At 51.5% G+C, this 115343-nt stretch carries 113 protein-coding genes, 1 tRNA gene and 1 pseudogene (2 of these 115 running past the window's edge); 72 read left to right on the top strand and 43 right to left on the bottom strand.

Features of this window, described 5'->3' with window-relative positions:
- A protein-coding gene (locus tag OGX96_RS21865) for a catecholate siderophore receptor Fiu (RefSeq protein WP_286584204.1) crosses the window boundary here: on the bottom strand, positions 1-1936 show its 5' portion. 350 nt of this gene lie to the left of the window's left edge; only the first 1936 of its 2286 coding nucleotides appear in the window; it begins with the start codon at positions 1934-1936; its stop codon lies beyond the left edge, outside the window.
- A 290-nt stretch (positions 1937-2226) separates the two neighbouring features.
- A complete protein-coding gene (mcbA, locus tag OGX96_RS21860) occupies positions 2227-2487 on the bottom strand; it encodes a DUF1471 family periplasmic protein McbA (protein ID WP_048235782.1) in 261 nt (86 codons plus the stop codon).
- Between the two features lie 210 nt (positions 2488-2697).
- Between mcbA and rlmF the strand changes: the two genes are divergently transcribed.
- Positions 2698-3624, top strand: coding sequence for a 23S rRNA (adenine(1618)-N(6))-methyltransferase RlmF (gene rlmF / locus OGX96_RS21855; RefSeq protein WP_198801924.1), 927 nt, complete (start codon positions 2698-2700; stop codon positions 3622-3624).
- Here rlmF and ybiO read toward each other — a convergent pair.
- From ybiO to rhtA, 6 genes are all read right to left on the bottom strand, one after another.
- Complete coding sequence (ybiO, locus tag OGX96_RS21850) at positions 3621-5858, bottom strand: mechanosensitive channel protein (RefSeq protein ID WP_071445081.1); 2238 nt, start codon at positions 5856-5858, stop codon at positions 3621-3623. The two genes, rlmF and ybiO, sit on opposite strands and share 4 nt — an antisense overlap.
- A gap of 118 nt (positions 5859-5976) precedes the next feature.
- Positions 5977-6699 carry a glutamine ABC transporter ATP-binding protein GlnQ gene (gene glnQ, locus OGX96_RS21845; protein WP_003035246.1) on the bottom strand — a complete coding sequence of 241 codons (723 nt, stop codon included), beginning with the start codon at positions 6697-6699 and terminating at the stop codon, positions 5977-5979.
- Positions 6696-7355, bottom strand: coding sequence for a glutamine ABC transporter permease GlnP (gene glnP / locus OGX96_RS21840; protein WP_003035248.1), 660 nt, complete (start codon positions 7353-7355; stop codon positions 6696-6698). The genes glnQ and glnP overlap by 4 nt, the downstream gene beginning before the upstream one ends.
- Before the next feature lie 137 nt (positions 7356-7492).
- Complete coding sequence (gene glnH, locus OGX96_RS21835; protein ID WP_286584203.1) at positions 7493-8239, bottom strand: glutamine ABC transporter substrate-binding protein GlnH; 747 nt, start codon at positions 8237-8239, stop codon at positions 7493-7495.
- Between the two features lie 365 nt (positions 8240-8604).
- Positions 8605-9108 carry a DNA starvation/stationary phase protection protein Dps gene (gene dps, locus OGX96_RS21830; protein WP_003035253.1) on the bottom strand — a complete coding sequence of 168 codons (504 nt, stop codon included), beginning with the start codon at positions 9106-9108 and terminating at the stop codon, positions 8605-8607.
- Between the two features lie 303 nt (positions 9109-9411).
- Complete coding sequence (gene rhtA / locus OGX96_RS21825) at positions 9412-10299, bottom strand: threonine/homoserine exporter RhtA (RefSeq protein ID WP_286584202.1); 888 nt, start codon at positions 10297-10299, stop codon at positions 9412-9414.
- A 411-nt stretch (positions 10300-10710) separates the two neighbouring features.
- Between rhtA and ompX the strand changes: the two genes are divergently transcribed.
- Entirely contained in the window at positions 10711-11226 is a 516-nt protein-coding gene (gene ompX / locus OGX96_RS21820) for an outer membrane protein OmpX (RefSeq protein WP_048214619.1), read from the top strand.
- 139 nt (positions 11227-11365) lie between these two features.
- On the opposite strand, the gene OGX96_RS21815 is transcribed toward ompX, so the two are convergent.
- Together OGX96_RS21815 and mntS are read right to left on the bottom strand one after the other, a co-directional pair.
- A complete protein-coding gene (locus OGX96_RS21815) occupies positions 11366-12946 on the bottom strand; it encodes a phosphoethanolamine transferase (protein ID WP_198801925.1) in 1581 nt (526 codons plus the stop codon).
- Between the two features lie 276 nt (positions 12947-13222).
- Positions 13223-13351: a manganase accumulation protein MntS gene (mntS, locus tag OGX96_RS21810; protein ID WP_003831584.1), complete on the bottom strand. Its 129-nt coding sequence runs from the start codon at positions 13349-13351 to the stop codon at positions 13223-13225.
- A gap of 186 nt (positions 13352-13537) precedes the next feature.
- Between mntS and mntR the strand changes: the two genes are divergently transcribed.
- Together mntR and OGX96_RS21800 are read left to right on the top strand one after the other, a co-directional pair.
- Entirely contained in the window at positions 13538-14011 is a 474-nt protein-coding gene (mntR, locus tag OGX96_RS21805; protein ID WP_003831586.1) for a manganese-binding transcriptional regulator MntR, read from the top strand.
- Positions 14008-15117, top strand: coding sequence for an anion transporter (locus OGX96_RS21800; RefSeq protein WP_153753462.1), 1110 nt, complete (start codon positions 14008-14010; stop codon positions 15115-15117). The genes mntR and OGX96_RS21800 overlap by 4 nt, the downstream gene beginning before the upstream one ends.
- 94 nt (positions 15118-15211) lie before the next feature.
- On the opposite strand, the gene ldtB is transcribed toward OGX96_RS21800, so the two are convergent.
- Positions 15212-16132: a L,D-transpeptidase gene (ldtB, locus tag OGX96_RS21795; protein WP_008784213.1), complete on the bottom strand. Its 921-nt coding sequence runs from the start codon at positions 16130-16132 to the stop codon at positions 15212-15214.
- A 232-nt stretch (positions 16133-16364) separates the two neighbouring features.
- On the opposite strand from ldtB, the gene OGX96_RS21790 reads away from it, so the two are divergent.
- Entirely contained in the window at positions 16365-17957 is a 1593-nt protein-coding gene (locus OGX96_RS21790) for an ABC-F family ATPase (RefSeq protein WP_008784214.1), read from the top strand.
- A gap of 78 nt (positions 17958-18035) precedes the next feature.
- Here the strand turns inward: OGX96_RS21790 and OGX96_RS21785 are convergent, their stop codons facing one another.
- The 4 genes from OGX96_RS21785 to OGX96_RS21770 form a co-directional block, all read right to left on the bottom strand.
- On the bottom strand, positions 18036-19298 hold the full coding sequence (locus OGX96_RS21785; protein ID WP_286584201.1) for a DUF1479 domain-containing protein: 1263 nt from the start codon (positions 19296-19298) through the stop codon (positions 18036-18038).
- Positions 19299-19450: 152 nt separating this feature from the next.
- Positions 19451-20266, bottom strand: a complete 816-nt coding sequence (locus OGX96_RS21780) for a Cof-type HAD-IIB family hydrolase (protein ID WP_213752075.1) — start codon at positions 20264-20266, stop codon at positions 19451-19453.
- A gap of 224 nt (positions 20267-20490) precedes the next feature.
- Entirely contained in the window at positions 20491-22923 is a 2433-nt protein-coding gene (locus OGX96_RS21775; RefSeq protein ID WP_286584200.1) for a glycyl radical protein, read from the bottom strand.
- Positions 22924-22928: 5 nt separating this feature from the next.
- The gene (locus OGX96_RS21770; protein ID WP_286584199.1) at positions 22929-23828 is read right to left on the bottom strand and encodes a glycyl-radical enzyme activating protein; all 900 of its coding nucleotides are present in this window, start codon (positions 23826-23828) and stop codon (positions 22929-22931) included.
- Between the two features lie 132 nt (positions 23829-23960).
- Here OGX96_RS21770 and fsa point away from each other — a divergent pair, with 132 nt between their 5' ends.
- A complete protein-coding gene (fsa, locus tag OGX96_RS21765; protein ID WP_286584198.1) occupies positions 23961-24623 on the top strand; it encodes a fructose-6-phosphate aldolase in 663 nt (220 codons plus the stop codon).
- 86 nt (positions 24624-24709) lie between these two features.
- Here fsa and moeB read toward each other — a convergent pair whose 3' ends face one another.
- Both moeB and moeA read right to left on the bottom strand, forming a co-directional pair.
- Positions 24710-25459 carry a molybdopterin-synthase adenylyltransferase MoeB gene (gene moeB / locus OGX96_RS21760; protein ID WP_153753452.1) on the bottom strand — a complete coding sequence of 250 codons (750 nt, stop codon included), beginning with the start codon at positions 25457-25459 and terminating at the stop codon, positions 24710-24712.
- Entirely contained in the window at positions 25459-26694 is a 1236-nt protein-coding gene (moeA, locus tag OGX96_RS21755; RefSeq protein ID WP_008784221.1) for a molybdopterin molybdotransferase MoeA, read from the bottom strand. The genes moeB and moeA overlap by 1 nt, the downstream gene beginning before the upstream one ends.
- A 174-nt stretch (positions 26695-26868) precedes the next feature.
- Between moeA and OGX96_RS21750 the strand changes: the two genes are divergently transcribed.
- From OGX96_RS21750 to gsiD, 6 genes are all read left to right on the top strand, one after another.
- Positions 26869-27657, top strand: a complete 789-nt coding sequence (locus OGX96_RS21750; protein ID WP_213752072.1) for an aminoglycoside adenylyltransferase family protein — start codon at positions 26869-26871, stop codon at positions 27655-27657.
- A gap of 191 nt (positions 27658-27848) precedes the next feature.
- On the top strand, positions 27849-28814 hold the full coding sequence (iaaA, locus tag OGX96_RS21745) for a beta-aspartyl-peptidase (protein WP_174770504.1): 966 nt from the start codon (positions 27849-27851) through the stop codon (positions 28812-28814).
- On the top strand, positions 28801-30672 hold the full coding sequence (gene gsiA / locus OGX96_RS21740) for a glutathione ABC transporter ATP-binding protein GsiA (protein ID WP_057067350.1): 1872 nt from the start codon (positions 28801-28803) through the stop codon (positions 30670-30672). Before iaaA ends, gsiA begins: the two co-directional genes overlap by 14 nt.
- A gap of 28 nt (positions 30673-30700) precedes the next feature.
- Positions 30701-32239 (top strand): glutathione ABC transporter substrate-binding protein GsiB, encoded by a 1539-nt coding sequence (gene gsiB, locus OGX96_RS21735; RefSeq protein WP_060682494.1) that lies wholly within the window; start codon positions 30701-30703, stop codon positions 32237-32239.
- Between the two features lie 46 nt (positions 32240-32285).
- Positions 32286-33206, top strand: coding sequence for a glutathione ABC transporter permease GsiC (gsiC, locus tag OGX96_RS21730; RefSeq protein ID WP_032942797.1), 921 nt, complete (start codon positions 32286-32288; stop codon positions 33204-33206).
- A 2-nt stretch (positions 33207-33208) separates the two neighbouring features.
- Positions 33209-34120: a glutathione ABC transporter permease GsiD gene (gene gsiD / locus OGX96_RS21725; protein ID WP_032942798.1), complete on the top strand. Its 912-nt coding sequence runs from the start codon at positions 33209-33211 to the stop codon at positions 34118-34120.
- A 92-nt stretch (positions 34121-34212) separates the two neighbouring features.
- Here gsiD and rimO read toward each other — a convergent pair whose 3' ends face one another.
- A complete protein-coding gene (gene rimO, locus OGX96_RS21720) occupies positions 34213-35520 on the bottom strand; it encodes a 30S ribosomal protein S12 methylthiotransferase RimO (protein WP_003831616.1) in 1308 nt (435 codons plus the stop codon).
- 231 nt (positions 35521-35751) lie between these two features.
- Here rimO and OGX96_RS21715 point away from each other — a divergent pair, with 231 nt between their 5' ends.
- A complete protein-coding gene (locus OGX96_RS21715) occupies positions 35752-35937 on the top strand; it encodes a glycine cleavage system protein T (RefSeq protein WP_223240755.1) in 186 nt (61 codons plus the stop codon).
- Positions 35938-35988: 51 nt separating this feature from the next.
- On the top strand, positions 35989-38439 hold the full coding sequence (gene glgP, locus OGX96_RS21710; protein WP_286584197.1) for a glycogen phosphorylase: 2451 nt from the start codon (positions 35989-35991) through the stop codon (positions 38437-38439).
- Between the two features lie 32 nt (positions 38440-38471).
- Here glgP and OGX96_RS21705 read toward each other — a convergent pair whose 3' ends face one another.
- Entirely contained in the window at positions 38472-39398 is a 927-nt protein-coding gene (locus tag OGX96_RS21705; RefSeq protein ID WP_286584196.1) for a LysR family transcriptional regulator, read from the bottom strand.
- Positions 39399-39618: 220 nt separating this feature from the next.
- On the opposite strand from OGX96_RS21705, the gene bssR reads away from it, so the two are divergent.
- Both bssR and OGX96_RS21695 read left to right on the top strand, forming a co-directional pair.
- Complete coding sequence (bssR, locus tag OGX96_RS21700) at positions 39619-40002, top strand: biofilm formation regulator BssR (protein ID WP_286584195.1); 384 nt, start codon at positions 39619-39621, stop codon at positions 40000-40002.
- A gap of 102 nt (positions 40003-40104) precedes the next feature.
- Positions 40105-41202 carry a PQQ-dependent sugar dehydrogenase gene (locus tag OGX96_RS21695; protein ID WP_032942802.1) on the top strand — a complete coding sequence of 366 codons (1098 nt, stop codon included), beginning with the start codon at positions 40105-40107 and terminating at the stop codon, positions 41200-41202.
- A 5-nt stretch (positions 41203-41207) separates the two neighbouring features.
- Here the strand turns inward: OGX96_RS21695 and OGX96_RS21690 are convergent, their stop codons facing one another.
- The gene (locus tag OGX96_RS21690; RefSeq protein WP_003831628.1) at positions 41208-41834 is read right to left on the bottom strand and encodes a glutathione S-transferase family protein; all 627 of its coding nucleotides are present in this window, start codon (positions 41832-41834) and stop codon (positions 41208-41210) included.
- A 328-nt stretch (positions 41835-42162) separates the two neighbouring features.
- Between OGX96_RS21690 and dacC the strand changes: the two genes are divergently transcribed.
- Positions 42163-43365, top strand: a complete 1203-nt coding sequence (gene dacC / locus OGX96_RS21685) for a serine-type D-Ala-D-Ala carboxypeptidase (RefSeq protein ID WP_020996521.1) — start codon at positions 42163-42165, stop codon at positions 43363-43365.
- Between the two features lie 45 nt (positions 43366-43410).
- On the opposite strand, the gene deoR is transcribed toward dacC, so the two are convergent.
- Complete coding sequence (deoR, locus tag OGX96_RS21680) at positions 43411-44169, bottom strand: DNA-binding transcriptional repressor DeoR (RefSeq protein ID WP_032942805.1); 759 nt, start codon at positions 44167-44169, stop codon at positions 43411-43413.
- A 64-nt stretch (positions 44170-44233) separates the two neighbouring features.
- Positions 44234-44842 (bottom strand): undecaprenyl-diphosphate phosphatase, encoded by a 609-nt coding sequence (gene ybjG / locus OGX96_RS21675; protein WP_286584194.1) that lies wholly within the window; start codon positions 44840-44842, stop codon positions 44234-44236.
- A gap of 297 nt (positions 44843-45139) precedes the next feature.
- Here ybjG and OGX96_RS21670 point away from each other — a divergent pair, with 297 nt between their 5' ends.
- Entirely contained in the window at positions 45140-46372 is a 1233-nt protein-coding gene (locus OGX96_RS21670) for an MFS transporter (RefSeq protein ID WP_186413561.1), read from the top strand.
- A gap of 216 nt (positions 46373-46588) precedes the next feature.
- Here OGX96_RS21670 and OGX96_RS21665 read toward each other — a convergent pair whose 3' ends face one another.
- The 3 genes from OGX96_RS21665 to OGX96_RS21655 form a co-directional block, all read right to left on the bottom strand.
- The gene (locus OGX96_RS21665) at positions 46589-46870 is read right to left on the bottom strand and encodes a hypothetical protein (protein ID WP_003831642.1); all 282 of its coding nucleotides are present in this window, start codon (positions 46868-46870) and stop codon (positions 46589-46591) included.
- Between the two features lie 107 nt (positions 46871-46977).
- Positions 46978-47793: a Cof-type HAD-IIB family hydrolase gene (locus OGX96_RS21660; protein ID WP_286584193.1), complete on the bottom strand. Its 816-nt coding sequence runs from the start codon at positions 47791-47793 to the stop codon at positions 46978-46980.
- Entirely contained in the window at positions 47793-49001 is a 1209-nt protein-coding gene (locus OGX96_RS21655) for an MFS transporter (RefSeq protein ID WP_286584192.1), read from the bottom strand. The genes OGX96_RS21660 and OGX96_RS21655 overlap by 1 nt, the downstream gene beginning before the upstream one ends.
- 85 nt (positions 49002-49086) lie before the next feature.
- Between OGX96_RS21655 and OGX96_RS21650 the strand changes: the two genes are divergently transcribed.
- Positions 49087-49647 carry a TetR/AcrR family transcriptional regulator gene (locus OGX96_RS21650; protein ID WP_003831648.1) on the top strand — a complete coding sequence of 187 codons (561 nt, stop codon included), beginning with the start codon at positions 49087-49089 and terminating at the stop codon, positions 49645-49647.
- Here OGX96_RS21650 and OGX96_RS21645 read toward each other — a convergent pair.
- Positions 49634-50431, bottom strand: coding sequence for an SDR family NAD(P)-dependent oxidoreductase (locus OGX96_RS21645; RefSeq protein ID WP_286584191.1), 798 nt, complete (start codon positions 50429-50431; stop codon positions 49634-49636). The two genes, OGX96_RS21650 and OGX96_RS21645, sit on opposite strands and share 14 nt — an antisense overlap.
- A gap of 270 nt (positions 50432-50701) precedes the next feature.
- A complete protein-coding gene (locus tag OGX96_RS21640) occupies positions 50702-52387 on the bottom strand; it encodes an aspartate:alanine antiporter (RefSeq protein ID WP_003831652.1) in 1686 nt (561 codons plus the stop codon).
- Between the two features lie 269 nt (positions 52388-52656).
- Here OGX96_RS21640 and OGX96_RS21635 point away from each other — a divergent pair, with 269 nt between their 5' ends.
- Entirely contained in the window at positions 52657-53037 is a 381-nt protein-coding gene (locus OGX96_RS21635) for an inner membrane protein YbjM (RefSeq protein WP_003035356.1), read from the top strand.
- A gap of 34 nt (positions 53038-53071) precedes the next feature.
- Here OGX96_RS21635 and OGX96_RS21630 read toward each other — a convergent pair whose 3' ends face one another.
- Positions 53072-53335, bottom strand: coding sequence for a GrxA family glutaredoxin (locus OGX96_RS21630; RefSeq protein ID WP_008784241.1), 264 nt, complete (start codon positions 53333-53335; stop codon positions 53072-53074).
- A 172-nt stretch (positions 53336-53507) separates the two neighbouring features.
- Here OGX96_RS21630 and OGX96_RS21625 point away from each other — a divergent pair, with 172 nt between their 5' ends.
- The 10 genes from OGX96_RS21625 to rlmC all read left to right on the top strand — a co-directional run bounded on the left by OGX96_RS21625 (position 53508) and on the right by rlmC (position 62373).
- Entirely contained in the window at positions 53508-53798 is a 291-nt protein-coding gene (locus OGX96_RS21625; RefSeq protein WP_003831656.1) for a DUF1418 family protein, read from the top strand.
- Complete coding sequence (gene nfsA / locus OGX96_RS21620; protein ID WP_079934663.1) at positions 53782-54504, top strand: nitroreductase NfsA; 723 nt, start codon at positions 53782-53784, stop codon at positions 54502-54504. The genes OGX96_RS21625 and nfsA overlap by 17 nt, the downstream gene beginning before the upstream one ends.
- A gap of 59 nt (positions 54505-54563) precedes the next feature.
- Entirely contained in the window at positions 54564-55466 is a 903-nt protein-coding gene (rimK, locus tag OGX96_RS21615; protein WP_003831660.1) for a 30S ribosomal protein S6--L-glutamate ligase, read from the top strand.
- Between the two features lie 90 nt (positions 55467-55556).
- A complete protein-coding gene (locus tag OGX96_RS21610) occupies positions 55557-56033 on the top strand; it encodes a type III secretion system chaperone family protein (protein WP_100272709.1) in 477 nt (158 codons plus the stop codon).
- 433 nt (positions 56034-56466) lie between these two features.
- A complete protein-coding gene (gene potF, locus OGX96_RS21605; protein WP_136391668.1) occupies positions 56467-57579 on the top strand; it encodes a spermidine/putrescine ABC transporter substrate-binding protein PotF in 1113 nt (370 codons plus the stop codon).
- A 138-nt stretch (positions 57580-57717) separates the two neighbouring features.
- Positions 57718-58851, top strand: a complete 1134-nt coding sequence (gene potG, locus OGX96_RS21600; protein WP_008784245.1) for a putrescine ABC transporter ATP-binding subunit PotG — start codon at positions 57718-57720, stop codon at positions 58849-58851.
- Between the two features lie 9 nt (positions 58852-58860).
- A complete protein-coding gene (potH, locus tag OGX96_RS21595; RefSeq protein WP_071445005.1) occupies positions 58861-59814 on the top strand; it encodes a putrescine ABC transporter permease PotH in 954 nt (317 codons plus the stop codon).
- Complete coding sequence (gene potI / locus OGX96_RS21590) at positions 59811-60656, top strand: putrescine ABC transporter permease PotI (protein WP_008784246.1); 846 nt, start codon at positions 59811-59813, stop codon at positions 60654-60656. Before potH ends, potI begins: the two co-directional genes overlap by 4 nt.
- 59 nt (positions 60657-60715) lie before the next feature.
- Positions 60716-61204, top strand: coding sequence for a YbjO family protein (locus OGX96_RS21585; protein ID WP_003035378.1), 489 nt, complete (start codon positions 60716-60718; stop codon positions 61202-61204).
- A gap of 41 nt (positions 61205-61245) precedes the next feature.
- A complete protein-coding gene (gene rlmC, locus OGX96_RS21580; RefSeq protein WP_048214585.1) occupies positions 61246-62373 on the top strand; it encodes a 23S rRNA (uracil(747)-C(5))-methyltransferase RlmC in 1128 nt (375 codons plus the stop codon).
- Positions 62374-62523: 150 nt separating this feature from the next.
- On the opposite strand, the gene OGX96_RS21575 is transcribed toward rlmC, so the two are convergent.
- From OGX96_RS21575 to OGX96_RS21565, 3 genes are all read right to left on the bottom strand, one after another.
- Positions 62524-62611 (bottom strand) — tRNA-Ser (locus OGX96_RS21575).
- Positions 62612-62760: 149 nt separating this feature from the next.
- On the bottom strand, positions 62761-63438 hold the full coding sequence (locus tag OGX96_RS21570) for an isochorismatase family protein (RefSeq protein WP_003831673.1): 678 nt from the start codon (positions 63436-63438) through the stop codon (positions 62761-62763).
- Between the two features lie 16 nt (positions 63439-63454).
- A complete protein-coding gene (locus OGX96_RS21565; protein WP_008784250.1) occupies positions 63455-64315 on the bottom strand; it encodes a pirin family protein in 861 nt (286 codons plus the stop codon).
- Positions 64316-64423: 108 nt separating this feature from the next.
- On the opposite strand from OGX96_RS21565, the gene OGX96_RS21560 reads away from it, so the two are divergent.
- On the top strand, positions 64424-65335 hold the full coding sequence (locus OGX96_RS21560; protein ID WP_003831675.1) for a LysR family transcriptional regulator: 912 nt from the start codon (positions 64424-64426) through the stop codon (positions 65333-65335).
- Positions 65336-65414: 79 nt separating this feature from the next.
- Here OGX96_RS21560 and infA read toward each other — a convergent pair whose 3' ends face one another.
- From infA to trxB, 5 genes are all read right to left on the bottom strand, one after another.
- On the bottom strand, positions 65415-65633 hold the full coding sequence (gene infA / locus OGX96_RS21555; RefSeq protein WP_002211347.1) for a translation initiation factor IF-1: 219 nt from the start codon (positions 65631-65633) through the stop codon (positions 65415-65417).
- Between the two features lie 285 nt (positions 65634-65918).
- Positions 65919-66623 carry a leucyl/phenylalanyl-tRNA--protein transferase gene (gene aat, locus OGX96_RS21545; protein ID WP_191226224.1) on the bottom strand — a complete coding sequence of 235 codons (705 nt, stop codon included), beginning with the start codon at positions 66621-66623 and terminating at the stop codon, positions 65919-65921.
- A 44-nt stretch (positions 66624-66667) separates the two neighbouring features.
- Entirely contained in the window at positions 66668-68389 is a 1722-nt protein-coding gene (gene cydC / locus OGX96_RS21540) for a heme ABC transporter ATP-binding protein/permease CydC (RefSeq protein WP_128611538.1), read from the bottom strand.
- The gene (gene cydD, locus OGX96_RS21535) at positions 68390-70156 is read right to left on the bottom strand and encodes a heme ABC transporter permease/ATP-binding protein CydD (RefSeq protein WP_003831887.1); all 1767 of its coding nucleotides are present in this window, start codon (positions 70154-70156) and stop codon (positions 68390-68392) included. It lies immediately after the preceding gene.
- Between the two features lie 114 nt (positions 70157-70270).
- Entirely contained in the window at positions 70271-71239 is a 969-nt protein-coding gene (trxB, locus tag OGX96_RS21530; protein WP_003831889.1) for a thioredoxin-disulfide reductase, read from the bottom strand.
- Positions 71240-71786: 547 nt separating this feature from the next.
- On the opposite strand from trxB, the gene lrp reads away from it, so the two are divergent.
- The 8 genes from lrp (at position 71787) to OGX96_RS21490 (ending at position 83999) form a co-directional block, all read left to right on the top strand.
- A complete protein-coding gene (gene lrp, locus OGX96_RS21525; protein ID WP_002439523.1) occupies positions 71787-72281 on the top strand; it encodes a leucine-responsive transcriptional regulator Lrp in 495 nt (164 codons plus the stop codon).
- 134 nt (positions 72282-72415) lie between these two features.
- The gene (locus tag OGX96_RS21520; protein ID WP_198801941.1) at positions 72416-76363 is read left to right on the top strand and encodes a DNA translocase FtsK; all 3948 of its coding nucleotides are present in this window, start codon (positions 72416-72418) and stop codon (positions 76361-76363) included.
- 111 nt (positions 76364-76474) lie between these two features.
- Positions 76475-77086: an outer membrane lipoprotein periplasmic chaperone LolA gene (gene lolA, locus OGX96_RS21515; protein ID WP_003831898.1), complete on the top strand. Its 612-nt coding sequence runs from the start codon at positions 76475-76477 to the stop codon at positions 77084-77086.
- A gap of 10 nt (positions 77087-77096) precedes the next feature.
- On the top strand, positions 77097-78440 hold the full coding sequence (gene rarA / locus OGX96_RS21510; RefSeq protein WP_286584190.1) for a replication-associated recombination protein RarA: 1344 nt from the start codon (positions 77097-77099) through the stop codon (positions 78438-78440).
- Between the two features lie 92 nt (positions 78441-78532).
- Positions 78533-79825 carry a serine--tRNA ligase gene (gene serS, locus OGX96_RS21505; RefSeq protein ID WP_048214580.1) on the top strand — a complete coding sequence of 431 codons (1293 nt, stop codon included), beginning with the start codon at positions 78533-78535 and terminating at the stop codon, positions 79823-79825.
- Positions 79826-80061: 236 nt separating this feature from the next.
- Positions 80062-82506: a dimethylsulfoxide reductase subunit A gene (gene dmsA, locus OGX96_RS21500; protein ID WP_008784257.1), complete on the top strand. Its 2445-nt coding sequence runs from the start codon at positions 80062-80064 to the stop codon at positions 82504-82506.
- Positions 82507-82516: 10 nt separating this feature from the next.
- Positions 82517-83134: a dimethylsulfoxide reductase iron-sulfur subunit DmsB gene (dmsB, locus tag OGX96_RS21495; protein ID WP_003831905.1), complete on the top strand. Its 618-nt coding sequence runs from the start codon at positions 82517-82519 to the stop codon at positions 83132-83134.
- 1 nt (position 83135) lies between these two features.
- Positions 83136-83999 (top strand): dimethyl sulfoxide reductase anchor subunit family protein, encoded by an 864-nt coding sequence (locus tag OGX96_RS21490; RefSeq protein ID WP_003831906.1) that lies wholly within the window; start codon positions 83136-83138, stop codon positions 83997-83999.
- A 110-nt stretch (positions 84000-84109) separates the two neighbouring features.
- Here OGX96_RS21490 and ycaC read toward each other — a convergent pair whose 3' ends face one another.
- Positions 84110-84736, bottom strand: coding sequence for an isochorismate family cysteine hydrolase YcaC (ycaC, locus tag OGX96_RS21485; RefSeq protein WP_020996517.1), 627 nt, complete (start codon positions 84734-84736; stop codon positions 84110-84112).
- Between the two features lie 385 nt (positions 84737-85121).
- On the opposite strand from ycaC, the gene OGX96_RS21480 reads away from it, so the two are divergent.
- Both OGX96_RS21480 and OGX96_RS21475 read left to right on the top strand, forming a co-directional pair.
- Entirely contained in the window at positions 85122-86270 is a 1149-nt protein-coding gene (locus OGX96_RS21480) for an MFS transporter (protein ID WP_003831907.1), read from the top strand.
- Between the two features lie 213 nt (positions 86271-86483).
- Positions 86484-87905 (top strand): amino acid permease, encoded by a 1422-nt coding sequence (locus OGX96_RS21475; protein ID WP_003035749.1) that lies wholly within the window; start codon positions 86484-86486, stop codon positions 87903-87905.
- A gap of 54 nt (positions 87906-87959) precedes the next feature.
- On the opposite strand, the gene OGX96_RS21470 is transcribed toward OGX96_RS21475, so the two are convergent.
- The 4 genes from OGX96_RS21470 to OGX96_RS21455 all read right to left on the bottom strand — a co-directional run bounded on the left by OGX96_RS21470 (position 87960) and on the right by OGX96_RS21455 (position 91107).
- Positions 87960-88754, bottom strand: coding sequence for a PA3715 family protein (locus tag OGX96_RS21470; protein WP_286584189.1), 795 nt, complete (start codon positions 88752-88754; stop codon positions 87960-87962).
- 86 nt (positions 88755-88840) lie between these two features.
- The gene (gene pflA / locus OGX96_RS21465; protein WP_044701640.1) at positions 88841-89638 is read right to left on the bottom strand and encodes a pyruvate formate lyase 1-activating protein; all 798 of its coding nucleotides are present in this window, start codon (positions 89636-89638) and stop codon (positions 88841-88843) included.
- 31 nt (positions 89639-89669) lie between these two features.
- Positions 89670-90665 (bottom strand): phage integrase, encoded by a 996-nt coding sequence (locus OGX96_RS21460; protein WP_032942833.1) that lies wholly within the window; start codon positions 90663-90665, stop codon positions 89670-89672.
- Between the two features lie 142 nt (positions 90666-90807).
- Positions 90808-91107, bottom strand: coding sequence for a helix-turn-helix domain-containing protein (locus OGX96_RS21455; protein ID WP_040090132.1), 300 nt, complete (start codon positions 91105-91107; stop codon positions 90808-90810).
- A gap of 145 nt (positions 91108-91252) precedes the next feature.
- On the opposite strand from OGX96_RS21455, the gene OGX96_RS21450 reads away from it, so the two are divergent.
- The 12 genes and pseudogenes from OGX96_RS21450 (at position 91253) to OGX96_RS21395 (ending at position 98782) form a co-directional block, all read left to right on the top strand.
- Positions 91253-91567 (top strand): Cox family DNA-binding protein, encoded by a 315-nt coding sequence (locus OGX96_RS21450; RefSeq protein WP_369700914.1) that lies wholly within the window; start codon positions 91253-91255, stop codon positions 91565-91567.
- Between the two features lie 10 nt (positions 91568-91577).
- The gene (locus OGX96_RS21445) at positions 91578-91754 is read left to right on the top strand and encodes a hypothetical protein (RefSeq protein WP_164845066.1); all 177 of its coding nucleotides are present in this window, start codon (positions 91578-91580) and stop codon (positions 91752-91754) included.
- Positions 91745-92245: a phage replication protein B gene (gene repB / locus OGX96_RS21440; protein ID WP_044701632.1), complete on the top strand. Its 501-nt coding sequence runs from the start codon at positions 91745-91747 to the stop codon at positions 92243-92245. The genes OGX96_RS21445 and repB overlap by 10 nt, the downstream gene beginning before the upstream one ends.
- Positions 92246-92308: 63 nt before the next feature.
- Positions 92309-92533, top strand: coding sequence for a DUF2732 family protein (locus OGX96_RS21435; RefSeq protein WP_044701629.1), 225 nt, complete (start codon positions 92309-92311; stop codon positions 92531-92533).
- Positions 92533-92832, top strand: a complete 300-nt coding sequence (locus OGX96_RS21430) for a DUF5405 family protein (protein ID WP_044701628.1) — start codon at positions 92533-92535, stop codon at positions 92830-92832. The genes OGX96_RS21435 and OGX96_RS21430 overlap by 1 nt, the downstream gene beginning before the upstream one ends.
- The gene (locus OGX96_RS21425; RefSeq protein WP_044701626.1) at positions 92832-93107 is read left to right on the top strand and encodes a DUF5405 family protein; all 276 of its coding nucleotides are present in this window, start codon (positions 92832-92834) and stop codon (positions 93105-93107) included. The genes OGX96_RS21430 and OGX96_RS21425 overlap by 1 nt, the downstream gene beginning before the upstream one ends.
- Entirely contained in the window at positions 93097-95388 is a 2292-nt protein-coding gene (locus tag OGX96_RS21420; protein WP_286584227.1) for a replication endonuclease, read from the top strand. The genes OGX96_RS21425 and OGX96_RS21420 overlap by 11 nt, the downstream gene beginning before the upstream one ends.
- Positions 95388-95858: a DUF3850 domain-containing protein gene (locus OGX96_RS21415; protein ID WP_127791860.1), complete on the top strand. Its 471-nt coding sequence runs from the start codon at positions 95388-95390 to the stop codon at positions 95856-95858. The genes OGX96_RS21420 and OGX96_RS21415 overlap by 1 nt, the downstream gene beginning before the upstream one ends.
- A 1-nt stretch (position 95859) precedes the next feature.
- A pseudogene (locus tag OGX96_RS21410) lies at positions 95860-96086 on the top strand (hypothetical protein).
- Positions 96087-96283: 197 nt separating this feature from the next.
- Positions 96284-96670: a DUF6864 domain-containing function gene (locus tag OGX96_RS21405; protein WP_286584188.1), complete on the top strand. Its 387-nt coding sequence runs from the start codon at positions 96284-96286 to the stop codon at positions 96668-96670.
- The gene (locus OGX96_RS21400) at positions 96667-97023 is read left to right on the top strand and encodes a hypothetical protein (RefSeq protein ID WP_127791916.1); all 357 of its coding nucleotides are present in this window, start codon (positions 96667-96669) and stop codon (positions 97021-97023) included. The genes OGX96_RS21405 and OGX96_RS21400 overlap by 4 nt, the downstream gene beginning before the upstream one ends.
- A 388-nt stretch (positions 97024-97411) precedes the next feature.
- Positions 97412-98782: a hypothetical protein gene (locus tag OGX96_RS21395; protein ID WP_286584187.1), complete on the top strand. Its 1371-nt coding sequence runs from the start codon at positions 97412-97414 to the stop codon at positions 98780-98782.
- A gap of 55 nt (positions 98783-98837) precedes the next feature.
- Here the strand turns inward: OGX96_RS21395 and OGX96_RS21390 are convergent, their stop codons facing one another.
- Together OGX96_RS21390 and OGX96_RS21385 are read right to left on the bottom strand one after the other, a co-directional pair.
- Positions 98838-99854: a phage portal protein gene (locus OGX96_RS21390; protein WP_286584186.1), complete on the bottom strand. Its 1017-nt coding sequence runs from the start codon at positions 99852-99854 to the stop codon at positions 98838-98840.
- A gap of 1 nt (position 99855) precedes the next feature.
- Positions 99856-101625, bottom strand: coding sequence for a terminase ATPase subunit family protein (locus OGX96_RS21385; RefSeq protein ID WP_286584185.1), 1770 nt, complete (start codon positions 101623-101625; stop codon positions 99856-99858).
- Positions 101626-101791: 166 nt separating this feature from the next.
- Here OGX96_RS21385 and OGX96_RS21380 point away from each other — a divergent pair, with 166 nt between their 5' ends.
- The 19 genes from OGX96_RS21380 to OGX96_RS21290 all read left to right on the top strand — a co-directional run.
- A complete protein-coding gene (locus tag OGX96_RS21380; protein ID WP_286584184.1) occupies positions 101792-102646 on the top strand; it encodes a GPO family capsid scaffolding protein in 855 nt (284 codons plus the stop codon).
- A gap of 61 nt (positions 102647-102707) precedes the next feature.
- Positions 102708-103775 carry a phage major capsid protein, P2 family gene (locus OGX96_RS21375; protein WP_048218187.1) on the top strand — a complete coding sequence of 356 codons (1068 nt, stop codon included), beginning with the start codon at positions 102708-102710 and terminating at the stop codon, positions 103773-103775.
- Between the two features lie 3 nt (positions 103776-103778).
- Positions 103779-104534 carry a phage terminase small subunit gene (locus OGX96_RS21370; RefSeq protein WP_286584183.1) on the top strand — a complete coding sequence of 252 codons (756 nt, stop codon included), beginning with the start codon at positions 103779-103781 and terminating at the stop codon, positions 104532-104534.
- Between the two features lie 99 nt (positions 104535-104633).
- Positions 104634-105140 carry a head completion/stabilization protein gene (locus tag OGX96_RS21365; protein WP_286584182.1) on the top strand — a complete coding sequence of 169 codons (507 nt, stop codon included), beginning with the start codon at positions 104634-104636 and terminating at the stop codon, positions 105138-105140.
- The gene (locus OGX96_RS21360; protein WP_286584181.1) at positions 105140-105343 is read left to right on the top strand and encodes a tail protein X; all 204 of its coding nucleotides are present in this window, start codon (positions 105140-105142) and stop codon (positions 105341-105343) included. The genes OGX96_RS21365 and OGX96_RS21360 overlap by 1 nt, the downstream gene beginning before the upstream one ends.
- On the top strand, positions 105334-105555 hold the full coding sequence (locus tag OGX96_RS21355; protein ID WP_048234979.1) for a phage holin family protein: 222 nt from the start codon (positions 105334-105336) through the stop codon (positions 105553-105555). The genes OGX96_RS21360 and OGX96_RS21355 overlap by 10 nt, the downstream gene beginning before the upstream one ends.
- Complete coding sequence (locus OGX96_RS21350) at positions 105539-106051, top strand: lysozyme (protein ID WP_171862558.1); 513 nt, start codon at positions 105539-105541, stop codon at positions 106049-106051. The genes OGX96_RS21355 and OGX96_RS21350 overlap by 17 nt, the downstream gene beginning before the upstream one ends.
- Positions 106048-106479 (top strand): DNZ54_00345 family protein, encoded by a 432-nt coding sequence (locus tag OGX96_RS21345; protein WP_286584180.1) that lies wholly within the window; start codon positions 106048-106050, stop codon positions 106477-106479. The genes OGX96_RS21350 and OGX96_RS21345 overlap by 4 nt, the downstream gene beginning before the upstream one ends.
- A complete protein-coding gene (lysB, locus tag OGX96_RS21340; protein WP_286584179.1) occupies positions 106461-106889 on the top strand; it encodes an Rz-like lysis system protein LysB in 429 nt (142 codons plus the stop codon). The genes OGX96_RS21345 and lysB overlap by 19 nt, the downstream gene beginning before the upstream one ends.
- Positions 106777-107022 carry an Rz1-like lysis system protein LysC gene (gene lysC, locus OGX96_RS21335; RefSeq protein WP_232034640.1) on the top strand — a complete coding sequence of 82 codons (246 nt, stop codon included), beginning with the start codon at positions 106777-106779 and terminating at the stop codon, positions 107020-107022. Before lysB ends, lysC begins: the two co-directional genes overlap by 113 nt.
- Entirely contained in the window at positions 106985-107452 is a 468-nt protein-coding gene (locus OGX96_RS21330) for a phage tail protein (protein ID WP_088168999.1), read from the top strand. Before lysC ends, OGX96_RS21330 begins: the two co-directional genes overlap by 38 nt.
- Entirely contained in the window at positions 107445-107900 is a 456-nt protein-coding gene (locus tag OGX96_RS21325; RefSeq protein ID WP_286584178.1) for a phage virion morphogenesis protein, read from the top strand. Before OGX96_RS21330 ends, OGX96_RS21325 begins: the two co-directional genes overlap by 8 nt.
- Before the next feature lie 236 nt (positions 107901-108136).
- A complete protein-coding gene (locus OGX96_RS21320) occupies positions 108137-110518 on the top strand; it encodes a DUF4238 domain-containing protein (RefSeq protein ID WP_286584177.1) in 2382 nt (793 codons plus the stop codon).
- A 132-nt stretch (positions 110519-110650) separates the two neighbouring features.
- Positions 110651-111292 (top strand): phage baseplate assembly protein V, encoded by a 642-nt coding sequence (locus OGX96_RS21315; RefSeq protein ID WP_286584176.1) that lies wholly within the window; start codon positions 110651-110653, stop codon positions 111290-111292.
- Positions 111289-111639, top strand: coding sequence for a GPW/gp25 family protein (locus tag OGX96_RS21310; RefSeq protein WP_103928624.1), 351 nt, complete (start codon positions 111289-111291; stop codon positions 111637-111639). Before OGX96_RS21315 ends, OGX96_RS21310 begins: the two co-directional genes overlap by 4 nt.
- A 5-nt stretch (positions 111640-111644) precedes the next feature.
- Complete coding sequence (locus tag OGX96_RS21305; protein WP_286584175.1) at positions 111645-112553, top strand: baseplate assembly protein; 909 nt, start codon at positions 111645-111647, stop codon at positions 112551-112553.
- A complete protein-coding gene (locus tag OGX96_RS21300) occupies positions 112546-113076 on the top strand; it encodes a phage tail protein I (RefSeq protein WP_047090164.1) in 531 nt (176 codons plus the stop codon). Before OGX96_RS21305 ends, OGX96_RS21300 begins: the two co-directional genes overlap by 8 nt.
- Positions 113077-113086: 10 nt before the next feature.
- The gene (locus tag OGX96_RS21295; RefSeq protein ID WP_286584174.1) at positions 113087-114964 is read left to right on the top strand and encodes a phage tail-collar fiber domain-containing protein; all 1878 of its coding nucleotides are present in this window, start codon (positions 113087-113089) and stop codon (positions 114962-114964) included.
- A gap of 12 nt (positions 114965-114976) precedes the next feature.
- A protein-coding gene (locus OGX96_RS21290) for a tail fiber assembly protein (RefSeq protein ID WP_286584173.1) crosses the window boundary here: on the top strand, positions 114977-115343 show its 5' portion. It continues 161 nt past the right edge of the window; the window shows 367 of its 528 coding nt (coding positions 1-367); the start codon lies at positions 114977-114979; its stop codon lies beyond the right edge, outside the window.

Below are 115343 nucleotides of genomic sequence, written 5' to 3'. Positions count from 1 at the left end.
TACCGCTGTGGATGGTCGCGCGTTGCTGGGTGTAACCCCCAATAATCTGCCATGCGGGAGTGATGTTACCTGCTACCGAGAGCTCGTAGCCTTCAACGCGTTTCTCTCCGTACTGGGAATAGGTACCGTCGTCGTTCTGCTCAACTTCATTCTCAATATCTGTGCGGAAAATCGCGGCGGTTAACAGCAGGCGCTTATCCAGCACCTCCCATTTGGTGCCGATCTCGCTGGTTTTCGCTTTCTGCGGTTTGAAATCGGTACGGTTCGCACTGTTACCGCTGCCGCCCTGAGCAAGAGCAAAGTTGCTGCCGCCCGGCGGTTGCTGAGAAACGGCATAGTTGATGTACACGTTACCGTTATCGGTCAGGTGATACAGCGCGCCAGCTTTCCAGTTCACCAGATTGCCTGATTTGGCTGTATCCACAGTGGTGACCGGGGAACCTTTGGCCACGCCTGTCGGGCACGCGACTGCGCCGCGACCGGAAGCGCCACAAGCGGTGGCGCTGTCATATTCCGTGCGGTAATTGTCGAGGCGAATACCACCGTTCAGCTCGAATTCACGGGTAATTTGTAGCGTATCAAAAGCGTATACACCGAAGGTGTCTGTTTGCCCGTTAGCGTTGGCGCCGTTACGAGACAATCCGCCGATATTCACATTGCTGTCGGGGTGATAGATATTCACCGGTGGTGGGGTGATCGGCGCCACGCCATAGTTGGTTTGTGTTTCGCGCGTCAGCTCCACGCCGGTGCTGATGTCGTGACCGATGGATCCCGTGTAGAACGTTGAGGTCAGGTTGGTCTGGTTGGTCAAGATCTTATTGCTGACATCCTTGGTATTTGCCAGGCGTGACCAGGTCCAGCTGTCGATGCTGCTGGTGGGTTGGGTGATGTTAGACGCGCCGCCCATCACCGCCGTCATCAGATAATCCTGTTTAATGCGCGACCAGCGGGTGGTGTTGCGAATAGTGGTGCTGTCGTTCAGGTCATGTTCAAAACGTATCGTCGCGGTATCGGTTGTCGAATCGTCGTAATCCGAGTTTGTACCGTAGAAATTATGCGTGTCCACTTTGCCTGAATGATTCAGTGCAGAAGTCCCCGCAGAAGGTGCGGAGTATCCCGGCAAGCCGATGGTAGGGATGCCGCCATCCGGCGTGTTGTGCTGGGTGACATGTAGATAGTTCAGGTACAGTCGATTCTCTGTGCCTAAGCCAAAAGCGAGAGAGGGGGCCACACCGTAACGTTCATTCTTAACATTATCGCGACCAGCATCATGCGTTTTTTCGCCCATCAGGTTTAAACGTGCGGCGGTGGTCTCGCCGATGACCTGATTAATGTCCAGCGTACCACGGCGGAACCAGGCGCTACCGACGCTGGCCGATGCATCGATTCCTGAGTCGGTGCGTGGCTGCTTGCTGATCATATTGATAGAGCCAGTCGGTGCGCTACGTCCATAGTCGGTACCGGAAGGACCTTTGATTACTTCCACCTGTTCGGTATTGAAGGTGTCGCGCGTGACGCTGCCAATATCACGGATACCGTCGATATAAATACTGTTCGAGGTATCCGCACCACGCATGTAAACCGCGTCACCGGTGCTGGAGTTACCGTTCTCACCGGCGAAAAATGCGCCAACGCCCGGGACGTTTTTCAGCGCGTCGGTCAGATTTGTTGCGCCTTGATCCTTAATCACCTGCTCAGAAATCACCGTCATGGTGCGGGTTGTATCCGCCACCGGACGGGAGAATTTAGGGTCGGCAGACTGTGTTGGGGCGTACAGCGAAGGTTTGGCCGCTTCAACGATCAGAGTGTCTTCTTGTTTTTTATCCTGGTCGTCCGCAGCGACAGCCTGAGCTATAGGGGACAGGCCAATGCACAGACCGGCAAAAAAAGTCAGTGAGTGAAAGCTACTGGACGGCAAGTTGCGATTTTTATCCATGTTAATGAGTGACTTATTATTTTTTGAGTGGACGGTTTCACTCGCGCGAAGGGACATCTCTATGGATGTTATACCCTGCAGGCCTCGCGGAAATGAATGTGTAATTGATAATGATTTTGATAAGCATTACTAATTAGTGCGACGTTTTAGCATTCATTAATTCAAAAATAAATACATTTATTTACATTGGATTCAAAATGCCAACATATTGATTACAAATTGAACTGCAATGAAGTGAACAGCGCGCAGAAAACTGCATTCAGGATGAATGCAGTTGGGCTGAGAAGGGGTTACTTATAGATGGTTGCGGTGCCGTACATCTGATTTTTACCGCCTGCAGAATTAACGACAAAGCCTTTTGCGCCTTGCTCTTTCGCTTTCTCCGCCAGCTTGTCTTCCAGGTCGCTCAGATTAGAGGCGCCGGTAGCGGATACGGTGCCGGAAGCATGTAGCTGACCGGTTGCAGGGCTAGTGTTGGGCTGTGCAGCAAAGGAGGCAAATGTCATGCCGGAAAGTACGGTAGCAGCAAGTAATGTGAGGCATTTCTTCATGGTGATGTCCTCTGAAAAACAACAGGTGTGCCTGATAAGTTTAGGTCGTCAGCGGATGACATTTACCGCAAAAAATTGGTGATGAACTGTCTGTTTTTTGAACAATCAGCAAGGCGTCAAACAGGTGTAAAAAATCAAATTTCCTTGTTGTGTGTGTTTACCGCGTGGCGTTATGCGGGTATCTTACGCCGCTGTTAAAAGGAGAATGCTATGTCCGCCCAGAAACCGGGATTACACCCACGCAACCGCCACAATGGCCGTTATGATCTTGCGACTTTATGCCAGGTTACGCCCGAGCTGACGCAATTTCTCACCCTCACACCCGGCGGTGAGCAGAGTGTTGATTTCGCGAATCCGCAGGCAGTAAAGGCGCTCAATAAAGCACTGCTGGCGCATTTTTATGCGGTGAAAAACTGGGATATTCCAGATGGTTTTCTGTGCCCGCCGGTGCCTGGTCGTGCTGACTACATACACCATTTGGCCGACCTGTTGGGTGAAACCAGCGGAACCATTCCGGCAAATGCGAGCGTGCTGGACGTGGGAGTGGGGGCAAACTGTATTTATCCACTGATCGGCGTGCATGAATATGGCTGGCGATTCACGGGTAGTGAAACCAGTAGCGAAGCGTTTAACAGCGCTCAGGCGATCGTCAACGCCAATCCGGGATTAACCCGTGCTATTCGTCTGCGCCGCCAGAAAGATGCAACGGCAATCTTCAACTGCATCATTCACAAAAGTGAGCAGTATGAAGCCACATTATGTAACCCGCCATTCCATGATTCTGCGGCCTCAGCCCGTGCCGGAAGCGAGCGAAAACGCCGTAATCTGGGACAGGACAAAGACGATGCGCTGAACTTTGGCGGACAGCAGCAGGAGCTGTGGTGTGAAGGCGGTGAAGTGGCGTTCATCAAGAAAATGATTGCTGAAAGCCAGGCCTTTGGTCGCCAGGTGATGTGGTTCACCACGCTGGTGTCGCGCGGTGAGAACTTGCCTCCGCTGTACCATGCATTAACGGATGCGGGCGCGGTGAAAGTGGTCAAGAAAGAGATGGCCCAGGGACAAAAGCAGAGTCGCTTTATTGCCTGGACCTTTATGGATAACGATCAGCGTCGTCGTTTTATGGCGCGTAAACGCTAAAGCGTTGGCTCGGTTGGCGGTAGCGGTTCGCTTGCCGCCGACGCAGGGCCATTCCCTGGTGCAGGTAACACTTGATACGTCTGTACAGGGGCGCGTATGTTGGCCAGATCGAAGTATTTCTTCACCTGGCTGTCGAGCGCAAAACGTACCGTCCACTGCTTCAGCGGCAAGGTGGTAAACGAGACCCGTAGCGTGAATGCCGTATTGGTTAATCCTACAATCCCGGCAAACGACGGCTCGCCGATAATCAGCCCGCGAATATCATCTTTTTCCATCACCGCAGCAACCGCGTCTTTCAACGCCTGATTTGCTTTATCCGCATCCTCATGGCGGTCTACGTCGTAATTGGCGACGACCGATCCAATTCCACGCACAAAGTTGGCGAAGGTCGTTATTGATGACCAGGGAATGATATGGTACGCCCCGGTGTCCTGACGCACGCCCACAGAACGAATGGACATTCGTTCAACCGTACCGGTGAGTGGGCCGATGGTCACCAGGTCGCCGGTGTTCATGCCATTTTCAAACTGAATAAAAATCCCGGTAATAATATCTTTTACCAGCGTTTGCGAGCCGAAAGAGATTGCCAGCCCCAACGCCCCGGCCCCGGCCAGCAATGGGGCGATATTAACGCCAATTTCCGACAGCACAATCATGATGGTGATCGTGCTGATGATCACCGCCAGCGCGTTGCGAAACAGCGTCAACAGGGTGCGGGTACGAGCGCTGGGTAGCGGGCGTCCATGAATATCGGAAGCCAGACGATTTTCAATCAGGCTGGCAAGGATCGTCCAGCCGATGGCGGAGAAGAATAAAATCAGCGCGATACGGATCAGAATATCCACCGTTTTTTCTCCTGCGCCGTAATGCAGCCAGTTCCAGAAGTCGAACAGTCCCCAGGCATTCAATAGCAGCATCACCGCAACGCACACCGTCAGGATCCTGGCCACGCTTAACGCCGTCGACAGCCAGCCATTCAGCCGCTTTTGGAGTTCCGGATAGCTGCGCTGGGTGTGTGGCGAAAGGGTAATAGTTTTGGCTATCCAGCGGGAAAACATGCCGGAAACAAAGGCGGCAATTCCAATGATTACCAGGCTGCGCAGCGTAGCGCCCATCATGAATTTCAGGCTGTTGCCCGGATCAAACAGCGAAAAGAAAAACAGCACAATGAAGTAGGCGCTGGCCAGCCAGTGCCATACCAACGCAAAGGCGCGGATAAACAGGCTGAAAAAAGCTAACGATCTTTCTGCCAGATTCTGTAAATGCAGCGTTATCTCTTTCTTATTTCTGAAAATCAGGTACAGCGCCCATAGCGTGATACACAGCATGATGATGACGTTGGCCATCGCGCCGACCTGCACATTGACCTGATTGGAGATAATGGGAACGGCAACTATAAGCCCGTAACCAATCAAACTGCTTAATGAACTCAAACGCCGATTCCAGTAGCGCGCACCGGCATCCTGAATGTTAAACGGGCGCAGTTCGGCCACCGTTGGGCAAAATATCAGACGCAGAATGGCTTTGAAGAATTCAATCAGGGCAAAGGCATTGAGAAACAGGCTTTGCTGAAAGGCGATGGTGCGACTGCCGGCGTTCATTCTGTCGCTCAGTATCTGCCCGACAAACAATGTCAGCGCCAGCAGAAGCAAATCAATAATGAATGCGCCAACGATCATCGCCGGAAGCTGCAGCCAGTTGCTGCGTTCGCGGTTTTTCCGCCGCGCCCATTGCCCCATTTTGCGATACAGCGGCAGCGCGCACAGGCGGATCAGCCAGTAAAACCCGAACACTGACGCCGCCAGCATTAAAAAATGAGTCAGGGCATTGGTGAACGTTTGCGGGTTAAAGGTCTTGTGCGGTGCATCGGTAATATTGCGATAAAGCTGGGCAAAGCGGCTGGAGAGCGCCTCACCGTAGTGCCGGGTGACATCGGTGACGTTTTCCAGCACCGTTTTTTCTTCCGTTAACGTGGGTGGGACAATGGTTGGCACCGGCTCAGCAGGGGGGGCAGTTGCCACTTTGCGTAACTGATCGATCAGTTCTTTCCGCGAGGTGTCATTTTCCAGCACATCAGCCAGTGCGCCGTAGGCCGCTTTCTTCTGTTCAACATCCGGCTCTTTTGCCGGGGCGGTTTGCGCGTTGGTTGACGTTGGCGTGGTGACGCCTGGTATCGTCACTGCCTGAGTCGGAAGACTCAACAGACAAACAAAGATGAACAGGATCCAGCGCATGACTCCTCCCATGAGAAAATAAATTCAAAAGGATAAGTATAGATGTCAGAACGGGAGGGAATTGAAATGAGAGGATTCTGGTGAAAAACCTCCCTTCGGGCGAAGGGAGGTTGAGCTATCAGGAAACGTGCTGCAAGAATTCCTGTAAGCGTTGGCTGGGGGGATTTTCAATCAGGGCCTGCGGATTACCGTCTTCGGCAATTCGTCCCTTATCAATGAAAATCAGGCGTGAAGCCACTTTTTCGGCAAAGCCAATTTCGTGGGTCACAATCACCATGGTCATCCCTTCTTCCGCCAGGTCCTGCATAACTTTCAGAACTTCATGACGCAGTTCCGGGTCGAGTGCTGAGGTTGGCTCATCAAATAGCATCATTTTCGGTTTTACTGCCAGCGCACGGGCGATAGCCACACGCTGTTGTTGACCGCCGGACAGTTCAGAAGGGTAGTGATGTGCACGTTCGGCCAGACCCACTTTTGCCAGCAGCTCTTTCGCCAGTTTCTCGGCCTGTTCTTTATTCGCCCCGCGTACGCGCTGCGGTCCGAACATGACGTTTTCCAGTGCCGTCAGATGTGGGAACAGGTAAAACTGCTGAAACACCATTCCGGCTTCCTGACGGATTAAGCGCTCGTCTACCTTCGGATCGTTTACTTTCAGACCATCGACGATCAGATCGCCGGAGGTTATCTCTTCCAGTTTGTTAATGCAGCGCAGCAGGGTAGATTTACCGGATCCTGACGGCCCGATAATCACCACGACTTCACCCTGCTGAATGTTCAGGTCAATATTGTGCAGCACCTGGGTTGGACCAAAGTGCTTAGAAACGTTTTTAAATTCAATCACAGGATTTTCATCCTTCTTTCCAGACGACGCAGAATGAAGCTCAGCACCAGCGTAATGATCAGATAGAACACCGCAACGGCGCTCCAGATTTCCAGTGCGCGGAAGTTACCGGCAATGATTTCCTGGCCCTGACGGGTCAGTTCAGCGACGCCAATGACAATAAACAGCGAGGTATCTTTAATGCTGATGATCCACTGGTTGCCCAGCGGCGGCAGCATACGACGCAGTGCGAGAGGTAAAATAACGTGGCGGATAGTCTCTGTGCGTGAAAGTCCAAGCGCCAAACCGGCTTCGCTGAACCCTTTATGGATTGAGAGCACGGCACCGCGGGTGATTTCCGCAATATAGGCCCCGGAGTTGATCATGATGGTGACAACGGCGGCGCTAAAGGGGTCAATGCGTAAATCGTTAAATGCCATTGGCAGAGCGAAGTAAATAAACATTACCTGCACAACGATTGGCGTACCGCGAATGACTTCGATAAACACCAGCGCTACGTGGTTGGCGATCCAACCGCCGAAAGTGCGCGCAAACCCTGCTGCAAGTCCGATTATCAGACCGCCAGCCAGACCGAGGACCGAGATCCACAGGGTCATTTTGGCGCCTTCAATCAAAAGCGGGATGGCGGGCCAGATGGCACTCCAGTCAAACTGCATATGTCGTTCCTGTTACCGTGGTGTAAATATTCAAATGCCCGTTTTGCCGGATGTGCTGTGCTTATCCGGCCTACAGGTCTCAAAAATCCAGGCGTAGGCCCGGTAAGCATCACGCTACCGGGCAACGCTGCCGGTTATTATTTAGGTTCAGTACCGAACCATTTTTTGTAGATTTCGTTGTAAGTACCGTTCTCTTTCAGCGTTTTCAGCGCGCCGTTCACTTTCTCACGCAGGTCGTCGCTGCCTTTCGGGAAGGCGATACCGTACTGCTGGGCTTCCAGCGATTCGCCTACAGCTTTGAACTGACCATTGCCTGCTGTTTTGATGAAGTAAAGAATGTTTGGTGTGTCGTGCAGTACAGCGTCTGCGCGGTTGGTGCCCAGTTCCATATATGCGTTATCGATATTCGGGAACTGACGCAGGTCTTTGGTTTTGATATTCACTTTCGCGTAATCAACGGAACCGGTGCCGCTCTTAACTGCAACGACTTTACCATCCAGATCTTTTACGCTTTTGACGTCGTTGTTATTCGCTTTCACCATCACTAACAGACCGCTTTTGTAGTAGCCGTCGGAGAAGTCGATCGCTTTTTTACGCTCTTCGGTGATGGTGATACCTGCCAGTGCCAGGTCGATATTTTTGGTTTGCAGAGCCGGGATGATGCCGCTGAAATCCATCGGTTTCAGTTCATAATCCAGTTTCAGTTCTTTGGCCACGGCAGCCCACAGATCCACATCAAAACCAACGTATTTGTCACCCTGTTTGAATTCAAACGGTACAAACGCGGTGTCGGTTGCGACAACCAGTTTCTTGTCTGCGGCATGGGAGGACACCGCAAAAGCCAGGGTAAGTGCAGCCAGTGAAACTTTTAATACAGACTTCATAGGATTTCCTTTTATATCCACGGGGCGATCCCCTGCGAGAACATATGGCTTAATGAAAAAATCGTGCCAATTTTGCAACTCATTGTTTTAACAAGAGGGTGTCTCGTTTCTCTGCACAATAAGTAGGGCATAGCGAATAATCTGCACTGTTTTGGGGCACTCATTTGGTGCGAACCAGTCACGGTGCAAACGGTATGACTATTTAGCGTAAAAATTGTTGATAAAACAATCTTTCGTTAACGATTGTGTGAGGTGATTATTACAAATAATTTACTTTGGAGTGACGAATGATCAATGTTATGCACCATAGATGTGCAAAACCCCCGCCGGAGCGAGGGTTATATAGGTAATTCTTATGTCTGCTGTTACTCAATGTTGGCTTCGATAAACCACAGGAATTTATCGAGGTCGCGAGAAGCTGCGGTAAAGATATCCGCGGTATCTTCGTCTTTTGCTTCGCTGATAGCTTTACGTACGCTGTTTGCAACTACGGCATAACGTTCGGCCAGCTCTTTTAAGTGGTCCTGTACGCTATGGATATCCAGCGGGTAACTTTTCAGAGGCGTTTTGCTGTTAATAACCTGAGTTGTGCCCAGTGCCACACCGCCCAACTGTACGGCGCGTTCAGCCATGGTGTCGAGGTGATCGGTCAGAGCTGTACGGAAGCCATCCAGCATTTCATGTACTGCAATGAAGTTTGCACCGCGCATGTTCCAGTGAGCCTGTTTGGTGATCAATGACAGGTCAATGAACTGGATTACTTGCTGATTCAGCAGTTCTACGGTCGCTTTCTTTTCGCTATCAGACACATCGTTGCGGGTATAAAGGAGGGCGGATGCTTTTGTTTTTACCAGTTTCGCGGTACTCATATTTTCATATCCTCTTGATATTTATGTCCCAACTCTTCAACGGAATTAAGTATAGCGCTAAATTTGGATTTTTGTTTCCGGTGTTGCCTATCACTTTAATAGCGAAGACGAGGGTGAATATAAAATATCAAATAAAATCAATGTCATGAGTGTTTTGTTACTTGCGTGGTGTTATTTTTATGTTAATTTTAAGATTAAATGAAATATGCGGATGAGAAAATTATATTTATTAGAATTATTATCACGCAGATTTACAATTGGATATTCTGCATGATTATGCAAACCATGCAGAATATTACGTGGTTAATTCACGTCGACTTGTTTTATTTTTGGCTCTTTACGAATAGTGAGCGTAGAGCCCATTGATGCGACAATAATGGCGCCCAGAGCGAGCGTCTGGATAAGCGTCAACGTTTCACCGAGGAAGATCATTCCGGAAACCGCTGCCAGCGCGGGTTCCATGCTCATCAATGTACCGAAAGTACGCGTAGGCAGGCGCGTCAACGCAATCATCTCCAGCGAATAGGGAAGCGCAGTAGAGAGGACTGCAATGGCCAGACCTAACGGCAGAATGGACCAGTGCCACAGGGCATCTCCGGCCTGGAGTGCGCCGATTGGTACAAATACCAGAGCTGCAATGAATGACCCTACTGCGACGGTCGCAGGACCGTGTTCCGCGCCGGCTCGCTGCCCGGTAAGAATATAGATGGCCCAGCAGGCGCCAGCCCCCAGTGCCAGCGCTGCGCCGGTTAAATCTACGTGAGAAACGTCCTGACCCAGAGGCAGCAGGAACCAGAGCCCGAGTACTGCCAACGCAACCCAAATGAAATCCACCGGGCGTCGGGATGAAAACAGCGCTACCGCGAGCGGGCCGGTAAATTCCAGCGCCACGGCGATTCCCAGTGGGACGGTTTGGATAGACAGGTAGAAAAGATAGTTCATCCCGCCCAGAGACAGGCCATAAAACAGTAGCGGCAGGCGTTGTTCTTTGGCGAATCGTAAACGCCAGGGCTTAAAGAAAGCGATAAGGATGAGCGTGCCCAGCGCAAGGCGCAGCGCGGTAACGCCCGGCGCACCGACGAGTGGGAACAAAGATTTTGCCAGTGATGCTCCGCTTTGAATGGAGGACATAGCAATAAGCAAAACCAAAATAGGCAACCAGACTGGCGCTTTACGTGACAACCCCGGCATCCTTTCTCCTGTCAAATGATGATTACACGTCTCCATCTGTGCCACGCTTCAGCATTGTTCCGACGCAGATGATTTTATGTATAGAAAAGTAAAACAGCGAGTGTAATGGAATTACGCTCAACTGGTTGAGTATTCGTTGAAAAAAAAATTGCTCAGTTCCGTACAATGGCATGAAAATGATGGATTAATAATCTGTGTGATTAGGAATGTTCTGGATGAATGTGCCATATTGTGCGCGCAATAATGGTATTTTCAGTTGAAAAAGTGATGTTAATTGAAAGAGATAGCGGGTTTTTGAAATGTTCTGTTACATGAAAGACCCCGTTAGACATCGCGAATCGCAAAGAGTTTCCCATCAATTTTTGGTATATTTAAAACTTAAGATTTACTTGAAGCACATTTGAGGTGGTTATGAAAAAAATTGCATGTCTTTCAGCACTGGCCGCTGTTCTGGCTTTCTCCGCAGGTACTGCTGTAGCTGCTACTTCTACCGTTACCGGTGGTTACGCTCAGAGCGATGCTCAGGGCGCAGCGAACAAAATGAACGGTTTCAACCTGAAGTATCGCTACGAGCAGGACAACAACCCGCTGGGTGTTATCGGTTCCTTCACTTACACTGAAAAAGATCGTACCGATGCTTCTGGCGACTACAACAAAACCCAGTACTACGGCATCACTGCTGGTCCGGCTTACCGTCTGAACGACTGGGCAAGCATCTACGGTGTAGTGGGTGTTGGTTACGGTAAATTCCAGAACGCAGCATCTCCGGCTGACAACCACAGCACCAGCGACTACGGTTTCTCTTACGGTGCTGGTCTGCAGTTCAACCCGATCGAAAACGTTGCTCTGGACTTCTCCTACGAGCAGAGCCGTATTCGTAGCGTTGACGTTGGCACCTGGATTGCTGGCGTGGGTTACCGCTTCTAATCACTTCGGTGATATGAAAAATCCGCCTCTTGGGGCGGATTTTTTTTGCGTGTAATGCAGGAAGGAATGTCGTTGTAGGCCTGATAAGCGCAGCGCATCAGGCATCGGTAGCAAAATGCCTTATCCGGCCGACAACGTATTATTTGGTTGAGAAAATATCGGTACCCAGATGGTTGTAATCCACCTTCTGCAGTTTGAAGTTGGTGATGTACACCGGCCCGGCTTTTTTCTCTGAGATAAAGCGGTAGTTGTTGGTGATTTCTTTTGCGCTTATCCCCGTCCACTGCGAGAAAAAGCTGAGGAAATCATTGGCGGAGCGACGGGCTTTAATCACCCGATGCGCTTTATCATCGCTCGACAGCACCATGAAAGGCACCTGGAAATTCTGCTGGAACTGATCGTCATGCGCCAGGTACTGCACCTCTTTTCCCCGCTCTTTAAACGCGAGGCCATGATCGGAGAAATAGACCATCGAGAAGCTATTACCGCTGTTACGTAACTGCTCGTAAAGCTGGCGCAGCAGGTCATCCGTTTGCGTCATGGTGTACAGATAACAAGATGTCTCTTTTGACTGGACGAAAGTCTCGTATTTACCCTGCGTTCGGTCACAGGCCTGCGGATGCGAGCCCATTAAATGCAGCACGATGAGCTGTGGCTGGGTGCGCTCGGTTGCCAGCACCTGGGCAGTCATCTTCAACAGCGCTTCGTCACGGGTGTTTTTATCCGCTTCGAAGTCACCGCTTTTGAGGAACTGAACCTCATCAGCGCGCTTCGCAATGCTGGCGATGGCCGTATCGTATTCACCAATCTGTCCCTGATTGGAAAACCACCATGTCTGAAAGCCCGCGCGGTTAGCCAGGGTGACAAAGTTATCCTGGAACTGGGGTTTATTATCCACTACCCGATTAAGCGTTAAGCCGAGCGATTTTTGCGTTGAACCGCTGGCAGCAATGTAATCCGCAAAGATATAGCCGTTAACGGAGCTGGCAAACGGGGTGTTATCCCAGTGACCGCCAAACGCGCCTAACGCATCGCGGCGGGCGCTTTCACCGATTACCACGACGTAGGTGTGATACTTCGGTTTAACGGCGGTTACCGTCCAGCTGTCTTTTACGCTCGACAGTTTCGCCATACGCTCTTGTTCGTCGAGCACTTCGTTGTTATTGACGATAACGTCCTTGGCGAAACGGAAAACCGGATAGCCAGTGTCTTTCAGCTTGAACACGCCGCCCCAGGCCAGGTTTTGTACCGGGGTAACAAAGAATGCGACAACGCTAAACAGCAAACAAATGCTGTCGAACTTATTCCAGTTGCGCTGCTGCACATCTTTTTTACGGCGTACGGCGATAACGCCAAGGGCAAAAATAAACACTCCAACCAGATAACTGTACCAGGGGAAGATGGTCAGGATCTCGGTTGACTCTTCCATATTGGTTGAGTGCAGCGCCAGCAAGGTGTTGAAGTTCGGTGAGCCGTAAGCCTGGCCGAACGGAAAGTACATTGCTGCAATGAGTGAGCAAATGCCAATCAGTGCTTTCTGCGCGCGCGGCGCGCTACGCCACAGCAGCATCAATATACAGGTGAAAGCAACGCTATAGAGCAGGCTAAGCGGATAGCCCAGAGCAAGGTTTATTAGCAGAGACTGTAAGAAATAGAGGCCAGTCCACGGACTAATTGCCCGGCTACGAGCAATGATTGAATCTTTGAGGGTTAAATTCATATGCCACTGTTACAAAAACGCCATGTGCTTACCCTGGCGCTAAGGGTCATTGCCTGCCTGAGAGAGCGAGAAGAGGGATAGGGTCCGCATCCGCGAGCCGCAATATACGCAGGGCTGCGAAAAGATAGAGTGTGCGCAAGAGAAGGTCAACTACTACAAAGAAATTGTTTTGCGAGGGACGTGGCAAAACTGACAAAAAGAAGGGTTATTGAGACGAAAACCACCACCGTACCCGAATGACGGCAGGAAAATGAAGCGGCGTACCGCGACGCCGCATTATTTTTCTGAAGGTTTATCCTGCTCTGGTTTGCTGTTAATCATGTCACACAGCATAGAGATCAGCATCAACCGTACTTTAAAGGGAGAGTGACTAAACACGCGTATACACCTCTTAAATTCATTCATGTAAACCTCCTGACTTCACAATCCCATCAGTCCTTGAGGGATGTCTTTATTATATACAGATATAGCACAGGCTATATTATATAGCTATTGCTAAAACGTTAATTTTTTGTGCCCACGCAACTCTGGTTTACAATGAGCGCTCTCTAATCAGATGCCGTTAACGCGTCACAGTAACGAGGAAGCAGAATGAGTCGTCGCGCAGGTATGCCAACAACAAAAAAAGTGACGCAATTGGTGAATGTCGAAGAACACGTTGAAGGATTTCGTCAGGTCCGGGAGGCGCATCGCCGCGAACTGATTGATGACTACGTAGAGCTGATTTCCGATCTCATTATTGAGGTGGGTGAAGCGCGCCAGGTGGATATGGCCGCGCGACTTGGGGTTTCCCAGCCGACGGTTGCTAAAATGCTTAAGCGCCTTGCTTCAGTCGGATTGATTGAAATGATCCCGTGGCGTGGGGTGTTTTTAACCGCAGAAGGTGAACGACTAGCCCAGGAGAGCCGGGAACGTCATCAGATTGTGGAAAATTTCCTGTTGATGTTAGGCATCAGCCCGGAAATTGCCCGTCGCGACGCGGAGGGGATGGAGCATCACGTCAGTAAGGAAACGCTGGAGGCTTTTAGCCGGTTTACGCAACAGCAAGGAACTGGCTCTGAATGAGTTTTCCTTTATTACGTGCCTTACAGCGCGATCGCTTTTTCCAGCTGTTAATCATCGTTGGGGTTGTACTGAGTCTGTTCACGCCATTTACGCCCCGGTCCTGGCCAGGGGCAATTGACTGGCACACGATTATCACGCTTAGCGGGCTGATGTTACTGACCAAAGGCGTGGAGCTAAGCGGTTATTTCGATGTGTTAGGGCGCAAGATGACCCGCCGCTTCAAAACAGAGCGCCAGCTGGCGATATTTATGGTGCTGGCGGCGGCGTTGTTGTCGACGTTTCTGACCAACGACGTTGCATTGTTTATTGTTGTTCCGCTGACCATCACCCTGAAAAAATTATGTGCCATTCCGGTGAATCGCCTGATTATCTTTGAGGCGCTGGCGGTAAACGCCGGATCGTTGCTCACGCCAATAGGTAATCCGCAAAACATTCTGATGTGGGGACGCTCAGGCTTATCGTTTACCGCGTTTACCTGGCAAATGGCGCCGCTTGCGGGGGCCATGATGCTGACGCTGGTGGTGCTGTGCTGGTTCAGTTTCCCGCATAAAGCGTTGCACTATCATACCGGTACGCGCGCGTCTGACTGGCAACCACGCCTGGTATGGAGCTGTCTGGCGCTGTATATCATCTTCCTGGCGGCGCTGGAGTTAAAGCAAGAGCTGTGGGGTTTGGCGATTGTGGCGACAGGATTCATGGTACTGGCGCGTCGCGTGATCCTCAGCGTGGACTGGACGTTGCTGTTAGTGTTTATGGCGATGTTCATTGATGTGCATTTGTTGACGCAGCTCCCGGCCTTGCAGGGGATTACCCACCAGATTGGCACGCTCTCAGCGTCGGGACTTTGGTTGACGGCTATTGGCCTGTCGCAGTTTATCAGTAATGTGCCCAGTACGATTTTGCTGCTGAACTATGTCCCGCCGACGCTGTTGCTGGCCTGGGCGGTTAATGTGGGCGGCTTTGGTTTGTTGCCGGGATCGCTGGCGAATCTCATTGCGTTACGGATGGCAAACGACCGACGGATCTGGTGGCGTTTTCATTGGTATTCGGTACCGATGCTGATATGGGCGGCGCTGGTGGGGTATGGTTTGCTGCTGTTGATGTAATTGATGTGATGTGCCGGATGGCGGCTGGCGCCTAATCCGGCCTACTGCGTTGGTAGGCCCGATAAGCGTAGCGCCATCGGGCATATATAGCAGATTAGTTCAAACGAACCGGCATACCTGAACGGTTCTGTACCGCCTGCTCAACGACGGCCTGATCGACGTCAGACTGACCGGTGATGCTGGTAATGCTCTTGGTCAGGGTAATCGGTACGATTTCTCCGCCTTCGAACTGTGCTTCAGTCGTAGACAGTGGGTTATGTACTTCGATGTAACGGCTGCCGTCTGGTTCGGTAGTGGCTTTTACCGGCTCATCGATAAACTGTACGCGGGTGCCGACTGGCACATTTTCAAACAGGAATTTGATGTCGTCGTTACGCAGACGCACGCAACCGTGGCTGACGCGTAAGCCTACGCCGAAGTTAGCATTGGTGCCGTGGATAGCATACAGGCGACCGATATACAGCGCGTACAGTCCCATCGGGTTATCCGGACCTGCCGGAACAACGGCTGGCAGCGGTTCGCCCGCAGCGCGGTATTCCGCATGCATTTTCGCCGTTGGCGTCCAGGTTGGGCCCGCTTTTTTACGTTCTACTTTGGTGGTCCAGTTGATTGGCGTGTCTTTGCCCAGCTGGCCGATACCGATCGGCAGAACAATTACGGTGTTGGTGCCTTTCGGGTAGTAGTACAGACGCATTTCAGCGCTGTTGATAACAATACCTTCATGCACGGTATCCGGCAGGATCAACTGCTGAGGAATGTTCAGCACGGTGCCGCCTTTCGGCAGGAAGGTATCCACGCCCGGGTTGGCTTCCAGCATGTTAGACAAACCCATCTGATACTCTGCCGCAAAATACTCCAGCGGTTGGGTGTTGCCTTCAGGAATAGTAATGACCTGGTTTTGGCCAATCAAACGGCTACCATCAGTCGGCAGCGGGTACGTGACGGCTGAAGCGGTATTACAAAAACCAACTATTGCGAGTGCCGCCGCGAAAAGCGTTGTTAATTTCATATTCATATTCATGTATGCGAGATTCAGTGCCAGGCAGGCTAGTGGGTTGAGATTTATGTAGTGTTGGGCACGCATTATATGTGCAATCTGAGCAACAAGGAATTCGGATGTGTACTAAATCACATTTTTTTCCTTTTGGTTTCACTTTTTCCCTTCCGCATGAAGACGCGATCTTCTTGCAGACTTATGGCATAATAAGCGGTTTGTCACATATTTCTTTCTCTTTCAGGATACGCCAGTGTTAGTTTCCAGCAACGTCACCATGCAGTTCGGCAGTAAGCCGCTGTTTGAAAATATTTCCGTCAAATTTGGCGGCGGCAACCGTTACGGCCTGATTGGCGCGAACGGTAGCGGTAAATCCACTTTTATGAAAATTCTCGGCGGCGATCTCGAACCGACGCTGGGCAACGTTTCCCTCGATCCTAACGAGCGCATTGGTAAGCTGCGCCAGGATCAGTTCGCCTTTGAAGAGTTCACCGTGCTCGACACCGTGATCATGGGTCACGCTGAACTGTGGGAAGTGAAGCAGGAGCGCGATCGCATATACGCTCTGGCCGAGATGAGCGAAGAAGACGGCTATAAAGTTGCTGACCTCGAAGTTCAGTATGGCGAAATGGACGGCTACTCTGCGGAAGCGCGTGCGGGTGAACTGCTGCTGGGCGTAGGTATTCCGGTAGAACAGCATTACGGCCCGATGAGCGAAGTCGCACCCGGCTGGAAGCTGCGTGTGCTTCTGGCACAGGCGCTGTTCTCTAACCCGGACATTCTGCTGCTCGACGAACCAACGAACAACCTGGATATCGACACCATCCGCTGGCTGGAGCAGACGCTGAACGAGCGTGACAGCACCATGATCATCATTTCGCACGACCGTCACTTCCTGAACATGGTCTGTACGCACATGGCGGATCTGGACTACGGCGAACTGCGTGTTTATCCGGGTAACTACGACGAATACATGACGGCGGCAACCCAGGCGCGTGAACGTCTGCTGGCCGATAACGCCAAGAAGAAAGCACAGATTGCCGATCTGCAATCTTTCGTCAGCCGCTTTAGCGCCAACGCGTCTAAATCTCGACAGGCGACTTCTCGTGCGCGTCAGATTGATAAGATTAAGCTCGACGAAGTGAAGGCATCCAGCCGTCAGAACCCGTTTATCCGCTTCGAACAGGATAAGAAACTGTTCCGTAACGCGCTGGAAGTGGAAGCGCTGGCGAAAGGTTTTGATGAAGGCCCGCTGTTTAAAAACTTCAACCTGCTGCTGGAAGTAGGGGAGAAGGTTGCCATCATTGGTGCCAACGGCGTGGGTAAATCCACCATGCTGAAAACGTTGGTTGGCGACTTGCAGCCGGACAACGGTACCGTTAAGTGGTCTGAAAACGCCCAGGTCGGTTACTACGCGCAGGATCATGAATACGAGTTCGAAAACGATCTGACCGTTTTCGAATGGATGAGTCAGTGGAAGCAGGAAGGCGATGATGAGCAGGTAGTACGTAGCTTCCTTGGCCGTCTGCTGTTCAGCCAGGACGATATCAAGAAACCTGCGAAAGTGCTCTCTGGTGGTGAAAAAGGACGCATGCTGTTCGGTAAGCTGATGATGCAGAAACCGAATATCCTGGTTATGGATGAACCGACCAACCACTTGGATATGGAATCTATCGAATCGCTGAACATGGCGCTGGAAATGTACCAGGGCACGCTGATCTTCGTTTCTCACGACCGTGAGTTCGTCAGCTCGCTGGCAACCCGCGTGATTGAAATTACGCCGGAACGCGTAATCGACTTCACCGGTAACTACGAAGATTACCTGCGTAGTAAAGGCGTCGAATAATTATCCCGTCGTTCTCGTGTTACAGGTGTGATGGTTGCACCTGTAACACGGGATACTTAGGGATAAGGGTATATAAAATTAAACAATCCCCAGCGCGCGTTTGCCGTGGATATTCAAATCCTCCAGCGTGAAGCGTCCTTCCCAGTTAGTTTCATAATCCTCCCGTGGAAAATCACCCGGCGACGCACCTTTTTCCAGCGCGGCCTTCACTTTGTGGGCGTAGGCCAGATTCTTTTCGCACATCGGTGCGGCAGGAATGTACATCACGTTACCCCAACCCTGCTGATTTTCCACCGGTGCGACGGAGTGAATCACATCACAATGCCACCAGACGGAGTCTCCGGCGTCCAGTTGTGGAATGCTGGTTAACGCTTCAATCAGCAGAGGATGCCATTGCGTGGAAATCGGCAGCACCCGGCCGGGCGCAACGCCGCAAAGTTCATCTTCTGGCACATCGTCAAGCAATGGGCGTAACAGCACATACGCCATCGCTTCAGGGATCGGGACCACATGCAACAATCCCTGACCTGGCAGCATATCGGACAGTGCAGTCCAGCCCTGGAAGGTACGGAATACCGAACATTTGGTGGTGTTATCCACTGTGTACTCTTCTACCTCAGTGCGATGCGCCGCCTGCCACGGATCGTAATCTTCCAGCTTGCCATTGAAAACATGAGCAAAGACCTGCTGATATGCCGGAAGAAGCCAGCGTTCCAGCGCGCCGGAATCCGTATGCGCGCCCAGCCCTTTAGACGTGGTTCCCGGCGGTCGACGGCGAATGCGGTCAGGGTAAATAACGCTGATATCCGGGTTAAACCATTGTTTACCTTCGCTTGTAAAGGTCCACAAACGATTGAGGAACGACTGTGCATTGGCCATTTCTTCACTCTGGCGGGCCTGCATCTGCGCCTGGGACCAGTAGATGGGGTAGATTTCAGGCCGTGATGCGCTCAGAGTACCGAAGAAATTATCGCCGGGTCCTTTATAGACGTCGTCAAAGTGGTTGCGGTCCAGATAGTCCAGCATTGAGCTGTCCCAGTCGAGAGCCTGTTCGCGAGGGAAATGACCTTTAATGACTGCGCATCCGCGACGCTTAATTTCTTCACGCTGCTCTGCACTTACGTGGCCCGCTTTGATATCTGCATAAGATATCACTGGCCACACCGGGGCACCTTGCGATTTGAGGGCGTTGATTTCCGCCACGCGGGTGGCGATAGCATCGCTCAACTGATTGAAGATTAACTGAACATCCCCAAGCTGTGTCCGCAGTTGCTGTTTCATCTGCCGGATTGCCGCTTTGTGATCGGCGGGCAGCGTGTCGCTGGTAAAAGTAAAAGCCATATCCACCTCGCATTAACTTTCATTCGAAACCTAACTAACTTACAGATGATAATATAAGTTAAAATTTAGTTAACGCAAGTTTAAAACTTGATGGAGTGAGCAAAATAGAAAAAGAGTGAAAACCGGGATGAGGGATACCCCGGTTGGCAGGATTAGACGTTAAAAGGGGAGGTGTTATCCAGTACAGCCTGAATTACGTTCAGCGCGCCCTGATGGTTATTGTCGTCGGTCTGATAGCGAGCAATCGCTTTGATATTCTCTGCCGCGTTGGCCATGGCGAAAGAGTAGTGCGCCATTTTCAGCATTTCCGCGTCGTTTCCGCTATCGCCAATGGCGACTACGTTTTGCGGTGACAGGTTCCAGCGTTTAAGCAAGCGGCTGATCCCGTTGGCTTTATGTAGGCCCGGAATGATCAGATCGATAAACCCGAAGCCGCTGGTGACGGGCTTCATGATGCCGTCCAGCGCAGCATGCAGGTGATCGATAACCAATGGGATTTGTTGGTCCGGTAAATTTAGCGAGAACTTGAACAGCACATCGTCGATATCCTGATAATCCTTTACGGGTTTCAGGCGATGGTAGTGTTTTGACATCAATGCGACAAAGGACTCTGGCGCATTTTCGCTAACGTAAGCGCTTTGCAGCCCGCAAGCCACAAAGTTGAGCTGCTTATCTTTTAGCAGTTCACCAATGACAATACGGGATTCGTGGCGGGTAAGCTCGCCGTGAAACAGCTGCTTGCCATGCTCATAAACCAGCGCGCCATTCTCAGCGACAAACGATATTTCGTCTTTAAGCTCCGGGAAAAAGGAGATCAACTGGTAATACTGGTTGCCGCTGGCCACGACAAATTCGATATTTCGTTTTTTCAGTTCCTGATACTGCGCCATAAAACGTGCACGATCGTATTTCTTGGCGTCGTCGAGAAAAGTTCCGTCCATATCGGTGACGATAACTTTGATGGTCATAAAGATAGGCTCCTGGCGATTACTGCAACCAGAAACATTCTAATAACAATGTGACCTGTAGCACAAATTTAATTTCGAATGAAAGTAAAAAGCTGGGTGGTAGCTTCGCCTTACCCGGCTACGGGGAGAATCGTTGTAGGCCGGATAAGCGTCAGCGCATCCGGCAATGGGGAGGTTAGCGTGCCGGATGGCGGTGTGGAATCTCATCCGGCCGACAATATTGTTTACAGCATATGCTCAGTACGCGCGATGATGTCGTCTTGCGCATCCGGAGAAAGCGCAGTGAAGAAGGCGGAATAACCTGCTACACGGACCACCAGGTCACGATATTGATCCGGGTGTTTTTTGGCTTCCAGCAGCGTTTCACGGGAGACAATGTTGTACTGAATATGCCAGCCTTTGTGCTCTTCGAAGAAGGTACGCAGCAGGATCATCAGCTTTTGCTTATCGGATTCATTTTCCAGCGTGGCCGGGTTGAGCTTCTGATTTAACAGCACGCCGCCGAGAATCGAACCGGTCGGCAGTTTACCCACCGAACCAATTACCGCCGTTGGGCCGAGATGGTCCGTACCGGAAGCCGGGCTTGCGCCTTCTGCCAGCGGAGTGTGTGCTTTACGGCCATCCGGCGTTGCCATCGTTGCTGCGCCGAACGGCACGTTTGCCGAAATAGACGAGGTCCCGGCGTAGTAATTGCCGCCAACCGGGCCACGTCCGTAACGCGGATTATGATATTGTTTCAGTTCATCGATATAGGTCTGATAAGCGCGGGCCAGTAGCGTATCAACGCTATCGTCATCGTTGCCGTATTTCGGCGCGCCGTTGATCAGTCGTTGGCGTAACTGCTCATGGGTCAGACCGTCAAAATCATCGGCCAGCGCAGCGGCCAACTGTTGTTGACCAATAGCGCCCTGTTCAAAGACCAGTTTCTTCACTGCTGCCAGGCTGTTACCGAGGTTGGCAATACCCACCTGCAAACCAGATACCCAGTCATACTTCGCGCCGCCTTGCTTAATGCTTTTCGCCCGTTCAATGCAGTCGTCTACCAGCGCAGAACACAGAATATCGTGCACGTTCTCTTCCAGCATGGTGTCGACGACATACTCAATTTCTATGGATTTACGCGTGTAGTAGCGGATCTGCGTATCCCAGGCATCCATCACTTCGTCGAAATTGTTGAAGTTACCAGCCGAGAGCGCTTTTTCCTGTGGCAGAAAGACTTTGCCACTGGTGGCATCGCGCCCACCTTCCAGTGCCGCCAGCATCACGCGGGCAAAGTTAATAAAGCTCATGCCGGTGCAACGGTAGCCCCATTTCCCGCCAACGGCGGTTTCGATACACCCAATGGCCGCATAGTCATAGGCATCCTGCGGTTCAATACCCAACTTAATGAATTCCGGTATGACGATTTCATCGTTGTTAAAGGCTGGCATCCCGAAACCGCAGCGGATCACCTGCACGCAGGCATCAAGGAAGTCATTACTCATCCCCGCGTGATAACGCACGCTCAGGTTTGGCTGCGTAGAACGCAGACGACCACATGACTCCAGAATCGCGTAGGAGAGCGGGTTGACGGCATCCATCGGCTGGCCGTTGACCAGGTTTTGACCACCAATGGTCACGTTCTGATACAGCGGGCTACCCGCTGAGGCTTTCGAATGGGAGCCGGAACGGATTTTGTTCACTTCCAGCAGCTTCAGCCAGCAGCTGTGCAGCAGCTCAATGGCGTGCTCGCGATCCAGCGACTGATTCAGCTCCACATCACGACGGTAGAAAGGATAGAGATACTGATCCATGCGACCAAACGACACTGAATGGCCGTTCGACTCAATTTGCAGGATCAACTGGATGAAGTAGCACAACTGCAGCGCCTGCCAGAACGTTTTAGGCGGTTCATGGGCAATCACATCACAGTTTTCCGCCATGGTCAGCAGTTCCTCGCGACGGCTGGCGCGGGTCTCCGTAGATGCCATTTTGCGTGCCAGCGCGGCAAAGCGCTCAATGTGCAGACTGACGGCTTCCAGCACGATATCAATCGCTTTCAGGAACTGATCGCCATGGAGGTCTTCCAGACATGTCAGATTGATGCGGGAGCGACGTTCATCGACTTTGTGACGCAGGCCGTCGAGACCTTTTTCCAGCAGCAGCGGGAAGTTTATCGCCAGGTGTGCGTCGCCGGAGGTCATGTTACCTTCGGCTTTGATAATGCCGGTTTCCAGCAGCCCTTTCTGCTCATCAGTGAACATCCCGTAGCAGCGATCCTGCACGGTTTGACCACGCCACCATGGGCACACCTCATGCAATACACGTTTGTTCTCTTCGCTTACCGCAAAGCCTGCGCCCGGTCTGTCGGCGAGGTCGTCGATCTCTTTTTCAATCCAGGAGACGGTGTATTCCGGGAAGATAGGCGCGGCACGCACTTCGCTTGCCTGGTTACCAATGATCAGTTCGTCATGTTTGATCCAGATGGTGCGTTCCGCCAGATGATGAGCTAGTGCCAGTGCACGACGTACCGGGATAGGCTTATCCAGGTGTTGCTGATACATCTCGGTATAGTGCTGGGCGCGCTCGGTACAAACCGGTGGTTTCACGATGTGGATCAGGGCCGTTTTATGCGCTTTGATACGGTCGCTGAGTGTGTCCAGTTTCAGAGTGGTCATGGCGATTATCCTCGTAGGGTCGCGGTTAAACCTTTAAGGCTGGCGTACTGCTGGGCAAATTCGAGCAGTGCTGGCGCATCAAGCGGTTTATCCGGTGCGTTGTAGGGTTGACTGAGTAAGTGGTATTTGTTGATGCCCAGGGTGTGGTAGGGCAAGAAATGGATCTCACCGACGTGAAGCTCATCGGCGGCAAAATCGGTAATGGCCTGAATAGCAGCTTCGTCTGCGTTGAATCCCTGAATCAGCGGTACGCGGATAATCATTTTTTTACCGGCGGCAGCCAGTTTTTTTAGATTTTCCAGTACGCGAGAGGCACTGCCATCGGTCCATTGTTTAAACGGCGCATCCGCCAAGTGTTTTATATCGGCCAGAAACAGATCGACGTCAGGTAATGATGGTTCAATATACTTCCACGGGACATGCAGACAGGTTTCCACCGCGGTATGAATGCCTGCGTCGTGGCTGGCTTTGAGCAAAGCAGTTGCCAGCTCTGGCTGCATAAACGGTTCACCGCCGGACAGGGTGAGGCCTCCGCCACTGCGGTCGTAAAACGGTTTATCTCGCAATACGGTCGCCATGATATCGTCCACGCTTTTTACCTCTCCGCAGACGGTTAACGCCTGAGTCGGACAGCAGTCGGTCAGTAGGGTGAGAGCGTCATCGGTCAGTTTTTCGCGATGAATAAGTAATCCGCCCAGCGCCCGTTCAATCACCGCGGGTGCAGCCTGAGCACAGAGATCGCAAGCGTCGAGGCACAAACGCGCGTCATAAAGCAGGTCCTGCGTGCGGGCGCGGCTTTCCGGATTCTGGCACCACCGACAGCCCAGGGAGCATCCCTTAAGGAACACCACGGTACGAATACCGGGGCCATCATGCGTGGAGTAGCGCTGGATATTGAAAATCATAAGCGACCTCTCTTCTTTCGTATAAAGATTAAATTACTTTCGAATGAAAGTTATATTGACATGCGTCAACTAACCGTGAGGTTTCGCCGTGCTACCTTTTATTCATGCTAATTATTCGTTTGAGGAAAGGTTATGGAACTCTATTTAGATACGTCGGATGTTGCCGCTGTCAAAGCTCTGGCGCGTATTTTTCCGTTGGCCGGGGTGACCACTAACCCGAGCATTGTGGCGGCAGGGAACCAGACGCTGGAAGTACTACTGCCGCAACTGCAGGAAGCGATGGGGGGACAAGGCCGTCTGTTTGCTCAGGTGATGGCGACCACCGCCGAAGGTATGGTCAGCGATGCGCGTAAGCTACGGGCAATCATTGCTGATATCGTGGTCAAAGTGCCGGTGACAGCAGAAGGTCTGGCGGCTATAAAATTGCTAAAAGAAGAAGGGATCCCGACGTTGGGTACTGCGGTATACGGTGCAGCTCAAGGGTTATTGGCTGCTCTGGCGGGTGCGGAATACGTTGCGCCATACGTTAACCGCGTGGATGCGCAAGGAGGGGATGGCATTCAGACGGTGGCCGACCTGCAGACGTTACTGAAAATGCATGCCCCGCACGCCAAAGTACTGGCAGCCAGTTTTAAAACACCGCGTCAGGCACTGGATTGTCTGCTGGCGGGCTGCGAGTCCATCACGCTACCGCTGGACGTTGCTCAGCAGATGATTAGCTCTCCGGCGGTTGATGCTGCCGTCGCGAAGTTTGAGCACGACTGGCAGAGCGCATTCGGTCGCACGTCGATCTGATGCTGTTGCCGGGGGGTGCTAACGCTTACCCGGCCTACGTTCGAGCCGTTGTAGGTCGGGTAAGGCGAAGCCGCCACCCGACTTTTTTACTGCCCGCAAACCTCACACCCCGGGTTGCGCATCAGCTTCATTTCGCGAAACTGGCAGGTCATGGCATCGTACATGACGATTTTTCCGGATGCCGGTTTACCGTAGTTTGCCAGTAGCTTAATGGCTTCCATCGCCTGTAACGATCCGATCACGCCGATCAGCGGGGCCATCACTCCGGCTTCTACGCAGGTCAGGGCATTTTCACCGAACAGACGACTCAGGCAACGGTAGCAGGGTTCACCGTCCTGGTATGTAAATACGGTAATTTGTCCTTCCATGCGAATAGCTGCACCAGAAACCAGCGGGACTCTGGCGGCAAAACATCCGGCATTCAGCTGATTGCGGATGCTGACGTTATCCGTACAGTCCAGCACCAAATCGTGTTCGGTAATAAGCGCGTGAATCTCGCTATCGTCAAGCAGCGCATTCACCGGCGTAATGGCGATATAAGGGTTAATCCGCGCTAGCGCGTCACGGGCGGATAGCACTTTGGGTTGCCCGACGGTTGCATCGCTGTGCAGCGTCTGGCGTTGGAGGTTCGACACGGAGACCGTGTCAAAGTCGAGCAGGGTTAAATGCCCGACGCCAGCGCCCGCAAGGTACTGGGTTGCTGCGCATCCCAGTCCCCCCAGACCAACGACCAGTACCCGCGCATCTTTGAGCGCTTCCTGACCTTCGAAATCGAAGCCGCGCAGAATGATTTGCCGGTTATAGCGCATCATCTCCTGGTCGCTGAGTTCCGCCATTACAGGCCTCCAAACAGTGCGTTAAACGGCTCGACCTCAACCCATTCTCCGGCCTCAACGTTACCGCGATCGCGCTCCAGCACGATAAAGCAGTTGCCCTGGCTAAAGGAGCTAAAAATATGCGAGCCCTGGTGTCCGGTGGTGGTGACTTCCAGTTCGCCTTCCGCGGTACGCTGCAATACACCACGTTGAAAATCCAGACGCCCTGGCGTTTTCTTCAGGCGTGAGGCTGTGCGCACACGCTGGCGCGGAGGTAACCCACAGGCGGTGTTGCCGCTGAGTTTCGCCAGCAGCGGTTGCACCAGTTGATAAAAGGTGAGGGCCGCAGAAACCGGATTACCCGGCAGGCCGCAAAACCAGCTGTTGCTCAGTTTACCAAACGCGAACGGTTTACCGGGTTTGATGGCCAGCTTCCAGAAGGCAATTTCTCCCAGCTCTTCCAGAATGGTTTTGGTGTAATCCGCTTCGCCTACCGAAACGCCGCCAGAGCTGATGACGACGTCGGCCTGGCTGTCGGCTTCGATAAATGCGGCTCGCAGCGCGTTGGGATCGTCGCGAATAATTCCTAAGTTGATCACTTCGCAGCCCAGTTGCTGCAGCATCAGGTGAACGGTCAGACGGTTTGTGTCATAAATCTGCCCGTCGCCCAGCGGTTGACCCGGCAGTTGCAGTTCATCACCGGTGGAGAACAACGCCACGCGAACTTTGCGAACGACCGGTACTTCGGCAATGCCGAGCGAGGCCAGAACAGGAAGCTCGGCAGTTGTCAGACGAGTTCCGGTAGGGAATACCACCGCGCCGTTTGCGATATCTTCACCGCGCAGACGAATATTTTGTCCGCTGCGGACTTCGGCGGTAAAACGTACACCGTCGTCAGTTTGTTCCGTTTGCTCCTGCATCACCACCGCTTCACAACCGGCAGGCACCGGGGCACCGGTCATAATGCGGATGCAGGTTCCCGCAGGCCACTCGCCGTGGAATGGTTGACCAGCAAAGGCTTTGCCAGCCACCGCAAGAGGCTGGTCTGATTGTAAATCGGCTAATCGCACCGCATAGCCATCCATTGCCGAGTTATCGAATCCCGGCACATCAATCGGGGAGATGACGTCGGTGGCCAGAATGCGGCCAAAGCATTGAACCAACGGCAGCGTTTCGACGGCGGTGAGTGGGGTAATACGCGAAAGCATCTGAGAGAGAGCCGTTTCAAGCGGCATCAGTCCGGCGGTAAATTCCATGAGAAGACTCCTGCGGGGCAAAATCGAATCCGCTCATTATGTCAGAAAATGGACGCGGACAGTATGCTACCTCAGGCTTAGGATCCGATCTGAGACAGGTTTTCTGCCAGAGAATAGCGCTACAGGAAAAATGCAGTATAGACTCATTATTTCTGCTTTTTTCCAGGAGGCTAAATGGCTGCGACTATCCCGAATTCAATTCGACAACAGGTGAATGCCGCCAGTGCACTGATTGCGCGGATTATCGAGGGCGACCTGGTTGCTGTTCATTTGTATGGCTCTGCTGTTGAAGGTGGCTTAAAGCCCCAAAGCGATATCGATTTACTGGTTACCATTAGGCAGCCACTGAATACCCGGCAAATAAAAGATCTGATGCAGGGTTTTCTGGAAATATCAGCACCGCCTGGCAGCGTTGATAGCTATCGGGCGCTGGAAGTGACCATCGTGGTCTATTCACAACTTGTGCCGTGGCAATTCCCACCGTCAAGAGAAATGCAATTTGGCGAATGGTTGCGTGACGATATTCGCGCGGGAATTTTTGAACCGAGACAGGTGGATCCTGATCTTTCCATCCTGCTGACCCAGGCCCGGCGCGTCAGCGTAGCGTTGTTCGGTGAACCCGCTGAGACGTTATTCAACGTCATCCCTTTTAGCGATGTCTTGCAAACGTTTCGGCATATCCTTGATATGTGGCAGAAACCGGGCGATTTAGAGGGTGACGAGCGAAATATCATCCTTACTCTGGCGCGTATTTGGTACAGCGTAGTTACGGGCAATATTGTCGCTAAAGATGAAGCCGCCTCCTGGCTTATACCGCAATTACCCGATGAGTATGCTGATACGCTGCAAGCCGCACGTGCAGAATACCTGGGGTTAACCAAAAAGAACTGGGCTGCGTCTATGCCATCTGTTGAACGCTTTGTGTTTTATGCAAAAAAACAGATTGCCGATCGGCTTGAATAATATATTCAACGATGTTGGAAGAAACTCTTTCTGTTTAACTCATCTAAATAACCTGATGGGATGGGGCGTGAGGTACGGGCCTTAACCTTTACATGACGTCTGCATCTTTCTATATTCAAAAATCGAATCAATAAGTCACAGAAATTCTGATATTTATAACCCCGGTACCTGCCACCTGATGGACGAAAAAAATGGGTAAAGCAGTCATTGCAATTCACGGCGGCGCAGGGGCTATCACCCGTTCGCAGCTGAGCCAGGAGCAAGAGTTGCGTTATATACAGGCGCTGTCGGATATCGTTGAAACCGGCCAGCGGATGCTTGAAGACGGTCGTAGCGCACTGGATGTCGTTACCGAAGCCGTGCGCCTGCTGGAAGAGTGTCCGTTGTTTAATGCCGGAATTGGCGCGGTGTATACCCGTGATGAAACCCATGAACTGGATGCCTGCGTGATGGACGGTAATACGCTGAATGCGGGAGCCGTCGCCGGAGTCAGCCATTTACGCAATCCGATTCTCGCGGCGCGCCTGGTAATGGAACACAGCCCACACGTCATGATGATCGGTGAAGGGGCTGAAAACTTTGCCATTGCGCAGGGTATGGTGCGCGTATCAGCGGATATCTTCTCGACGCCAGAACGCTACGCTCAACTACTGGCGGCGCGAACAGCGGGTGAAACGGTGCTGGACCATAGCGCGAGCCCGCTGGATGAAAACAACAAAATGGGTACCGTGGGGGCGGTCGCGTTAGATATGTTTGGCAATCTGGCGGCCGCAACATCGACCGGGGGGATGACCAACAAATTACCAGGTCGGGTGGGGGACAGTCCACTGGTCGGCGCAGGCTGTTATGCCAATAATGCAAGTGTGGCAGTCTCCTGCACCGGAACCGGAGAAGTCTTTATTCGTGCGCTGGCGGCCTATGACATTGCGGCGTTGATGGACTATGGCGGCCTGAGTTTATCCGAAGCGTGTGAACGCGTAGTGATGGAAAAATTACCGGCGCTTGGCGGCAGTGGCGGTTTAATTGCTATCGATCATGAGGGCAATGTCGCCTTGCCGTTTAATAGCGAAGGCATGTACCGCGCCTGGGGATATGCAGGCGATACGCCAACCACCGGTATTTATCGGGAAAAAGGAGATAGCGTTGCCACACAGTGATGAGCTTGATGCCAGCGACGTGCTGGCAGTCAGCAATCTGAATATTGCCTTTGAACAGGAACAGCAACGTGTCAGCGCAGTGCGTAATCTGTCATTTCGCCTGAAGCGTGGCGAAACGCTGGCGATTGTTGGTGAGTCCGGTTCAGGAAAGTCGGTAACGGCCTTGTCGCTGATGCATCTGATTGAACAAGCAGGCGGCGAGGTAAGCTGCGATGAAATGCTGCTGCGACGCCGCAACCGGCAGGTTATTGAGCTGGGTGAACAGAGCGCATCACAAATGCGTCACGTGCGCGGTGCGGATATCGCGATGATCTTCCAGGAGCCTATGACATCGCTCAATCCGGTGTTTACCGTGGGCGAGCAAATTGCTGAGTCTATACGCTTGCACCAGGGCGCCAGCCATGAAGAGGCGATGGTAGAAGCGAAGCGGATGCTCGATCAGGTGCGTATCCCCGAGGCGAAGGCGATTTTATCGCGTTATCCACACCAGCTTTCCGGCGGTATGCGCCAGCGGGTGATGATTGCCATGGCACTGTCGTGTCGCCCTGCGGTTTTAATTGCCGATGAGCCGACGACCGCGCTGGATGTCACCATTCAGGCGCAGATCCTGCAACTGATAAAAGTGTTGCAGCAGGATATGTCGATGGGAGTGATCTTCATAACCCACGATATGGGCGTTGTGGCGGATATTGCAGACCGCGTGCTGGTGATGTATCAGGGCGAGGCGGTAGAAACCGGCAGCGTTGAACAAATTTTTCACGCTCCCCAGCATCCCTATACCAAAGCGCTGTTGGCAGCCGTGCCGCAGCTTGGGGCGATGAACGGGCATGAGCTTCCGCGCCGTTTCCCGCTCATTTCATTGCACGATCCCAGCCATGTAGAACCGCAGACCGAGCAGGACACCGTGGTTGAAGGCGAGCCTATTCTGCGGGTGCGTAATTTGGTGACGCGTTTTCCTCTGCGCAGCGGCATTCTAAATCGCGTGACTCGCGAGGTGCATGCAGTGGAAAACGTCAGCTTTGACCTGTGGCCGGGAGAAACGCTCTCGCTGGTGGGGGAGTCGGGCTGCGGGAAATCCACCACCGGGCGGGCGCTGCTGCGCCTGGTTGAGTCTCAGCGTGGGGAAATCATTTTCAATGGGCAGCGTATTGATACCCTTGCTGCCAGCAAGTTGCAGCCGCTACGTCGGGATATTCAGTTTATCTTCCAGGATCCGTATGCTTCGCTCGATCCGCGCCAGACCGTGGGATATTCCATTCTGGAGCCGCTACGGGTACATGGGTTATTGCAGGGCGATGCGGGGTCAAAACGGGTTGCATGGTTGTTGGAACGTGTAGGCTTGCTACCTGAGCATGCCTGGCGCTATCCGCACGAGTTTTCCGGCGGTCAGCGTCAGCGTATCTGTATTGCACGGGCATTGGCGCTCAATCCCAAAGTGATTATTGCCGATGAATCTGTCTCGGCGCTGGATGTTTCAATTCGCGGGCAAATCATCAACCTGATGCTCGACCTGCAGCGAGAATTGGGTATCGCATACCTGTTTATTTCCCACGATATGGCGGTAGTGGAACGGATCAGTCATCGTGTGGCGGTAATGTATCTGGGGCAGATCGTTGAGATAGGCACCCGACGGGCGGTGTTTGAAAATCCGCAACATCCGTACACTCGCAAGCTGATGGCGGCGGTTCCGGTCGCCGATCCATCCCATCACCGTCCCCAGCGCGTGCTGTTGTCGGACGATATCCCCAGCAATATTCGTAAACGTGGCGAAGAGATTTCCCCCGTATCACTCCAGTTAGTTGGTCCGGGGCATTATGTTGCGCGTCCGCTACCAGAAAATGCGCTTTCGCGTTTATAACAGGCAGGCAGGGTTTAAGGAGAATAACATGACAAAAATTGTTGCTCGAAAATGGCTGGTTGCTGTGGGAGTGGCCTCTGCACTGGCCGCATCGCCTGGCTGGGCCGCCAAAGATGTAGTGGTGGCCGTGGGATCCAATTTCACGACGCTCGACCCCTATGACGCGAATGACACGTTGTCACAGGCGGTAGCGAAGTCGTTTTATCAGGGGCTGTTTGGTCTTGATAAAGAGATGAAACTGAAAAATGTGCTCGCGGAGAGTTATACGGTTTCTGATGATGGGCTGACCTATACCCTTAAGCTGCGCCAGGGCGTGAAGTTTCAGGATGGAACCGACTTCAATGCCGATGCGGTAAAAGCTAACCTCGATCGGGCCAGTAACCCGGAAAACCATCTGAAACGTTACAACCTGTATAAGAATATCGATAAAACCGAAGTCGTCGATCCGTCGACGGTGAAGATTACGCTGAAACAGCCGTTCTCTGCCTTTATCAATATTCTGGCGCACCCGGCAACGGCGATGATTTCTCCCGCCGCGCTGGAAAAATACGGTAAAGAGATTGGTTTCCATCCTGTGGGGACCGGGCCGTACCAGCTTGATACCTGGAATCAGACGGATTTTGTGAAGGTTAAGAAGTTCGCGGGCTACTGGCAGCAAGGGTTGCCAAAGCTGGATACGATTACCTGGCGTCCGGTGACCGACAACAACACGCGTGCGGCCATGCTGCAAACTGGGGAAGCGCAGTTTGCCTTCCCGATCCCATACGAGCAGGCGTCGCTGTTGGCGAAGAACAAAAACCTGGAACTGGTGGCCAGTCCGTCTATTATGCAGCGTTACATCAGCATGAACGTCACGCAAAAACCGTTCGACAACCCGAAGGTGCGTGAAGCGCTGAATTATGCCATCAACCGCCAGGCGCTGGTGAAAGTGGCTTTTGCTGGTTACGCGACGCCGGCAACCGGCGTTCTCCCCCCGTCGATAGCCTATGCGCAAAGCTATACGCCGTGGCCCTACGACCCGGCGAAAGCGCGCGAACTGCTGAAAGAAGCAGGTTATCCGAACGGTTTTACCACTACGCTATGGTCTTCGCATAACCACAGTACCGCGCAGAAAGTGCTGCAATTTACCCAGCAGCAGCTGGCGCAGGTGGGCATTAAGGCTCAGGTAACAGCGATGGATGCCGGTCAGCGCGCCGCGGAAGTTGAAGGTAAAGCGCAGAAAGAGAGCGGGGTACGGATGTTCTACACCGGCTGGTCGGCGTCTACGGGGGAAGCTGACTGGGCGCTGTCACCGCTGTTTGCATCACAAAACTGGCCGCCGACACTCTTTAATACGGCGTTCTACAGCAATAAGCAGGTGGACAGTGATTTAGCGGCAGCGTTGCAAACTAACGATCCGGCGCAGAAAGCGAAGCTGTACAAAGACGCGCAGGATATTATCTGGAAAGAGTCGCCGTGGATCCCGCTGGTGGTGGAAAAACTGATTTCGGCGCACAGTACCCGGTTGACCGGGTTCTGGATTATGCCGGATACCGGATTTAGCTTTGATGATGCGGATTTAAAATAAGCTATTCATTCGGCCCCGCAGCCCAGGGGCCGGCGAAGGGAGCGTGATGCTTAACTATGTTTTCAAGCGCCTGCTGGGGTTGATTCCAACTCTGTTGATTGTTGCGGTGCTGGTATTTTTATTTGTTCACCTGCTACCCGGCGATCCGGCCCGGCTGATTGCCGGACCGGAAGCTGACGCCGAGGTTATTGAACTGGTGCGCAAGCAGCTGGGTCTTGACCAGCCGCTGCATGTTCAGTTCTGGCATTACATGACCAACGTGTTGCAAGGCGATTTTGGCACCTCGATGGTTTCTCGTCGCCCGGTATCTGAAGAGATAGCCAGTCGTTTTATGCCATCACTATGGCTGACTATTGCCAGTATGGCGTGGGCGGTATTGTTTGGTATGACGGCGGGGATCATTGCTGCCGTATGGCGAAATCGCTGGCCGGACAGATTAAGCATGACGCTGGCGGTCACCGGGATCTCGTTCCCGGCGTTTGCGCTTGGCATGCTGCTGATGCAGATATTCTCCGTTGAGCTCGGTTGGTTGCCTACCGTGGGCGCAGACACCTGGCTGCACTACATCCTCCCGTCTATTACGCTGGGCGCGGCGGTGGCTGCGGTGTTAGCCCGATTTACTCGCGCCTCGTTTGTTGATGTGCTTAGCGAAGATTATATGCGCACCGCGCGGGCTAAAGGGGTGAGTGAAACCTGGGTGGTGTTAAAACATGGTCTGCGTAATGCGATGATCCCGGTGGTCACCATGATGGGACTACAGTTTGGCTTTTTGCTTGGTGGATCAATCGTGGTTGAGAAGGTGTTCAATTGGCCCGGGCTTGGACGGCTGTTGGTGGACTCCGTCGAAATGCGCGACTACCCGGTGATTCAGGCCGAGGTGCTGTTGTTTTCTCTGGAATTTATTCTTATTAACTTAGTGGTGGATGTGCTCTACGCTGCCATTAATCCGGCTATCAGGTACAAGTAAGGATGCGATTTTTTAACTGGCGCCGACAGGCGATTTTAAATGCGATGCCCCTTGTTAAGCCAGAGCAGATACGCACACCGTGGCATGAGTTCTGGCGTCGGTTCCGTCGACAGCACATGGCGATGGTCGCTGGGCTGTTTGTATTGCTCCTGATCGTGGTAGCGATTTTTGCCCGCTGGCTGACGCCATTTGATGCCGAGAATTACTTCGATTATGACCGTCTGAATGATGGGCCGTCGATGCTGCACTGGTTTGGCGTTGACTCACTGGGACGGGATATCTTTAGCCGCGTGCTGGTTGGTGCGCAAATCTCGCTGGCGGCAGGAGTCTTTGCCGTATTTATTGGCGCGGCGATTGGTACGGTACTGGGGCTGCTGGCGGGATACTACGAAGGCTGGTGGGATCGACTGATCATGCGAATCTGCGATGTGCTGTTCGCCTTTCCGGGGATATTGCTGGCGATAGCCGTGGTCGCTGTGCTGGGCAGCGGTATTGCTAACGTGATCATTGCCGTAGCCATTTTCTCCATTCCAGCCTTCGCGCGCCTGGTGCGTGGGAATACGCTGGTGCTGAAGCAACAGACGTTTATTGAGTCTGCGCGCAGTATTGGTGCCAGCGATGCGACCATCATCTTCAACCATATTCTGCCTGGAACGGTCTCATCGATCGTGGTCTTTTTTACCATGCGAATTGGCACGTCGATCATCTCTGCCGCAAGCCTGTCATTTCTGGGATTAGGCGCACAGCCGCCGACGCCGGAGTGGGGGGCAATGCTTAATGAAGCGCGCGCTGATATGGTGATCGCGCCGCACGTGGCGATTTTCCCGGCGGTAGCGATATTCCTGACGGTGCTGGCGTTTAACTTACTGGGAGATGGTCTGCGTGACGCGCTGGACCCGAAAATAAAAGGGTAAACCGTAGGCCTGATAAGACGCTTCAGCGTCGCCATCAGGCATTGCCGGATGCGGCATAAATGCCTTATCCGGCCTACGTTGGGTTACGCTATTTAAACGCGGGTGCCCCACAGATCGTATTCATCTGCGTTTTCGACCTTCACGCGGATGATATCGCCAGGTTTCACCTTGGTTTCACCATTCAGGTATACCGCGCCGTCGATTTCTGGAGCATCAGCCATGCTACGACCAATTGCGCCTTCTTCGTCAACTTCATCAACGATAACCAGAATCTCGCGGCCCACTTTCTCTTGCAAACGTTCAGCAGAGATCTGCTGCTGCAATTGCATAAAGCGGTTCCAGCGTTCTTCTTTCACCTCTTCCGGGATTTGATCCGGCAGGTCATTAGCGCCAGCGCCTTCTACCGGGCTGTATTTAAAGCAGCCCACGCGATCCAGACGCGCTTCCTTCAGGAAGTCGAGCAACATCTGGAAGTCTTCTTCCGTTTCACCCGGGAAACCAACAATGAAAGTGGATCGCAACGTCAGTTCAGGGCAGATTTCACGCCACTGCTTGATGCGCGCCAGCTGTCTGTCCACGGAGCCCGGGCGTTTCATCAGTTTAAGAATACGCGGGCTGGCATGCTGTAACGGGATGTCCAGATACGGCAGGATTTTCCCTTCCGCCATCAGCGGGATCACATCATCAACGTGCGGATAGGGGTAGACGTAATGCAGTCGCGTCCAGATCCCCAGTTTTGATAACTGTTCGCACAGATCAACCATGCTGGTTTTGACCGGCTCGCCGTTATGGAAACCGGTACGATGTTTCACATCTACACCGTACGCTGAGGTATCCTGAGAAATTACCAGAATCTCTTTCACGCCCGCATCGACCAGACGCTTGGCTTCGCTAAGGACGTCGCCAATCGGACGGCTCACCAGATCGCCGCGCATGGATGGAATAATGCAGAACGTGCAGCGGTGGTTACAGCCCTCGGAAATCTTCAGATAGGCGTAATGGCGAGGAGTCAGCTTAACGCCCTGCTCAGGAACCAGACTCTGGAACGGGTTGTGTTTTGGTTTTGGCACATAGTGGTGAACGTGCTCCAGAACCTGTTCATAGCTATGCGGCCCGGTGATTTCCAGCACCTTCGGGTGGACTTCACGGATCTGATCGACTTTCGCGCCCAGACAGCCGGTGACGATCACCTTACCGTTCTCGTTCAGCGCTTCGCCAATTGCTTCCAGGGACTCCTGAACCGCACTGTCGATAAAGCCGCAGGTATTAACGATAACCATATCCGCGTCGTCGTAGCTTGGCACAACATCATAGCCTTCGGTACGAAGTTCGGTCAGGATGCGCTCAGAATCGACGAGGTTTTTCGGACAACCTAGTGATATAAAACCAATTTTTGCCATTTTCTTATACTGTACATTGCTCGTAATCGGGGGATTATACAGATGCCTTCACGGTACATCTATATCTGATCAGCATAAGACGGAGAGAATAAAGAGCGATACCTATAAAGAGTAGATCGGTTAGTGAAAGGTGTTTAGTGAGTCTAATTCCGGCTTTAAGTGCCGCTTCTTGGCTATAGACACTCATTATCGTAAATTTTATCTCGTCGAGCGTTACTAATGAGGTTAAATTTGAAAGATATTGTTTTGAAGTCGAAACTTGAAATGGCTAAAACTCTTTATGCTAATGGTGTGAGTTTATATTATATCTCGCTTGCCACAGGCTTAAGTTGGCGTGTATTAATGACAGAATTAACGTTTATCGCCAGTCATGAAAATATTCGACAAAAAGCTAACGCTCACGTACCCAAACTTTAAATAATTCACCTGTCTATTACCATCCTACAAAATTTGAAAGGTAACGTTAATATGTATATTTCGCCACTTCCGGTCGCCACGGACTCTGATGTTGATAAACTTAGAGATGATATTGCTAATAAACTTTTATTCACTATTGGCAAAGATCCCGCAATCGCCACGAAACGGGAGTGGCTTAATGCGACGTTATATGCGGTACGCGATCGGATGGTCGAGCGCTGGCACCGTTCTAATCGGGCGCAATTCTCTCAGGATGCGCGCCAGGTATATTATCTGTCGATGGAATTTTTAATTGGTCGTACGCTATCCAATGCATTGCTCTCTTTAGGTCTTTATGATGAAGTCAGAAGCGCGCTGGAGGCAATGGGGCTTGAACTGGAAGAACTGATTGACGAAGAAAACGATCCCGGGTTAGGTAATGGTGGTCTCGGTCGTCTGGCGGCCTGCTTCCTTGATTCACTGGCGACGCTTGGGTTGCCGGGATGTGGATACGGTATTCGTTATAACTACGGTATGTTCAAACAAAATATCGTTAACGGTGTACAAAAAGAGTCGCTCGATTATTGGCTGGAATACGGTAATCCCTGGGAGTTCAAACGTCATAATACGCATTATAAAGTACGTTTTGGCGGGCGTGTTCAACAGGAGGGGAATAAAACCCGCTGGCTTGAAACCGAGGATATTCTGGCCGTGGCGCATGATCAAATTATTCCAGGTTATGCGACGGACACGACTAATACGTTGCGCTTGTGGAACGTGCAGGTGAATAGCGAAGTTAATGCGGGCAAACTGAATCAGCAGGACGACTTTGCTACTGAAGTGGAAAACAAATACCACTTCGATCGTATCTCGCGGGTTTTGTACCCGGATGATTCCACCGATGCGGGGCGTGAATTGCGTTTACGCCAGGCCTATTTCCTGGCCTCGGCGACGATTCAGGATATTCTAAGTCGTCATTATCAGTTGCACAAAACTTTCGACAATCTGGCCGATAAAATTGCGATTCACCTTAATGATACGCATCCGGTACTGGCGATCCCTGAGTTGATGCGTTTATTGATTGATCATCATCAGTTTAGTTGGGATAACGCGTTTGACGTGACTTGTCAGATTTTTTCTTATACAAACCATACGTTGATGAGTGAGGCGCTGGAGACCTGGCCAGTAGAAATGCTAAGTCGAATTTTGCCGCGCCATTTGCAGATTATTTTTGAGATTAACGATCGTTTTCTGAAGACCTTACAGGAACGTTATCGTAATGACAGCGATCTGCTAAAACGTGTGTCGTTAATTGATGAGTCCAATGGTCGTGTGGTGCGTATGGCCTGGCTGGCGGTAGTTGTCAGTCATAAGGTAAACGGCGTGTCGGCATTGCATTCAAAACTGATGACCGAATCACTGTTTGCAGATTTTGCGAATATTTTTCCCCTGCGTTTCACCAACGTAACCAATGGTGTGACTGCGCGTCGTTGGCTGGCGCTGGCGAATCCACCGCTTGCCAAAGTGCTGGACGAAAATATCGGTGACAGCTGGCGGACTAAATTAATGCAGTTGGGCGAGCTGAAGCAGTTTATAGATTATCCGTCGGTGAATGAGGCAGTGCATCGTGCGAAACGTGAAAATAAGCAGCGGCTGGCGCACCATATTGCCACCCACTACGGAGTGGTGGTGAATCCTGATGCGCTGTTTGATGTGCAGGTGAAACGCATCCACGAGTACAAGCGGCAACTCATGAATGTGCTCCACGTTATTACACGCTATAACCGGATTAAAGCCGCGCCGGATGCCAACTGGGTACCGCGAGTGAATATCTTTGCCGGAAAAGCGGCCTCCTCTTATCACATGGCAAAACAAATTATTCGCTTGATTAACGATGTGGCGCAGTTAGTCAATAACGATCCGCTGATTGGCGGCAAACTGAAAGTAGTATTTATTCCGGATTACAGCGTCAGTCTCGCTCAGCTAATTATTCCGGCAGCCGATCTGTCAGAGCAAATTTCCCTAGCCGGGACGGAAGCCTCCGGGACCAGCAATATGAAATTCGGTATGAATGGTGCGCTCACTATCGGTACGCTCGACGGTGCGAATATCGAAATGCGCGAATACGTTGGGGAAGATAACATCTTTATCTTTGGCAATACGGCTAATCAGGTTGAAACTCTGCGACGTGATGGCTATGACCCGAGGCACATCTTTGAAAAGGATGAGGAACTTCATCGGGTGCTGACGCAAATCGGTACAGGGGTGTTCAGTCCGCAGGAGCCAGGGCGTTATAGAGACGTGTTGGATTCATTGATTAACTTCGGCGACTACTATCAGGTATTGGCAGATTATCGCAGCTATGTAGATTGTCAGGATGCGGTGGATGAGTTGTATCGTACTCCCCGGGAGTGGACGACAAAAACCATGCATAATATTGCTAACATGGGGTATTTCTCGTCGGACAGAACGGTTCAGGAATATGCCGACCATATCTGGCGCATAGCAAAAATACGCGTGTAGCCAGTATTTCTAACGCTCAGCCTCTCTGGTTTTCATAACAGGGAGGCTGTTTGCAAATCAGCCAGAATAGGTGAGAGGATTTTGTGGGTATTGCTTTCTTTGCGCGATGAGGCAAACACGCTAAATTGTGGCAAGGGAAACGGAGTGTTTATTTTTTTTAGTCCATACAGCTGAGCGTGTGTTTCAAATACCTTTTCCGGGATCACCCCTAAACAATGGGTATTGGACACAATCGTCAGAATCGCCGTAAACGATGAGGTAAGCAGGCAGCGTTCTCCGATTCTGAATTTTTTATCCACAATACTGCGATGATAAATGATTTTCTCATTCTTAGTATTGTAACCGACCAGGTTAGCGTTTCTGAATTGCGCTTCACTGATGGTGTTACCATATAAAGAATTATTCTGCGAGGCCGCCAGTACCAGGCGCATATCGCATATTTTCTGGCATGAAAGACTTGCTGACTCTACGGCAAAGGTAGAAAAAACGGCATCTGCCTGACGCATATTCAGCAGTTCAATAATACTCTGTTCATTCAGGTCGGCGGTAAGGTGCAGGAGGCTGATATCGGCGTCAGTCTCGATTATTCTGGCGGTGACATCTGGAATAACGATAGGGGAAATAAAAGATTCCGTATAAAGCGTTAACCTTTTTTTGGTGGCAGGCGTGGAAAGCGGCATCAGCGTTGACAGCTTATCGATAATTGGGATTGTATTATCATACAGTTCATCAGAATAGACCGTCGGTAACAGTGCATTCCCGCTACGGACAAACAGATTATCCCCCATCATTTCGCGCAGTTTTCTTAATGACTGGCTGACGGCGGAAGGTGAGATGTTCAGCATGTCAGCGACTCTGGAAATGCTACCCACGCTATAGATCAAACAGAAAATGGTCAGCAGATTGAGATCTATTTTTGATAGTGTGCGTATCTTTTCTGCATCATTTGCTTTCGACATAGACCCCTCATCATCAACACCATGGCAGTAACCACATCAGGTATAGCAAAAAAAGTCAGGCGAGTCAGACACTGGGCGCTTTCGATAAGCGTACCGGATGAAGTTGTAACATTGTAAATTATGTTAATCAATTGGGCTTTATTGATGTAGGACATCTATTTGTTCAAAAAACAACCATACTATTAAGTTGCACCATAGTTGGAAAGAGGAGGAACAAAGTATGGTTGTTGACAGACTGAGAACCGATCTTCTCAACAAATTGATAAACGCCCGTATCGAACTTGCCGCTTATCTGCAGTTGAGAAAAGCGAAAGGCTACATGTCAGTTAGCGAGAGCGATCGCCTGCGTGATGTTTTTTTTGCACTGAATCGCGAATTGCACGAGCAATCACAGCTTCACGGTATGCATCTTGATCAGGAAGAGTGGAATGCCCTTCATCGTGCTGAAGGGGCGTTAGCCGCCGCCGCTGTTTGTCTTATGAGTGGACATCACGATTGTCCAACGTTTATCGCCGTTAACGCAGAGAAACTGGAAAACTGCCTGACAACGCTGACGCTAAGTATCCAGAGTTTGCAACCTTACCCAACGCTGGAACACGTCTGAATCAGGGGGAGGGCGCTCCCCCTTTTCGTCAAGGTTATGTAAATGTAGCGGGATAATTCCCCTTGCTGGCTACGCTTTATGCAGAGCCATTAAGGAGGTGTTATGCGTCGACTCTTTCTCTGTGCTATTCCACTTGCGCTATTTTCCACTTATGCCGCCGCGGTAAAAGTGGAAGTGCTGCAAACTAAACTTGATCACCCGTGGTCGCTGGCTTTTTTACCCGATAACCGCGGTATGCTCATTACGCTCAAAGGTGGACAGCTTCGACTCTGGCAGCCTGATAAAGGGCTTTCCGACCCGCTGACCGGCGTACCCAAAGTTTGGGCAAATGGTCAGGGAGGACTGCTTGATGTGGCGTTAGCACCGGATTTTGCACAATCTCGCCGGGTATGGCTAAGCTTCGCTGAAGCCGACCGCGAAGGCAAAGCGGGCACTGCGGTAGGCTACGGGCGATTGAGTGACGATCTCAAACATCTGCAAGGATTTCAGACCGTTTTTCGCCAACAGCCAAAGCTTTCCACCGGAAACCATTTTGGTGGACGTCTGGTATTTGATGGTAACGGTTATCTGTTTATTGGCCTTGGGGAGAATAATCAACGCGCTACCGCCCAGGACCTGGATAAATTGCAGGGTAAATTAGTCCGACTGACCGACGAGGGAAAAATTCCGCCGGATAATCCGTTTGTGAACATGGCAGGAGCGCGGGCAGAGATTTGGTCGTATGGCATCCGCAACCCGCAGGGTATGGCGATGAATCCGTGGAGTGATGTGTTGTGGCTCAATGAGCATGGTCCACGCGGAGGCGATGAAATCAATATCCCCGAGAAAGGGAAAAACTACGGCTGGCCTATCGCGACCTGGGGTGTTAACTACAGTGGTTTGAAAATTCCCGAAGCAAAAGGTCAAATTGTTGCTGGCACGGAACAACCCATCTTTTACTGGGAAAAGTCGCCGGCGGTTAGTGGAATGGCTTTTTACAATAGCGATACCTTCCCGCAGTGGCGGCAAAAGTTGTTCATCGGCGCGTTGAAAGATAAAGAAGTGATCGTGCTGAGCGTTAAAGGGAATACGGTCACTGAGGATGGTCGTCTGTTGCAGGAAAGGGGGCAGCGGATCCGTGATGTTCGCGTCGGACCAGACGGTTATTTGTACGTGTTAACCGACGAGTCCGACGGGGAATTACTGAAAGTGAGTCCCTGATTTGGTTAGCTGACCGGGATCATCACGATTTTTTGAAACGCCGGTCGCTCGGTCAGTTGTTGATACCAGCGTTCCAGATGCGGGCGCGGGGTCCAGCTCAGACCAACGTTGAACAGGTTATAGATGAACGGTGCAACAGCGATATCCGCCGTGCCAAATTCAGCCCCGGAGAACCATGGCTGGTCTGCCAGCGCGTTATCCAGAATGGCAAACAGGTTATCGCAAACTTGCTTACTTGCCTCAATGGCCGCCATATCGCGCTGATCGGCAGGTGTTCTGACCAGACCAAATAAGATAACCCGATGCGCAGGGCTTAGCGTCTGATTTGCCCAGTCCATCCATTTTTCACCGACGGCGCGCGCGGCCGGGGCGTCAATCCACAAACGTTTTTGTCCGTACTGAGCGGCCAGATAGCGGACAATGGTATTGGATTCCCACAATACAACGTCCGTTTCATCATCGCGTAGCAGCGGGACCAGTCCGTTCGGGTTCAGTGCCAGATAGTCGGCATCGCGGTTACCGCCATGCTGCCCGCCCGCCAGAATTTGGTTATACGGCAGTTCCAGTTCCTCGAGCGTCCACAATACTTTTTTTACGTTGGTCGAGTTATTGCGACCCCACAGTGTAATCATAGTAACCCCGCAAATTAATTGAGCAGCTTTATGGCTGCAGATGCCATCTGACTAGCTCACATGGTGGGGTAAACCTAATATTTACGCAACAAAGTCTAAAAAAATCGTGCCAGGAGCAGCGCAGCGCGGCGTTATTGCATAAACTTTAAAAACTTTACCAACTTACGGTTTCTTTAAGCTCGTTAGTGCGTTATTACTCACCGCACTTATTTTACACGTCATCCATCAGACTTTTTCTGCATGGGTTGGTCGAGGTCGCTTGGCCGGTTTTGTGTAAACACGGTGTGGTATGACGTGGTTTTTTGGAATGGATACTCGGGTGGCATTTATGACGCAATACTTCTCTTCACTTCGCAGCTTTGCTGCAGGTTCTGCACTCTTAATCCTTTTGGCGCCGACCGTACAGGCGGCGGAGCAACCGACGGCCCCGCCGAGCGTGGACGCGCGTGCGTGGATTCTGATGGATTACGCCAGTGGTAAGGTGCTGGCGGAAGGTAATGCTGATGAGAAACTGGATCCTGCCAGTCTGACCAAAATCATGACCAGCTATGTGGTTGGGCAGGCGCTGAAGGCCGGAAAAATTAACCTCAACGACATGGTCACCGTGGGCAAAGACGCCTGGGCGACCGGTAATCCAGCCCTGCGCGGTTCGTCTGTCATGTTCCTCAAGCCCGGCGATCAGGTCGCGGTGTCCGATCTGAATAAAGGCGTTATCATTCAGTCAGGTAACGATGCCTGTATTGCACTCGCTGATTACGTTGCCGGTAGCCAGGAATCCTTTATTGGTCTGATGAACGGCTATGCGAAAAAACTGGGGCTGACAAACACGACTTTCCAGACGGTACACGGCCTGGATGCGGCAGGACAGTTCAGTACCGCGCGTGATATGGCGTTGCTCGGGAAGGCGTTAATCCACGATGTGCCGGAAGAGTACGCTATTCACAAAGAGAAAGAATTTACCTTCAATAAAATACGTCAACCGAACCGCAACCGTCTGTTGTGGAGCACCAACCTGAACGTGGACGGTATGAAAACCGGGACCACTGCCGGGGCGGGATACAACCTGGTGGCCTCCGCGACCCAGGGTGATATGCGCCTGATCTCCGTGGTGCTGGGAGCAAAAACCGACCGCATTCGTTTCAATGAGTCAGAAAAACTGCTGACCTGGGGCTTCCGTTTCTTTGAAACCGTTACGCCGATCAAGCCGGATGCGACTTTCGTCACCCAGCGCGTCTGGTTTGGCGATAAGAGTGAAGTGAATTTGGGCGCCGGAGAAGGGGGGTCTGTGACCATTCCGCGTGGCCAGCTCAAAAACCTGAAGGCCAGCTTTACCCTGACTGAACCACAGCTAACTGCACCGCTGAAGAAAGGTCAGGTTGTGGGCACTATCGACTTCCAGTTGAACGGAAAATCCATTGAGCAGCGTCCGTTGATGGTGATGGAAGATGTGGAAGAGGGTGGTTTCTTTAGCCGCATGTGGGACTTTGTGATGATGAAATTCCACCAGTGGTTTGGTGGTTGGTTCTCTTAATCTTATCTATTGCCGGATGGCGCAATCGCCGTCCGGCAGTATCTGTTAGTACTTCAGCGTGATACGTTGTGCTTTAGCGTACTCAACAAATGCCTCGTCAGGACGGCTGTCGCTGATGATGGTATCAAAGCGTTTTAATTCCCCCATCCTCGCAGGTCGCACCTTGCCAAACTTGCTGTGATCGACCACCAAAACGTGATGCTGCGCCATCGACATCGCCCAGTGCTTCACCGGCAGTTCTTCCAGATTAAAACAGGTCGCGCCTTTTTCGATGTGAACACCTGCTGCGGAATAAAAGGCGATATCCGGACAGAGGTTGTTCAGCGTTTCCTGGAAATCGAGCGGTTTAAAAATCGCGTTACTGGCATGGAATTCACCACCACACAGAATGACGCGGCACTGCGGTTTTTCCTGCAGCACCAGAAACGTATTCAACGAGTAGCAGATTGCAGTGAAGGGCAGTTCATTGTCGATCGCTTCAATGATCCACGGCGTGGTCGTACCGCAATCGAAAAAGATGGTCTGATGCGCCTGCACGAGACTCGCCGCCTGCTGGGCAGCGCGACGCTTTTCATCAACCAGACGGGATTTTTGATCGCTGATTAAATAGTGGTTAGCGCTGCGGGGTTCCAGAACAATATAGCCCCCGAGCAGCACGACGGGAGCATCATGATTATTCAGGTCGCGACGAATGGTCATCTCAGATACGCCCAGCAACGTCGCGGCTTCTTTGAGGTGTAATTTATCGCTGCGTTTCAGCGCCTGCAGTAATTGACCAATACGCTCGTCGCGTCGAGTTTCCATAGTTCCCCTGGAGAATAGAATAAGTGCTTAGTTTCGCGCTTAATACTACTCTTTTTACCGCGGGTTAGTCACGTACCCAACCTTTACGGATGGGGAGAGCGAAGCAGGTGCGATAGCACGTCTGCAAGCCGAGGTACAAGCTTGTGCCGAACCGTTGCCAGATCATCTGGGCGCTCAGACAGCCGATCAACCCGGCCAGTAATCCGCCCAGCATATCCAGCGGCCAGTGAACGCCAAGGTAAACACGTGACCAGGCAATCGCCACGGCGACAACCATCAGCAGAACACCCGTCCACAAGCGATGCCAGAACAGGAAGGCCAGAGCAAAGGTAAAGATAACCGTACCGTGGTCGCTCGGGAAAGAGTCATCTGCCGCATGGTGCAGGAAGTTATAGCCGATGTGGTTAACGAACGGACGATCGTGGGGGAAAAGATGCCCCATCAGCCAGGAAATCGTCAGACCGACTACCAACGCAATGGCCATTTTTATGACCAACTGGCGCTGGAGCGTAACCTGACCACGAGGTCCCCAAAGCCAGAGCACAACGGCTAACAGCGGCACAATGCTGATCAGATCTTTGGCAATGAAAATGGCGAGCGAAATTGCCCATTGCGCAGAGTCGGGTGTTGCATTGATCAAGTAAAAAAGCGAATTGTTCAGATTTTCCAGCATAACGTCCAGACTCAGTGTAATCGTTAAATAGACCCATTTGGGGAGAGCATAAAATTGCTTTCACGGGATAAAAAGCGGTCTTGTCTTATTTGCCTGTTAAATGACGATTTTTAAGACAATTAATGAGACTTATTGAGCATGATAGCGGTCTCAACTTAAATTAACCTTAAAGCAAAATGTTCTTGAGCAAATGAGTGTAAAAATGTGCGCATTTTGCTTTCAAATCACATAATTCACTATCACCAGTACGGCGCATTTATTACACTTTGCGCGATTTTTCTATAGTTAAGAGATTGCATGCAGAACCGTTTATCTTCAGGCGTCCGTTTGGGGCGTCAGGCATTACTATTCCCGCTCTGTCTTGTGCTTTACGAATTCTCCACTTATATCGGCAACGATATGATCCAGCCCGGAATGTTGGCGGTGGTGGCGCAATATAACGCCGGATTAGATTGGGTACCTACGTCCATGACCGCCTATCTGGCAGGCGGCATGTTTTTGCAGTGGTTGTTAGGACCGCTGTCGGACCGTATTGGTCGTCGTCCGGTAATGTTAACCGGTGTGATCTGGTTCATCGTTACCTGCCTTGCAACCCTGCTTGCACAGAATATTGAGCAATTTACCTTCCTGCGTTTTTTACAGGGGATAAGCCTGTGCTTTATTGGTGCAGTGGGTTACGCCGCCATTCAGGAATCCTTTGAAGAAGCGGTCTGCATAAAAATTACCGCGCTGATGGCAAACGTGGCGCTGATTGCGCCACTGCTGGGTCCGTTGGTAGGCGCAGCCTGGGTACATGTTCTGCCGTGGGAAGGGATGTTTATCCTGTTTGCTGCTCTGGCGGCCATCTCCTTTTTTGGTCTGCAACGCGCGATGCCAGAAACGGCAACCCGGCTTGGTGAAAAGCTGTCCATTAAAGAGCTGGGCAAGGATTATAAGCTGGTGCTGAGGAACGTGCGCTTCGTTGCAGGCGCACTGGCGTTGGGTTTTGTCAGCCTGCCGTTACTGGCGTGGATTGCGCAGTCCCCGATTATTATCATCAGTGGTGAACATCTCAGCAGCTACGAATATGGTCTGTTGCAGGTGCCGATTTTTGGCGCGTTGATTGCTGGTAACCTGGTGCTGGCGCGTCTGACTTCGCGAAAAACCGTGCGTTCGCTCATTATCATGGGCGGCTGGCCAATCGCCGTTGGCCTGATTATTGCCGCTGCGGCCACGGTGATGTCATCCCATGCATATCTATGGATGACGGCGGGTTTGAGCATCTATGCGTTTGGCATTGGCGTGGCGAATGCGGGGCTGGTGCGCCTGACGCTGTTTGCCAGCGAAATGAGTAAGGGTACTGTTTCTGCCGCAATGGGTATGTTGCAGATGCTGATTTTTACCGTCGGTATTGAGTTGAGCAAACACGCGTATCTGCTGGGAGGGAACGGCTTGTTCAGCCTGTTCAATCTGGCAAGCGGCGTACTGTGGCTGATTCTGATGGTTATCTTCCTGAAAGATAAACGGGTAGGGAATTCCCGGGAAGGTTAAGGTCCGGATTTCCGCAATCCAGCGCAGATAAGCATAATGACGCCGATAAATTCATCATTATGTTGATAATAGAATCACGCTGTAGGCCGGATAAGCGAAGCGCCATTCGGCGGCCTGTAGCAAATTGCCGGATGGCGGCGTAAACGCCTTATCCGGCCTACCGCTCACCAAAGATCTTAACTGACCAGTATTACGGTTGTCCGGGCCTTACGAAACTTAGTGATGGTCGTCAATCTGATGTTCGATAACCATCCCTTCACCGACGCTTGCCACATGTCGCGCATAAGGATGTGCGCGATAGACAGGGGCCGGAGCAGGCGCTGGAGCAACATATACCGTTTGTGGTGCGGTAGTTACGCTGACCGCCTGCGGGACGCTGACGGAAGAGGGCACTACCACCACTTTATAACCGCTGGGGACATCAACGGTAACGCTCTGTGCAAATGTTGTCCCCGCAAAGCCCAGCAACAATGTCGCCATTAGTACACTTTTCTTCATGATCCGCTCGCCTGAAATATTCACTGGAAGTAATAATCCAGCGGGTTAATTTGAGGCGGATTATGAATAGATCATGCCATCATTTTGTTGCCGTCTGTGCTGAGCCGTTAATGCGTAAACGGTACTTCATTCCTTAACACGCGGTCAATAATATCCAGAACGCCCTCTTCGTTGTTCGAGCCTGCGCGATATTTTGCCGCCTCGATCACCGGCTCATGGGCGTTGGCCATTGCAAAACTAAATCCTGCCTGGCGCAGCATCTCAATATCATTTCCGCCATCGCCAAATACAACAACTTCATTGTCGTTAATATTCCAGCGTTGTTGCAGCAGGCGCAGACCGTTAGCTTTATGCTCGCCGGGAATTATTAAGTCGATGCTGCCATAGCCGGTATGCACTGGTACCATAATATCGCCAATCGCCTCGTGGAGATCGGCCTGTACCTGTGGAATTCGGTCGTCGGAAATATTCAGCCCGAACTTGAAGAAAACATCGTTGAGGTTGTCAAAATTATCTACAAATTCAAGACGATGATAATACATGGCGGAAACGTTCTTATGCTCATCGCTGTACTGTTTCAACGTATAGGCGCTGTTTTTACCACAGGCAATAATGTCGATATCAGCGCGGGTCAGCAGATGCTCTACGATGGCATGGAAATCGTCTTTAGCCAGTTCGCCGTTAAAGACATCTTCTCCTTCACTGACCACCCAACCACCATTTTCGGCGACAAATGAGATTTCATTGGCCAGTTCGGGGAAAAAGGAAATCAACTGATAATATTGGTTGCCGCTGGCGACTACAAAGCGGATCCCTTGTTCTTTCATCTGGCGATATTGCGCCATAAAGCGCTCACGGTTATAAGTTTTTTGGTCGCTTAAAAATGTGCCGTCCATGTCGACCGCAATTAGTTTGATACTCATTAGCTGTTCTCCATCACCGTGGTATTTTTGAGATCCGGTTTCGCTACCGCTTTCGCGACGACGGCGGCGACAAGCACCAGCGCCAGCACCACTAACATAGCGCTGCGCAGGCCATAGTGTTCACCCAGATAGCCCAGCAGCGGCGGTCCAACAAGGAACGCCAGGTAACCGGTGGTCGCCACGACGCTGACGCGGGTTGGGGCATCGGGGCCGGTGTCGCTGGCGGCTGAAATGGTCAGCGGGAAACCGAGCGATGCGCCGAGTCCCCACAGAATAACGGACACACCCGCCACCCAGGAGCTGTCGACAAAAATAATCAGGCTAATCCCGAGAGCGCCCATCAGCGCACTGGCGCGCACCACCGCAACGCGGCTGTAACGGTCGATGAACCAGCCGCCGGTAAATCGCCCAACGGTCATACCCAGCGTAAAACCGGCATAAATCAGCGAGCCTGATGTCGGGCTAAATCCATGTCCGTCCACCATTAACAGTGGAAGCCAGTCGTTGGCGGAACCTTCAGCAAATGCCATCGCCAGCACAACAACACCGATCAGCAATAGCTGGATATCACGATAAAAAGGCAGTCCTTTTTCAACGGAGTGAGAACCATCAGCAGCATTTTTGCCCGTGCCGTCAGGAATAGCTTTGATGGCGATGAAAATTGGTGTGATAGCAACCATCGCTGCCAGCAGAATATGCGCGGTAGCCGGGACGCTGAAGGCGGTAAGCATCATTCCAACCCCAGCCCCTGCCAGCGTTCCGAGGCTGTAAAAACCGTGCATCATCGGTAGCACGGTTTTGTTCATTTCGCGCTCAACTGCCGCACCTTCGACGTTGATGGCAACTTCTGCCGCACCAAAGCTGGCGCCAAATACGCCCAGGCCAAACGCGAAAAGCCATGCGGAATGCAGCCAGAGCGCTACGCTGAGGATCGCCATTCCGAGGACTGCACAAGACATGGTGGTGCGGATCACCTTACGCGTGCCAAATCGTTTCACCAGCCAGGCCGAACAAAGTATGCCACTCATCGAACCAATAGAGAGCCCAAACAACACCGCACCCATTTCGGCAGTGGAGATGGAGAGGATATCTCTGATGGCAGGGGTACGCGTTGCCCAGGAGGCCATTAATAATCCTGGTAAAAAGAAGAACGTGAACAGCGCCCAGGTGCGACGTCTTAAGGCTTTGCGTGATGAGATGCCAATCATGAATTCGAGCCAAAGAAAAGAGGGAAGGAGACAACATTAGCAAGACTGTGTACATTTGTACACAAATGCAAGAAGAGGAAATGTAGTGCGACGTGCAAACGATCCGCAGCGGCGGGAAAAAATAGTTCAGGCGACTCTGGATGCAGTAATAGCCCATGGTATTCATGGGGTTACACACCGTAAAATCGCTATGATTGCCGAGGTACCACTGGGTTCTATGACCTATTACTTTTCGGGAATCGATGAGCTTTTGATGGAGGCATTTGGCCGTTTTACTGACAGGATGATGCTGCAGTATCAGGACTTTTTTGCCGATGTTAAGGATGCGTCGCAGGCTTGCCATGCCATTACCGATATGATTTACGGCTCTCAGGTCACAACGCCTGATAATATGGAGCTCATGTATCAGCTGTATGCTTTTGCCAGCCGTAAACCAGCGTTGAAAACGGTGATGCAGAACTGGATGCTACGCAGCCAACAAACGCTGGAGCAGTGGTTTGACCCGGTTACGGCGCGGGCGCTGGATGCGTTTATTGAAGGAATGACGCTGCATTTTGTCACGGACAAAAAACCGCTGCAGCGAGAAGATATCTTGCTGATGGTGGAGCGTATTGCAGGGATACCCGCGACAGTCAGCTGTGCGTAGCGCCTCCGGTAATATTCACCACCGTCGCGGTCATGGCGCTGGCATGGTCTGAAGCAAGAAAGGTCATGACCTCAGCGATTTGTGCAAGCGTAGGCAGGCGCGCGAGCATGGTACTTTGCGCCGCACCCCCTAACCATTGATCGACGGTTAAACCCATTGACTGTGCTTTAGCGGAGAAAATTTCTCCGGTATAGGAGCCAGCTGCAACAGCATCCACAATCGCATGCGAGCGCACGCCGACGACCCGGATATTTGCCGGTCCTACCTCGCTGGCGAACGCTTTAATAAAAGCCTCTGTTCCTGCACAACCAACAATATGACCCAGATGACCAGGCATCGCCATCGGGGCCGCGGGGGCAACAACGCTGAGAATGACGCCCGCACGATTGCCGCCCATGTGCGACGTTACGGCTTTAGCGATATTGAACTGCGCCGAGAGGAAAGGGGTGATGCCGCTCATAAACTCAGAGAGGGATAATGCGTCAATGCGTTTGCCCTGTTCGTGCATAAATCCCGTTGCGTTAACCACCACATCTATTCCACCGGTTTGCTGCGCAAGGCGGGTAACTTCCTTCGATGCGTTGTGCTCGTCGAGTACATCGGTGATAAAGGTTTCGACTGTACCACCTGCCGTTCGGATAATACTGGCCGTCCGATCAAGTTTTTCCTGGCTGCGAGCACCCAGACACACATGGGCTCCTTCGCGCGCCATGGCCTGCGCAACCGTACTACCAATAGCCCCGCTGCCACCAAAAATTACTGCGACTTTGCCAGTAAGCAACATGACTAACCCCCATCCCCGATAAAGCACCGTTTTAAAGTATGTGCCATAACCAGCATGCTGCAAATTTGGGAGGTGTTTCAGAGGTGGAAGGCGATGAACGCAAATTTCAGGCAACAAAAAACCCATCAACCTTGAACCAAAACGGCGGGGTTGATGGGCTCCACAAATTGGGGACATCAAAGAAAAGCAGTGGCAATAGTTATGACTGACGCCTTGAAGAAAAGTTCTGCTTACCTGCAAAAATTTTTCAATTAAGGGAAAATTTCAGCGCTAACCAAGGCCAGGCCAGACAATGACGATGAGTGTCCCCGCTAATGTCAGCAGAACGTTGGCAATCGCGTAGGTCCCTGCATAACCTAACGCAGGGATGTTGCTGCGTGCGGTGTCGCTGATGATTTCCATTGCCGGAGCACAGGTACGTGCGCCCATCATGGCACCAAACAGCAGGGCACGGTTCATGCGCAATACGTAAGCACCAAACAAGAAACAGATGACAACTGGAACCAGGCTGACTACCAGACCGGCAATCAACATTTGACCACCGACGGCACCCAGGCCATTACCAATGCCGCTGCCTGCGCTTAAACCGACGCCTGCCATGAATACCATCAGGCCAAACTCTTTCACCATATTCAGCGCACCCTGTGGGATATAGCCAAATGTGGGGTGGTTGGCTCGCAGGAAGCCCAGCATGATCCCGGCGAACAGCAGTCCAGCCGCATTCCCAATGCCGAAGCTGAAATTACTGAACTGGAAGGTGATCATCCCGATCATCAGACCGATGATAAAGAAGGCGCAGAAGGCCAGCAGATCGGTCACCTGACTGTGAATTGAAATGAAGCCGATACGATCGGCAATGGTTTTCACGCGACGAGCATCACCGCTGACCTGCAACACGTCGCCTTTATTGAGTACGACGTTGTCATCGATAGGCATTTCAATCTGGCTGCGGATCACGCGGTTCAGGAAACAACCATGGTCGGTTAGTTTCAACTGGGCCAGGCGACGACCAACGGCATTGTGGTTTTTCACCACAATTTCTTCAGTGACGATGCGCATATCGAGCAGATCGCGATCGAACACCTCTTTACCGTTACGGAAGCTGGGATCGAGGCGAGCATGGGCGTCCGGATAACCCACCAGGGCTATCTCATCGCCCATTTGCAACACCGCATCACCATCCGGGTTGGCCAGAATGCCGTTGCGACGGATGCGTTCAATGTAACAACCGGTCTGGCGATAAATACCCAGTTCGCGCAGATTTTTGCCATCGGCCCATGCCACCAGCTCAGGGCCAACGCGATAGGCGCGGATCACCGGGAGGTACACTTTACGATTGGCGTCGGTGTCCAGACCTCGTTCACGCGCGATTTGTTGGGCGCTGGTTTGCAGGTCCTGATGCTGGAGTTTCGGCAAATAGCGCGCACCAACAATCAGGCTGACCAGACCAATCAAATAGGTGAGGGCGTAACCCAGGCTCAGGTTATCGAGAGCGCTTGAAAGTTGTGTCCCTGTCATTCCTGAATGGCGCAAGGTATCACCCGCGCCGACCAGCACCGGCGTTGAGGTCATCGAGCCAGCCAGCATACCCGCCGTCAGGCCGATATCCCAGCCAAATAGCTTACCCAGCCCCAGCGCGATCAGCATTGCGCTACCGACCATCACCAGGGCAAGCATTAGATAATTTTTCCCATCGCGAAAAAAAATCGAAAAAAAGTTGGGACCGGCTTCGACGCCGACGCAAAAAATAAACAGCATAAAGCCGAGATTTAATGCATCGGTGTTAATACTAAAGTGCTGCTGACCTAATAATAGGGAGACCACTAAAACGCCAATGGAATTACCGAGTTGGACTGAACCCAGACGTAATTTGCCCAGACACAGGCCCAGAGCCAGGACCACAAATAATAACAGGATGTAATTCCCATTTAACAAATCTGCGACGTTTATATTCACGGAGACTAACTTCTTGTTTACTAGTAAGCTATTGAAAGAAATGGCAATTTACGCTAATGTTTTTGCCAGAAATTAAGGGGCGATAGCATCGTACACAGCCCCGAATAATGCAGCATAACAATATATGCGGTTAGTTTAATCTCATTACGTATCAACGGCTATAAGAATCGTGTGGGTGTGTTTTTGGCATGGAATGCCGAGTTACTTTATCTGACTGGACGCCTGCGGGCGAAAAGAGTGTTCGATAGAGAATGTGTCAGGAGGAACGATTGAAACATAAGCAAAGTTGGGCGAGTGCGGTCTGCTGCTTTGTGCTCTTTATTGTGGTGTGTCTTTCATTAACGCTGAACGTGAAAGGGGCATTCAGAGCGGCAGGGCATCCTGAGGTCGGATTGTTGTTTTTTATCTTACCGGGTGCTGCAGCAAGCTTTTTTTCCCATCGTCGGGAAGTGCTCAAACCCCTGCTTGGTGCAATGTTGGCGGCGCCGTGCTGCCTGTTACTGATGCGGTTCGTTTTTATGCCGACGCGTTCATTGTGGCAAGAGCTGGCGTGGTTGTTTAGTGCGGTGTTTTGGTGCGCGCTTGGCGCATTATGTTTTTTATTTATCAGTAGCTTATTCAATCAGCATCAACGGCGGAAAAAGAACTGATGACGCCCTCAAGGTGAGGGCGTAGAAACCGCTATCAGGCGAACAGATTCATGTTCTCTTTTGCCCAAGCTTCAAAATCCGTGCAGCCGCCGATGTGTTTTTGATCGACAAAAATCTGCGGAACGGTTTCAACTGGCTTACCTACCGTCTTTTCCAGATCTGCTTTGGTAATTCCTTCAGCATGGATATCAATGTAGCGGAAGTTAAAATCTTCATGCTCACTGCTTAATTTTTCTGCTAATTCTTTTGCGCGCACGCAATACGGGCACCCTGGGCGACCAAAAATAACGGCAAACATCTCTTTCTCCTCGAACTTATCAGGCCGGATGGCAATAATGGTTATGATGCCGCGATTTGTGACGGATGGAAAGCAGGTTCAGCCTGTTGCTTTGATATCCTCAAGCTATATCTGTTAAACACGGCAAGCCGGAACGTTTTATAATGGAAGCCATTTCGCCGGGAGGCCGCGTATGCGCACAATTGGTGTATTACCCAAAAGCGTATTGATGCTGGAAATAATTGGGATGGTTTTGTTATCGCTGGCGCTGCTATCGCTTAACGATTACCTCACCTTGCCCGCACCGCTTAACAGCCCGTTAGCCTGCGTGGTGATGATATTTCTGGGCGTACTGCTGATGCTCCCTGCTGCGGTGGCGTTGATGTGGCGTGTTGCTCAACTGCTGGCACCGCAACTGATGTCTCGCACACCCGGTGATTCAACTGATTCAGACAGAGACAAAAGAGATGACTCCAACCATTGATTTACTCCGCAGCCACCGTTCCATTCGCCATTTTACTGATGATGCCATTTCGGATGCACAGCGTGAGGCGATTATTGCCGCCGCTCAGGGAACGTCAAGCTCCAGTTTTCTACAGTGCACGACGATCGTTCGCATAACGGATAAATCCTTGCGTGAATCACTGGCTACCTTATCTGGCGGTCAAAAGCATGTGGCACAGGCCGCTGAGTTCTGGGTGTTTTGCGCTGATTTTAACCGTCATTTGCAGATTTGCCCTGACGCGCAACTTGGGCTGGCGGAACAGCTGCTGCTGGGTGTGGTTGATACTGCAATGATGGCGCAAAATGCATTGACGGCGGCAGAGTCGCTGGGACTTGGCGGCGTGTTTATTGGCGGTTTGCGTAACAATATTGAGCCGGTCACCGAACTGCTGAAGCTTCCGCAACATGTTCTGCCGCTCTTTGGATTGTGCCTCGGCTGGCCTGCGGATAACCCGGATATCAAGCCGCGCCTGCCCGCGTCGCTTGTGGTGCAAGAAAACCAATACCAGCCACTCAACAGTGATGTGTTGGCGCAATATGATGAGCAGCTCGCGCAGTACTATCTGACCCGAGGCAGCAATACCCGCCGCGACACCTGGAGCGATCATATTCGCCGTACCATCATTAAAGAAAGTCGCCCCTTTATCCTGGAATATTTGCATAAACAGGGATGGGCTACGCGCTAAAGATTTTAACCCAGTGTATGATACGCCAGCTTTTACCAAGTCATTCAGAGAGGTGCAGGGTGAAAATTGCCATTTTGTCCCGGGACGGAACGCTCTATTCTTGTAAACGCCTGCGTGAAGCGGCGATGCAGCGCGGTCACCTGGTTGAAGTTATCGATCCCCTTTCTTGCTATATGAACATCAGCCCGGCGGCATCCTCTATTCATTACAAGGGCCGTCAGCTTCCTCATTTCGATGCGGTGATCCCGCGGATTGGTTCCGCGATTACCTTTTATGGGACGGCGGCGCTGCGCCAGTTTGAGATGCTGGGTAGCTATCCGTTGAATGAATCGGTAGCGATTACGCGAGCGCGCGATAAGCTGCGTTCGCTACAACTGCTGGCGCGTCAGGGAATTGATTTACCCATTACCGGAATTGCTCACTCTCCGGACGATACCAGCGACATGATTGACATGGTTGGCGGTGCGCCGTTGGTGGTGAAACTGGTTGAAGGCACCCAGGGTATTGGCGTGGTGCTGGCGGAAACGCGGCAGGCTGCAGAAAGCGTGGTAGATGCCTTTCGTGGGGTGAATGCCCATATCCTGGTTCAGGAATATATCAAAGAAGCGAAGGGTCGCGATATCCGCTGTTTCGTGGTGGGCGATGAAGTAGTGGCCGCCATTGAACGACGGGCTAAAGAGGGCGATTTTCGTTCTAATCTCCATCGCGGTGGGGTGGCGACTATTGCGAGTATCACGCCGCGCGAAAGAGAAATTGCGCTCAAAGCCGCCCGGACGATGGGCCTGGACGTTGCAGGCGTTGATATTCTGCGTGCTGATCGAGGGCCACTGGTCATGGAGGTCAACGCGTCTCCGGGGCTGGAAGGCGTGGAGAAAACCACCGGAATAGACATTGCCGCGAAAATGATCCAGTGGATCGAGCGCCATGCTACTCCTGAATTTTGTCTTAAAATCGGCGGCTAAGCGCAATATCGATTGCGATCGTGGTATGACACGCTCTTTTTGCGTAAGCTGTGCCGGTATTTTTTTCATCAATAGAGGTCGCACATTATTATGACATCACTGGTCGTTCCCACTCTGGATACGTTGCGTCAATGGCTCGACGACCTGGGCATGAGTTTTTTTGAATGCGATACCTGTCAGGCGCTGCACTTGCCACACATGCAGAATTTTGACGGCATCTTTGATGCAAAAGTTGATTTGGTCGATAACGTCATTCTGTTTTCTGCGATGGCGGAAGTCAGACCTTCTGCATTGCTGCCACTGGCAGCCGATCTGTCTGCGATCAATGCCAGTTCACTGACGGTGAAAGCTTTTCTGGATATGCAGGATGATAATCTGCCAAAGCTGGTGGTTTGCCAGTCTTTATCCGTTACGCCGGGCGTAACGTTTGAGCAGTTTGAATATTTTGTTCGCCAGAGCGAAGAGCAAATATCGATGGTGATCCTCGAAGCCGGAGCGCATCAGCTGTTATTTAATGCTGAAGAAGATGCGCAAAACAGCACCGCTGAAATTCATTTCCTCCATTAATTCTTCCTGAATCTGGACATATATCGCGCAGCCGCTGCCAGAGCGGTTGCGTATTGCCTGTTTTTATTCTGCATTTAACCTTTCATTAAAGAATTATTCACCTCGATTCAGCGCCTTCCGCTTTATGTCATAGACAATTCCTGCATAAAAAATTGATAAAAGACGTTTTTTAATCTGGGCTATATCCACAATTCCTGGCTAAAGTTATTCTTGCGAAGCTTACCAACGTCATCATTTAAACAACCCCTTGTGACCTGACCTGTGGCCACAATGTGTGTTGAATGCATCGGCGGATGCCAGCGAGCAACAGCGGCATGAGGAGAGGTCTCTCTTTTCATCGGTGCCGCATGAAAGAATATGCACGTTTCTTGCATATCATTAGAGTGTGACATTTTTGTTCGTTTGTTAACGAACTTTCAGAAGGAAAGAGATTATGACCGCCTTAAATAAAAAATGGTTATCAGGCCTGGTTGCGGGTGCTCTGATGGCCATCTCTGCCGGCACGCTCGCTGCTGAACAAAAAACGCTGCATATATATAACTGGTCTGATTATATCGCCCCGGACACGGTGGCTAATTTTGAAAAAGAGACCGGAATTAAAGTTATCTATGACGTATTTGATTCCAATGAAGTACTGGAAGGTAAGCTCATGGCTGGCAGCACCGGCTTTGATCTTGTCGTTCCTTCTGCCAGCTTCCTTGAGCGTCAACTGACTGCGGGCGTATTCCAGCCGCTGGATAAGAGCAAATTGCCGGGCTGGAAAAATCTTGATCCTGAACTGCTGAAGTTGGTGGGTAAACACGATCCGGACAACAAGTTCGCGATGCCGTATATGTGGGCTACGACCGGTATTGGCTATAACGTGGATAAAGTCAAAGCGGTGCTGGGGCCGGATGCGCCGGTTGATAGCTGGGATTTGATCCTCAAGCCAGAAAATCTGGAAAAACTCAAAAGCTGCGGCGTCTCTTTCCTCGATGCGCCCGAAGAGGTGTTTGCCACGGTGCTGAACTATTTGGGTAAAGACCCAAACAGTACCAAAGCGGATGATTACACCGGGCCAGCAACCGATCTGCTGTTGAAGCTGCGCCCAAATATTCGCTACTTCCACTCTTCGCAATATATCAACGACCTGGCAAACGGTGATACCTGCGTCGCGATTGGCTGGGCAGGGGACGTATGGCAAGCGGCAAACCGTGCGAAAGAAGCGAAAAATGGCGTCAATATCTCCTTCTCAATTCCTAAAGAAGGTGCAATGGCGTTCTTTGACGTATTCGCGATGCCTGCCGATGCGAAAAACAAAGATGAAGCCTATCAGTTCCTCAATTACCTGCTGCGCCCTGATGTGATTGCGCATATCTCCGACCACGTGTTTTATGCCAATGCCAACAAAGAAGCGACGGCTCTGGTCAGCCCTGAAGTTCGTGACAACCCGGGCATTTACCCGCCTGCGGATGTTCGCGCCAAGCTGTTCACACTGAAAGTACAGGATCCGAAGATCGATCGTGTACGTACCCGCGCATGGACGAAGGTAAAAAGCGGGAAATAAACCGATGTTTGGGACATGACCCGGCAGGATTTTTGCCTGCCGGGCAGCGTTGAGCCCGGACACATATAACCCGGCAATACGCACCTTTATGGTGCGTTATTTGCACCGTTTCTTTGTTTTATGCCGGAGAGCACCTGAGTGAATGATGCAACCCCACGCCCACAAGCGAAAATCCGCAAAGCGCTGACCCCGCTGCTTGAAATTCGCAATCTGACCAAGTCATTTGACGGTCAGCACGCCGTTGATGACGTCAATCTTACTATCTACAAAGGTGAAATATTTGCTCTGCTCGGCGCGTCCGGCTGTGGCAAATCGACTCTGCTACGGATGCTGGCGGGATTTGAACTGCCGACTACTGGGCAAATCATGCTTGATGGCGTCGATTTAGCGCATGTCCCGCCTTATCTGCGTCCGATTAATATGATGTTTCAGTCCTATGCTCTGTTTCCGCACATGACTGTCGAGCAGAACATTGCCTTTGGCCTCAAGCAGGACAAACTGCCGAAGGCTGAAATCGCCAGTCGGGTGAATGAGATGCTGGGACTCGTGCATATGCAGGAGTTCGCCAAACGCAAGCCGCATCAGCTTTCTGGCGGCCAGCGTCAGCGTGTGGCACTGGCGCGTAGTCTGGCGAAACGGCCAAAACTGCTGCTGCTGGATGAGCCGATGGGAGCGCTGGATAAAAAACTCCGAGACCGCATGCAACTGGAAGTGGTGGATATCCTTGAACGCGTCGGCGTGACCTGCGTGATGGTGACACACGATCAGGAAGAAGCCATGACGATGGCGGGCCGTATCGCGATCATGAACCGTGGCAAATTTGTCCAGATCGGCGAGCCGGAAGAGATCTACGAGCATCCGACTACGCGCTACAGCGCAGAGTTTATCGGTTCGGTAAACGTTTTTGAGGGACTGCTAAAAGAACGCCAGGAAGATGGTCTGGTGATTGAGTCTCCTGGACTGGTGCATCCGCTGAAAGTGGACGCCGATGCGTCTATTGTCGATAACGTCCCGGTATACGTTGCGCTGCGCCCGGAGAAAATCATGCTCTGCGAAGCCCCTCCGCCAGAGGGTTATAACTTCGCGGTAGGCGAAGTGGTACACATTGCCTATTTGGGCGATTTGTCGGTGTACCACGTACGTTTGAAAAGCGGCCAGATGTTGAGCGCCCAGCTACAAAATGAGCATCGTTATCGCAAGGGATTACCAACCTGGGGTGACGAAGTCCGTTTATGTTGGGATGCGGACAGCTGTGTGGTGTTGACGGTTTAAGGAGCGAAGATGAGTACACTTGAACCTCCGGCACGCGTGGATAAAGCAGGGCGATTCACGCTGTTTATGTCGCGGCTGCAAATGAAGCACGGGCGCAAGCTGGTGATCGCGCTGCCGTATGTGTGGCTGCTGCTCCTGTTTCTGCTGCCTTTTCTGATCGTCTTCAAAATCAGTTTGGCTGAAATGGCGCGCGCTATTCCTCCCTATACGGACCTCGTTTCATGGGCTGACGATCAGTTATCCATCACGCTCAATTTAGGCAATTTTTTGCAATTGACGGACGATCCGCTCTATTTCGATGCCTACATGCAATCGTTACAGGTGGCGGGAATTTCGACAATCTGTTGCCTGCTGCTGGGATACCCGCTGGCATGGGCCGTCGCGCACAGTAAACCCTCAACGCGTAATATTCTGCTGTTGCTGGTGATCCTACCGTCCTGGACCTCGTTTTTAATTCGCGTATATGCCTGGATGGGGATCCTAAAAAACAACGGCGTGCTGAACAACTTCCTGATGTGGTTGGGCGTCATCGACCAACCGTTGACGATTTTGCACACCAATCTGGCGGTCTACATCGGTATTGTTTACGCCTATTTGCCCTTTATGGTGCTGCCGATTTATACCGCGCTGACCCGTATCGATTACTCGCTGGTGGAAGCGGCGCTGGATTTAGGTGCCCGGCCGCTTAAGACCTTCTTTAGCGTGATTGTGCCGTTGACCAAGGGTGGGATTATCGCCGGGTCAATGCTGGTATTTATTCCGGCTGTTGGCGAGTTTGTGATCCCGGAACTGTTGGGCGGCCCGGATAGCATCATGATTGGTCGCGTGCTGTGGCAGGAATTTTTCAATAACCGCGACTGGCCGGTGGCTTCTGCTGTCGCCATTATTATGCTGCTGCTACTGATTGTGCCGATCATGTGGTTCCACAAATATCAGCAAAAAAGCGTGGGGGAACACGGATGAATAACTTACCGGTCGTTCGCTCGCCGTGGCGTATTTTTATCCTGGTAGTGGGCTTTACCTTCCTGTACGCGCCGATGCTGATGTTGGTTATCTATTCGTTTAACAGCTCGAAGCTGGTGACGGTCTGGGCGGGGTGGTCAACACGTTGGTATGGCGAGCTTTTTCACGATAGCGCGATGATAAGCGCCGTCGGCATGAGTTTAACGATTGCTGCGGGTGCTGCGACGATGGCGGCAATCCTTGGCACCATCGCCGCCGTGGTAATGGTGCGCTTTGGTCGTTTTCGTGGTTCGAATGGTTTCGCCTTTATGATCACCGCGCCGCTGGTCATGCCGGATGTTATTACCGGTTTGTCGCTGCTGCTGCTGTTTGTTGCGTTGGCTCACGCCATCGGCTGGCCAGCGGATCGCGGCATGCTGACCATATGGCTGGCGCACGTCACTTTCTGTACGGCGTACGTAGCGGTGGTGATTTCTTCACGTTTGCGCGAACTGGATCACTCCATTGAGGAAGCGGCGATGGATCTCGGCGCCACGCCGCTGAAGGTCTTTTTCGTCATCACCCTGCCGATGATTATGCCGGCCGTGATTTCCGGTTGGTTATTAGCCTTCACGCTGTCACTCGATGATCTGGTTATAGCCAGCTTTGTCTCTGGTCCTGGCGCCACAACGTTACCGATGCTGGTGTTCTCCAGCGTACGTATGGGGGTGAACCCGGAGATCAACGCCCTGGCGACGCTGATCCTTGGTGTGGTAGGAATTATCGGATTTATCGCGTGGTATCTGATGGCGCGAACAGAAAAACAACGGATCCGCGATATCCAACGTGCAAGACGCGGCTGAAAAAACTAAAATCTGCCAACCTGTCTATACGGCGCAGCTGTGGTGGCTGCGCCGTTTTCATGGAAGACGACGCGTTGGGATTTTTTAAGAAATCATCCACATCACATGCTCGCTTAAACGTCCCTGCTTTGGTGCAGGTGGCGGCGCTGGCTATTATCATGATCCGCTGTCTCGATCTGTTGATGATTTTTAATACGCTTGGGTTTCGTGGAACCAGTGAGTTTATTCATCGCAGTGTGCAGACCTGGAATTTGACGCTGGTGTTTCTGGGCAGTCTGGTGCTGCTATTTATCGAAATTTACTGCGCATTTTCGCTGGTAAAAGGACGGAACTGGGCGCGCTGGATCTATCTGTTGACCCAGATTATCGCCAGCGTCTATCTGTGGGCGGCTTCGCTGGGCTACGGATATCCCGAACTGTTCAGTATTGCGGGGGAGTCCAGACGCGAAATCCTGCATACTCTGGTAATGCAAAAACTGCCGGATATGCTGGTATTGCTGCTGCTGTTTGTTCCTGCGTCCAGCAGGCGGTTCTTCCGTTTGCAATAACGTGTATAATCTTGGCCCCCGGTTAATTTGTAGGTCTTTGTATGCAGTGCGCACTATATGACGCCGAACGCTGCCGCTCCTGTCAGTGGATAACACAGCCTGTCGCCGATCAACTCTTCGAAAAAACAGCCGATCTGCAGAATCTGCTGGCCGAGTATCCGGTCGGAGAATGGTGCGCGCCGGTCAGTGGTCCGGAAAGCGCGTTTCGTAATAAAGCCAAAATGGTAGTCAGCGGCAGCGTGGAAAAACCGCTTCTGGGAATGCTGCATCGTGACGGTACGCCTGAGGATTTGTGCGACTGTCCGCTCTATCCTGAGTCTTTTGCGCCCGTATTTGCCGCGCTTAAGCCGTTTATCGCTCGGGCGGGGCTGACGCCCTATAACGTGGCGCGCAAACGCGGGGAGCTGAAATATCTGCTGTTAACGGAAAGCCGATACGACGGCGGTATGATGCTGCGTTTTGTCCTGCGTTCTGACGCAAAACTGGCACAACTGCGCGCGGCACTACCCTGGTTGCAGGCACAACTCCCACAGTTAAAAGTGATCACTGCCAATATTCAGCCGGTGCATATGGCGATTATGGAAGGGGAGACAGAAATCTTCCTGACGGAACAACAGGCGCTGGCGGAACGCTTTAACGATGTACCGTTGTGGATCCGCCCGCAGAGTTTCTTCCAGACCAATCCGGTGGTAGCGGGGCAGTTATATGCCACGGCGCGTGACTGGGTGCGTCAGCTTCCGGTTAATCACATGTGGGATTTGTTTTGCGGCGTCGGGGGTTTTGGTCTGCACTGTGCTACACCGCAAATGAAACTGACGGGGATTGAAATCGCGCCAGAAGCGATTACCTGCGCGAAGCAGTCAGCGCAGGAGCTTGGGTTGCAGAATCTGCATTTTCAGGCGCTGGATTCAACCCAGTTTGCTACCGCTCAGGGTGAAGTACCTGACCTGGTGCTGGTGAATCCGCCGCGTCGCGGGATTGGAAAGCCGCTGTGCGATTTTCTCTCCCGCATGGCACCGCGTTATATCGTTTATTCCAGCTGTAATGCGCAAACCATGGCGAAGGATATTCGTGAGTTGCCCGGGTATCGCATTGAACGCGTCCAACTTTTCGATATGTTCCCACACACCGCGCACTATGAAGTGCTAACGCTGCTCAGCCGACAATAACTGCCATGCCTGATGGCGCTTCGCTTATCAGGCCTACGGAGATATGCAAGGCTGAAGCAATGTAGGCCGGATAAGGCGCTTGCGCCGCATCCGGCAAATGCAACATGCGAAAAAAAAGCCCGTACTTTCGTACGAGCTCTTCTTAAAATATGGCGGTGAGGGGGGGATTCGAACCCCCGATACGTTGCCGTATACACACTTTCCAGGCGTGCTCCTTCAGCCACTCGGACACCTCACCATATTGTATTGCTGCCTGACCGCTTGGGGGGCAACGGGGCGCTACTATAGGGAGTTGCGCTAAAACGGTCAAGCAGAATTTACGTGCTAACTCTCGTTTGGTTACGCAATATACATATTCCTCCGCCCAGGCAGGCGCGGAGGAAAGGATTAGCGCTGAGAGTCCAGTTTTTCGCCGCTGGTCACGACTTCCTGAGCTTTGCTGTAGCTTTCGATCAGCAACTGATAAGCCGGGAAGACTTTGGTATACACTTCCGCCCATTCGGCGGCGTCTTCACGGTTCCATGTGCCCTGAATTTCAGAAGCGACTGCGGCGGTATCCATCGGCACGACGCCAGCCTGAACAACACGAGCCAGGGTGATTTCCTGCGCCATTTTGCTGTAAGTACCGGAAGCGTCGATCACTGCGAAGACCTTATAGCCTTCCGCAACCGCGCTGATAGCCGGGAAAGCCATGCACACGCTGGTAATTGTACCGGCGATAATCAGCGTTTTACGACCCGTTGCTTTGACCGCTTTCACGAAGTCTTCATTATCCCAGGCGTTGATTTCGCCTTTACGCGCCACGTATTGGGCATGCGGCGCATTGGCGTGGATCTCAGGGATCAGCGGGCCGTTAGGTCCCTGCGGTACGGATGCCGTGGTAATCACCGGCATCTTCGCCAGAGTCGCCATTTTAGCCAGCGCGGCGGCACGCGCACGCAGTTCTGGCATTGGCATGTCGCCGACGGTCTGGAACAGCCCGCTCTGATGATCGATAAGCAGCATGACGGAATCATTCACATCGATGACCGGACGTGAACCATTAAAGTTTGCAGGACTGGACATATTCTTCTCCTTCGATTCAGATTTGGCCAAAGCGGCCGGAGTTAAAATCGCGTACGGCTTCAGCGATTTCTTGTTTCGTGTTCATTACAAATGGACCGTAACCTACAATCGGCTCGTTCAACGGTTCTCCAGAAAGCAGCAGCACGCTGGCGTCGCTGGAGGCTTCAATATGCAGCGTTTTCCCCTGCTGGCTCAGCACCACCAGTTGCGCTTCGCTGGCAGACGTAGTGCCGTTTACGGTGATATTCCCTTTCAATACCACCAGGGCAGTGCTCCATCCTTCCGGCTGGGACAACGTGAGCTGATGATTACGTTGCACACGCATATCCCAGACGTTCAGCGGCGAGAAGGTATGTGCCGGGCCTTTTGTATCCTGATAGCTGCCCGCAATCACACGAACGCTCCCTGCTTCATCAGGCAGGGCGACAGTGGGGATCACATCGCTGCTGATGCCCTGGTAACCCGGAACGGCCATTTTGTCTTTTGCTGGCAGATTGACCCACAGCTGTACCATTTCCAGTTCGCCACCCTGACGGGTAAATTCAGGTGAATGGAACTCTTCGTGTAATATTCCTGCTCCTGCGGTCATCCACTGCACGTCCCCGGGGCCGATAATGCCGCCGCGACCGGTTGAATCACGGTGTTCAACTTCGCCGCTGTAAACGATGGTCACCGTCTCAAAACCACGGTGAGGGTGTTCACCTACGCCGCGTTTTTCGTTACCCGGCGTAAACGTATGTGGACCGGCGTAATCCAGCAGCAGGAACGGACTTAGCTGCTCAGCATGAGACTGGTAAGAAAACATCGAGCGAACCGGAAATCCATCGCCAACCCAGTGTGGGCGAGGTGCGGTGTAGACGCCTGTTACTTGTTTCATATGTGTCTCCTCTGTGGCGTTATCTTGATGTGAATAAGCTTATATTCATGACAGCGAGCTGAGTAGTAGCTAAAATAGTCCTCACTGTCTCATGAATAGGACAATTAGATGACAAAGCCGGATCTCAATGATTTTGCATGGTTTGTACATGTTGTAGAGGAAGGGGGATTCGCGGCGGCGGGTCGGGCGCTTGATGAACCGAAATCAAAACTAAGCCGACGGATAGCGCAACTGGAAGAGACGCTGGGAGTTCGACTGATTCAGCGAACCACCCGCCAGTTTAACGTGACGGAAGTTGGGCAAACCTTTTACGAACACTGTAAGGCGATGCTGGTGGAAGCGCAGGCAGCGCAGGATGCGATTGCCGCGTTACAGGTTGAACCGCGTGGCGTGGTGAAGTTGACGTGTCCGGTCACGCTGCTGCATGTGCATATCGGGCCAATGCTTGCCCGTTTTATGGCGCGTTATCCTGACGTATCAGTGCAACTGGAGGCCACTAACCGCCGCGTGGACGTTGTTGGAGAGGGCCTGGACGTGGCGATTCGCGTCAGGCCCCGACCATTTGAGGATAGCGACCTGGTGATGCGTGTGCTGGCGGACAGGGGACATCGTTTGTATGCCAGCCCGCAGTTAATCGAGCAAATGGGAACGCTACATTCTCCGGCGGAGCTGACGCGTTGGCCTGGCCTGAGTCTGGCGACGGGTAAACATGTGCATCGTTGGGAGTTATTCGGGCCGCAGGGCGCACGTGCGGAGGTGCATTTCACGCCACGTATGATCACCACCGATATGCTGGCGTTACGTGAAGCCGCAGTTGCCGGTGTGGGGGTAGTTCAACTTCCACAGCTGATGGTAAAAGATCAAGTAGCTGCGGGTGAACTGGTGGCATTGCTCGACGGCTGGGAACCGAAGCGAGAAATAATTCACGCAGTCTTTCCATCACGCAGGGGATTATTGCCGTCAGTACGCACATTAGTGGATTTCTTAACGGAAGAATATGCGCGGATGATTGAGGATTAAATACCTGACCTTGGCCCACAAAAAAGGCCGGTTAAACCGACCTTTTATTATCTGGACGCCATTCGGGCGTTAAAAACAATCAGCGACTACGGAAGACAATGCGGCCTTTGCTCAGGTCGTACGGGGTCAGCTCAACAGTCACTTTGTCGCCCGTCAGGATGCGGATATAGTTTTTACGCATTTTACCGGAGATGTGTGCAGTAACCACGTGACCGTTTTCTAACTCTACGCGGAACATGGTATTAGGTAACGTATCGAGAACGGTACCCTGCATTTCAATATTGTCTTCTTTGGCCATCTAATCCTCTGGGGTATCACTACCGTAATTTGAACCGGCAAGATAATGCCGAAGTTCTTTTAATAAGTAAAGATTTGTGCGTTTAAAACACAGCAAATCGGGTTTGGCGCATTACTCTAACCACACACGGCAAAGCCGCACTTAAAGCGCAACGTGTAAGGGAACGAGGAGATAAACGATAGGCGTTGCCTGACGCGAACTGTTCCTTAACGGCGGCGGGGTAATGGGCTAAACCAACTCTGCGCGACAATTATAACACCCCGACAAAAAATGTGCCGAAAACATTCACCCCTGAGACGAAAATAACGTCCTGGGAACCCAGAAATGGCTCGGTAGCCGCTGCTGGCGCAGTCTGCTCAGGTATTCAAGGTACTCCCGACGTGGGGTTTCGACGGCGCCCAGCGAAGCTGTGTGGCTATTTAATACCTGGCAGTCGATTAATTTTCCGCCCTGACGGATAAATTCAGCGCAAAAAACAAGCAGTGCGGTTTTGGACGCATTTTCCTGACGGCTGAACATTGATTCGCCACAAAATAGCGTACCTTGCGCCACGCCATACATACCGCCCACTAATTCATTTTGTCGCCATACTTCAATGGAGTGCGCATGGCCCAGCTCGTGCAGGCGATGGTAGGCGTCCACTACATCATGCGTTATCCAGGTGCCTTCTTCCCGGTCGTTCGCGCAGCCTTCAATCACCTGACCGAACGCGTAATTGAGCGTCACGCGATAAGGTGAGTTTTTATGAAAACGTTTCATGCTGCGGCTGAGATGAAATTTCTCGGGCCAAAGAATGGCGCGTGGATCGGGCGACCACCAAAGGATGGGGTCGCCAGGTGAAAACCACGGGAAAATTCCGCGCTGGTAGGCCATTAACAGTCGAGCTGGACTGAGATCGCCGCCAAGCGCCAACAAACCGTTAGGCTCGCGTAAAGCGCCTTCCGGTGAAGGGAAGGCTATAGAATGGCGGGACAATTGCACCAGGCGCATGACAGCGAAACTCCACTACGCGAGTTTGATCGTTCAATAATAGCTTACAGACGTTGCTTAAACTGGTAATAACGCCCCTGCCGGGCTAACAAATCTGCGTGATTACCTTGCTCAATAATGTGTCCGTTGTCCATCACTATTATTTGATCAAAACGTGACAAGCCGCGCAGACGATGTGTCACCATCAGTACGGTTTTATCGCGCATGACATCGCCAATTAATTCAAGCATTTGGCTTTCTGTTGTGGCATCAAGCCCTTCGGTCGGTTCATCCAGCAGCATCAGTGGGGCATCGTGCAATAAGGCGCGGGCGATAGCCAGACGACGGAGTTCGCCGCCAGAAAGCTGACGACCGCCTTCGCCTAACCAGGCATTGAGTCCATCACCCTCTAGCAGTTTGTCCAGACCGACGCGGCACAGCATTGCGGATAATGTGTCATCACTGGCGTGCGGTGCTGCCAGCAGCAGGTTATCGCGAAGCGTCGCGCTGAACAGGTGCACGCGCTGTGGCACGACGCTGATGCTCTGGCGCAGCGTGGTTTCACTGAGGGCTGAAATCGGCTGCTCATTAATCAGAATTTCGCCGTGCTGCGGATCCCATGCGCGGGTCAGCAATTGTAGTAACGTTGACTTACCGCAGCCGGTGCGACCGAGAATCGCAATGTGTTCACCGGGCTGAGCCTGCAGCGAAAGGGTGTCGAGCGCTTTTTGTGTTTGCCCCGGATAGCTGAATGAAACATCGTGTAGCGTGAGAGTGACCTGCTCAGAAACTGGAGAACCGGCATCCGGGAAGGTGACTTCTGGCTGTTGTTCGGTCAGTTCGGTGATGCGCAGCGCAGAGGCAATAACCTGTCCGAGATGCTGAAACGCCCCGGTGACGGGTGCCAAAGCTTCAAACGCGGCCAGCGCACAGAAGACAAACAGCGCGATCAGTGCGCCAGGCTGGGTATTGCCACCCACGCCGCCGGAGGCCATCCATAACATCACAACCACTGCCAGTGCGCCGACTAACAGCATGACCGCCTGTGATAGCGCCGTTAATTCAGACTGACGTCGTTGGGCTTCGTGCCACTGCAACTCGGTGGCTTCCATTTGGGCGCGGTAACGTTCACTGGCGCCAAAGATGGTCAGTTCAGCCTGGCCCTGCAGCCAGGATGTTAACTGCTGACGATACTGCCCACGTAAATGCGTCAAGCTTTGCCCGGTGCTTTTACCTGCCTGATAAAAGAGTGGGGGCAGGATAAATAAGGTCAGCAGCATAATACCGCCGAGAGTGATAGCCAGCGTGAAATCGAGAACGCTTAGCCCCAGCGTGACCACCATGATGACGACAAAAGCACCCACAAGCGGGGAGAGCACGCGCAAATAGAGATGATCGAGCGTGTCGACATCTGCCACTACGCGGTTAAGCAATTCACCTTGTCCATAACGGGACAGGCCAGCAGGGGAGAGCGGCAGCAGTTTGCTGAAGGTATAAATACGCAAATGTTGCAGCACGCGGAACGTCGCGTCGTGGCTGACCAGCCGCTCGAAATAGCGGCCCGCGGTTCGGGTGATTGCCGCACCGCGTACCCCGGCAGCAGGGAGCATATAGTTAAAACTGTAAATTCCGGTGACACCCACCACAGCAGAAGCCGACAGGAACCAGCCGGAAAGCGTCAGCAAACCAATACTTGCCAGCAGTGTGACGATCGCCAGAACGATCCCCAGGGTTAACATCCATTTGTGACGTTTATACAGCGTCAGATAAGGTAGCAAAGCGCGCATTTAAATGTCCTCCTGACGATGTGCCAGTAATGTCGCAAACGCCCCGTTGGCTGCGCTAAGTTCGGCATAAGTGCCTTGTTCAACGATCTGTCCGTCCTGCATCACCCAGATAACGTCCCAGTCGGCAAGATCTTCAAGTTGGTGTGTCACCATCAGCGTGGTCTGGCGGCGTGACGCTGCTTTCAATGCCTGCATCACGCGTTGTTCGCTGTGTGCATCAAGGCTGGCGGCGGGCTCGTCAAGCAACAACAACTGGCATGGGTTGAGTAAGGCACGAGCCACGGCAACGCGCTGCGCTTGTCCGACAGAAAGTCGAGCAGCCTGATCGCCTACTGGTGTATCCACACCCTGTGGCAGAAGTGGTAAAAACTCACTGACCCAGGCGCTGTCGAGTGCGGCTTGCAGTTGTTCTTCGCTGGCATCGGGGCGAGCGAGCAGCACGTTATCGCGTAACGTGGCGGCAGGGAGCTGCGGGTTTTGTCCAACCCAGGACAGCTGTTTGCGCCAGCAATCAGGCGACAGGTCGCGCAGCTCAAAGCCGTTAATCCGCAGCGAACCCTGATAAGAGAGAAAACCGGACAGGACATTGAGCAACGAACTTTTGCCGGAGCCGCTGCGGCCAACCAGCACCGCGCGTTGGCCCGCTGGCAGGGTAAAGTTGAGCGGACCTGCAAGCACTTTACCTTCCGGCGAGGTGATGACCAGATCTTCTGCTTCAATTGAAACTGCGTCTTTTGTTGTCAGCTCAATATCGCCACGCTCAGGATGTGCAAGCGGGGTTTCCATGAAGGTTTTCAGACTGTCTGCTGCACCAACGGCTTGTGCTTTGGCGTGATAAAACGTGCCCAGATCGCGCAGGGGTTGGAAAAATTCCGGCGCCAGAATGAGCGCCAGGAAGCCAGCTGCCAATGTGACGCCAGTCCCGTAGTGGCCAAAATCGAGTTCACCGAGGTAGGAAAAACCGAAGTAAACCGCGACCAGTGCGATGGACAGGGAGGTAAAGAACTCAAGGACACCGGATGACAGAAACGCCAGGCGCAGGACTTCCATGGTGCGCTGGCGGAAATCCTGTGACGCTGCGCGGATGCTTTCTGTTTCAGCTTCACCGCGGCCAAAGATTCTTAGCGTCTCCATGCCCCGCAGGCGATCGAGAAAATGGCCGCTGAGGCGGGCAAGAGCCTGAAAGTTGCGGCGGTTAGCATCGGCTGCACCCATACCAACCATCGCCATAAACAACGGGATCAGCGGGGCAGTTCCAAGCAGAATAAGGGCGGCTACCCAGTTTGACGGGAATACCGCCGCCACGATCAATAAGGGGACGCATACAGCCAGCGCCATTTGCGGCAGATAACGTGCATAGTAATCATGCATGTCATCAATCTGTTCCAGGATTAGCGTAGCCCAGCTCCCGGCTGGTTTGCCTTGTATCCAGGCGGGACCTGCTTGTTGCAGACGGTCAAGCACCTGGCGGCGAATCTCAAAGCGGATATGTTGGCCAGCATGAAACCCGACGCGCTCGCGTAACCAGACGACCCATGCACGCAGGATGAAAATCAATACCAGCACAATGAAAGGGAGCAGAAGCGCCTCTCTGGGGATATTGTCCATGATCATATGGTCGAGAATTCGGGCCATGAGCCAGGCCTGAGCGACAATTAACAGGCCGCTCACGAACCCCAACAGGCGTGAAATGTTCAGCCATCGTTGGGAAATTACACTTTGCTGTTTTAACCAGCGGGTCAGCTCTTTTTGACGGGTTTTATTCATTGCACGCTTAGCAGGTGAGTTATTGGAATATTTGGGCAGGACAATGTTACAACGAGGCAAAAATAAAGGCGACTTATAGTCGCCTTTTTTACTTTTGTTACTGATTTGTAAAACTTATTTGCAAGCGTCTGCCAGACCGTCGAGATAACGCTCTGCGTCAAGCGCAGCCATACAACCGGTGCCTGCTGAAGTGATCGCCTGGCGATAAATATGGTCCATCACGTCACCGGCGGCGAATACACCCGGAATGCTGGTTTGGGTGGCGTTACCATGAATCCCGGACTGAACTTTGATGTAGCCATTTTCCAGTTCAAGCTGACCGTCAAAAATGGCGGTATTCGGGCTGTGGCCGATAGCGACAAACAACCCTGCAACGTCAAGTGACTCGACGTTGTCAGTGTTTTGCGTATCGCGCAGGCGCAGTCCGGTTACGCCCATTTGATCGCCGGTCACTTCTTCCAGTGTGCGGTGGGTATGCAGCACGATGTTGCCGTTTTCGACTTTATCCATCAAACGCTTGATCAGGATTTTCTCGGCGCGGAAGCTGTCGCGACGGTGAATCAAATGCACTTCAGATGCGATATTCGCCAGGTACAGCGCTTCTTCAACAGCGGTGTTGCCGCCGCCGATCACCGCAACTTTTTGGTTACGGTAGAAGAAACCGTCGCAGGTCGCGCAGGCGGAAACGCCACGGCCTTTGAAGGCTTCTTCTGAAGGCAGACCCAGGTAGCGTGCTGACGCACCGGTGGCGATGATCAGTGCGTCACAGGTGTATTCACCGCTGTCGCCGGTCAGACGGAAAGGGCGGTTTTGCAGATCAACTTTGCTGATATGATCAAAAATAATTTCAGTTTCAAATTTGGTCGCATGTTCGTGCATGCGTTCCATCAGCAATGGGCCTGTGAGATCGTGCGGATCGCCAGGCCAGTTCTCCACTTCTGTTGTTGTGGTCAACTGACCACCTTTTTCCATACCGGTAATCAGTACCGGTTGCAGGTTCGCGCGTGCAGCGTAGACCGCAGCGGTATACCCCGCAGGGCCAGAGCCCAGAATAAGAAGTTTACTGTGTTTGGTTGCGCCCATGAGATCCCCATAGTTGTTAGCAGGCAATGAGCAGGATTGTAGGGAATTTACAGGCGTAAAAAAAGAGTATGGCGATTTTGTTAACAATATGTGTAATAGCGGGAACCGATGAACGGCAGAATTAGTCGTAATACTATAACGATTTCTACTTAAAATCGGTCAGTTATAAGGTGATAAAATGACGATTTTCCATCACTGCGAATGAATAACTGGCATGTTGTACTAAAAATCGATGTTTTGCTTTGACAATCCCCTGCTGTTTTGCGAAAACATTCAAGGAAGAAAAAAACTGTGTCATGTATGTGCTGCATAATCATGCATGTAGATACCATGTTTACCGTGTTAGCGAAATCTACGCATGGTGTGGACAGATGCCATTCGTGATGTCGATAGCCGCCGACAGGCAACGGTCTTCTCACCATAAACCCAGACATTGCGAACCGAAAATCCCTCTGGGTTGCGGTTTATTTTGATGGGTAGCGACTCTGAACAGTGATGTTGGTAGAGTCAGGCAGGAGTAGGGAAGGAATACAGAGAGACAATAATAATGGTAGATAGTAAGAAGCGCCCTGGCAAAGATCTCGACCGTATCGATCGTAACATTCTTAATGAGCTGCAAAAGGATGGGCGTATTTCTAACGTCGAGCTTTCTAAACGTGTGGGACTTTCACCAACGCCCTGCCTTGAGCGTGTGCGTCGGTTGGAAAGACAGGGTTTTATTCAGGGCTATACAGCGCTGTTAAACCCGCATTATCTGGATGCATCACTTCTGGTTTTTGTTGAGATTACTCTGAATCGTGGCGCCCCGGATGTGTTTGAACAATTTAACTCTGCAGTACAAAAACTTGAAGAAATTCAAGAGTGTCATTTGGTTTCCGGTGATTTCGACTATTTGCTGAAAACACGCGTACCGGATATGTCGGCATACCGTAAGCTGTTGGGGGAAACCCTGCTGCGTCTGCCTGGCGTGAATGACACACGTACTTATGTAGTAATGGAAGAAGTCAAACAGAGCAATCGTCTGGTAATTAAGACGCGCTAACACGGAACAGGTGCAAAATCGACGCAGTTTGATTACACTCCTGTTAATCCATACAGCAACAGTGCCGGGGCAACCCGGTGCTGTTGTCCGTTTTAGCATCGGGCAGGAAAAGCCCGAAACCTGGAGAGCCGTTTTTGAGCCAGGAATACACTGAAGACAAAGACGTCACATTGACGAAGTTAAGCAGCGGGCGCCGACTTCTGGAAGCGCTACTGATCCTTATTGCCCTTTTTGCCGTCTGGTTGATGGCTGCCTTACTCAGCTTTAACCCTTCGGATCCCAGTTGGTCGCAAACCGCGTGGCATGAGCCTATCCATAATCTGGGTGGAATACCTGGAGCATGGCTGGCGGATACGCTGTTCTTTATTTTTGGCGTCATGGCCTACACCATCCCCGTCATCATTGTCGGTGGCTGCTGGTTTGCCTGGCGACATCAGGCCAGCGACGAATACGTCGATTATTTTGCCGTCTCGCTGCGCATTATTGGCGTTCTAGCGCTGATTCTCACTTCCTGCGGGCTGGCCGCAATTAACGCCGATGACATCTGGTATTTCGCCTCTGGCGGCGTGATCGGCAGTCTGCTCAGCACCACGCTACAACCATTGCTGCACAGCAGCGGCGGCACGCTGACGTTGTTGTGCATTTGGGCAGCGGGATTAACACTGTTCACCGGTTGGTCATGGGTGAGCATTGCGGAAAAACTGGGCGGCTGGTTACTCAATATCCTGACGTTTGCCAGCAACCGTACCCGCCGCGACGATACCTGGGTCGATGACGAAGAATATGAAGACGAAGAAGAGTCTGTCGACGCCGCTGATGGCAAACCCCATGAATCGCGCCGAGCTCGTATCCTGCGCGGTGCGTTAGCGCGCCGTAAACGTCTGGCGGAGAAATTTACCAACCCGCTTGGTCGTCATACCGATGCGGCGCTGTTTTCCGGCAAACGCATGGATGATGAAGACGAAATTGAATACAGCGCCCGTGGCGTGGTTGCCGATCCTAATGATGTGCTGTTTTCCGGTAATCGCGCGACGCTGCCTGAATATGACGAACTTGATCCACTGCTTAACGGCCACTCGGTGACCGAGCCTGTGGCTGCAGCAGCTGCAGCTACAACAGCCGCTCAGGCCTGGAGCGCACCGGTCGATCCGTTACTGCAAACGTCACCCGTGACCAACACTGTTATGGAGCAACCGGTCCCAACTGTGGCCTGGCAACCCGTGCCTGGCCCGCAAACCGGTGATGCCGCGATTGCACCAGCGCCTGAAGGTTATCCGCAGCCAGCCCAGTACGCGCAACCTCCGGTGCAGCAGCCTTATGAGCCATGGCAACAACCGGTTGTGGAGCAGAGTCCGCAGCCGCAATATTACGCACAGCAGCCCGTTGAACCTGTTTATACGCAGCCTGTCGCGCCGCAGCCGGAACCTGTTTATCAGCCGGAGCCCGTGCTGCAACCTGTCTATCAACAGGATCCGACCTCTCAACAGAACGCCGCATTCCAGCAGCCTGGTTATCAGCCGGAGCCTGTGCAGCAACCTGTTTATCAGCAGGATCCAACTTTTCAACAGAGCACTACGTTCCAGCAGCCTGTGGTTGAACAACCAACAGTGGTGGAACCTGAGCCGGTGGTTGAAGAAGTTAAACCGACTCGTCCGCCGCTCTATTACTTTGAAGAAGTCGAAGAGAAACGTGCGCGTGAGCGTGAGCAACTGGCCGCATGGTATCAACCGATCCCAGAACCTGCTCAGGAGCCTGAGCGTGTTAAGCCGTCTACGCCATCTATGCCGACGCCTGCATCCATACCACCCGTTGAGTCTGTTGCTGCCGTTGCACCGCTGGCCGCTGGCGTAAAAAGCGCCGCGTTAGGGGCAGGTGCCGCTGCCGCAGCACCTGTCTTTAGCCTTGCAGGCAGCGGTACGCCGCGTCCGCAGGTGAAAGAGGGCATTGGCCCGCAGTTGCCGCGTCCGAATCGTGTGCGCGTGCCTACTCGTCGTGAACTGGCTTCATATGGCATAAAACTGCCGTCACAGCGTATGGCTGAAGAGAAAGCGCGCGAAGAGCAGCTTGATACAGATGCGTACAGTGACGATGAAATGGATGCAATGCAGCAGGACGAGCTGGCACGTCAGTTCGCTCAGTCGCAGCAGCATCGTTATGGCGAAGAGTATCAGGACGATACCCACCAGACTGATGACGAAGATTCAGCCGCAGAAGCGGAGCTTGCTCGCCAGTTTGCGTCTTCTCAGCAGCAGCGTTATTCCGGTGAACAGCCTGCCGGAGCGAATCCATTCTCCCTCGATGACTTTGAATTTTCGCCAATGAAAACGCTGGTGGATGAGGGGCCGCATGAGCCGCTGTTTACGCCTGGCGTAATGCCGGAGCCCGCGCCGCAGTACCAGGAACCAGTTGCGCCGCAGCAGCATTATCAACAGCCAACGCAGCCTGTTACACCGCAGCAGCACTACCAGCAACCGGTGCAGCCAGTTGCATCGCAGCAGCATTATCAGCAGCCAGCGCAGCCTGCTACACCGCCGCCGCAGGATAGTCTTATCCATCCGCTGCTGATGCGTAATGGGGATAGTCGTCCGGCGCACCGTCCAAGCACGCCGCTGCCATCGTTAGATCTGCTCACGCCGCCGCCGAGCGAAGTTGAGCCGATAGATACGTTCGCACTGGAACAAATGGCACGTCTGGTGGAAGCGCGTCTGGCGGATTTCCGCATTAAAGCCGATGTGGTGAACTATTCTCCTGGCCCGGTGATTACCCGCTTTGAGCTTAATCTGGCTCCAGGGGTTAAAGCAGCGCGTATTTCTAACCTATCACGAGATCTGGCGCGTTCATTGTCGACCGCGGCGGTACGTGTGGTCGAGGTCATTCCAGGCAAACCGTATGTCGGACTGGAGTTACCGAACAAAAAACGTCAAACCGTCTATCTGCGAGAAGTGCTGGATAACGCTAAATTCCGTGATAACTCATCTCCGCTGACTGTGGTGCTGGGCAAAGATATTGCGGGCGAACCGGTGGTGGCCGATCTGGCTAAAATGCCGCACCTGCTGGTGGCAGGGACAACCGGTTCCGGTAAGTCTGTTGGGGTGAACGCCATGATCCTCAGCATGCTGTACAAAGCGCAGCCGGAAGACGTTCGCTTTATCATGATTGACCCGAAAATGCTGGAACTTTCTGTTTATGAAGGTATTCCACATCTGCTGACTGAAGTTGTGACCGACATGAAAGATGCCGCCAATGCCTTGCGTTGGAGCGTCAATGAAATGGAACGTCGCTACAAACTGATGTCGGCGCTTGGCGTGCGTAACCTTGCCGGTTATAACGATAAGATTGCTGAAGCCGCCCGTATGGGACGTCCGATTCCAGACCCATACTGGAAGCCGGGCGACAGCATGGATGTTCAGCATCCGGTGCTGGAAAAACTGCCGTATATCGTGGTGTTGGTGGATGAATTCGCTGACCTGATGATGACCGTTGGCAAAAAGGTGGAAGAACTAATCGCTCGTCTGGCGCAAAAAGCGCGTGCGGCGGGTATCCACCTGGTGCTGGCAACCCAGCGACCGTCAGTTGACGTTATCACTGGTCTGATTAAAGCGAACATCCCGACGCGTATCGCCTTTACAGTGTCCAGTAAAATTGACTCGCGTACCATCCTTGACCAGGGCGGCGCGGAATCGCTGTTGGGTATGGGTGACATGCTTTATTCTGCACCAAACTCGACGATCCCTGTACGTGTACACGGCGCCTTTGTACGCGATGAAGAAGTTCACGCGGTGGTGCAGGACTGGAAAGCGCGCGGCCGTCCACAATACGTTGATGGCATTACCTCTGACAGCGAAAGCGAAGGCGGCGGTGGCGGCTTTGATGGTGGCGAAGAACTGGATCCGCTGTTCGATCAGGCGGTGAACTTTGTTACTCAGAAACGCAAAGCCTCAATCTCCGGCGTCCAGCGTCAGTTCCGTATCGGTTACAACCGAGCGGCGCGCATCATCGAACAGATGGAAGCGCAGGGAATAGTCAGCGAACAAGGGCATAATGGTAATCGTGAAGTGCTGGCTCCGCCGCCCTTCGAATGATTGCAAAGTTAAGTAATTCAGTATTTTCTACTTTCCTCATGCTGATTTTTGGCCTGAAATGGATAGCAGAGGGATCTCCCCGTTGGGAGTGACGTATTTTGAGGAATAACGATGAAAAGAATCGCAATCACCTGTGCATTACTGTCTAGCTTTGTGGTGAGCAGCGTCTGGGCTGACGCTGCCAGCGACCTGAAAAGCCGTCTGGATAAAGTCAGCAGCTTCCATGCCAGCTTTACTCAGAAGGTCACGGACGGTAGCGGCGCGGCGGTGCAGGAGGGTCAGGGCGACTTATGGGTTAAACGCCCTAATCTTTTTAACTGGCATATGACGCAGCCTGACGAGAGCATCCTGGTTTCCGATGGTAAAACGCTGTGGTTCTTTAACCCGTTTGTTGAGCAGGCGACTGCGACCTGGTTGAAAGACGCTACGGGCAACACGCCGTTTATGCTGATTGCACGTAACCAGGCCAGCGACTGGCAACAGTACAACATTAAGCAAAACGGCGATGATTTCGTGCTGACGCCAAAAACCAGCAGCGGTAACCTGAAGCAGTTTACTATCAATGTTGGGCGGGACGGGACGATCCATCAGTTCAGTGCCGTTGAGCAAGACGATCAGCGCAGCAGCTATCAGCTGAAATCTCAGCAGAATGGTGCGATTGAACCTTCGAAATTCACCTTTACCCCGCCGCAAGGTGTAACGGTTGACGATCAACGTAAGTAGAGGCGTGTGAGTGAGCAATCTGTCGCTCGACTTTTCTGATAATACCTTTCAGCCACTGGCCGCACGTATGCGGCCAGAAAATTTAGCGCAGTACATCGGCCAGCAGCATCTGCTGGCTGCGGGTAAACCCTTGCCGCGTGCCATCGAGGCCGGGCACCTGCACTCTATGATTTTATGGGGTCCGCCGGGGACGGGGAAAACCACGCTAGCCGAAGTTATTGCCCGTTACGCTAACGCCGATGTTGAACGAATTTCGGCGGTCACGTCTGGTGTAAAAGAAATTCGTGAAGCGATTGAGCGGGCGCGTCAGAATCGTAACGCGGGTCGACGTACGATCCTGTTCGTGGACGAAGTTCACCGTTTTAATAAAAGCCAACAGGATGCGTTTTTACCGCATATTGAAGACGGTACCATCACGTTTATTGGCGCCACCACTGAAAATCCCTCGTTTGAACTGAACTCGGCACTGTTGTCGCGGGCGCGTGTTTATTTACTGAAATCGTTAACCACCGACGATATTGAACAGGTGCTGGACCAGGCGATGTCAGATAATGCCCGTGGTTACGGTGGTCAGGATATCGTACTGCCACCAGAGACGCGTCGGGCGATTGCCGAACTGGTGAATGGCGACGCGCGCCGAGCGCTGAATACGCTGGAAATGATGGCCGATATGGCCGAAGTTGATGATTCCGGTAAGCGCGTATTGAAACCAGAATTGCTCACTGAAATTGCCGGTGAACGCAGCGCACGCTTCGATAATAAAGGCGATCGTTTTTACGATCTCATCTCCGCATTACACAAATCGGTTCGCGGCAGCGCCCCGGATGCGGCGCTTTATTGGTATGCGCGCATCATTAGTGCAGGCGGTGACCCGCTGTATGTTGCCCGTCGCTGTCTGGCTATTGCCTCTGAAGATGTCGGCAATGCCGACCCTCGCGCCATGCAGGTGGCAATTTCCGCATGGGACTGCTTTACCCGCGTGGGACCCGCGGAAGGTGAACGAGCGATTGCTCAGGCGATTGTTTATCTGGCCTGCGCGCCGAAAAGTAATGCGGTTTACACCGCCTTCAAAGCCGCGCTGGCTGATGCCCGCGAACGTCCGGATTACGAGGTGCCGGTCCACCTGCGCAATGCGCCAACTAAGCTGATGAAAGAAATGGGCTATGGTCAGGAGTATCGTTACGCCCATGATGAACCAAATGCCTATGCCGCCGGAGAAGAGTACTTCCCGCAGGAAATGGCACAAACGCGCTATTATCACCCCACAAACAGAGGTCTTGAAGGCAAGATTGGCGAAAAGCTCGCCTGGCTCGCCGGACAGGATCAAAATAGCCCTATAAAACGCTACCGTTAGTGTTATCGTTGCGGTAATGTTGTCTCTGTATCCCTGTGACCGCAGGCTGTGGTCACTTTCTCCTATTTTAATTCGATAAGCACAGGATAAGCATGCTCGATCCCAATCTGCTGCGTAATGAGCCAGACGCAGTCGCAGAAAAACTGGCAAGCCGGGGCTTTAAGCTGGATGTAGATAAGCTGCGCGCTCTTGAAGAGCGTCGTAAAGTTCTGCAGGTACAAACTGAAAACCTGCAGGCAGAGCGTAACTCTCGATCGAAATCCATCGGCCAGGCAAAAGCGCGCGGGGAAGATATCGAGTCTTTACGTCTGGAAGTGAACAAACTGGGCGAAGAGCTGGATGCCGCGAAAGCTGAACTTGATACCTTACAGGCCGAGATCCGCGACATTGCGCTGACCATTCCTAACCTGCCAGCGGATGACGTTCCGGTGGGTAAAGATGAAAATGACAACGTTGAAGTCAGCCGTTGGGGGACGCCGCGTGAGTTTGATTTCGAAGTGCGCGATCACGTTACCCTGGGTGAAATGCACACGGGTCTTGATTTTGCCGCTGCGGTTAAGCTGACCGGCTCTCGTTTCGTCGTGATGAAAGGGCAGATCGCGCGCATGCACCGTGCGCTGTCTCAGTTCATGCTGGATCTGCATACCGAACAGCATGGTTACAGCGAAAACTACGTTCCGTATCTGGTTAACCATGACACGCTGTACGGAACAGGGCAACTGCCGAAATTTGCTGGCGATCTGTTCCACACCCGTCCTCTGGATGAAGAAGCTGACAGCAGCAACTATGCGCTGATTCCAACGGCAGAAGTTCCGCTGACCAACCTGGTTCGCGACGAAATCATTGACGAAGATGCGCTGCCGATCAAAATGACCGCGCATACGCCGTGCTTCCGTTCTGAAGCAGGTTCTTACGGTCGTGATACCCGTGGTCTGATCCGTATGCACCAGTTCGATAAAGTTGAAATGGTGCAGATCGTTCGCCCAGAAGACTCTATGGACGCGCTGGAAGAGATGACCGGCCATGCCGAGAAGGTTCTTCAGCTGCTGGGCCTGCCGTACCGTAAGATCGTCCTGTGCACAGGCGACATGGGCTTCGGCGCATGCAAAACGTACGATCTGGAAGTGTGGATCCCGGCGCAGAACACCTATCGCGAAATCTCCTCTTGCTCTAACGTGTGGGATTTCCAGGCTCGTCGTATGCAGGCGCGTTGCCGCAGCAAATCCGACAAAAAGACCCGTTTAGTACATACGCTGAACGGTTCTGGTCTGGCGGTTGGACGTACGCTGGTTGCGGTGATGGAAAACTATCAGCAGGCTGATGGCCGTATTCAGGTTCCGGAAGTGTTACGTCCGTACATGAATGGCCTGGAGTTTATCGGCTAAGCTACCTTTCTTTGCTAAAAAAGCGCCTCAGGGCGCTTTTTTTATGCCCGTTTGACGTCGGACAATAACGCCTACCTCCATAGGAGTAATACTGCCTTCGAATGAAAGTCAGTATTTATCTCTGTCTTTTCGCAAATTCGGTATCTACCAGTCTGTATATCGATATTAACGCTATATAAAAATCTATATAACGAGTATTTCTCTTTTGTTTATTGTGAGCAGCAGAGTGAGCCACTATGAAAACTAAGATCCCCGATGCCATGCTGGCAGCTGAGGTTAGTCGCCGAGGTTTGGTGAAAACGACGGCGATAGGCGGACTGGCGGTGGCCAGTAGCGCGTTTACCCTGCCATTTACCCGTATTGCAAATGCTGCAGAAGCCCTTAATCCGACACAGGCCAATGAGAAAGTCATCTGGAGCGCGTGTACGGTGAACTGTGGTAGCCGCTGTCCTCTGCGTATGCACGTGGTAGACGGTGAAATAAAGTATGTTGAAACCGACAACACCGGTGATGACAACTATGACGGCTTGCACCAGGTACGCGCCTGTCTGCGTGGTCGCTCCATGCGTCGTCGCGTTTATAATCCCGACCGTCTGAAATACCCGATGAAACGTGTCGGTAAACGTGGCGAAGGGAAATTTGAGCGTATCAGCTGGGATGAAGCCTACGACATTATTGCCAGCAATATGCAGCGTCTTATCAAAGACTACGGCAACGAGTCTATCTACCTGAACTACGGCACAGGTACGCTGGGCGGCACCCTGACACGTTCCTGGCCGCCGGGTAAAACGCTGGTAGCACGTCTGATGAACTGCTGCGGCGGCTACCTTAACCACTACGGTGACTACTCTTCAGCGCAAATCGCTGCCGGGTTGAATTACACCTACGGCGGCTGGGCTGACGGTAACAGCCCGTCCGACATTGAAAACAGCAAGCTGGTGGTTCTGTTCGGGAATAACCCTGGTGAAACCCGTATGAGCGGGGGTGGGGTAACCTATTACCTTGAACAGGCGCGACAAAAATCCAATGCCCGCATGATCATTATCGATCCCCGCTACACGGATACCGGCGCGGGTCGTGAGGATGAATGGATCCCGATCCGCCCAGGTACCGATGCGGCATTGGTGAATGGTCTGGCGTATGTGCTGATCACCGAAAACATGGTTGATCAACCGTTCCTTGATAAATACTGCGTGGGTTACGACGAGAAAACCTTACCGGCCGACGCACCGAAAAACGGTCACTATAAGGCGTATATTCTTGGGCAGGGCAAAGACGGTATCGCCAAGACCCCGGAATGGGCAGCGCAAATTACCGGTATTCCTGCTGATCGAATCGTCAAACTGGCACGTGAAATCGGTAGCGCTAAACCGGCATATATCAGTCAGGGGTGGGGACCGCAGCGTCATGCTAACGGTGAAATAGCGACTCGTGCCATTTCTATGCTGGCAATCCTTACCGGTAACGTTGGGATTAACGGCGGCAACAGCGGGGCGCGTGAGGGCTCATACAGTTTGCCGTTTGAACGTATGCCTACGCTGGAAAACCCAGTCGAAACCAGCATCTCTATGTTTATGTGGACGGACGCCATTGAGCGAGGTCCGGAGATGACGGCGCTGCGTGACGGTGTTCGTGGCAAAGATAAGCTCGATGTTCCGATTAAGATGATCTGGAACTATGCCGGTAACTGTCTGATTAACCAGCACTCTGATATCAACCGCACACATGAAATCCTACAGGATGATAAGAAGTGCGAGATGATCGTTGTCATCGACTGCCATATGACCTCCTCGGCGAAATACGCGGATATTTTGCTGCCGGACTGCACCGCTTCGGAGCAGATGGACTTCGCACTGGATGCCTCCTGCGGAAATATGTCGTATGTGATTTTCACCGATCAGGCGATCAAACCACGCTTCGAATGCAAGACTATCTACCAGATGACCAGTGAGCTGGCGAAACGCCTTGGTGTTGAGCAGCAGTTTACAGAAGGTCGTACTCAGGAAGAGTGGATGCGTCATCTGTACGAGCAGTCGCGCAAAGCCATTCCTGAACTGCCAACGTTTGAAGAATTCCGCAAGCAGGGGATCTTTAAACAGCGCGACCCACAGGGACATCACGTGGCCTACAAGGCGTTCCGTGAGGATCCTAACGCCAATCCGCTGACCACGCCGTCAGGTAAGATCGAAATTTATTCGCAGCAGCTTGCCGAGATCGCGTCAACCTGGGAACTGCCGGAAGGTGATGTGATTGATCCACTGCCGATTTATACCCCAGGTTTTGAGAGCTTAAACGATCCGCTGGTGGAGAAATTCCCTCTGCAGTTGACCGGCTTCCACTATAAGTCTCGCGTTCACTCGACCTATGGCAACGTGGATGTTCTGAAAGCATCCTGCCGTCAGGAAATGTGGATCAACCCGATGGATGCACAGCGACGCGGCATTAACAACGGCGACAAGGTGCGCATCTTTAACGATCGTGGTGAAGTGCACATCGAGGCGAAAGTAACGCCGCGTATGATGCCTGGCGTGGTGGCATTGGGCGAAGGGGCGTGGTATGACCCGGACGCAAAACGCGTGGACCAGGGCGGTTGTATTAACGTCCTGACGACCCAGCGTCCGTCTCCTCTCGCGAAGGGGAACCCATCACACACGAACCTTGTTCAGGTTGAAAAGGTGTAAGGAGTAACCGATGACAACCCAGTATGGATTTTTTATTGATTCCAGCCGTTGCACCGGTTGCAAAACCTGCGAACTGGCGTGCAAAGATTTCAAAAATTTAACCCCTGAAGTCAGCTTCCGCCGCATTTATGAGTACGCCGGCGGTGACTGGCAGGAAGACAACGGCGTCTGGCATCAGAACGTCTTTGCCTATTACCTCTCCATTGCGTGTAACCACTGTGAAGACCCGGCCTGTACCAAGGTGTGTCCGAGCGGTGCGATGCACAAACGTGAAGATGGTTTTGTCGTTGTCGATGAAGATGTGTGCATCGGCTGCCGCTATTGCCACATGGCCTGTCCTTACGGTGCACCACAGTACAATGCTGACAAAGGGCACATGACCAAATGCGATGGCTGCCATGAGCGCGTCGCTGAAGGTAAGAAACCTATTTGCGTCGAGTCCTGTCCACTGCGTGCGCTGGATTTTGGCCCAATTGATGAACTGCGCAAAAAACACGGTACTTTGGCTGCGGTTGCGCCACTGCCGGGCGCGCACTTTACCAAACCGAGCATTGTCATCAAACCTAACGCCAATAGCCGCCCGACCGGGGATACCACAGGTTATCTGGCTAATCCGAAGGAGGTGTAAGATGGGAAGTGGATGGCATGAATGGCCGCTGATGATCTTCACGGTCTTCGGACAGTGTGTGGTTGGCGGTTTTATTGTTCTGGCGCTGGCGTTGATGAAAGGGGGCTTACGCCCAGAATCGCAGCAACGCGTAATTACCTGCATGTTTGGGCTGTGGGTATTAATGGGCATTGGATTTATTGCTTCCATGCTCCATTTGGGCTCACCGATGCGCGCCTTTAACTCACTCAATCGCGTTGGGTCATCTGCGTTGAGTAACGAAATTGCCAGCGGCTCACTCTTCTTTGCCGTTGGCGGTATCGGCTGGTTGCTGGCTATGTTGAAGAAAATGTCGCCCGCATTACGCAATCTGTGGTTAGTTGTCACCATGGTGCTGGGTGTGGTTTTTGTCTGGATGATGGTGCGCGTGTATAACACCATCGATACCGTACCGACCTGGTACAGCGTCTGGACACCGCTGGGCTTCTTCCTGACGATGTTTATGGGCGGTCCGCTGCTGGGATATCTGTTACTGAGAATTGCTGGCGTGGATGGTTGGGCGATGCGCCTGCTGCCGGCTATATCAGTGCTTGCTCTGGTCGTGAGTGCCATCATGTCGGTAATGCAGGGGACTGAACTGGCGACAATCCACAGTTCGATTCAACAGGCCTCTGCGCTGGTTCCGGATTACGGTTCGCTGATGGCGTGGCGGATCGTGGCGCTGGCGTTAGCGTTGTGCTGCTGGATAGTACCGCAAGTGAAGGGTTACCAGCCTGCCGTTCCGTTGCTTTCCGTCGCGTTTATTCTGCTGTTAGTCGGCGAGCTGATTGGTCGTGGCGTGTTCTACGGGCTGCATATGACCGTCGGTATGGCGGTGGCGAGTTAATCCATAATATGCCGGATGGCGCCTTGTGCTTTAACAAGCCTACAATAACCGTAGGCCTTAAAGCTGCGCGCTATCCGGCTACATGTCAGGTCAGTGTTTTGCCCCAGTCTTTACTTCTGCTTAGTTAACGTGTCATAGCTGGTCATCAGATTGCGATAATCCGGAATGTGATTAGAGAACAACGTCGCCAGACCTTCGACATCGTTGCGCCAGTCGCGGTGCAGTTCGCATGCTACTCCGAACCATGTCATCAATTGAGCGCCTGCTTGAGACATCCGATCCCATGCTGAATGGCGGGTAATTTCATTAAACGTGCCTGAAGCATCGGTGACAACAAAGACGTCAAAACCTTCTTCAATAGCCGAGAGCGCTGGGAAAGCGACGCAAACTTCCGTCACGACACCAGCAATAATCAGCTGCTTTTTGCCGGTCGCTTTTACTGCTTTCACGAAATCTTCGTTATCCCATGCGTTAATGTTTCCTGGGCGAGCAATGTAGGGCGCATCCGGAAATTGAGCTTTCAGTTCCGGTACCAGCGGTCCGTTTGGTCCTGTCTCAAAACTGGTTGTCAGAATGGTTGGGAGGTTGAAGTATTTTGCTAAGTCACCGAGCGCAAGCACGTTGTTTTTAAATTTATCGGGATCGATATCCCGAACCAGGGAGAGCAGGCCAGCCTGATGGTCGACCAGCAGTACTGCCGCATTGTCTTTATCAAGTCTTACGTAAGGTTTAGTCATGGTATTTCTCCTGTTCAGTATCAGTGGGGGAAATTTGATGAGTTTAAGTCTACGAAAAGAACGATATTTGGATTAGATAGATAAATAAGAACTCACTGTTCTATTTTGAAGACAATGCAGCTCAGCATCCCGCATAGAGTTTAGTAAGAAATAAAAGTAAGGGGAGTCCATGAAATTTTTCGACTGAACGTAACGCGAGATTTTTGTTTTAGATCAATAAAAACAAGCAGATGTGTTTTTGTTTTTTTTATCTATTCACATTAAGAATCAGTAATGCAAATCGATCGACCAGAAAGCGCCTCAGCCCTCTGATTCCGCCGATTGACAATGTTTTTAGCAGTGGCATGATGCGCATGAAATTTGAACTTCCTCACGGTTTTTATTCATGTCCACCTATACCCGTCCCGTCATGCTATTGCTGTGCGGGCTACTTCTGTTGACCCTGGCGATCGCCGTGTTAAACACGCTCGTCCCGCTTTGGCTCGCCCATGAAAATCTGCCTACCTGGCAGGTAGGCGTGGTGAGCTCGTCTTACTTTACCGGTAATCTGGTAGGGACGTTGCTGACAGGGTATTTAATAAAACACCTTGGTTTTAACCGCAGCTATTACATCGCCTCGCTTATTTTTGCCGCGGGCTGTGTCGGGCTGGGGATTATGGTGGGATTCTGGAGCTGGATGACATGGCGTTTTATCGCCGGTGTTGGCTGCGCCATGATCTGGGTGGTCGTGGAAAGCGCGCTGATGTGCAGCGGGACGTCACGTAATCGCGGACGGTTACTTGCCGCCTATATGATGATCTATTACGTGGGAACGTTTTTAGGCCAACTGCTGGTTAGTAAAGTATCAACAGAATTGATGAACGTCCTGCCGTGGGTGACGGGTACTATCCTGGCGGGTGTTTTGCCACTGCTCTTTACGCGCATTGCTAATCAGCAGGGCGATGAACAGCAGTCTACGCCTATTGTCTCCATGCTGAGGTTGCGTCAGGCGCGCCTGGGCGTTAATGGCTGCATTATTTCCGGGATCGTGCTGGGGTCTTTGTATGGCCTGATGCCGCTGTATCTCAACCATCAGGGGGTGAGCAACGCCAGCATTGGTTTCTGGATGGCGGTTCTGGTAAGTGCCGGTATTCTGGGGCAATGGCCGATTGGCCGTCTGGCGGATAAGCTGGGACGTCTGCTGGTTTTACGCGTCCAGGTCTTCGTGGTGATCGTCGGGAGTATCGCCATGCTGAACCAGGCGGCGATGGCGCCCGCGTTGTTTATGTTGGGTGCGGCAGGCTTTACCCTCTATCCGGTCGCGATGGCCTGGGCCTGTGAAAAGGTGGAACATCATCAGTTGGTCGCCATGAATCAGGCATTGCTATTGAGCTATACCGTGGGCAGTCTGCTGGGACCTTCGTTTACTGCGATGCTGATGCAGAATTATTCAGATAGCTTGCTGTTTATCATGATCGCCAGCGTATCGTTTATTTATTTACTAATGCTGCTGCGTAAGACGGGCCATACGCCCAATTCTATTGCGCACATTTGACCTGATTTAACAGAATATGAACAGGTTCCCATACATACTGTTTATGTATGCTTTATGGGAACCTGCATTATTTAATCGCACACGTCTGTCCTGAAAATAAAGTGTGCAGAAGGTTATAGTTTTACATCCTGCCGTTTCCGCTCGCTCATTTTACCGCGCATAATCCCACGCCTCATATATTGATAATCAAAAAGCTTCCACAAGGGATTGCGTATGGCTGGTGTGCAGGAAAAACAATTGCGATGGTACAACATTGCATTAATGTCATTTATTACCGTCTGGGGTTTTGGTAACGTCGTCAACAACTATGCTAATCAGGGATTGGTTGTTGTCTCCTCCTGGATATTTATTTTCGCGCTCTATTTTATTCCTTACGCGTTGATCGTCGGGCAGCTTGGCTCAACCTTTAAAGAGGGTAAAGGCGGCGTCAGTACCTGGATTAAACATACCATGGGGCCAGGGTTGGCCTATCTTGCTGCCTGGACCTATTGGGTTGTTCATATACCTTATCTGGCGCAAAAACCGCAGGCTATTCTGATTGCGCTGGGATGGGCGCTGAAGGGCGATGGTTCGTTGATTAAAGAGTACACCGTCGTGGCGTTGCAGGGGCTGACGCTGGCGCTGTTTGTCTTTTTCATGTGGGTTGCGTCCCGTGGCATGAAGTCGCTGAAAATTGTTGGGTCAGTTGCTGGCATCGCGATGTTTGTGATGTCCATTTTGTATGTCGTGATGGCGGTAACCGCGCCTGCAATTACGGATGTGCAAATAGCGACAACCAATATCACCTGGGAATCGTTTATCCCGCACATCGATTTTACCTACATTACCACGATCTCCATGCTGGTCTTTGCCGTGGGCGGTGCGGAGAAAATTTCGCCATACGTTAATCAGACACGTAATCCGGGCAAAGAATTTCCAAAAGGGATGCTCGTTCTGGCTGTTATGGTAGCGGTATGCGCGATTCTCGGGTCGCTGGCTATGGGAATGATGTTTGACTCCCGGCATATTCCAGATGACCTGATGACGAATGGTCAATATTACGCCTTCCAGAAATTGGGTGAGTATTATGGTATGGGTAATTCGCTGATGGTTATTTACGCGATTGCCAATACGCTGGGACAGATTGCGGCATTGGTATTTTCTATTGATGCACCGCTTAAAGTTCTGCTGGGTGATGCTGATCGTAAATATATTCCCGAGAGCCTGTGTAAAACCAACGCTTCCGGTACGCCGGTAAATGGTTATATTCTGACGCTGGTGCTGGTGGCGATTCTGATTATGTTGCCAACACTGGGAATTGGCGACATGAACAACCTGTATAAATGGCTATTGAATCTTAACTCTGTCGTGATGCCATTGCGTTATTTATGGGTGTTTGTGGCGTTCATTGCCGTTATTCGCCTGGCGCAAAAATATAAATCGGAATATGTCTTTATTCGCAACCGCTCGCTTGCGATGACCGTGGGGATCTGGTGCTTTGCCTTTACCGCATTTGCCTGTCTGACCGGGATTTTCCCGAAAATGGAAGCCTTTACCCCTGAGTGGACATTCCAGCTCACGCTGAATATCGTGACGCCATTTGTGCTGGTTGGACTGGGATTGATTTTCCCGCTACTGGCGAGAAGAGGACGCTAAAGACAAGTGTGGCAGAAGAGCAGGAGATAGTGATGCTATCTCCTGCTTTGCCTCTCAAAACAACGGGGACAGTTCTTTTGGGATGGCATACTGTTTGCCATCATAACGCAGTACCCAACTGGCTTTCCCCGGTTTATCCTTTGATGCGCATTGCTCGTTGGCGTCTGTATAGGCCGTTGATTCCACGTTTTTCTCGTTTACCCGAATATCGAAGTATCCATTATGTGAATCAGGCGCAAGGGCAAGGGTGCGTTTAATATCGTGGAATGTTCCCACACAGTTCCCGTCCCATTCACCGGTGCTATTCTCAAGTACGATTCCGTTTAATACCGCCCGTAGTTGATTATTTTCAATAACAAACAGCGATAGCGCATCTTCACTAAAAGGATTTACACGGGAACTGCCGGTGCGGGCGACTCGTAAGCCAAATGCGGTCTGATCTGGGGTAACTTTCCAGCGCGCAGTATCCAGCGCCAGACCGGTAATTTGAATGGCATCGTCATTCATACGTTCGGACAGGCGTAGCCGCTGTTTTACGTCGAGGTTTTTGGAATCCAGTACCAGAAGCTCCAGATCGCCAATGCGATCGTAATCGCTATATTGTTGTGCCATCAGCGGAATCGCCGCTAGGGTCAGTTCCGGGTGGGCTGGCCAGACACGGCAAATTGCGCTTTGCGGTGAGTTACCTGTGATATCGATAACCTGATTATGTTGTGTGAGTAGCTTGCCTTCCGCTGTCGGTTTTGCATCTGGCCACGCATGTTGCACAATGGCGTTGATATCACAGTTGCTGGCGGCATTTACGTATTGGACAGATAACAGCAACATGCCAGAAATGAATAACCGCATGGCGTCCTTTCCTTTAATTCGAGTGGTTGTCGCTTAGATAGCAAAACGGCTGCCGTTCAGGGCAGCCGTTTCGTGGTGGCTAAAACTCAATACATCACTTTATGTCCATATTGCTCGAGAATGCCCTTCACGCGCTCCATGGTCTCTTTCTTCGGTGGTTTGACGCCATCCAGTTTGTACTCTTCGCCCATTGCCACCCATTTGTGTTTGCCCAGCTCGTGGTAAGGCAGCAGCTCGATTTTTTCAACGTTACCCATATCGCGGGTAAATTCGCCGAGGCGGTGTGCGGAGTCATCGTCATCAGACCAGCCAGGTACGACAACATAGCGGATCCACACTTTGATGTCTTTGTTTGACAGGTAACGCGCGAACTCCAGCGTACGATGGTTAGATACGCCGACCAGATTCTGATGGATTTCATCGTTCATCTGTTTGAGATCGAGCATGACCAGGTCGGTGACTTCCAGCAGCTCATCGATCACCGGATCGTAGCGGCGAACAAAACCGTTGGTATCCAGACAGGTATGAATTCCTTCTTTTTTACAGGCGCGGAACCAGTCACGTACGAATTCAGCTTGCAGGATAGCTTCGCCGCCAGACGCCGTCACGCCGCCGCCGGATGCGTTCATAAAGTGGCGATAGGTCACCACCTCTTTCATTAATTCGTCGACGGTGACTTCTTTACCGCCGTGTGTATCCCACGTGTCACGGTTATGGCAATACAGGCAGCGCATCAGGCAGCCCTGAAAGAAGGTAATAAAGCGGATGCCCGGGCCATCAACAGTGCCACAGGATTCAAAGGAGTGAATGCGACCAATAACTGACTTGGTAGCCCCCGATGCAGCGGGGTTTTCTGTTGTATTACAGTGATTTAAATTACTCATATCGCTCTAATTCGCTCTAAGTAGCTCTGGTTTATGGACGCATTATGGACATTCCAGACACCGGATTTAGTGTCACTGCATCTTGCAGGAAATCCGGCGCGAAATGTGCGTAGGTCATAGTTTGCTGTATGTTTGAATGACCCAATATGCGCTGCAATGTGATTATGTTACCTCCATTCATTATAAAATGTGTGGCAAATGTGTGTCTCAAAACATGTACGGCCTGTCCATCTGGTAAATCGGGTTTAACCTCTTTTAAGGCGGTACGTACTTTGTAGTAACTGGCGTTAAAGAGCCTGCCTGAGTTTTTCTTCTTGATTCGCTTTATTAGGTCAAGCGAAAGGGGGATTGTCCTGCGCTTCCCGTTTTTGGTTTTCATGAATGTAACCATCTGATTTATGATGTGCTCGGCTTTTAAGTCAGAAACCTCACCCCACCTGCCGCCGGTTGACAAACAAACTAGAACGGCGCTGCGCTCGTCGCCATCCAGGCGGGCTAACAGTGCTTCAATTTCCTCGCCTGACAAAAAAGCCATTTCGAAAGAAGCCTCTTTCAACCGCTTGATATCCCTGAATGGATTAGGGCAGTTGTATTCCTCAGCATCAATCAGTTTTGTGAATACGCCGCTCATCATTGCCATATGTCGGTTTACACTGGCAGGTTTCAACCCCTCATTCATCATCAACACCCGGTAATCGGTTATCGATTTTTTGGTAAGTTGATCAGCTCTGGTTATACCCATTTCCTCAAACTTTGCTGCTATTGTTGTAAGTCGACCCCTTTCGATATCCCCGCGGGGGTGCATCTTGCCGTGATATATCCACCAACGTTCTAAAAGTTCGGTAATTCTTCTTCGGTCTGCTGGTTTTTCAATCCACTCTTTATTGTGAAAATTAACCAGTACATGGCGTTCAAAGGCTTGCGCCTCGCCCTTTGTGTTAAATTTGCGCCGGATGCGTTTTCCGTCTGCACCCTGCGGCCTTACGTCCACTTCATATCGACCGTCATCGAGTTTCTTAATGCTCATAAGATTCTCCATGCGGTGTATAAATTCTTCTTTTGTATCTTTGACGCTACTTTTTGCGGTTTTAGTCTCCAGTGGTTACGTTGCTCGCCATACTTGTTAACAAGTAAACAAACTTTGTAATAAACATGTGCGCGGTGAATGGTTAACCAGTCTTTTGGCCTGAGTGCTGCGAGGTTGTTAAATCTTGCCCAGAGTGTGCGAGTGCCGGAGCTATCTGTCCGGCTTCGGGATCAATCTCATCAAACATGAACCAATCGCGATATTTTCTGAACCTCTGAACCTTAAAAAACTTCTTGGCATTTTCCAGAGACATCATGGCCTTACCTGATTCATAACCTGCGTACGTGGTGTAATTGATGCCAGCTAATTCAGCCGCTTCCTTCATTTTCAGGCGCTCAGATTCACGGATGAGCTTTAATCGCTCGCTTGTCTGCGTTGACATGAATTGTCTAACCTCGTATTATTTTTGTGAGTTGATATGATTTATCAGCTCTAAGTGACTCTAGGTCACTCTAGTTCGCTGATGCCAATGTGAGGATATCAAATTGAATAGTGAATCAGAAATTAATGATGAGTATAGACAGGATGTGTCCGATCAGAAAAAAGGGCGCGTTTCATTACAGCTAGCTGATAAACCATCAGACCTTTTATCGAAAGAAGGTTTTGCCCTCTATATAGGCAAAACTCCTCGTGCTGTGGCTGAAATGGCAAGGTCTGGCAAATTGCCTGCTTTTTACATGACGGATCCTTTAAAGCCAGGTGGCAAAGCTGAGTTGTGGGTAAACCGCCGTGAGTGGGATAAATATGCTGCGCAATTGGTGCAGGATGCTCCAACCGAGTGGCATGACTGGAAAAACCGTATTAGTTACAGCAAGTCGGCTCATGGCCGCGCGGTTGCTTAGGGGAAAACTCATGAATGAACCTCGTTGCATTGCTCAGTTACTGCGTAGCGAAAGCCCACGCCCGATTACGCTCAAGATTACTCATGGTAAGGGACGGAAAGGCATCATCATCCGCACCCGTAAGTCGGGATTTTTTGCCATGGCTAAACGCTTCATTAAATCCAGAGGGTTAACGTTATGGCGGTAATGACTCTTGCGTTAGTTCAAAAACAGCCACAATCCCTGCGCCACGTTATCGGAAAACATCTGGCGGAGCCGCGCTGGCATGATAGCTGCGATTTCTATAATCAAATGATGGAACGCGACCGCCTGACGGTCTGTTTTCATGCTCAATTAAAACAGCGTCATGCGACGATGCGTCTTGAGGAAATGAACGATGTAGACCGGGAGCGTCTGGTGTGCGCTATCGACGAGCTACGTGCTGCATTTTCAAAACGTCGTCAGGTTGGCTCAAGTGAGTCTGCATATATTAGCTTTCTAACAGTAGGTCAGCGACGCTCTTTATTTTTACACGCGGGGTTAAGTGAGGTTGAATTTAATCAGCCTTACTGGCGTATTAATGAAGAATCATGTTATTGGCGTGAAAGATTATTTCGTGCTTTGCGTGAGTTATTTAGCCTGTTTGAGTATGCTCCGACGATATTAACATCGGTAAAGCCTGAGCAATATTTGCATTAATTAAATAATACGAATTTTAAACGCACTTGATTGTGCGGGACTTCTTTTTGTCTGGAGAAAGTCATGCTTACAGGAACGGAAAAGCAAAGCAGCAATTTTTCTTTATTGCTTCAGCAGGCCAGAGCAGAAGCGCAGGCCGACGCGGCGACTATATTCTCATCTCATCTGGATAAACTGATTCAACATATCGTTACGCAGGAGTTGGGGCGTGTTGAGATTGTCGAGTTACTCAGCCAGGAATCAACGGTACTTCATAACGCAGGTCTCGCCCGTGGGGAGGCTGTTTAATGTCGGTGCTGAAATCTGTGATTCTCAATGGCTGGTTAAAAGTTGCCGTTCTCAAAAATGGTGATTTATCTCTGTCTGACCTCAAAAGCGATAAAGAATCTGGCTTGATGGTTGGGTCAGTTATCGCTATTTATTCGAATGAGTTAAATCTGTTTTCTGATGTTGTCGACTTAATTGTCAAGCGTGCTATTTATCGCAAGAAAATAACCACGGCGGATGAATTAATGAAATTCATGGCTGAACAATCCACATATTGCGCGTGTGAGCTAAAAAAATTAAATCGGAAAGGTGGTAAATAATGTCAATTTATATTGAGGTGGGCGACCGTTTCGTCGTCACTAGTGACCAGTTTCAATTTATTTTGCAGGAAAAGAAAACCGCAAAATCAGGAAAGAGCGCCGGTAAAGAGTGGCTCGGTGTTATTGGTTATTATCCAACAATTTCCAGACTCGTATCTGGTCTGATATTACATGGCATTCTGACCGGTGAGGCGGCTAGTTTTGCGGACATTGGCGAGCAGGTCGAGCGCATTGGTCAGCAATGTCAGACTGCGTTTGCTGCAGATGGCCGTTGAAACTCGGGGGCGCGTTGCCCCCTCGCCACCTCCGCCACTACCCAAAAGCACCGGTGATAATTTCGTTGGTGCTTATCCGTGGAATAAATCCCGCGAGGCAGTTGGCCGCGACAGACCCCTTACACGTGCCGAACTCCGTCAGGTGCAAGGTGTTTTAAACCGGATTGATCGCCTGCCGTTTTTCCTGCAAACGTTGTTTACCTCGCGTTATAACTTCATCCGCCGCACAAAGAGCCCTTTGGGTGGGCTGTATTTCCTCAAAAACACGTTTGAGCGCAAGCTGCTGCCGCGTCTTGAGCGTGTTAATGAGCTGTGCGGGATGAATGAATCCGCCTCGATTGGTTTTTTGTCCGAGCGTGACCAGTATGTGCGCCTGCCGGATATGAATGACAAAGAGCTTAAGAAGTTTGCGGCCAGAATTGCTTCTCAACTCTGGAGCAAATACGAGGAGTTAAGCGACGCATGGGAGGAGGCGCACGGCGGGAAAGAAACTTTATTCACCGATGAGGCGCAGGCGCATTTATACGGTCAGGTGGCCGGTATTGCTCGCGCTTTTAACTTCACCCCGATGTACTGGAAAAAATACCGTAAGGGTCAGATGACGATCCGCATGGCATTTTCTGCTATTTCCCGTCTGATAAAAGATGAGTGGTGGGTCAGCCAGCTCAAGGCGCAGCGGATGCGCTGGCGCGAGGCGCTGCTTATTGCGGCCGGTGAGGTCAACAAAGACCGCTCACCTTACGCAAGCAAAATGGCGATCCGCGATGTGCACGCGCGCCGCCTAGCTAATCTCGAATACCTGAATTCCTGCGAGCTGGAAAACAAAGTCACCGGCGAACGTATCGACCTCATCAGTAAGGTCATGGGGAGTATTTCTAACCCTGAAATACGGCGTATGGAACTGATGAACACTATCGCCGGGATTGAACGATACGCGGCCAGCGTTGGTGACGTGGGGATGTTTATCACGCTGACCACGCCATCGAAGTATCACCCGACCCGACAGGTCGGCAAAGGTGAAAACAAAACTGTGCAGCTCAATCATGGCTGGAATGAAACCGCATTTACCCCCAAAGACGGCCAGCGCTATCTATGCCGAATCTGGAGCCTGATACGCACCGCTTTCAAAGATAACGATTTAGAGGTTTACGGGATGCGTGTTGTCGAACCGCACCATGACGGGACGCCACACTGGCACATGATGCTGTTTTGCAAACCCGGTCAGCGTAAAGCTATTAACGAAATTATGCGTCGTTATGCCCTTAAAGAGGATGGGCACGAAAAGGGCGCAGCGAAACAGCGCTTTGAGTCTCGTCATCTTAATCAGGGCGGTGCGGCGGGTTATATCGCTAAATACATTGCCAAAAATATCGACGGCTACGCACTCGACGGCCAGCTCGACCACGACACCGGCAAGCCTCTGAAAGATACGGCTGCAGCCGTGACTGCATGGGCGTCTACATGGCGCATCCCGCAGTTTAAACCAATTGGCCTGCCGACAATGGGCGCTTACCGCGAACTGCGCAAGCTGCCGCGCGGCGTAAGTATCGCCAGTGAGTTTGACGACCGAGTCGAGGCTGTCCGGGCTGCTGCTGATGAAGGTGAATTTGACCTGTATATCATCGCGCAGGGCGGGGCAAACATGCCGCGTGATGAGCAGGCCGTCAGGGTCGCCCGTAAGGTGACTGATGAGGTCAACGAATATGAGGAAGATATCGAGAGAGTGGTCGGCATTTATGCCCCTCACCTCGGGGCGAGCCGCATACATGTAACCCGTACAGCCGAATGGCGCATTGTTCCAAAGATTTTGGCCGTTGAGCCTTTGACCTTAAAAAGCGGCTCTGCCGCGCCTCGGAGTCCTGTCAATAACTGTGGGTTACCTGCCAACGGAACCGCCACGGATATGACGCCCACACCGTCTGAGCAAGCCGCAGCGGTGCTAAATCTCATTGATGCTGGGGTTATGGATTGGAGCGACCCGGACGCCGTGAGGGTACTCAGGGACGCGCTAAAGGCGGGGGCTAAACCTCAAAACAGGCAACAAAGAAACCGATCACCGTTAAAGCCGGATGAATTAGCACCTTCAGCACGGCTGACCAAATCACAGTGCGACCAGATATCGCGTATCCATTTTGACCTTGCACAGCACGGCATCACGCCGGAGCGGTGGGAAGTTGATGCACTGGCGCGAGGTGCGACGGTGACATACGGCGAGAAAAAATTCAGTTATGCGGTCGCTGATGAGTGGCCGGGTTATTCAATGGAAATGGAGTGGAGCTAATGACAAAGGTACATGACTTAAAAATTCATCCGAAATATTTTGCCCCGGTAGTCGCAGGTAAAAAACGTGCTGAAGTGCGTATAAATGACCGCGATTATAATGCTGGTGATACGTTGATATTACGGGAGTATGACCCGCAGCGGGGATACACAGGGCAAAAAGTGGTGGTGCTAGTTACTGACGCTACGTGTTTGAGGGCGTTTGTTGATAATGCCGCGCCTTATATTTTACTGAGTATCCAGCTCGTAGAACAGCCAGCTATCAGCGGGTGTAAGTTGATGCGCTGGAATGAGTTAGCTGTTAGTGGGCTGGTTTTTCGTATTAACCATGAGGTACTTCACTCGCAGGGTTTAGCGATGATGTATGACCCTGAGACCGGCGCATCTGATGGCGCGCTAGTATCGTCGGATGGTGTCTGGAATTATTCAGGCGAACTCATTGAATCTGCGAAACAAAAAGGGTGGTTATGATATGCATAAACCACCCCGCGAAATCCCGCAGCATAAGAACAAAAGTATGAAGCTGATGGCGGTAGTTCAACGGCTACAGCGATAATGGTTAATGAGAATCTGACACCTGATGAGCTGGTCGGGTGTGCGCAAATTGTTAGGGATAATTACGGGCGTTTGAACGATATGATTCAGCCTGGTACTTTCCCGCCAACAATACCGCTCCGGGATCCACCTCGTTACCCATAAAACGCTGCTGGCGCTGAAACTCGTTTTCAGCGCTGGCGGGGTTGAGCAACGAGCGGCGCGAGGCGTTAGCTGCCTAGATTTATGAACATGATTCCTGATAGAAATGATTTTGTGATTTGAAGCCTAGAATTAAAATGAGTAATATCAACAGGCTGATAAACCAAGTGAGTTGTAAAGAGAAATAGTGGAGTGTACAAATGACACAGCAATATGTTAAAGACGTCATAATCGGTCAGAGAAAACTGCTTTCATCGAATACTTTTATAATTCCAAAAGGTGAAACATGTGATTTTAAATTAAATATATCTGATGACGAGAATGAATATAACTTTCCCATTCGTATTGCCTTTGATGATGATGGCGGTTCCACTCAATCAGTTTCGTTTAAACCAGACTCTTCCTCAAACTCTATGAAAATGACCTTGCATAACTGGAATAACCCTCTTGGCTCTGCGCTGAGAGAGTTTTACCCTATTGTTAATATCGAGAATAGAACAACAATTGATATGCTTATGGTAAATAAAAGGCTTGGCGATGTTAATGAACTGGTTATTCAATTTTGGCGAAAGGTCAAAATATCATGAATAAGCCAAAAATAGAACTAGCCACAATACCTGTCTCGCCTGATGATATATCCACTAACTTGCAAGTGGGTGTAATAGTTGTTAGTGAGGATAAGTTGATTCGCATCCTTGAAAAGGATCGGGAGCGAACTAAAAAGAATATGGTTTGGACTGCTCCTGCTAGTTTCTTTATCACATTGATTGTTGCAATATTAACAACCGATTTTAAAAGTCGGTGGGGGATGCCAGCGGAAGCATGGCAGGCGCTTTTTTATTTAGGGACGGGCTTATCTGCAATCTTTGCTGCTATTTATTGGTATAAAGTAGACAGAAAGGACATGGATAAATTGATTGAAGAGATTAAAGGTAAATAGTCTCTTCCTGTTTCACATTATGGGCGAGTCTTGAGTTATGCCCCCCTTTCGTAACGTGAAAAAACTGGCATCCTGAGTGCCAGTTTTTTATGCGTTTTTTCCGTATTTTCTGCCATTTTTAGCCCTGCATGCATTACTGCATCGAATCGCATGCGTTTTCCTCCCCTGTCGCATCTGAGCGCCGCCAGTGCTGGCGCGCCTCCGGCGTGTTCGTGCAACTGCATTAAAACCGACCCATAAAGCGGGCAGGCGTGGCGGGGATAGCATTGCGCGCTGGCTGTGCGAGTGAGCGTTTGTTTACCGCTATCAAATTTTTCATTAGTTGACGATGGCAATTACTATATATGTTAGTATTTCACGTATAGATTTCCTTCGGAGAGAGGTGCATATGTACTATAATCCTGTCGATATATTATTAGATACTGAGTTATATGACGATATCCATGTTTCATCTAAATATGCTAATTTAAAGGATGATGCTTTTTGGGGGTTATTAAAGGTATATCAAGAAACTGTATCAAAATTAATGGCGCGGAATGAATGTAGAAATATAAATTCCTCATTTGATTTATATCTTCCTGATAGAAGGGATATCCATTTTTTCTATAAGGGTCTACTTTCAATGGATTCAGTTATAGTTAATGATGAAATAATTGAGGTGTTATTTTATTTAAATGATTTTTCTGTTTCCACCAAAATAATAAAGCCAGTCAATGACCCCTTCATTACAGCCAAAGAAAATGTTGCGAAATTCATAAGATTTATCAAAATTAACAGTCGGCTATTTAGTAATGCGTCGATAAGCGTTTCACCGAGTAAAGTTTTAGATTATCAATCGAAGAAAAAAAGAACTTTGTTAGTTAATTCTGCAGACCAGAATGTGATGTTAGATGGAATTACTAACAACACAAGAAACATCTATATGAAAAGTATTTCTGTTGTTCCTGTAGCAAGAGTTGGAGAGACGGTTGAGGGGATTCTAATGAAAGACCTTCCTCCCAAGTCTATAGCAGGTGAGCTCAGCGTTAGAATAGAAGGTTGTACCGAGAGTTATGTAAATGGGTATCAATTCGCTACAGCTGAGACTTACATCGATTCCAACGGATTAGAGCAGGTCAGAGAAGGTACGCGTAAATTCACAGTGCCAGACTCTAGATTAAAATTTGACAGTTGGGTTGCGGGGGTTAAGAACAGAACTATTAAAGAGCATTTTACCTCACTCTGTTTGAACTTGTCCTATGCTTCTGAAATTCAGGCATCTCTTGCATATCCTTGCGAATTTACAAATAGGATTTTGAATAGCCTGAATACTAATGGGGCTGAAAAAAGAAGAATGCTTGAAATCAAAACTCCATTTCTTCATGGAGTGTCACCGGATTTAATTGCTAATATAAAAAATGATTACGGTCCAAGTTTTGATGCCTATAAAAAAGTATTGCATCAGACAGCCGCAAAGATGCAATTCGCAAATGGTAGGGGTGAAATTGAATATATCGAGCGAGAGTTTAGAGAGAGGGTTTATGATGAGGGTATTAAAGAAGTGCAGGTGGCAATGACTGACTTAAGGAAAAAAGCAATAAAAGATATTTTTATAGAGTCGGGCTTGGCTTCGTTAGGATTTGTAGATTCCAAATTTTCATGGTTATCCTTAGTTCCAGCAGGTGTGCAAGCATGCCGTGCTGCAACAGCGCTAAAATCAGAATATGATAGAATTAAAGCAAGTCCATCTTATTTTCTTTTTAAAAGTATAAGAAAATAAACCCCATATAACGCCAACATCAAGGCTCTATAATTAGAGCCTTGATGATTTTTATTTAATCTTCATTTAAGTTGTAATTTTTAAAATTGATCACTTTTATTCCTAGCCAGTCGTTAATCTCTTTAAAGCGCTCCTGCAGCGGGGTCAGTTCGTTGCGCACAAACACCCGCGCCACCTTCTCAACATCCCCCATTGAGCCAATATTTTCCGGCTTGCCGCCCATGAGCTGGAACGGTACGCGGTGCGCATCGAGCAGGTCAGCGGCGCTCACCTTTTTGATATTGAAAAAGTCATCTTTTGTGGCGACCTCACTCAGCGGCACTATCTTGATGCCATCCGGTTTCCCGTTGGGCGCGTAGAAAAACAGGTTTTTAAAATTCCCGAGTCCCTTTGAATCGCGCATTGCAGAGCGCAGCGACTCGACGTCGGTGCTGCTCTGTGCCGCGTCGGTGACGTACATGATGTAACCCGCGTGCGCGCCATTCTGGTAATACTTGCGACGAAACAGGGTGGCTGATTCATTCAGCCAGGCGGAATTGAGTGCGCTCAGGTATTCCGGCATGCCGTAAAGCTCCTGATTGATATCAGGCTCCAGCAGGTGAAATACCGAGCCGGGTGCGAACTGGTGCGGGTTGTTAAAGCTCGATATGTACCAGTAAACGCCATCTTCGACACCACGGCGGGTATATTTAGCGGGTGATGTTTCCAGCTTTAAAAGCTGGCCGGTAACGCTCATGCGTTTCTCAAGATAGCCGTTGGCAAAGACCAGATAATCCAGCACGAGGCGGCTGAAATCCTGACGCGACAGGAGCGGGTGCGGGATGTAGGTGCTCGTCAGAATATTTCGTTTCACGTAAATCGGCGAGCTGTGATGCACGGCGGCGCGCAGGCTTTTTGCCAGACCAGAGAAGTTGACCGGCGGCTCGTACCATTTCCCGTTATTGATGCACTCGACATAATCGAGGATATCGCGGCGATCCAGAACGGCGGAGGGCTCGCCAAAGGTGAATGCCTCCATTTTTTGCGGTGCGCTGGCGGTCGTTGTGGCGGGTTTCTTCTGTTGTTTTTTCATGTCAGTTAATATCCAGAATTGACGTTGAATGCATACCGCTACCGGCGGAAAGCGGCTCGTTTAACAGGGCGTGCATAGTTGCCCATGCGATGTCTGCGTGGCTGGCTTCTTCACTGCGGCTGGCCTCATAGGTGGAGCTGCGCCCGCTGCTGGTCATGGTTTTACGGATAGCCATAAATGACTGAGTGATGTCGGTTGCACCGGCGTCGTATTCCAGACACCCGCGTCTGATGGTGTCTTTTGCTTTCAGCACCATCGCGGTTTTCATTTCCGGCGTGTAACGAATGGCGCGCGCCGCCGGGAAGAACGAGCGCACGAGCTGGTAAACACCCTGGCCGATGCCGGTCGCATCGATGCCGATATACTCGACGCAGTATTTTTCGGTCAGCTCGCGGATGGCCTCGGCCTGTGTCGCAAAGTCCATGCCTTTCCACTGGTGACGCTCAAGAATGCGGAACTTGCCACCGGCAACCAGTGGCGGAGCCAGTACCGCACAGCCTGCGCTGTCGCCGGTGTGCGACGGGTCATAGCCAATCCACACCGGACGCCAGTTAAATGGACGGTCGGAAAACGGCTCGAAATCCTCCCATTCTTCCATCGCATCGACCATGCAGCGCTGCAGCTCCTCGAACGGGAATACCGATGCCTTGTCGTCGACAAACTCACACATGAAGAGGTTGCGGAAATCGTCGGCGCTGTTTTCCTGTTTCAGTTGATCCAGATTAAACAGCGTGCATCCCCCGGCGAGCGCGTCCTCGATGGTGACAATCTGCCGCCACTGACCGTCCGGGCACAGCACGCCTCCGGCCAGCGCCTTATGACTGATATCGATGTCGACACGCTCGGCGGCGCTGCTGCGTCCCCGGTTGAACAGCTCACCTGACCAGAACGGATACGCGCCATGTGCCAGCGTCGAGGGGGTTGAAAAGTAGGTGGTGCGCAGGTGGGACTGTGACGCCATCCCCGAGGCGACTTTGCGCAGTTTCTGAAAGTTGGGGATCCAGAAAATTTCATCGACATACAGGTCGCCGTTATGACTCTGCGCCGTGTTGGAATTGGTCCCGAGAAATATCAGCTCTGCGCCGTTGTTGCCGATGACAATCGGGTCGCCTGACAGGTCGACGTCGACCATGCGGGCAAAGGCGATGATGTACTTTCGGAACACGTAAGCCTGCGTCTTACTGGCTGACAAAAATATCTGGTTTTGCCCGGTTTTCAGGGCGCGCAGCAATGACTCGCGGGCAAAGTAAAATGTGGCGCCAATCTGGCGCGATTTGAGGATGTGGCGAATACGGTGCGCGATACCGGCCTTGTGCCAGTTGAGCTGATACTCAAAGGACTGATCGAAGAAAATCTCTTCGAGCTTTTCGATGGCCTCCTCGCTGAAAAAGTTACGTTTTGGCTTGCGGCGATCGCCCTTGTTGCGGCTGGCAATGTTGGGATTTAAATCCGCCTCGTTTCCCGTCTGGCCGTAGCGGCTGACACGCGCGAGCCGTTCCATCTGGCGTGACAGAAAGTCAGCGACTTTGAAGTCGTGCGGCGTGAGGTCAGGCTTTGCATAAAGCTGAATCAGCCGCGCCTCAAGCGTGGATTCGACGCGGTTAAGCGGGGCGGTTTCCTCCCAGCCGTCACGCTGTTTCCAGCTCTGCACGGTTGGGCGTTTGATCTGCAGCGTGTTGGCGATTTGTGGCACGGAAAACCCCTGCCAGAACAGCAGGCGCGCCTGTCGTCGCGGGTCGTGCAATAGGGAGAGGTCAGTCGAAATGGTCATGGTTGCCTCGTGTCAGTGAATACGGGGCAAGGCTAAGGAAATAGCGGGGCATTATCGCTAACCCCCTGTTGTGTCAGGGGGTACACGTCTGCAAGCGGTGGCTGATGCGGGGCGGAGTCGGGAAACTACACCCGAACCGAAAACCCAACATCAGGACACCTGAACAATGGCAAAGAAAGTTTCTAAATGGTTTCGCATCGGCGTCGAGGGTGACACCTGCGATGGCCGTGTCATCAACGGTGATGACATTCAGGACATGGCGGATACCTTTGACCCGCGCGTCTACGGTTGCCGCATTAACCTCGAACACATCAAAAGCCTCTGGCCTGACAGTCCGTTTAAACGTTACGGCGACGTGACCGAAGTGAAAGCGGAAATCATCAGTGATGACTCTGCGCTGAACGGCAAAAAAGCGCTGTTTGCCAGGATTGCACCGCTTGATGAACTGGTGAGCATGGTGCGTGCCGGTCAGAAGGTTTACACCTCCATGGAAATTCGCCCGAATTTCTCAAATACCGGTAAATGCTATCTGATTGGTCTCGCTGTGACCGATGACCCGGCAAGCCTCGGCACCGAATATCTTGAATTCTGCAGCCGTGCGGTGCAGAACCCGCTCGCCGGTAAGAAAGACCAGCCGGGCGACCTCTTCTCGGTGGCCTCCCTTGCTGAGCTGGAATTCGAGGATGTTCCCGAGACCATGCTCAACAGCCTGACCGACAAGGTCAAATCGATTTTCAGCCGCAAACAGGTCAGCGATGACGCCCGTCTTGCTGATGTGCATGAGGCAGTGACCACCGTCTCTGAGCAGGTACAGACCAACCTGACCGCCACCGAAACGCGCGTCACTGAGCTGGAAACCGCCTTTGCACAGCTAAAGCAGGACGTGACCAGCCAGACCACGCAGAGCACGCAGGCGTTTAACGCCCTGAAAAGCTCCCTCGATAACACCGAAAGCTATCGCCAGCCGCGCCGCGAGAAATCGAAAGGCGGGACGGGTGACGAGCTGCTGACCAACTGCTGACAGACCTGCCGGGTGCGCGTCGCCCGGCCTGATGCCCCTTTTTAGAAAAACAGGAATAACAATGCGTAAAGATACCCGCTTTAAATTCAATGCTTACCTGTCCCGCGTGGCGGAGCTGAACGGCGTCGACACCGATGATGTGGCGAAAAAATTCACCGTTGAGCCGTCCGTGACGCAGACCCTGATGACCACCCTGCAGGCGTCATCCGCGTTTCTGACCAAAATCAATATCGTGCCGGTCGACGAGCTGAAAGGCGAAAAAGTCGGGGTCGGCGTCAACGGTACGATTGCGAGCACCACGGACACCGCCGCCGATGACGAGCGTAAGACCGCTGATTTCACTGCGCTCGAATCCAACAAATACGAGTGTGCGCAAATCAACTTTGATTTCCATATTCGTTACAAGCAGCTCGACCTGTGGGCGCGATTCCAGGACTTTCAGACCCGTATCCGTGACGCGATTATCAAGCGTCAGTCGCTCGATTTCATCATGGCCGGTTTCAATGGTATCACCCGCGCGGAGACCTCCAACCGCAAAACGAATCCGATGCTGCAGGATGTCGCGGTGGGCTGGCTGCAGAAATACCGCAATGAAGCTGCCGCGCGCGTGATGTCCAACGTCACCGATGATGACGGCAAGGTCATTTCCGATGTGATCCGCGTGGGTAAAAACGGTGACTATGAAAACCTCGATGCGCTGGTGATGGATGCGACCACCAACCTGATTGATGAGATTTATCAGGATGACCCGGAGCTCGTCGTTATCACTGGCCGTAAGCTGATGGCAGATAAATATTTCCCGCTGGTCAACAAGGCGCAGGAAAACAGCGAAACGCTGGCCGCTGACATCATCATCAGCCAGAAGCGTATCGGCAACCTGCCTGCTGTGCGTGTGCCGTATTTCCCGGCGAATGCCCTGATGGTGACGCGTCTCGATAACCTGTCGATTTACTTCATGGATGATGCACACCGCCGCGCCATCATCGAGGAGCCGAAGAAAGACCGCGTCGAAAACTACGAGTCGATGAATATTGACTATGTGGTCGAGGCTTACGCCGCCGGTTGCCTGATTGAAAACATCAAACTCGGTGACTTCACTGCACCTGCCGCACCGGAAAGCGGGGAATAAGCCATGACGAGTCCCGCAGCGCGTCACATGATGCGGGTCTCGGCCTCTGAAACTGCGCGGCGGGCTGCTGCTCCGCTGCGCAATGCAACTGCCTATGAGCAGATGCTCGTCAAGCTGGCCGCAGACTGTCGCACGTTAAAACAAATCCGCTCCAATGAACGCAAGGCAGACAAAAAGCGTGAGCTGCTGCCGTTCTATATGCCGTGGGTGTCGGGTGTCCTCAGCGCCGGAAAAGGGGCGCAGGATGACATTGTCATGACCGTCATGCTGTGGCGTCTCGATGCGGATGACATCGCCGGTGCGCTGGAGATTGCCCGCTATGCGATGACCTATGGCCTGACCATGCCGACCGGCGGCCACCGACGCACCACGCCGTATTTACTGGCCGAAGAGGTCGCCCTGTCAGCGCAGCGCCTGCTCGATGCGAAACAGCCTGTCGGGCTGCAGCTCCTGCTCGACACCATCGCACTGACCGAACGGGCAGACATGCCGGATATCGTGCGCGCGAAGCTGCACAAAATTACCGGCTACGTGCTGCGTGAGGCTGGCCGTCTGACTGACGCGCTGGCGCACCTGCAGCGTGCGATCCAGTTAGAGCGAACTGTCGGTGTGAAAAAAGATATTGAACAGCTCGAGCGTGCGCTGAAACCCAAAGCAGAACCCGCACCCAAACAGAATAAACCGCGCACGCGCAAACCTGCCGCCAAACCGGCGGCACGGCGCGGGCGTCCCCCGAAAGCGGCAAAAGCCGCAGGTTAACAGAACGCTCCCCGAGCCGGGCGGCACGCCGGTCAATGCGGGTATTGATTGCCCTGACTGCGACCGGCGTCCACCGCCCACCCATTACCCGAGGTTGTCATGACGACAGTGATTATTGAGCCAAAGAAAGAGCCGCAGGATGTGCCGGGTGTGGTGATACCACCACCGGGCGTGAGCGAGCCGGTAATAAAAAACACCTTCTTTTTCCCTGATGTGGATCCGAAGCGTGTGCGCGAGCTGATGCGTCTGGAGCAGACCGTTTCCGCGCTGCGCCTGAATGATGCGATTAAAGCCGGTATGGCTGAAACCAATGCGGAGCTTGCCCTGTGGCGGGTTGAGCAAATGGGCGCAGGGCATAACACGCTGGCCGATGTGCCAGCCGATGATATCGATGGCGAAAGCGTGCGCTGTTTCCATTATTTCCGCGCCGTCTGCGCCATGACCAGTGCCACGCTGTTTGAGCGCTATCGCGGCATCGATGCGACGGCGAAAGGCGACCGCAAAGCGGAAAGCACCGAGGCGGTTATCGATGAGCTGTGGCGGGATATGCGCTGGTCTGTGGCGCGTATTCAGGACAAGCCGCGCTGTATTGTCGGCCAAATCTGATGAAGGTCAGGGCTATGCAGAGCGACACCCTCGATGCGATTTGCGCCCGGTATTACGGGCGCACTGAGGGCGTCGTTGAAACGGTGCTGAAGGCGAATCCGGGGCTGTCGGAGTTGGGCGTTATTCTGCCGCACGGCACGGCAATAGAGCTGCCCGAAACTGACAGCGCCCCGAAAACCGAGACGGTGAATTTATGGGACTGAGTGTGGAAAAAATCACGACGTTTATCGCTTACTGGCTGGCCGTGGGGCTGGCGTATTTCGGGGCGATGTCCCCCGAAAAGCTGGCGCTCTATGTGGGGAGTGCCTGCGCCATTTTTACCGCGCTGACGAATTACTGGTTTAAGCGCAAAACCTACCGCTACCTGACCTCACTCGGACTCGATAAGGAGGCTGCCCGTGAGTTCAATCATTAAACGCTGCAGTGTGGCCGCCGTGCTGGTGCTGGCCGCGCTGATGCCTGACTTTCGTCTGCTTAACACCTCGCCCGAGGGGCTGGCACTGATTGCCGACCTCGAAGGATGTCGCCTGACACCTTACCAGTGCAGCGCGGGAGTGTGGACGTCAGGCATCGGCCACACTGCCGGGGTGGTCCCGAAAGGGGATATCACAGAGCGACAGGCGGCGGAAAATCTCGTTGCCGATGTGCTCAACGTCGAGCAACGGCTCGCGGTCTGTGTGCCGGTGGATATGCCACCGCGCGTCTATGACTCGCTGGTCAGTTTTGCGTTTAACGTCGGAACCGGTGCGGCCTGCCGGTCGACGCTGGTCTCGTTTATCAAGCGTCACCAGTGGTGGCAGGCGTGTGACCAGCTCACCCGCTGGGTGTATGTCAACGGTACAAAAAATAAAGGGCTGGAGAACCGTCGCGCGCGGGAACTGGCGTATTGCATGAAAGGAGTGACTCAATGAAACAACACATTACCTCACTGATTTTTGATTTCCTGCTGACACTGATGCTGTTTATGGGATTGACGAACCCGCAGGGCGTGGCGGTCAATTTCGTTGCCGTATGGGCGCTGTTTGGCTGTCTGGTCTGCATTGCTGCCAGCCTCGCCGGTGTGGCTGCCTATGAACACTGGCAGGGAAACCGGCAAAAGGGTATCCCGTTGAATGATGCGGTGATGAAGATTTTCCGTTTTGTGTTTTGTCGTAAACCTTCCCCGCTGCGCCGCTTCTGGTCGCTGCTTATTTTTGCTGGCATTTTTTCCTGTCTGGTCGGCGCGGGATGGGTGTTTACAGCGCTGCTGTATCTGATTTGTGTTCTGGTGCTTAACGCTGTGCGTACTGCTTACCGTCAGCGCATCGAGGGGGCGGGGATGTGTCCAGATTCATTGTGATCCTTCTGGTTGCTGCGCTGGCCGGGTTGCTGTGGCTGCGACATGAAAATGAGAACTTATCACGGTCATTTGAGAAAGCGAATCGCGTCGCCAGTGCGCAAAAGACGACGATTGGCATGCTGAAAAATCAGCTTGCGGTATCGCAGCGAATCGCCAGGGCGAATGAGGATGCGCAGGTCAGACTCGGAGATGAGCTGACCGTTGCCGGTGAGCAGGCGGCAAGACGGGAAGAAACCATAACGAGGCTGATGAATGAAAACGAGACGTTACGCCGCTGGTACAGCGATAAGCTGCCTGATGCTGTGCGCCGGTTGCACATCCGAACAGGCTGCGCCTCCGCCGCCCGTTGTTTACAACGCCTGCCCGAAGGTGAGCCTCTGCCCGATGCCGGGAAGCGACCCCGTCAATAACGGTGATCTGAGTGCCGATATTCGCAGGCTGGAGCACGCGCTCACCGCCTGTGCGATTAAGGTCGAAACCATCAAAGACTGTCAGGATAAAATCGATGCAGAAAATGAAAAGCCTGCGCAAAGCGCTGAATGACGCCGTCCCGCAACTCCTGAATAACCCCGAGATGATGCGCATCTTTGCCGATGAGGGGAATATCGATGCGCGTCTCGCGGCCTCGTTGTCCCATGAAAAGAAATACACGCTGAATGTGATTGTGTGCGACTTTGTCGGCGACCCCGACCTGATTTTTGTGCCGGTGGCGGCGTGGCTGCGAGAAAACCAGCCGGATATCTGCACGCTCGATGACGGGCGCAAAAAGGGTTATCGATTCCAGATGGACTTAAATGACGGGGATAATGTTGATATCAGTATCAGCCTGCAACTGACTGAACGCACCCTTGTCCGGGAGGAAAACGGCGCGTTACACGTCAGCTATGCCCCGGAGCCACCCCTGCCGGAGCCTGTCACCCGTCCGACCGAGCTCTATATCAATGGCGAGCTGGTGAGTAAATGGGATGAGTGAATTAACGCCTTTTGATAACCAAGTGGCAGGGCTTATCGGAGCATTAGCTCCGGCGTCTCGTCGTAAGCTGGCCGCTGAAATTGCGAAGGAGCTGCGCAGATCGCAACAGCAACGTATCAAACAGCAAAAAGCACCTGATGGTACGCTGTATCAGGCGCGAAAGCGTCTGCCGCTCAGGGCAAAAAAAGGTCGAATAAAACGGGCGATGTTTCAGAAGCTGCGAACGAGTCGCTACATGAAAGCCAGTGGCCGCATTGATGCTGCTGTGGTGGAGTTTACTGGCAAAGTGCAACGCATAGCGCAGATTCATCAGCTCGGACTCAGAGACCGGCCTAACCCTCATGCTAAGGACGTGCAATACCCGGAACGCCAGTTGTTGGGATTTAGCAAAGAAGATAGAGTGCTGATAGAAAATGCAATTATTGATCATTTGAACAGTGGTAACTAACTTTAAATACTCCTATTTGGTAGTGTCATAATTTATCACGTGAGCACAATAAGATGTGATTGAGTTTTGAGCAAGAACCGGTGGGTAGTCATTCTGCAGGCGTTATTACCTATGTTTATTTTTTTCATCTAATAATGTGATTATGCGTACAAAAATTAGTTTTTACATTCAAGTGAGTCATATCTATGATATAGGCTAGTTGTACCCATAATCTTACTATAGGTATAGAAGAGAAAGTGACAAAAACTAGAGATAATCATTATGTTCCTCAATGGCATCAAAAAGGTTTTATGGAGGACAGGGAAAATCAACTTTGCTATTTAACACGTCGAGAGTTTCCCTTGCCTAATGGCAAAGTTAAAGTGGTTAATGAAAGGAAATGGTTCACGCCTGCGCAACGGTTTTATGAAGTGGATCTTTACTCTATATTATTTGGTAGTGAAGTTAATGATGATATTGAGAGGAAGTTATTTGGTCCTATTGACGAAAATGGCTCGAAATCTGTTTGGGCATTCCTGACAAACGATCAGTCACAGTGGCATTATAATTTCCAACATTTTTTCACTTATCTTGATGCTCAAAAATTACGCACACCAAAAGGTTTGGAATGGATTAAAACTAAGTATCATGGATTAAATCAAGAACGGCTCATGGTTGAAATGCAATCGCTTAGAACCATGCATTGTACGTTATGGGCTGAAGGTGTTAGAGAGTTCGTATCTGCAGAAGAGTCTGATGTTAAATTTATACTTTCAGATCATCCTGTGACTATTTACAATTATGCCTGTCCCCCAGATTCTGATTATTGTATTTATCCGAATGATCCTGATATAACCCTTAAGGGGACGCAAACAATATTTCCTCTGGATAAAAATCGTTGTTTGATTTTAACCAATCTTGAATATGCTGAAAATAATGAAAGTACAAACCCACTTGAACAGCGGACTAATCCTACTCGCATTCGTCGCAGCATGGTTAATACTATTAACTTTATTAATACTCGAAGGTTAACAAGTGATGAAGTTAGTCGCATTAATTATATAATTAAAAACAGGGCTAAAAATTCAATTGCTGCTGGAAAAGAGGATTGGCTATATCCCGAGAAAAGTGTGGTTTGTGATTGGGCTGAGCTCAGACATACCCTTTTACCACCATCGAAAGAATTGTTCGGATTTGGTGGGGAAATGTATCTTCGTTTTGAAGATGGAAGCGTTCATTATCAAGACGCATTTGGTAGAGATAAACCTTCAAATGAACATTTAAGTAAGGATGTTGATGAAAATAAATTAGGTCGTAACGATTTTTGTGGTTGTGGAAGTGGTCGGAAATATAAAAACTGCTGTAATGCTATTCCTGTTGATTTACGCACTAGTTGGAATGTTATGAGCATACGAGAACGAAACATCATGTTTTGTAATTGTATTAAAGATGTTCTTGGGCTAACTAAAGGAAAAGTATGGGGCGATGTAAGAAAAGAGTTATCTGAAGAACAAGTAAAGAAAATTTATGAGTTTTATACATTGCTGTGGCCTAGGGATACAGATGTTTACTCTCTTCTTCCTAAATCTGATGGAAAGTATCGTGGCTTATATTCAGGAGCGTTGGATGTTCGCACTATTACTTTAAATGCATTACCTGTTGCATCTTTTTTTGATGAGTTTTTAATCCAAAATCCAGTGACGAACCCTATTAATATTAAGCCGGAGTTTAGTCCTCTTAAATGCCCTGAAGAGTTTAAGTATCAAGCGCTCAAGGAGTTTTTATTTATGCTTGATATGGAACCGTTTATTTATAAAGGATTAATTAATCTCATCCCTGATCCGAGTGAGTTTGATATTGAGTTGAAAAGGGGGATGATGAATATGATTGATGAAAGGCGGCAAAAAGAACAGGTTATTAATAAACAAGATTATATGTTGCTTCATGCTTTGATGGTTGAGGATGTACTTAATTCATTGGTCGGGAATTCTAAAGAAGAAAAGATTCAGTTTATTAGTGAAACGTTGGGTATTGATAAAGTTGATGCAGAAGGGGTGGTATCAGTGTTTGAGCGAGAGTCTGAACATTCACCATTAATGATGTTACAGGCATTACCACGCAGAAGATGCGGTCAGTTTATGATGAATCGCATGGAGCCAAATTATGAAATGGCCTTGCTTATTGCTCAAGTAACTGGTTCTGTTTTGGTCACGGATAGTGGTTCAAGATTGAGACAGTTTATGTCCGCGCAGCATCGTAATCAGGGGGTGGCTAGCTATCCTTGGGGTGATATGTTTTCCAGCTTTAAACAAATACCAATCGATGTTCAATTTTTATATGAATTTAATAAATCCCAAGGAAGGTTTGCGAGTGTGAGGGGACTCCTTAAAGCGACTGATAGAATTGTTAGGGAAAATACGCGTAATGTTGCTCAGTTAGCTACCATGAAAAAAATGATTGATGATTTGATGAGAGGATTGAATGAAGCCTCTGATTCGATAATTTTAAAAAAACTGAATATATCCAGTCCGGATGGCGGTTTCTCAGATGTGAATGTTCAGCGATTATTAGCCAGTTCAAGTTGTTTGAAGTATGACAACCAAGTGAGAACAGTTTATGGAATTGATATATTAGAGTAATGTCTATTGTTTATTAAGTACACCTAATTGTCATTTTATTGCTATTTTGACAATTGGGGGCCAATTGTTGTGCCATTTTCCACAAAACCCCGCCTGATTGCCGCTGGCCTTGCCCGGCGGCATCCTTTCCCCATGAATACTTTAAATTCCATTCAGGATATCGCCCGCGCGATCCGAAACCTTATCCGCACCGGCATTGTGACTGCAGTCAATCCCGATGAGGGGCTCTGCCGTGTCCAGACCGGCGGGATGCAAACCACCTGGTTAAACTGGCTGACCTGCCGCGCCGGTCGCTCGCGTGTCTGGTGGGCTCCCTCGGTTGGCGAGCAGGTGCTCATTCTTGCCATTGGCGGCGAGCTCGACACCGCTTTTGTGTTGCCCGGTATTTTTTCTGATGACCATCCCGCGCCGTCGGCCTCGCCTGATGCCTTTCACGTTTCCTTTCCTGACGGGGCGGTTATCGAGTACGAACCCGAGAGCGGGGCGCTCACGGTAAGCGGTATTAAAACCGCTGACGTCACCGCGTCGGACGCCATTACCGCAACTGTGCCGCTGGTACTGGTCAAAGCGTCCACCCGTATCACGTTCGATACCCCCGAGGTGGTCTGCACCAACAAACTGACCACGGCCACGCTTGAGGTGCAAAAGGGCGGGAAGATGAGCGGCGACATCGAGCACGGCGGCGGTACGTTCAAATCCAACGGCGTACAGGTGGATGACCATGACCACGGCGGAGTGAAACGGGGCGATGACAGAACGGTGGGGACAAAATGACGACGAGCTATCTGGGCATGAACAGTCATACCGGGCTCAGTATTTCTGAGGTTGAGCATATCAGGCAGAGCGTGCGCGACATTCTGGTCACGCCTGTGGGCTCGCGCGTCATGCGCCGTGAATACGGCTCGCTGCTGTCGGCGCTTGTTGACCAGCCGCAGACCCCGGCACTGCGCTTGCAGATTATGGCCGCCTGCTATTCCGCGATCCAGAAGTGGGAGCCGCGCGTCAGCCTGACGACCATCACCTTTGAACGTGGGGAGAATGACGGCGCGATGTATGTCGATATCACCGGCACGCGGTCAGCGTCAGGCCAGCCTTTTTCTATCACCATTCCACTGAGTTAAACACTATGGCTATTGTTGACCTGAGCCTGCTCGCTGCGCCTGATGTGGTGGATGAGCTGGACTATGAAACCATTCTGGCAGAACGAAAAGCGACGCTTGTCTCACTGTATCCCGAGGAACAACAGGAGGCGGTTGCGCGCACGCTGACGCTTGAATCGGAGCCGATTGTTAAGTTACTGCAGGAGAACGCTTACCGGGAGGTTATCTGGCGTCAGCGCGTGAATGAATCGGCGCGCGCGGTCATGCTGGCGTATGCCGCCGGTAATGACCTCGATAATATCGGCGCAAATTTCAGCGTCGGGCGTCTTGTTATCACGCCTGCCGATGAGACCACACTGCCGCCCACACCTGCCGTTATGGAGTCAGACACCGATTACCGTCTGCGTATTCAACAGGCGTTTGAAGGAATGAGCGTGGCCGGGTCTGGCGGTGCTTATCAGTTCCATGGCCGCAGCGCTGACGGACGGGTCGCGGATATCTCAGTGACCAGCCCGTCGCCCGCCTGTGTGACGATTTCTGTGCTGTCGCGTGAAAACAACGGCGTCGCCTCTGATGAGCTGCTCGCCGTGGTACGTAACGCACTTAACGCCGAAGATGTCAGGCCGGTCGCAGACCGTGTGACGGTGCAGTCAGCCGACATTGTTGACTACCAGATAACCGCCTCGCTTTATCTCTATCCCGGTCCCGAGAGTGAACCCATTCGCGCCGCTGCCGTGAAAAAGCTGGAGGGCTATATCAGTGCGCAGCACCGCCTCGGGCGTGACATTCGCCTGTCTGCCATTTATGCCGCGCTGCATGTCGAGGGTGTCCAGCGTGTGGAGCTGGCCGCACCGGTGGCTGACCTCGTGCTCAGCAGTGCGCAGGCGTCATTTTGCACTGATTACAGCATTGTGATCGGGGGCTCGGATGAGTGATACCCGTCTGCTGCCGGTGGGCTCGTCACCGCTTGAGGTGGCGGCGGCGCGTGCCTGCGCGGATATCGAAAACACCCCCGTCCCGCTGCGTCGTCTGTGGAGCCCTGACACCTGCCCGGCAAATTTGCTGCCGTGGCTGGCGTGGGCGTTTTCTGTCGACCGCTGGGATGAGAACTGGCCGGAGGAAACGAAGCGCGCGGTCATCCGTGATGCGTACTTTATTCACTGTCACAAAGGCACTATCGGTGCTGTTCGTCGGGTGGTGGAGCCACTCGGTTATGTCATCAACGTTACGGAATGGTGGGAGACCAGCGACCCGCCCGGCACATTCCGGCTTGATATCGGTGTGCTGGAAAGCGGTATTTCTGAGGAAATGTATTTTGAAATGGAGCGCCTGATTGCGGATGCGAAACCTGCCAGCCGTCACCTGATTGGCCTGAATATTATCCAGGACATTCCCGGTCATATGTATGTCGGTGGTGTGGTGTATGACGGCGACATTATTACGGTTTATCCCGGATGAGTGAGGAATAATGAGCACGAAATTTAAAACAATTATTACCACCGCCGGAGCTGCAAAACTGGCGGCGGCCACGGTGCCAGGAGGTAAAAAGGTGAACTTTACCGCGATGGCCGTCGGGGATGGCGGTGGCGTACTGCCGGAGCCGAACGTCGGGCAGGTAAAGCTCATCAATGAAGTCTGGCGTCATGCGCTGAATAAAATCAGCCAGGACAATAAAAATAAAAACTACATCGTGGCAGAGCTGGTCATCCCTCCTGATGTGGGAGGTTTCTGGATGCGCGAGCTGGGTCTGTATGATGATGCAGGCACGCTGATTGCCGTTGCCAATATGGCTGAAAGTTACAAGCCGAAGCTGGCCGAGGGCTCGGGGCGTGCGCAGACCTGTCGCATGGTGATTATTGTCAGCAACGTTGACTCGGTGGCGTTGTCCATTGATGCAACAACGGTGATGGCAACGCAGGATTATGTCGACGATAAACTCGCCGAGCATGAGCAGTCCCGCAGGCATCCTGATGCCACGCTGAACGAAAAAGGTTTTGTGCAGCTCAGTAGCGCCACCGACAGCGAGTCTGAGAGCCACGCAGCGACGCCGAAAGCAGTTAAGGCGGTGTATGACCTTGCTAATGGTAAATATACGGCTCAGGACGCGAGCACAGCGCAAAAAGGCATTGTGCAACTAAGCAGCGCAACTGATAGCAATGATGAAGGTAAGGCCGCAACCCCGAAAGCGGTTAAGGCTGCGTATGACCTTGCCAATGGTAAATATACAGCTCAGGACGCGAGCACAACGCTAAAGGGTATTGTACAACTCAGCAGCGCTACTGATAGCGATGACGAAGGTAAGGCCGCCACGCCAAAGGCAGTAAAAGCGGCCAATGTCAACGCAGAGAGGCGGTTAGCTAAAGAGCAGAACGGCAGGGATATTCCGAATAAACCTTTATTTGTTCAAAATATTGGTTTGCAGGATACGGTTGATAAGGCAGACGGGGCAGTACAGCGAAGTGAGGTCCAGACTTCGCAGGATGATGTTACTGCCGGAAAATTGCTGGTTAATGGTAGCGCTATTGCTGTTCGTAACATCAGCGCAATCAATGGAGGACAGGTAGACGATGCTAATAACCTTCCGGTTAATGCAGCATCGTTTGTCTATGGTGATGCCAAAAACTCACCGAGTGGAAATACAGGGACTATCCTGGATGTTTCCGGGCTTGGTAGCGGTTATAGCATTCAGCTATTCGCTAACTACTCGACAGGCGAAATACTGGCGTTTCGTGCGCGTAATGGTGATAACAGAACATGGAATAAATGGAATTTTGTGTTTCATACTGGAAATAAACCAACCTCTACAGATGTGGGTGCGCTACCAATAACAGGCGGTGATTTAAAGGGGCAACTTTCCTTTTCATTCTCGCAGCCCAGAAATGGCGCTAACCACTTAATATACAACGGCGATGATAAAGGAATACTGGCTTGCGGATATGGTTATTATCAGGACAGATTTGATATTCATTTTTATGATGAAAACGGGGCGTGGGCATCAAATCCTTTATCCATAGGGCGTAATGGTAATACGACAGTTAGCGGGAATTTGTCAGGCCGTGCTGTTTATGAAGGTAACACTCGCGTTTACTCACCCAACAACCCGCCTCCAGCCACTGATTTATCAGGTTACGTCACGCAACAGTGGGTGCTACAAAACTTTGTCCAGAACATCGACCTTACCGCCCCTGCTGAGGTTGGATTTTGGGATGGGCGGGGTTATATGCGTCCGACTGATGGCGCGGCTATGTATAACTTTAATATGGTTGGTGGGAGCAGCAACGTCGGTAATTTTATTATTCGCTATATGCGAAAACAGGTTAATAGCACATGGTACGTCATTAATTAAAGGTAAATAAAAATGCAGAGTTTTGGTAAATTCATTCCTTACATTCCTGACACCACCAACAGGCCAAAAGTCATTGACGGCCAGAATGTCCTGTTTTTACAGGATGACAAAGGTAATGACTGGTATGACGTAATTGAGTTATTTGATGAGTCAAAGACGCTGAAAATCGGCTATGACGATGATGGTCGCGTCAGAACATTCACGACAAATATTCATGCGCTTTTCCCGGTTAACCTCAGTGTTGTTGAGCTTTCGGCAACAAAGGCTAATCTGCGTGTCACGCTGGGTGATGACTGGTTTTATAAAGACGGGAAATTGCAGCAAATTCGCGACCATATGGCTGACGCCGAAACAGAACGCAACAGCCGGATGAGTGAAG

Source organism: Citrobacter sp. Cpo100 (genome assembly GCF_030332595.1).
Classification (GTDB): Bacteria; Pseudomonadota; Gammaproteobacteria; order Enterobacterales; family Enterobacteriaceae; genus Citrobacter; species Citrobacter portucalensis.
Note: the sequence above shows the minus strand (reverse complement) of the source record. Positions and strands in the feature narration are given on the sequence as shown.

Excerpts from the sequence above, each read along its gene's own strand:
- mcbA (WP_048235782.1), bottom strand. The coding sequence starts at position 2,487 with ATGAAGAAATGCCTCACATTACTTGCTGCTACCGTACTTTCCGGCATG.
- rlmF (WP_198801924.1), top strand. The coding sequence starts at position 2,698 with ATGTCCGCCCAGAAACCGGGATTACACCCACGCAACCGCCACAATGGC.
- ybiO (WP_071445081.1), bottom strand. The coding sequence starts at position 5,858 with ATGCGCTGGATCCTGTTCATCTTTGTTTGTCTGTTGAGTCTTCCGACT.
- glnP (WP_003035248.1), bottom strand. The coding sequence starts at position 7,355 with ATGCAGTTTGACTGGAGTGCCATCTGGCCCGCCATCCCGCTTTTGATT.
- glnH (WP_286584203.1), bottom strand. The coding sequence starts at position 8,239 with ATGAAGTCTGTATTAAAAGTTTCACTGGCTGCACTTACCCTGGCTTTT.
- dps (WP_003035253.1), bottom strand. The coding sequence starts at position 9,108 with ATGAGTACCGCGAAACTGGTAAAAACAAAAGCATCCGCCCTCCTTTAT.
- rhtA (WP_286584202.1), bottom strand. The coding sequence starts at position 10,299 with ATGCCGGGGTTGTCACGTAAAGCGCCAGTCTGGTTGCCTATTTTGGTT.
- ompX (WP_048214619.1), top strand. The coding sequence starts at position 10,711 with ATGAAAAAAATTGCATGTCTTTCAGCACTGGCCGCTGTTCTGGCTTTC.
- OGX96_RS21815 (WP_198801925.1), bottom strand. The coding sequence starts at position 12,946 with ATGAATTTAACCCTCAAAGATTCAATCATTGCTCGTAGCCGGGCAATT.
- mntS (WP_003831584.1), bottom strand. The coding sequence starts at position 13,351 with ATGAATGAATTTAAGAGGTGTATACGCGTGTTTAGTCACTCTCCCTTT.
- mntR (WP_003831586.1), top strand. The coding sequence starts at position 13,538 with ATGAGTCGTCGCGCAGGTATGCCAACAACAAAAAAAGTGACGCAATTG.
- OGX96_RS21800 (WP_153753462.1), top strand. The coding sequence starts at position 14,008 with ATGAGTTTTCCTTTATTACGTGCCTTACAGCGCGATCGCTTTTTCCAG.
- ldtB (WP_008784213.1), bottom strand. The coding sequence starts at position 16,132 with ATGAATATGAAATTAACAACGCTTTTCGCGGCGGCACTCGCAATAGTT.
- OGX96_RS21785 (WP_286584201.1), bottom strand. The coding sequence starts at position 19,298 with ATGGCTTTTACTTTTACCAGCGACACGCTGCCCGCCGATCACAAAGCG.
- OGX96_RS21780 (WP_213752075.1), bottom strand. The coding sequence starts at position 20,266 with ATGACCATCAAAGTTATCGTCACCGATATGGACGGAACTTTTCTCGAC.
- OGX96_RS21775 (WP_286584200.1), bottom strand. The coding sequence starts at position 22,923 with ATGACCACTCTGAAACTGGACACACTCAGCGACCGTATCAAAGCGCAT.
- OGX96_RS21770 (WP_286584199.1), bottom strand. The coding sequence starts at position 23,828 with ATGATTTTCAATATCCAGCGCTACTCCACGCATGATGGCCCCGGTATT.
- fsa (WP_286584198.1), top strand. The coding sequence starts at position 23,961 with ATGGAACTCTATTTAGATACGTCGGATGTTGCCGCTGTCAAAGCTCTG.
- moeB (WP_153753452.1), bottom strand. The coding sequence starts at position 25,459 with ATGGCGGAACTCAGCGACCAGGAGATGATGCGCTATAACCGGCAAATC.
- moeA (WP_008784221.1), bottom strand. The coding sequence starts at position 26,694 with ATGGAATTTACCGCCGGACTGATGCCGCTTGAAACGGCTCTCTCTCAG.
- OGX96_RS21750 (WP_213752072.1), top strand. The coding sequence starts at position 26,869 with ATGGCTGCGACTATCCCGAATTCAATTCGACAACAGGTGAATGCCGCC.
- iaaA (WP_174770504.1), top strand. The coding sequence starts at position 27,849 with ATGGGTAAAGCAGTCATTGCAATTCACGGCGGCGCAGGGGCTATCACC.
- gsiB (WP_060682494.1), top strand. The coding sequence starts at position 30,701 with ATGACAAAAATTGTTGCTCGAAAATGGCTGGTTGCTGTGGGAGTGGCC.
- gsiC (WP_032942797.1), top strand. The coding sequence starts at position 32,286 with ATGCTTAACTATGTTTTCAAGCGCCTGCTGGGGTTGATTCCAACTCTG.
- gsiD (WP_032942798.1), top strand. The coding sequence starts at position 33,209 with ATGCGATTTTTTAACTGGCGCCGACAGGCGATTTTAAATGCGATGCCC.
- rimO (WP_003831616.1), bottom strand. The coding sequence starts at position 35,520 with ATGGCAAAAATTGGTTTTATATCACTAGGTTGTCCGAAAAACCTCGTC.
- glgP (WP_286584197.1), top strand. The coding sequence starts at position 35,989 with ATGTATATTTCGCCACTTCCGGTCGCCACGGACTCTGATGTTGATAAA.
- OGX96_RS21705 (WP_286584196.1), bottom strand. The coding sequence starts at position 39,398 with ATGTCGAAAGCAAATGATGCAGAAAAGATACGCACACTATCAAAAATA.
- bssR (WP_286584195.1), top strand. The coding sequence starts at position 39,619 with ATGGTTGTTGACAGACTGAGAACCGATCTTCTCAACAAATTGATAAAC.
- OGX96_RS21695 (WP_032942802.1), top strand. The coding sequence starts at position 40,105 with ATGCGTCGACTCTTTCTCTGTGCTATTCCACTTGCGCTATTTTCCACT.
- OGX96_RS21690 (WP_003831628.1), bottom strand. The coding sequence starts at position 41,834 with ATGATTACACTGTGGGGTCGCAATAACTCGACCAACGTAAAAAAAGTA.
- dacC (WP_020996521.1), top strand. The coding sequence starts at position 42,163 with ATGACGCAATACTTCTCTTCACTTCGCAGCTTTGCTGCAGGTTCTGCA.
- deoR (WP_032942805.1), bottom strand. The coding sequence starts at position 44,169 with ATGGAAACTCGACGCGACGAGCGTATTGGTCAATTACTGCAGGCGCTG.
- ybjG (WP_286584194.1), bottom strand. The coding sequence starts at position 44,842 with ATGCTGGAAAATCTGAACAATTCGCTTTTTTACTTGATCAATGCAACA.
- OGX96_RS21670 (WP_186413561.1), top strand. The coding sequence starts at position 45,140 with ATGCAGAACCGTTTATCTTCAGGCGTCCGTTTGGGGCGTCAGGCATTA.
- OGX96_RS21665 (WP_003831642.1), bottom strand. The coding sequence starts at position 46,870 with ATGAAGAAAAGTGTACTAATGGCGACATTGTTGCTGGGCTTTGCGGGG.
- OGX96_RS21660 (WP_286584193.1), bottom strand. The coding sequence starts at position 47,793 with ATGAGTATCAAACTAATTGCGGTCGACATGGACGGCACATTTTTAAGC.
- OGX96_RS21655 (WP_286584192.1), bottom strand. The coding sequence starts at position 49,001 with ATGATTGGCATCTCATCACGCAAAGCCTTAAGACGTCGCACCTGGGCG.
- OGX96_RS21645 (WP_286584191.1), bottom strand. The coding sequence starts at position 50,431 with ATGTTGCTTACTGGCAAAGTCGCAGTAATTTTTGGTGGCAGCGGGGCT.
- OGX96_RS21630 (WP_008784241.1), bottom strand. The coding sequence starts at position 53,335 with ATGTTTGCCGTTATTTTTGGTCGCCCAGGGTGCCCGTATTGCGTGCGC.
- OGX96_RS21625 (WP_003831656.1), top strand. The coding sequence starts at position 53,508 with ATGCGCACAATTGGTGTATTACCCAAAAGCGTATTGATGCTGGAAATA.
- nfsA (WP_079934663.1), top strand. The coding sequence starts at position 53,782 with ATGACTCCAACCATTGATTTACTCCGCAGCCACCGTTCCATTCGCCAT.
- OGX96_RS21610 (WP_100272709.1), top strand. The coding sequence starts at position 55,557 with ATGACATCACTGGTCGTTCCCACTCTGGATACGTTGCGTCAATGGCTC.
- potF (WP_136391668.1), top strand. The coding sequence starts at position 56,467 with ATGACCGCCTTAAATAAAAAATGGTTATCAGGCCTGGTTGCGGGTGCT.
- potH (WP_071445005.1), top strand. The coding sequence starts at position 58,861 with ATGAGTACACTTGAACCTCCGGCACGCGTGGATAAAGCAGGGCGATTC.
- potI (WP_008784246.1), top strand. The coding sequence starts at position 59,811 with ATGAATAACTTACCGGTCGTTCGCTCGCCGTGGCGTATTTTTATCCTG.
- OGX96_RS21585 (WP_003035378.1), top strand. The coding sequence starts at position 60,716 with ATGGAAGACGACGCGTTGGGATTTTTTAAGAAATCATCCACATCACAT.
- rlmC (WP_048214585.1), top strand. The coding sequence starts at position 61,246 with ATGCAGTGCGCACTATATGACGCCGAACGCTGCCGCTCCTGTCAGTGG.
- OGX96_RS21570 (WP_003831673.1), bottom strand. The coding sequence starts at position 63,438 with ATGTCCAGTCCTGCAAACTTTAATGGTTCACGTCCGGTCATCGATGTG.
- OGX96_RS21565 (WP_008784250.1), bottom strand. The coding sequence starts at position 64,315 with ATGAAACAAGTAACAGGCGTCTACACCGCACCTCGCCCACACTGGGTT.
- OGX96_RS21560 (WP_003831675.1), top strand. The coding sequence starts at position 64,424 with ATGACAAAGCCGGATCTCAATGATTTTGCATGGTTTGTACATGTTGTA.
- infA (WP_002211347.1), bottom strand. The coding sequence starts at position 65,633 with ATGGCCAAAGAAGACAATATTGAAATGCAGGGTACCGTTCTCGATACG.
- aat (WP_191226224.1), bottom strand. The coding sequence starts at position 66,623 with ATGCGCCTGGTGCAATTGTCCCGCCATTCTATAGCCTTCCCTTCACCG.
- cydC (WP_128611538.1), bottom strand. The coding sequence starts at position 68,389 with ATGCGCGCTTTGCTACCTTATCTGACGCTGTATAAACGTCACAAATGG.
- cydD (WP_003831887.1), bottom strand. The coding sequence starts at position 70,156 with ATGAATAAAACCCGTCAAAAAGAGCTGACCCGCTGGTTAAAACAGCAA.
- trxB (WP_003831889.1), bottom strand. The coding sequence starts at position 71,239 with ATGGGCGCAACCAAACACAGTAAACTTCTTATTCTGGGCTCTGGCCCT.
- lrp (WP_002439523.1), top strand. The coding sequence starts at position 71,787 with ATGGTAGATAGTAAGAAGCGCCCTGGCAAAGATCTCGACCGTATCGAT.
- lolA (WP_003831898.1), top strand. The coding sequence starts at position 76,475 with ATGAAAAGAATCGCAATCACCTGTGCATTACTGTCTAGCTTTGTGGTG.
- serS (WP_048214580.1), top strand. The coding sequence starts at position 78,533 with ATGCTCGATCCCAATCTGCTGCGTAATGAGCCAGACGCAGTCGCAGAA.
- dmsA (WP_008784257.1), top strand. The coding sequence starts at position 80,062 with ATGAAAACTAAGATCCCCGATGCCATGCTGGCAGCTGAGGTTAGTCGC.
- dmsB (WP_003831905.1), top strand. The coding sequence starts at position 82,517 with ATGACAACCCAGTATGGATTTTTTATTGATTCCAGCCGTTGCACCGGT.
- OGX96_RS21490 (WP_003831906.1), top strand. The coding sequence starts at position 83,136 with ATGGGAAGTGGATGGCATGAATGGCCGCTGATGATCTTCACGGTCTTC.
- ycaC (WP_020996517.1), bottom strand. The coding sequence starts at position 84,736 with ATGACTAAACCTTACGTAAGACTTGATAAAGACAATGCGGCAGTACTG.
- OGX96_RS21480 (WP_003831907.1), top strand. The coding sequence starts at position 85,122 with ATGTCCACCTATACCCGTCCCGTCATGCTATTGCTGTGCGGGCTACTT.
- OGX96_RS21475 (WP_003035749.1), top strand. The coding sequence starts at position 86,484 with ATGGCTGGTGTGCAGGAAAAACAATTGCGATGGTACAACATTGCATTA.
- OGX96_RS21470 (WP_286584189.1), bottom strand. The coding sequence starts at position 88,754 with ATGCGGTTATTCATTTCTGGCATGTTGCTGTTATCTGTCCAATACGTA.
- pflA (WP_044701640.1), bottom strand. The coding sequence starts at position 89,638 with ATGAGTAATTTAAATCACTGTAATACAACAGAAAACCCCGCTGCATCG.
- OGX96_RS21460 (WP_032942833.1), bottom strand. The coding sequence starts at position 90,665 with ATGAGCATTAAGAAACTCGATGACGGTCGATATGAAGTGGACGTAAGG.
- OGX96_RS21455 (WP_040090132.1), bottom strand. The coding sequence starts at position 91,107 with ATGTCAACGCAGACAAGCGAGCGATTAAAGCTCATCCGTGAATCTGAG.
- OGX96_RS21445 (WP_164845066.1), top strand. The coding sequence starts at position 91,578 with ATGAATGAACCTCGTTGCATTGCTCAGTTACTGCGTAGCGAAAGCCCA.
- repB (WP_044701632.1), top strand. The coding sequence starts at position 91,745 with ATGGCGGTAATGACTCTTGCGTTAGTTCAAAAACAGCCACAATCCCTG.
- OGX96_RS21435 (WP_044701629.1), top strand. The coding sequence starts at position 92,309 with ATGCTTACAGGAACGGAAAAGCAAAGCAGCAATTTTTCTTTATTGCTT.
- OGX96_RS21430 (WP_044701628.1), top strand. The coding sequence starts at position 92,533 with ATGTCGGTGCTGAAATCTGTGATTCTCAATGGCTGGTTAAAAGTTGCC.
- OGX96_RS21425 (WP_044701626.1), top strand. The coding sequence starts at position 92,832 with ATGTCAATTTATATTGAGGTGGGCGACCGTTTCGTCGTCACTAGTGAC.
- OGX96_RS21420 (WP_286584227.1), top strand. The coding sequence starts at position 93,097 with ATGGCCGTTGAAACTCGGGGGCGCGTTGCCCCCTCGCCACCTCCGCCA.
- OGX96_RS21415 (WP_127791860.1), top strand. The coding sequence starts at position 95,388 with ATGACAAAGGTACATGACTTAAAAATTCATCCGAAATATTTTGCCCCG.
- OGX96_RS21405 (WP_286584188.1), top strand. The coding sequence starts at position 96,284 with ATGACACAGCAATATGTTAAAGACGTCATAATCGGTCAGAGAAAACTG.
- OGX96_RS21400 (WP_127791916.1), top strand. The coding sequence starts at position 96,667 with ATGAATAAGCCAAAAATAGAACTAGCCACAATACCTGTCTCGCCTGAT.
- OGX96_RS21395 (WP_286584187.1), top strand. The coding sequence starts at position 97,412 with ATGTACTATAATCCTGTCGATATATTATTAGATACTGAGTTATATGAC.
- OGX96_RS21390 (WP_286584186.1), bottom strand. The coding sequence starts at position 99,854 with ATGAAAAAACAACAGAAGAAACCCGCCACAACGACCGCCAGCGCACCG.
- OGX96_RS21385 (WP_286584185.1), bottom strand. The coding sequence starts at position 101,625 with ATGACCATTTCGACTGACCTCTCCCTATTGCACGACCCGCGACGACAG.
- OGX96_RS21380 (WP_286584184.1), top strand. The coding sequence starts at position 101,792 with ATGGCAAAGAAAGTTTCTAAATGGTTTCGCATCGGCGTCGAGGGTGAC.
- OGX96_RS21375 (WP_048218187.1), top strand. The coding sequence starts at position 102,708 with ATGCGTAAAGATACCCGCTTTAAATTCAATGCTTACCTGTCCCGCGTG.
- OGX96_RS21370 (WP_286584183.1), top strand. The coding sequence starts at position 103,779 with ATGACGAGTCCCGCAGCGCGTCACATGATGCGGGTCTCGGCCTCTGAA.
- OGX96_RS21365 (WP_286584182.1), top strand. The coding sequence starts at position 104,634 with ATGACGACAGTGATTATTGAGCCAAAGAAAGAGCCGCAGGATGTGCCG.
- OGX96_RS21360 (WP_286584181.1), top strand. The coding sequence starts at position 105,140 with ATGAAGGTCAGGGCTATGCAGAGCGACACCCTCGATGCGATTTGCGCC.
- OGX96_RS21355 (WP_048234979.1), top strand. The coding sequence starts at position 105,334 with ATGGGACTGAGTGTGGAAAAAATCACGACGTTTATCGCTTACTGGCTG.
- OGX96_RS21345 (WP_286584180.1), top strand. The coding sequence starts at position 106,048 with ATGAAACAACACATTACCTCACTGATTTTTGATTTCCTGCTGACACTG.
- lysC (WP_232034640.1), top strand. The coding sequence starts at position 106,777 with ATGCTGTGCGCCGGTTGCACATCCGAACAGGCTGCGCCTCCGCCGCCC.
- OGX96_RS21330 (WP_088168999.1), top strand. The coding sequence starts at position 106,985 with ATGCAGAAAATGAAAAGCCTGCGCAAAGCGCTGAATGACGCCGTCCCG.
- OGX96_RS21325 (WP_286584178.1), top strand. The coding sequence starts at position 107,445 with ATGAGTGAATTAACGCCTTTTGATAACCAAGTGGCAGGGCTTATCGGA.
- OGX96_RS21315 (WP_286584176.1), top strand. The coding sequence starts at position 110,651 with ATGAATACTTTAAATTCCATTCAGGATATCGCCCGCGCGATCCGAAAC.
- OGX96_RS21310 (WP_103928624.1), top strand. The coding sequence starts at position 111,289 with ATGACGACGAGCTATCTGGGCATGAACAGTCATACCGGGCTCAGTATT.
- OGX96_RS21305 (WP_286584175.1), top strand. The coding sequence starts at position 111,645 with ATGGCTATTGTTGACCTGAGCCTGCTCGCTGCGCCTGATGTGGTGGAT.
- OGX96_RS21300 (WP_047090164.1), top strand. The coding sequence starts at position 112,546 with ATGAGTGATACCCGTCTGCTGCCGGTGGGCTCGTCACCGCTTGAGGTG.
- OGX96_RS21295 (WP_286584174.1), top strand. The coding sequence starts at position 113,087 with ATGAGCACGAAATTTAAAACAATTATTACCACCGCCGGAGCTGCAAAA.